General features: G+C 69.5%; 123 protein-coding genes, 5 other RNA genes and 4 pseudogenes (1 of these 132 cut by a window edge). 70 read left to right on the forward strand and 62 right to left on the reverse strand.

Annotated features, from left to right (window positions below; genetic code table 11):
* Positions 1 to 15 precede the first annotated feature (15 nt).
* Positions 16 to 1485, reverse strand: coding sequence for an APC family permease (locus IF23_RS0123825; RefSeq protein ID WP_051739847.1), 1470 nt, complete (start codon positions 1483 to 1485; stop codon positions 16 to 18).
* Between the two features lie 127 nt (positions 1486 to 1612).
* Here IF23_RS0123825 and IF23_RS0123830 point away from each other — a divergent pair, with 127 nt between their 5' ends.
* Together IF23_RS0123830 and ppgK are read left to right on the forward strand one after the other, a co-directional pair.
* Positions 1613 to 2689: a 4-hydroxy-3-methylbut-2-enyl diphosphate reductase gene (locus tag IF23_RS0123830; RefSeq protein WP_078654225.1), complete on the forward strand. Its 1077-nt coding sequence runs from the start codon at positions 1613 to 1615 to the stop codon at positions 2687 to 2689.
* A gap of 168 nt (positions 2690 to 2857) precedes the next feature.
* Positions 2858 to 3742, forward strand: coding sequence for a polyphosphate--glucose phosphotransferase (ppgK, locus tag IF23_RS0123835; RefSeq protein WP_030286968.1), 885 nt, complete (start codon positions 2858 to 2860; stop codon positions 3740 to 3742).
* A 58-nt stretch (positions 3743 to 3800) separates the two neighbouring features.
* Here ppgK and IF23_RS35525 read toward each other — a convergent pair.
* Positions 3801 to 4094 (reverse strand): annotated as a pseudogene (locus IF23_RS35525) (DUF6542 domain-containing protein); the annotation flags it as partial.
* Between the two features lie 448 nt (positions 4095 to 4542).
* Between IF23_RS35525 and ychF the strand changes: the two are divergent.
* On the forward strand, positions 4543 to 5631 hold the full coding sequence (gene ychF, locus IF23_RS0123840) for a redox-regulated ATPase YchF (protein WP_030286970.1): 1089 nt from the start codon (positions 4543 to 4545) through the stop codon (positions 5629 to 5631).
* Positions 5632 to 5931: 300 nt separating this feature from the next.
* Entirely contained in the window at positions 5932 to 7158 is a 1227-nt protein-coding gene (locus IF23_RS0123845; protein ID WP_157848070.1) for a hypothetical protein, read from the forward strand.
* 449 nt (positions 7159 to 7607) lie between these two features.
* Here IF23_RS0123845 and IF23_RS0123850 read toward each other — a convergent pair whose 3' ends face one another.
* From IF23_RS0123850 to IF23_RS0123895, 10 genes are all read right to left on the reverse strand, one after another.
* A complete protein-coding gene (locus tag IF23_RS0123850) occupies positions 7608 to 8111 on the reverse strand; it encodes a glycine-rich domain-containing protein (RefSeq protein ID WP_245655078.1) in 504 nt (167 codons plus the stop codon).
* A 149-nt stretch (positions 8112 to 8260) separates the two neighbouring features.
* Positions 8261 to 8869: a hypothetical protein gene (locus IF23_RS0123855; protein ID WP_030286976.1), complete on the reverse strand. Its 609-nt coding sequence runs from the start codon at positions 8867 to 8869 to the stop codon at positions 8261 to 8263.
* 32 nt (positions 8870 to 8901) lie between these two features.
* Complete coding sequence (locus IF23_RS0123860; protein WP_030286978.1) at positions 8902 to 9465, reverse strand: hypothetical protein; 564 nt, start codon at positions 9463 to 9465, stop codon at positions 8902 to 8904.
* Between the two features lie 53 nt (positions 9466 to 9518).
* Positions 9519 to 9728: a hypothetical protein gene (locus IF23_RS0123865; protein WP_030286980.1), complete on the reverse strand. Its 210-nt coding sequence runs from the start codon at positions 9726 to 9728 to the stop codon at positions 9519 to 9521.
* A gap of 12 nt (positions 9729 to 9740) precedes the next feature.
* Complete coding sequence (locus IF23_RS0123870) at positions 9741 to 9995, reverse strand: hypothetical protein (protein WP_030286982.1); 255 nt, start codon at positions 9993 to 9995, stop codon at positions 9741 to 9743.
* Positions 9992 to 10384, reverse strand: a complete 393-nt coding sequence (locus IF23_RS0123875; RefSeq protein WP_030286984.1) for a hypothetical protein — start codon at positions 10382 to 10384, stop codon at positions 9992 to 9994. The genes IF23_RS0123870 and IF23_RS0123875 overlap by 4 nt, the downstream gene beginning before the upstream one ends.
* On the reverse strand, positions 10381 to 10848 hold the full coding sequence (locus tag IF23_RS0123880; RefSeq protein ID WP_030286986.1) for a hypothetical protein: 468 nt from the start codon (positions 10846 to 10848) through the stop codon (positions 10381 to 10383). The genes IF23_RS0123875 and IF23_RS0123880 overlap by 4 nt, the downstream gene beginning before the upstream one ends.
* Positions 10845 to 11105 (reverse strand): hypothetical protein, encoded by a 261-nt coding sequence (locus IF23_RS0123885; RefSeq protein ID WP_169750031.1) that lies wholly within the window; start codon positions 11103 to 11105, stop codon positions 10845 to 10847. Before IF23_RS0123885 ends, IF23_RS0123880 begins: the two co-directional genes overlap by 4 nt.
* Before the next feature lie 287 nt (positions 11106 to 11392).
* Positions 11393 to 11884, reverse strand: a complete 492-nt coding sequence (locus IF23_RS0123890) for a hypothetical protein (RefSeq protein ID WP_030286990.1) — start codon at positions 11882 to 11884, stop codon at positions 11393 to 11395.
* Positions 11884 to 12345 (reverse strand): ATP-binding protein, encoded by a 462-nt coding sequence (locus tag IF23_RS0123895; RefSeq protein ID WP_051739848.1) that lies wholly within the window; start codon positions 12343 to 12345, stop codon positions 11884 to 11886. Before IF23_RS0123895 ends, IF23_RS0123890 begins: the two co-directional genes overlap by 1 nt.
* A 226-nt stretch (positions 12346 to 12571) precedes the next feature.
* Between IF23_RS0123895 and IF23_RS0123900 the strand changes: the two genes are divergently transcribed.
* From IF23_RS0123900 to IF23_RS0123925, 6 genes are all read left to right on the forward strand, one after another.
* Entirely contained in the window at positions 12572 to 12979 is a 408-nt protein-coding gene (locus tag IF23_RS0123900) for a hypothetical protein (protein ID WP_030286994.1), read from the forward strand.
* A complete protein-coding gene (locus IF23_RS0123905; RefSeq protein ID WP_030286996.1) occupies positions 12951 to 13475 on the forward strand; it encodes a DUF6879 family protein in 525 nt (174 codons plus the stop codon). The genes IF23_RS0123900 and IF23_RS0123905 overlap by 29 nt, the downstream gene beginning before the upstream one ends.
* Positions 13476 to 13482: 7 nt before the next feature.
* Positions 13483 to 14337 carry a helix-turn-helix domain-containing protein gene (locus IF23_RS0123910; protein WP_030286998.1) on the forward strand — a complete coding sequence of 285 codons (855 nt, stop codon included), beginning with the start codon at positions 13483 to 13485 and terminating at the stop codon, positions 14335 to 14337.
* Between the two features lie 12 nt (positions 14338 to 14349).
* On the forward strand, positions 14350 to 14526 hold the full coding sequence (locus IF23_RS33045; protein WP_078654208.1) for a DUF397 domain-containing protein: 177 nt from the start codon (positions 14350 to 14352) through the stop codon (positions 14524 to 14526).
* Between the two features lie 23 nt (positions 14527 to 14549).
* Positions 14550 to 14876 carry a histone-like nucleoid-structuring protein Lsr2 gene (locus IF23_RS0123920; protein ID WP_030287000.1) on the forward strand — a complete coding sequence of 109 codons (327 nt, stop codon included), beginning with the start codon at positions 14550 to 14552 and terminating at the stop codon, positions 14874 to 14876.
* An 88-nt stretch (positions 14877 to 14964) separates the two neighbouring features.
* The gene (locus IF23_RS0123925; RefSeq protein ID WP_030287002.1) at positions 14965 to 15156 is read left to right on the forward strand and encodes a hypothetical protein; all 192 of its coding nucleotides are present in this window, start codon (positions 14965 to 14967) and stop codon (positions 15154 to 15156) included.
* Positions 15157 to 15162: 6 nt separating this feature from the next.
* On the opposite strand, the gene IF23_RS0123930 is transcribed toward IF23_RS0123925, so the two are convergent.
* The 15 genes from IF23_RS0123930 to IF23_RS0124000 form a co-directional block, all read right to left on the reverse strand.
* Entirely contained in the window at positions 15163 to 15543 is a 381-nt protein-coding gene (locus tag IF23_RS0123930; protein ID WP_030287004.1) for a hypothetical protein, read from the reverse strand.
* Positions 15540 to 15881, reverse strand: a complete 342-nt coding sequence (locus tag IF23_RS0123935; protein ID WP_030287006.1) for a hypothetical protein — start codon at positions 15879 to 15881, stop codon at positions 15540 to 15542. Before IF23_RS0123935 ends, IF23_RS0123930 begins: the two co-directional genes overlap by 4 nt.
* Entirely contained in the window at positions 15878 to 17065 is a 1188-nt protein-coding gene (locus IF23_RS0123940; protein WP_030287007.1) for a hypothetical protein, read from the reverse strand. Before IF23_RS0123940 ends, IF23_RS0123935 begins: the two co-directional genes overlap by 4 nt.
* Positions 17062 to 17277: a hypothetical protein gene (locus tag IF23_RS0123945; protein WP_030287009.1), complete on the reverse strand. Its 216-nt coding sequence runs from the start codon at positions 17275 to 17277 to the stop codon at positions 17062 to 17064. Before IF23_RS0123945 ends, IF23_RS0123940 begins: the two co-directional genes overlap by 4 nt.
* A complete protein-coding gene (locus tag IF23_RS0123950) occupies positions 17274 to 17627 on the reverse strand; it encodes a hypothetical protein (RefSeq protein ID WP_030287011.1) in 354 nt (117 codons plus the stop codon). Before IF23_RS0123950 ends, IF23_RS0123945 begins: the two co-directional genes overlap by 4 nt.
* Positions 17624 to 18085, reverse strand: a complete 462-nt coding sequence (locus IF23_RS0123955; RefSeq protein ID WP_078654209.1) for a hypothetical protein — start codon at positions 18083 to 18085, stop codon at positions 17624 to 17626. Before IF23_RS0123955 ends, IF23_RS0123950 begins: the two co-directional genes overlap by 4 nt.
* 34 nt (positions 18086 to 18119) lie before the next feature.
* Positions 18120 to 18515 (reverse strand): CHC2 zinc finger domain-containing protein, encoded by a 396-nt coding sequence (locus IF23_RS33050; RefSeq protein ID WP_245655079.1) that lies wholly within the window; start codon positions 18513 to 18515, stop codon positions 18120 to 18122.
* A gap of 11 nt (positions 18516 to 18526) precedes the next feature.
* The gene (locus IF23_RS34180; protein WP_157848072.1) at positions 18527 to 18673 is read right to left on the reverse strand and encodes a hypothetical protein; all 147 of its coding nucleotides are present in this window, start codon (positions 18671 to 18673) and stop codon (positions 18527 to 18529) included.
* Positions 18670 to 19038: a hypothetical protein gene (locus IF23_RS0123970; RefSeq protein WP_245655089.1), complete on the reverse strand. Its 369-nt coding sequence runs from the start codon at positions 19036 to 19038 to the stop codon at positions 18670 to 18672. The genes IF23_RS34180 and IF23_RS0123970 overlap by 4 nt, the downstream gene beginning before the upstream one ends.
* Before the next feature lie 29 nt (positions 19039 to 19067).
* A complete protein-coding gene (locus IF23_RS0123975; RefSeq protein WP_342667932.1) occupies positions 19068 to 20117 on the reverse strand; it encodes an AAA family ATPase in 1050 nt (349 codons plus the stop codon).
* Entirely contained in the window at positions 20003 to 20440 is a 438-nt protein-coding gene (locus IF23_RS0123980; RefSeq protein ID WP_030287021.1) for a hypothetical protein, read from the reverse strand. Before IF23_RS0123980 ends, IF23_RS0123975 begins: the two co-directional genes overlap by 115 nt.
* A 115-nt stretch (positions 20441 to 20555) precedes the next feature.
* Entirely contained in the window at positions 20556 to 20993 is a 438-nt protein-coding gene (locus IF23_RS0123985) for a hypothetical protein (protein WP_030287023.1), read from the reverse strand.
* A 51-nt stretch (positions 20994 to 21044) separates the two neighbouring features.
* A complete protein-coding gene (locus tag IF23_RS0123990) occupies positions 21045 to 21815 on the reverse strand; it encodes a hypothetical protein (protein WP_245655080.1) in 771 nt (256 codons plus the stop codon).
* A gap of 192 nt (positions 21816 to 22007) precedes the next feature.
* Positions 22008 to 22280 (reverse strand): hypothetical protein, encoded by a 273-nt coding sequence (locus IF23_RS0123995; RefSeq protein ID WP_051739849.1) that lies wholly within the window; start codon positions 22278 to 22280, stop codon positions 22008 to 22010.
* 265 nt (positions 22281 to 22545) lie between these two features.
* A complete protein-coding gene (locus IF23_RS0124000) occupies positions 22546 to 22989 on the reverse strand; it encodes a hypothetical protein (RefSeq protein ID WP_030287029.1) in 444 nt (147 codons plus the stop codon).
* Between the two features lie 117 nt (positions 22990 to 23106).
* Here IF23_RS0124000 and IF23_RS34665 point away from each other — a divergent pair, with 117 nt between their 5' ends.
* Positions 23107 to 23478: a hypothetical protein gene (locus IF23_RS34665; protein ID WP_211266199.1), complete on the forward strand. Its 372-nt coding sequence runs from the start codon at positions 23107 to 23109 to the stop codon at positions 23476 to 23478.
* 53 nt (positions 23479 to 23531) lie between these two features.
* Here IF23_RS34665 and IF23_RS0124005 read toward each other — a convergent pair whose 3' ends face one another.
* The 14 genes from IF23_RS0124005 to IF23_RS0124080 form a co-directional block, all read right to left on the reverse strand.
* The gene (locus tag IF23_RS0124005; protein WP_030287031.1) at positions 23532 to 23759 is read right to left on the reverse strand and encodes a DUF7439 family protein; all 228 of its coding nucleotides are present in this window, start codon (positions 23757 to 23759) and stop codon (positions 23532 to 23534) included.
* Complete coding sequence (locus IF23_RS34670) at positions 23756 to 24673, reverse strand: peptidoglycan-binding domain-containing protein (RefSeq protein WP_030287033.1); 918 nt, start codon at positions 24671 to 24673, stop codon at positions 23756 to 23758. The genes IF23_RS0124005 and IF23_RS34670 overlap by 4 nt, the downstream gene beginning before the upstream one ends.
* A 71-nt stretch (positions 24674 to 24744) precedes the next feature.
* Positions 24745 to 25107 (reverse strand): DUF2746 domain-containing protein, encoded by a 363-nt coding sequence (locus tag IF23_RS0124015; RefSeq protein ID WP_030287035.1) that lies wholly within the window; start codon positions 25105 to 25107, stop codon positions 24745 to 24747.
* On the reverse strand, positions 25107 to 26348 hold the full coding sequence (locus IF23_RS0124020; RefSeq protein ID WP_030287037.1) for a tail fiber domain-containing protein: 1242 nt from the start codon (positions 26346 to 26348) through the stop codon (positions 25107 to 25109). Before IF23_RS0124020 ends, IF23_RS0124015 begins: the two co-directional genes overlap by 1 nt.
* A 16-nt stretch (positions 26349 to 26364) precedes the next feature.
* Positions 26365 to 28116, reverse strand: coding sequence for a siphovirus ReqiPepy6 Gp37-like family protein (locus tag IF23_RS0124030; protein WP_078654211.1), 1752 nt, complete (start codon positions 28114 to 28116; stop codon positions 26365 to 26367).
* 1 nt (position 28117) lies between these two features.
* Positions 28118 to 28849, reverse strand: coding sequence for a phage distal tail protein (locus IF23_RS0124035; protein WP_245655082.1), 732 nt, complete (start codon positions 28847 to 28849; stop codon positions 28118 to 28120).
* A 121-nt stretch (positions 28850 to 28970) separates the two neighbouring features.
* Positions 28971 to 33068: a phage tail protein gene (locus IF23_RS0124040; protein WP_051739850.1), complete on the reverse strand. Its 4098-nt coding sequence runs from the start codon at positions 33066 to 33068 to the stop codon at positions 28971 to 28973.
* A 3-nt stretch (positions 33069 to 33071) separates the two neighbouring features.
* The gene (locus tag IF23_RS0124045; RefSeq protein WP_245655083.1) at positions 33072 to 33395 is read right to left on the reverse strand and encodes a hypothetical protein; all 324 of its coding nucleotides are present in this window, start codon (positions 33393 to 33395) and stop codon (positions 33072 to 33074) included.
* A gap of 50 nt (positions 33396 to 33445) precedes the next feature.
* On the reverse strand, positions 33446 to 33784 hold the full coding sequence (locus tag IF23_RS0124050) for a phage tail assembly protein (RefSeq protein WP_030287047.1): 339 nt from the start codon (positions 33782 to 33784) through the stop codon (positions 33446 to 33448).
* A gap of 92 nt (positions 33785 to 33876) precedes the next feature.
* Positions 33877 to 34635, reverse strand: a complete 759-nt coding sequence (locus IF23_RS0124055) for a phage tail tube protein (RefSeq protein ID WP_245655084.1) — start codon at positions 34633 to 34635, stop codon at positions 33877 to 33879.
* A gap of 555 nt (positions 34636 to 35190) precedes the next feature.
* A complete protein-coding gene (locus IF23_RS0124065; protein WP_030287053.1) occupies positions 35191 to 35574 on the reverse strand; it encodes a DUF5403 family protein in 384 nt (127 codons plus the stop codon).
* The gene (locus IF23_RS0124070) at positions 35574 to 35912 is read right to left on the reverse strand and encodes a phage head completion protein (protein ID WP_078654212.1); all 339 of its coding nucleotides are present in this window, start codon (positions 35910 to 35912) and stop codon (positions 35574 to 35576) included. Before IF23_RS0124070 ends, IF23_RS0124065 begins: the two co-directional genes overlap by 1 nt.
* Positions 35906 to 36361, reverse strand: a complete 456-nt coding sequence (locus IF23_RS0124075) for a hypothetical protein (protein ID WP_030287063.1) — start codon at positions 36359 to 36361, stop codon at positions 35906 to 35908. Before IF23_RS0124075 ends, IF23_RS0124070 begins: the two co-directional genes overlap by 7 nt.
* Positions 36362 to 36432: 71 nt before the next feature.
* Positions 36433 to 37434 carry a hypothetical protein gene (locus tag IF23_RS0124080; RefSeq protein WP_051739851.1) on the reverse strand — a complete coding sequence of 334 codons (1002 nt, stop codon included), beginning with the start codon at positions 37432 to 37434 and terminating at the stop codon, positions 36433 to 36435.
* A gap of 394 nt (positions 37435 to 37828) precedes the next feature.
* On the opposite strand from IF23_RS0124080, the gene IF23_RS35465 reads away from it, so the two are divergent.
* Positions 37829 to 37957, forward strand: coding sequence for a hypothetical protein (locus tag IF23_RS35465; protein ID WP_281180005.1), 129 nt, complete (start codon positions 37829 to 37831; stop codon positions 37955 to 37957).
* Here the strand turns inward: IF23_RS35465 and IF23_RS0124090 are convergent.
* Genes IF23_RS0124090 through IF23_RS35725 form a run of 6 tightly spaced genes read right to left on the reverse strand, consistent with a single transcriptional unit; the run spans position 37954 to position 43155 of the window.
* A complete protein-coding gene (locus tag IF23_RS0124090; protein WP_107127006.1) occupies positions 37954 to 38460 on the reverse strand; it encodes a hypothetical protein in 507 nt (168 codons plus the stop codon). The two genes, IF23_RS35465 and IF23_RS0124090, sit on opposite strands and share 4 nt — an antisense overlap.
* Positions 38457 to 39581, reverse strand: coding sequence for a VG15 protein (locus IF23_RS0124095; RefSeq protein ID WP_030287069.1), 1125 nt, complete (start codon positions 39579 to 39581; stop codon positions 38457 to 38459). The genes IF23_RS0124090 and IF23_RS0124095 overlap by 4 nt, the downstream gene beginning before the upstream one ends.
* A complete protein-coding gene (locus IF23_RS0124100) occupies positions 39578 to 40999 on the reverse strand; it encodes a phage portal protein (protein ID WP_245655091.1) in 1422 nt (473 codons plus the stop codon). The genes IF23_RS0124095 and IF23_RS0124100 overlap by 4 nt, the downstream gene beginning before the upstream one ends.
* A gap of 37 nt (positions 41000 to 41036) precedes the next feature.
* The gene (locus IF23_RS31590) at positions 41037 to 42368 is read right to left on the reverse strand and encodes a terminase (RefSeq protein WP_245655085.1); all 1332 of its coding nucleotides are present in this window, start codon (positions 42366 to 42368) and stop codon (positions 41037 to 41039) included.
* 28 nt (positions 42369 to 42396) lie between these two features.
* A complete protein-coding gene (locus IF23_RS35140) occupies positions 42397 to 42687 on the reverse strand; it encodes a hypothetical protein (RefSeq protein ID WP_245655086.1) in 291 nt (96 codons plus the stop codon).
* A 39-nt stretch (positions 42688 to 42726) separates the two neighbouring features.
* Positions 42727 to 43155, reverse strand: a complete 429-nt coding sequence (locus IF23_RS35725; protein ID WP_030287072.1) for a phage terminase small subunit — start codon at positions 43153 to 43155, stop codon at positions 42727 to 42729.
* A gap of 759 nt (positions 43156 to 43914) precedes the next feature.
* Here IF23_RS35725 and IF23_RS0124120 point away from each other — a divergent pair.
* Positions 43915 to 44880: a hypothetical protein gene (locus IF23_RS0124120; protein WP_157848073.1), complete on the forward strand. Its 966-nt coding sequence runs from the start codon at positions 43915 to 43917 to the stop codon at positions 44878 to 44880.
* A 27-nt stretch (positions 44881 to 44907) separates the two neighbouring features.
* Positions 44908 to 45711: a hypothetical protein gene (locus IF23_RS32235; RefSeq protein ID WP_051739852.1), complete on the forward strand. Its 804-nt coding sequence runs from the start codon at positions 44908 to 44910 to the stop codon at positions 45709 to 45711.
* Between the two features lie 52 nt (positions 45712 to 45763).
* On the opposite strand, the gene IF23_RS0124130 is transcribed toward IF23_RS32235, so the two are convergent.
* Complete coding sequence (locus IF23_RS0124130) at positions 45764 to 46651, reverse strand: hypothetical protein (RefSeq protein ID WP_030287080.1); 888 nt, start codon at positions 46649 to 46651, stop codon at positions 45764 to 45766.
* A 1881-nt stretch (positions 46652 to 48532) separates the two neighbouring features.
* On the opposite strand from IF23_RS0124130, the gene IF23_RS0124135 reads away from it, so the two are divergent.
* The 27 genes and pseudogenes from IF23_RS0124135 (at position 48533) to IF23_RS34190 (ending at position 60410) form a co-directional block, all read left to right on the forward strand.
* A complete protein-coding gene (locus tag IF23_RS0124135) occupies positions 48533 to 49114 on the forward strand; it encodes a hypothetical protein (protein ID WP_030287082.1) in 582 nt (193 codons plus the stop codon).
* Between the two features lie 63 nt (positions 49115 to 49177).
* An RNA gene (locus IF23_RS33060) (hammerhead ribozyme type II) lies at positions 49178 to 49254 on the forward strand.
* Between the two features lie 7 nt (positions 49255 to 49261).
* Positions 49262 to 50002 (forward strand): hypothetical protein, encoded by a 741-nt coding sequence (locus IF23_RS0124140; RefSeq protein WP_157848074.1) that lies wholly within the window; start codon positions 49262 to 49264, stop codon positions 50000 to 50002.
* Positions 49995 to 50309 (forward strand): hypothetical protein, encoded by a 315-nt coding sequence (locus tag IF23_RS0124145; protein ID WP_030287086.1) that lies wholly within the window; start codon positions 49995 to 49997, stop codon positions 50307 to 50309. The genes IF23_RS0124140 and IF23_RS0124145 overlap by 8 nt, the downstream gene beginning before the upstream one ends.
* Before the next feature lie 17 nt (positions 50310 to 50326).
* Positions 50327 to 50389, forward strand: an RNA gene (locus IF23_RS33065) — hammerhead ribozyme type II.
* A 19-nt stretch (positions 50390 to 50408) separates the two neighbouring features.
* Positions 50409 to 50948 carry a hypothetical protein gene (locus IF23_RS0124150; RefSeq protein WP_030287088.1) on the forward strand — a complete coding sequence of 180 codons (540 nt, stop codon included), beginning with the start codon at positions 50409 to 50411 and terminating at the stop codon, positions 50946 to 50948.
* A 4-nt stretch (positions 50949 to 50952) separates the two neighbouring features.
* Positions 50953 to 51015, forward strand: an RNA gene (locus IF23_RS33070) — hammerhead ribozyme type II.
* 20 nt (positions 51016 to 51035) lie between these two features.
* Complete coding sequence (locus tag IF23_RS0124155; RefSeq protein WP_030287089.1) at positions 51036 to 51782, forward strand: DUF2786 domain-containing protein; 747 nt, start codon at positions 51036 to 51038, stop codon at positions 51780 to 51782.
* A gap of 58 nt (positions 51783 to 51840) precedes the next feature.
* Positions 51841 to 52086, forward strand: a complete 246-nt coding sequence (locus tag IF23_RS0124160; RefSeq protein WP_030287091.1) for a hypothetical protein — start codon at positions 51841 to 51843, stop codon at positions 52084 to 52086.
* Complete coding sequence (locus IF23_RS0124165) at positions 52083 to 52490, forward strand: hypothetical protein (RefSeq protein ID WP_030287093.1); 408 nt, start codon at positions 52083 to 52085, stop codon at positions 52488 to 52490. Before IF23_RS0124160 ends, IF23_RS0124165 begins: the two co-directional genes overlap by 4 nt.
* Positions 52491 to 52499: 9 nt before the next feature.
* Positions 52500 to 52563, forward strand: an RNA gene (locus tag IF23_RS33075) — hammerhead ribozyme type II.
* A gap of 50 nt (positions 52564 to 52613) precedes the next feature.
* On the forward strand, positions 52614 to 53129 hold the full coding sequence (locus tag IF23_RS0124170; RefSeq protein WP_157848075.1) for an antirestriction protein ArdA: 516 nt from the start codon (positions 52614 to 52616) through the stop codon (positions 53127 to 53129).
* Positions 53110 to 53475 (forward strand): hypothetical protein, encoded by a 366-nt coding sequence (locus IF23_RS0124175; protein ID WP_157848076.1) that lies wholly within the window; start codon positions 53110 to 53112, stop codon positions 53473 to 53475. The genes IF23_RS0124170 and IF23_RS0124175 overlap by 20 nt, the downstream gene beginning before the upstream one ends.
* A gap of 49 nt (positions 53476 to 53524) precedes the next feature.
* Positions 53525 to 53591, forward strand: an RNA gene (locus IF23_RS33080) — hammerhead ribozyme type II.
* Between the two features lie 21 nt (positions 53592 to 53612).
* The gene (locus tag IF23_RS0124180; RefSeq protein WP_030287097.1) at positions 53613 to 53975 is read left to right on the forward strand and encodes a hypothetical protein; all 363 of its coding nucleotides are present in this window, start codon (positions 53613 to 53615) and stop codon (positions 53973 to 53975) included.
* The gene (locus IF23_RS34185) at positions 53972 to 54145 is read left to right on the forward strand and encodes a hypothetical protein (RefSeq protein ID WP_157848077.1); all 174 of its coding nucleotides are present in this window, start codon (positions 53972 to 53974) and stop codon (positions 54143 to 54145) included. Before IF23_RS0124180 ends, IF23_RS34185 begins: the two co-directional genes overlap by 4 nt.
* Before the next feature lie 71 nt (positions 54146 to 54216).
* Positions 54217 to 54579, forward strand: a pseudogene (locus IF23_RS35665) (DNA cytosine methyltransferase); the annotation flags it as partial.
* Positions 54580 to 54591: 12 nt separating this feature from the next.
* On the forward strand, positions 54592 to 56397 hold the full coding sequence (locus tag IF23_RS0124190; RefSeq protein ID WP_245655092.1) for a DNA cytosine methyltransferase: 1806 nt from the start codon (positions 54592 to 54594) through the stop codon (positions 56395 to 56397).
* Positions 56394 to 56750: a hypothetical protein gene (locus tag IF23_RS0124195; RefSeq protein ID WP_030287103.1), complete on the forward strand. Its 357-nt coding sequence runs from the start codon at positions 56394 to 56396 to the stop codon at positions 56748 to 56750. The genes IF23_RS0124190 and IF23_RS0124195 overlap by 4 nt, the downstream gene beginning before the upstream one ends.
* A gap of 14 nt (positions 56751 to 56764) precedes the next feature.
* Positions 56765 to 57322, forward strand: a complete 558-nt coding sequence (locus tag IF23_RS0124200) for a deoxynucleotide monophosphate kinase family protein (RefSeq protein ID WP_030287105.1) — start codon at positions 56765 to 56767, stop codon at positions 57320 to 57322.
* 59 nt (positions 57323 to 57381) lie between these two features.
* Entirely contained in the window at positions 57382 to 57570 is a 189-nt protein-coding gene (locus IF23_RS0124205) for a hypothetical protein (RefSeq protein ID WP_030287107.1), read from the forward strand.
* Entirely contained in the window at positions 57567 to 57992 is a 426-nt protein-coding gene (locus IF23_RS0124210; RefSeq protein ID WP_030287109.1) for a PH domain-containing protein, read from the forward strand. Before IF23_RS0124205 ends, IF23_RS0124210 begins: the two co-directional genes overlap by 4 nt.
* Positions 57993 to 58008: 16 nt before the next feature.
* Entirely contained in the window at positions 58009 to 58245 is a 237-nt protein-coding gene (locus IF23_RS0124215; protein ID WP_030287111.1) for a hypothetical protein, read from the forward strand.
* The gene (locus IF23_RS0124220; protein ID WP_157848078.1) at positions 58242 to 58526 is read left to right on the forward strand and encodes a hypothetical protein; all 285 of its coding nucleotides are present in this window, start codon (positions 58242 to 58244) and stop codon (positions 58524 to 58526) included. The genes IF23_RS0124215 and IF23_RS0124220 overlap by 4 nt, the downstream gene beginning before the upstream one ends.
* Entirely contained in the window at positions 58523 to 58705 is a 183-nt protein-coding gene (locus IF23_RS0124225) for a helix-turn-helix domain-containing protein (protein ID WP_030287115.1), read from the forward strand. The genes IF23_RS0124220 and IF23_RS0124225 overlap by 4 nt, the downstream gene beginning before the upstream one ends.
* A gap of 10 nt (positions 58706 to 58715) precedes the next feature.
* Positions 58716 to 59999 carry a tyrosine-type recombinase/integrase gene (locus IF23_RS34675; protein ID WP_245655088.1) on the forward strand — a complete coding sequence of 428 codons (1284 nt, stop codon included), beginning with the start codon at positions 58716 to 58718 and terminating at the stop codon, positions 59997 to 59999.
* Between the two features lie 66 nt (positions 60000 to 60065).
* Positions 60066 to 60410 carry a hypothetical protein gene (locus IF23_RS34190; RefSeq protein WP_157848079.1) on the forward strand — a complete coding sequence of 115 codons (345 nt, stop codon included), beginning with the start codon at positions 60066 to 60068 and terminating at the stop codon, positions 60408 to 60410.
* A gap of 445 nt (positions 60411 to 60855) precedes the next feature.
* On the opposite strand, the gene IF23_RS0124235 is transcribed toward IF23_RS34190, so the two are convergent.
* A complete protein-coding gene (locus tag IF23_RS0124235) occupies positions 60856 to 61608 on the reverse strand; it encodes a PIG-L deacetylase family protein (protein ID WP_030287118.1) in 753 nt (250 codons plus the stop codon).
* Between the two features lie 169 nt (positions 61609 to 61777).
* On the opposite strand from IF23_RS0124235, the gene IF23_RS0124240 reads away from it, so the two are divergent.
* From IF23_RS0124240 to IF23_RS0124265, 6 genes are all read left to right on the forward strand, one after another.
* The gene (locus IF23_RS0124240; protein WP_030287120.1) at positions 61778 to 62530 is read left to right on the forward strand and encodes a GntR family transcriptional regulator; all 753 of its coding nucleotides are present in this window, start codon (positions 61778 to 61780) and stop codon (positions 62528 to 62530) included.
* A 275-nt stretch (positions 62531 to 62805) separates the two neighbouring features.
* Positions 62806 to 64557, forward strand: a complete 1752-nt coding sequence (locus tag IF23_RS0124245) for an APC family permease (RefSeq protein WP_078654228.1) — start codon at positions 62806 to 62808, stop codon at positions 64555 to 64557.
* A 244-nt stretch (positions 64558 to 64801) separates the two neighbouring features.
* A complete protein-coding gene (locus IF23_RS0124250; protein ID WP_030287124.1) occupies positions 64802 to 64981 on the forward strand; it encodes a hypothetical protein in 180 nt (59 codons plus the stop codon).
* A 58-nt stretch (positions 64982 to 65039) separates the two neighbouring features.
* Complete coding sequence (locus IF23_RS0124255) at positions 65040 to 65480, forward strand: (deoxy)nucleoside triphosphate pyrophosphohydrolase (protein ID WP_078654214.1); 441 nt, start codon at positions 65040 to 65042, stop codon at positions 65478 to 65480.
* A gap of 171 nt (positions 65481 to 65651) precedes the next feature.
* Positions 65652 to 66113 carry an ATP-binding protein gene (locus IF23_RS0124260; protein ID WP_030287128.1) on the forward strand — a complete coding sequence of 154 codons (462 nt, stop codon included), beginning with the start codon at positions 65652 to 65654 and terminating at the stop codon, positions 66111 to 66113.
* A gap of 284 nt (positions 66114 to 66397) precedes the next feature.
* The gene (locus tag IF23_RS0124265) at positions 66398 to 68932 is read left to right on the forward strand and encodes a SpoIIE family protein phosphatase (RefSeq protein WP_030287130.1); all 2535 of its coding nucleotides are present in this window, start codon (positions 66398 to 66400) and stop codon (positions 68930 to 68932) included.
* Positions 68933 to 68982: 50 nt separating this feature from the next.
* On the opposite strand, the gene IF23_RS0124270 is transcribed toward IF23_RS0124265, so the two are convergent.
* A complete protein-coding gene (locus IF23_RS0124270; RefSeq protein ID WP_030287132.1) occupies positions 68983 to 69276 on the reverse strand; it encodes a hypothetical protein in 294 nt (97 codons plus the stop codon).
* Positions 69277 to 69661: 385 nt separating this feature from the next.
* On the opposite strand from IF23_RS0124270, the gene IF23_RS0124275 reads away from it, so the two are divergent.
* The 7 genes and pseudogenes from IF23_RS0124275 to IF23_RS0124300 all read left to right on the forward strand — a co-directional run bounded on the left by IF23_RS0124275 (position 69662) and on the right by IF23_RS0124300 (position 79837).
* A complete protein-coding gene (locus IF23_RS0124275) occupies positions 69662 to 71671 on the forward strand; it encodes an ABC transporter family substrate-binding protein (protein WP_030287134.1) in 2010 nt (669 codons plus the stop codon).
* Between the two features lie 242 nt (positions 71672 to 71913).
* Positions 71914 to 73818, forward strand: coding sequence for a translational GTPase TypA (gene typA / locus IF23_RS0124280; RefSeq protein ID WP_030287136.1), 1905 nt, complete (start codon positions 71914 to 71916; stop codon positions 73816 to 73818).
* 461 nt (positions 73819 to 74279) lie between these two features.
* Positions 74280 to 75905 carry a peptide ABC transporter substrate-binding protein gene (locus IF23_RS0124285; RefSeq protein ID WP_030287138.1) on the forward strand — a complete coding sequence of 542 codons (1626 nt, stop codon included), beginning with the start codon at positions 74280 to 74282 and terminating at the stop codon, positions 75903 to 75905.
* Positions 75906 to 76085: 180 nt separating this feature from the next.
* Positions 76086 to 77009, forward strand: a complete 924-nt coding sequence (locus IF23_RS0124290; RefSeq protein ID WP_030287140.1) for an ABC transporter permease — start codon at positions 76086 to 76088, stop codon at positions 77007 to 77009.
* Positions 77002 to 77199, forward strand: a pseudogene (locus tag IF23_RS35670) (ABC transporter permease); the annotation flags it as partial. The gene IF23_RS0124290 and the pseudogene IF23_RS35670, both read left to right, overlap by 8 nt.
* Positions 77200 to 77271: 72 nt before the next feature.
* Positions 77272 to 78783 carry a dipeptide/oligopeptide/nickel ABC transporter permease/ATP-binding protein gene (locus tag IF23_RS35675; protein ID WP_425423882.1) on the forward strand — a complete coding sequence of 504 codons (1512 nt, stop codon included), beginning with the start codon at positions 77272 to 77274 and terminating at the stop codon, positions 78781 to 78783.
* Complete coding sequence (locus IF23_RS0124300) at positions 78776 to 79837, forward strand: ABC transporter ATP-binding protein (RefSeq protein WP_030287144.1); 1062 nt, start codon at positions 78776 to 78778, stop codon at positions 79835 to 79837. Before IF23_RS35675 ends, IF23_RS0124300 begins: the two co-directional genes overlap by 8 nt.
* A 77-nt stretch (positions 79838 to 79914) precedes the next feature.
* Here the strand turns inward: IF23_RS0124300 and IF23_RS0124305 are convergent, their stop codons facing one another.
* Complete coding sequence (locus tag IF23_RS0124305) at positions 79915 to 80607, reverse strand: class I SAM-dependent methyltransferase (RefSeq protein WP_030287146.1); 693 nt, start codon at positions 80605 to 80607, stop codon at positions 79915 to 79917.
* 391 nt (positions 80608 to 80998) lie between these two features.
* Between IF23_RS0124305 and IF23_RS0124310 the strand changes: the two genes are divergently transcribed.
* The 5 genes and pseudogenes from IF23_RS0124310 (at position 80999) to IF23_RS0124330 (ending at position 86619) form a co-directional block, all read left to right on the forward strand.
* A complete protein-coding gene (locus IF23_RS0124310; protein WP_030287148.1) occupies positions 80999 to 82627 on the forward strand; it encodes a peptide ABC transporter substrate-binding protein in 1629 nt (542 codons plus the stop codon).
* Between the two features lie 19 nt (positions 82628 to 82646).
* Positions 82647 to 83570, forward strand: a complete 924-nt coding sequence (locus tag IF23_RS0124315) for an ABC transporter permease (RefSeq protein WP_030287150.1) — start codon at positions 82647 to 82649, stop codon at positions 83568 to 83570.
* Positions 83563 to 84519 (forward strand): annotated as a pseudogene (locus tag IF23_RS0124320) (ABC transporter permease); the annotation flags it as partial. The gene IF23_RS0124315 and the pseudogene IF23_RS0124320, both read left to right, overlap by 8 nt.
* An 8-nt stretch (positions 84520 to 84527) precedes the next feature.
* Positions 84528 to 85457 (forward strand): ABC transporter ATP-binding protein, encoded by a 930-nt coding sequence (locus IF23_RS0124325; protein ID WP_051739869.1) that lies wholly within the window; start codon positions 84528 to 84530, stop codon positions 85455 to 85457.
* A complete protein-coding gene (locus tag IF23_RS0124330; protein ID WP_078654219.1) occupies positions 85444 to 86619 on the forward strand; it encodes an ABC transporter ATP-binding protein in 1176 nt (391 codons plus the stop codon). Before IF23_RS0124325 ends, IF23_RS0124330 begins: the two co-directional genes overlap by 14 nt.
* Before the next feature lie 38 nt (positions 86620 to 86657).
* Here IF23_RS0124330 and IF23_RS0124335 read toward each other — a convergent pair whose 3' ends face one another.
* From IF23_RS0124335 to IF23_RS0124365, 7 genes are all read right to left on the reverse strand, one after another.
* On the reverse strand, positions 86658 to 87971 hold the full coding sequence (locus IF23_RS0124335; protein ID WP_051739856.1) for an SUKH-4 family immunity protein: 1314 nt from the start codon (positions 87969 to 87971) through the stop codon (positions 86658 to 86660).
* 178 nt (positions 87972 to 88149) lie between these two features.
* Positions 88150 to 89307 (reverse strand): ABC transporter ATP-binding protein, encoded by a 1158-nt coding sequence (locus tag IF23_RS0124340; RefSeq protein WP_030287160.1) that lies wholly within the window; start codon positions 89305 to 89307, stop codon positions 88150 to 88152.
* 12 nt (positions 89308 to 89319) lie between these two features.
* A complete protein-coding gene (locus tag IF23_RS0124345; protein WP_030287162.1) occupies positions 89320 to 90381 on the reverse strand; it encodes an ABC transporter ATP-binding protein in 1062 nt (353 codons plus the stop codon).
* Between the two features lie 11 nt (positions 90382 to 90392).
* Positions 90393 to 91364 carry an ABC transporter permease gene (locus tag IF23_RS0124350; protein ID WP_030287164.1) on the reverse strand — a complete coding sequence of 324 codons (972 nt, stop codon included), beginning with the start codon at positions 91362 to 91364 and terminating at the stop codon, positions 90393 to 90395.
* Between the two features lie 114 nt (positions 91365 to 91478).
* Positions 91479 to 93278, reverse strand: coding sequence for an ABC transporter substrate-binding protein (locus tag IF23_RS0124355; protein WP_030287166.1), 1800 nt, complete (start codon positions 93276 to 93278; stop codon positions 91479 to 91481).
* A 103-nt stretch (positions 93279 to 93381) separates the two neighbouring features.
* Positions 93382 to 94416 carry an ABC transporter permease gene (locus tag IF23_RS0124360; RefSeq protein ID WP_030287169.1) on the reverse strand — a complete coding sequence of 345 codons (1035 nt, stop codon included), beginning with the start codon at positions 94414 to 94416 and terminating at the stop codon, positions 93382 to 93384.
* Positions 94417 to 94837: 421 nt separating this feature from the next.
* Positions 94838 to 97018, reverse strand: a complete 2181-nt coding sequence (locus IF23_RS0124365) for a prolyl oligopeptidase family serine peptidase (RefSeq protein ID WP_030287170.1) — start codon at positions 97016 to 97018, stop codon at positions 94838 to 94840.
* Positions 97019 to 97292: 274 nt separating this feature from the next.
* Here IF23_RS0124365 and IF23_RS0124370 point away from each other — a divergent pair, with 274 nt between their 5' ends.
* The 8 genes from IF23_RS0124370 to IF23_RS0124405 all read left to right on the forward strand — a co-directional run bounded on the left by IF23_RS0124370 (position 97293) and on the right by IF23_RS0124405 (position 105311).
* On the forward strand, positions 97293 to 97487 hold the full coding sequence (locus tag IF23_RS0124370; protein WP_030287173.1) for a hypothetical protein: 195 nt from the start codon (positions 97293 to 97295) through the stop codon (positions 97485 to 97487).
* 189 nt (positions 97488 to 97676) lie between these two features.
* Positions 97677 to 98648: an N-acetyl-1-D-myo-inositol-2-amino-2-deoxy-alpha-D-glucopyranoside deacetylase gene (gene mshB / locus IF23_RS0124375; RefSeq protein ID WP_030287175.1), complete on the forward strand. Its 972-nt coding sequence runs from the start codon at positions 97677 to 97679 to the stop codon at positions 98646 to 98648.
* Positions 98645 to 99142, forward strand: coding sequence for a DUF6113 family protein (locus IF23_RS0124380; RefSeq protein WP_078654220.1), 498 nt, complete (start codon positions 98645 to 98647; stop codon positions 99140 to 99142). The genes mshB and IF23_RS0124380 overlap by 4 nt, the downstream gene beginning before the upstream one ends.
* Positions 99143 to 99360: 218 nt before the next feature.
* On the forward strand, positions 99361 to 101526 hold the full coding sequence (locus IF23_RS0124385) for a hypothetical protein (protein WP_030287179.1): 2166 nt from the start codon (positions 99361 to 99363) through the stop codon (positions 101524 to 101526).
* A gap of 138 nt (positions 101527 to 101664) precedes the next feature.
* On the forward strand, positions 101665 to 102630 hold the full coding sequence (locus tag IF23_RS0124390) for an ABC transporter ATP-binding protein (RefSeq protein WP_051739857.1): 966 nt from the start codon (positions 101665 to 101667) through the stop codon (positions 102628 to 102630).
* Positions 102627 to 103364, forward strand: a complete 738-nt coding sequence (locus IF23_RS0124395) for an ABC transporter permease (RefSeq protein WP_030287183.1) — start codon at positions 102627 to 102629, stop codon at positions 103362 to 103364. The genes IF23_RS0124390 and IF23_RS0124395 overlap by 4 nt, the downstream gene beginning before the upstream one ends.
* A gap of 61 nt (positions 103365 to 103425) precedes the next feature.
* Positions 103426 to 104646 carry a sensor histidine kinase gene (locus tag IF23_RS0124400; protein WP_037679508.1) on the forward strand — a complete coding sequence of 407 codons (1221 nt, stop codon included), beginning with the start codon at positions 103426 to 103428 and terminating at the stop codon, positions 104644 to 104646.
* A gap of 59 nt (positions 104647 to 104705) precedes the next feature.
* Positions 104706 to 105311, forward strand: coding sequence for a response regulator transcription factor (locus tag IF23_RS0124405; protein WP_030287187.1), 606 nt, complete (start codon positions 104706 to 104708; stop codon positions 105309 to 105311).
* A gap of 27 nt (positions 105312 to 105338) precedes the next feature.
* Here IF23_RS0124405 and IF23_RS0124410 read toward each other — a convergent pair whose 3' ends face one another.
* Together IF23_RS0124410 and IF23_RS0124415 are read right to left on the reverse strand one after the other, a co-directional pair.
* Positions 105339 to 106196 (reverse strand): transglutaminase family protein, encoded by an 858-nt coding sequence (locus tag IF23_RS0124410; protein WP_051739871.1) that lies wholly within the window; start codon positions 106194 to 106196, stop codon positions 105339 to 105341.
* Positions 106193 to 107203 carry a GNAT family N-acetyltransferase gene (locus IF23_RS0124415; RefSeq protein WP_030287191.1) on the reverse strand — a complete coding sequence of 337 codons (1011 nt, stop codon included), beginning with the start codon at positions 107201 to 107203 and terminating at the stop codon, positions 106193 to 106195. Before IF23_RS0124415 ends, IF23_RS0124410 begins: the two co-directional genes overlap by 4 nt.
* A gap of 138 nt (positions 107204 to 107341) precedes the next feature.
* Between IF23_RS0124415 and fdxA the strand changes: the two genes are divergently transcribed.
* Both fdxA and dapC read left to right on the forward strand, forming a co-directional pair.
* Positions 107342 to 107662 (forward strand): ferredoxin, encoded by a 321-nt coding sequence (gene fdxA, locus IF23_RS0124420; RefSeq protein ID WP_030287193.1) that lies wholly within the window; start codon positions 107342 to 107344, stop codon positions 107660 to 107662.
* A 149-nt stretch (positions 107663 to 107811) separates the two neighbouring features.
* Entirely contained in the window at positions 107812 to 108906 is a 1095-nt protein-coding gene (gene dapC / locus IF23_RS0124425) for a succinyldiaminopimelate transaminase (protein WP_030287195.1), read from the forward strand.
* 76 nt (positions 108907 to 108982) lie between these two features.
* Here the strand turns inward: dapC and IF23_RS0124430 are convergent, their stop codons facing one another.
* Together IF23_RS0124430 and IF23_RS0124435 are read right to left on the reverse strand one after the other, a co-directional pair.
* Positions 108983 to 109426, reverse strand: a complete 444-nt coding sequence (locus IF23_RS0124430) for a hypothetical protein (protein WP_030287197.1) — start codon at positions 109424 to 109426, stop codon at positions 108983 to 108985.
* A 316-nt stretch (positions 109427 to 109742) separates the two neighbouring features.
* Entirely contained in the window at positions 109743 to 110708 is a 966-nt protein-coding gene (locus IF23_RS0124435; RefSeq protein WP_030287199.1) for a VldE C-terminal domain-containing protein, read from the reverse strand.
* Positions 110709 to 110749: 41 nt separating this feature from the next.
* Between IF23_RS0124435 and dapE the strand changes: the two genes are divergently transcribed.
* Positions 110750 to 111289: the 5' end (the start) of a succinyl-diaminopimelate desuccinylase gene (gene dapE, locus IF23_RS0124440; protein WP_030287201.1), read on the forward strand. The gene runs 552 nt beyond the window's last position; the window shows 540 of its 1092 coding nt (coding positions 1–540); the start codon lies at positions 110750 to 110752; its stop codon lies off the right edge, out of view.

A 111289-nucleotide genomic window follows, 5' to 3' on the forward strand; every position in this document is an offset into this window, starting at 1 on the left:
GCCCCGGAAGCCCCCCTACCGCCCCGCCGTCCCCTCCCGCCGGACCCGTAGGAACTGGAAGGCCAGCACCGCCAGTCCCACCGCCAGCCACACCGCGCCCACCAGTTGGGCCGTCCGGGACGCCTCGACGATCACCGCGACCACCACGGCGAGGCCCACCACCGGCACCACCACGTGCCGCAGCACGCTCGGCACCTCGGCGCGCCGCCGGACCCGGAACCAGCCGATCATCGACGCGTGCAGCAGCGCGAACGCGGTCAGCGCGCCCACGTTCACGATCGACGACAGATGGTCCAGCCCGTCGTCCCGCCGCGCCGCCCACACCGCCGCGACCAGCGTCACCGCCGCCGCGCCCAGCAGCGCCCGGCGCGGCACCCCGCTGCCCACGTCCACCTTGGCCATCGCCCCCGGCAGCCGCCGGTCCCGGGCCATCGCGAAGAGCAGCCGCCCGGCCGCCGCCTGCCCGGCCAGCGCCGCGAACGCCGCGCCCAGCGCCTTGCTCGCCGCCACCAGGTCGTGCAGCCAGCCGCCCACCGCCGCGTCGACCGTCGTGTAGAACGCCGCGCCCTGCTCACCCGGCTTCGCCGCCAGCTCCGCCGCCGACATCGGGGCCAGCAGCGCCGCCAGATACGTCTGCACCGCGAAGAGCACCCCGGCCACCACCAGGCAGGTGAGCACCGCCCGCGCCACCCGGTCCGCGCCCCGCCGCCCGGCGCCCGCCGCCGGTCCGTGCGCCCCCCGCGCCTCCTCCGCGAACGCCGCGATGGCGTCGAAGCCGAGGTACGACAGGACCGCCACCGACACCGCGGCCAGCACCGCCGTCATCGAGAAGGAACCCTCACCGGTCAGCGGTGCCGCCCAGCCGCGCTGCGCACCGTGCGCCACCAGCTCCGCCACCGCGGCGACCACGAACACCGCCAGCACCGCGATCTCCATCGCCAGCACCGCGAACCCGACCACCGCCGCCGTCCGCACCCCCCACAGGTTCAGCAGCGTCGTCACCACCACCGCCAGCGCCGTCCACACCCACTGGTGCACCCCCGGGACGAGCGCGTGCATCGCGATCCCGGAGAAGAGGTACGCCACCGCCGGGATCAGCAGATAGTCCAGCATCGCCATCCACCCGGCGATGAACCCGGCGCCCTCGCCCAGCCCCACCCGCGCGTACGTGTAGACCGACCCCGCCTGCGGAGCCACCCGCACCATCTGCGCGTACGAGTACGCCGTGAACGCCATCGCCACCGTCGCGACGAGGTAGACGAGCGTGACCGCCCCGCCCGACTTGGCCTGGAGCGTGCCGAAGATCCCGACCGGCGCCATCGGCGCGATGAAGAGCAGCCCGTAGACGATCAGATCCCGGAAGGTCAGCGTCCGCCGCAGCCCCGGAGCGCTGGTGGCACCCTGCCCCGGATCGGCCACCGTGCCGCCTTCCCCACCCGCCGGACCCCCGGCCGTCCCGCTCGCCGTGTCGTTCGTCCCCGGCATACCGCCTCCTCGCTCGTGTCCACGAAGTCCGGCCCGGGTGCGATGCCCGGTACGTTCCCTCGCGGCCCTCAGTCTGGGCCACCGGAGCGATCTCTGTGCGGTGCGGTACGCCCGTACGATGGGACGCATGACTGCTACGCCCGGCCCGTCACCCGCCACCGCCGCGAGCGCAGACGCCCCGCGTCACGGTGACACCCCGCAGCCCGCAAGCACCCCGAGCGCGGACGCCCCGCGCGAGCGTCGGCGGGTCCTGCTCGCCGCCCCCCGCGGCTACTGCGCGGGGGTGGACCGCGCGGTGATCGCCGTCGAGAAAGCCCTGGAGCAGTACGGCGCTCCCGTGTACGTACGCCACGAGATCGTGCACAACAAGTACGTCGTGAAGACCCTGGAGAAGAAGGGCGCCATCTTCGTCGACGAGACGGCGGAGGTCCCCGAGGGCAACATCGTCATCTTCTCCGCCCACGGCGTCGCCCCGACCGTCCACGAGGAGGCGCGCCGCGGCAAGCTCGCCACCATCGACGCGACCTGCCCGCTGGTCACCAAGGTCCACAAGGAAGCCGTCCGGTACGCCAAGGAGGACTACGACATCCTCCTCATCGGTCACGAGGGCCACGAAGAGGTCATCGGCACCAGCGGCGAGGCGCCCGAGCACATCACGCTGGTCGACGGCCCCGAGGACGTCGAGAACGTCGAGGTCCGCGACCCGGACAAGGTCGTCTGGCTCTCCCAGACCACCCTCTCCGTCGACGAGACGATGGAGACGGTCGGCGCCCTCAAGGGCCGCTACCCCAACCTCCTCTCGCCGCCCAGCGACGACATCTGCTACGCCACCCAGAACCGCCAGATCGCGGTGAAGCAGATGGGCGCCGACGCCGACCTCGTGATCGTCGTCGGCTCCAAGAACTCCTCGAACTCCGTCCGCCTCGTCGAGGTCGCCCTCGGCGCCGGTGCCAAGGACGCCCATCTGGTCGACTACGCCGACGAGATCGACGAGAGCTGGCTCGACGGCGTCACCACCGTCGGCGTCACCTCCGGCGCCTCCGTCCCCGACGTCCTCGTCCACGGCGTCCTCGACTGGCTCGCCGAGCGCGGCTACGACGACGTCGAGACGATCACCGCGGCGGAGGAGTCCATCGCCTTCTCGCTGCCCAAGGAGCTCCGCCGCGATCTGCGCGCGGAGGCCAAGGCGGCCACGGAGGGCTGAGCCCCGCAAGCCCTCGGGAACCGGCCGCCGGACGTACGTACCGGCGGCCGGTTCCGCGTTTCCGGAACGCTCCGGGCCGCTCCGGGCGCCGCCCCGTCCCCCGCCCGCTCCGTCCGCCGATTCCCCGTTCCTGGGGCGCCCCGGGCCCACCGCGCCTAGCCTTTTCCCATGAAGGTCTTCGGTGTGGACATCGGCGGATCCGGCATCAAGGGCGCCCCGGTCGACCTGGAGCGCGGCGAGCTGGCCGAGCCGCGCCACAAGGTCCTCACCCCGCAGCCCGCCACCCCCGGCGCCGTCGCCGACAGCGTCCGCGAGGTCGTCGCGCACTTCGGCTGGACGGGCCCGGTCGGCGCCACCTTCCCCGGCGTGATCACCGACGGTTTCACCCGTACCGCCGCCAACGTCGACAAGGGCTGGATCGGCACCGACGCCGCCCAACTGCTCACCGGACGCCTCGGCGGCGACTGCCCGGTGACCCTCCTCAACGACGCGGACGCCGCCGGACTCGCCGAGATGCGCTACGGCGCCGGGCGCGGTCGCCGCGGCACCGTCATCGTCCTCACCCTCGGCACCGGCATCGGCTCCGCCGTCTTCACCGGCGGCCGCCTGGTGCCCAACACGGAGTTGGGCCATCTGGAGCTGAACGGCCACGACGCCGAGACCCGCGCCGCCACCAGCGCCAAGGACACCGAGGGGCTCAGCTGGACGCGGTGGGCGCGGCGGCTGCGCAAATACCTCGCCCATGTCGAGATGCTCTTCTCGCCCGAGCTGTTCGTCCTCGGCGGCGGGGTCAGCCGCAAGGCGGACAAGTTCCTGCCGCTGCTCGACGGCATCAGGGCCGAGATCGTGCCGGCTCGGCTTCGGAACGACGCGGGGATCGTGGGTGCCGCGATGGCCGCTCACGCCGCTCGGGCTGCGGCGCCACCTGCCGCGGACGGTTCCCGTGCGCCCGCTCCGGCCCCCGCCCCTCCGCACCGGGACGCTCCGCCGGACGCCGAGCCCCCGGACGCTCCGGTCGCGTCCCCGGTCGGCTGGCCCGACGCCGCACGGTGAGCACCGCCTTGCGCACCAGCGCGAGGAGCACACAGACCAGCGTCCCCGCGTAGAGCCAGCCCGCGTTCAGCGCCAGCACACTGAAGACACCCGTCACCAGCCCGCCGAACCCCGCGGGACCGTGCTCGATCGGCACCGCCCCGAGCGTGAACGCGATGGGCAGCGCCACCGGCGCCGCGATCAGGTCGTACGGCCGTACCCACAGCCCCGCGCAGAACGCGACGAGGACGAAGAACACGCCGTACGGGGTCTGCGCGCCGTCGAGGAGCAGTTCGTCGAGGGCGGCGAAGGCGAGCAGCGCCAGGGTGCTCAGCAGGCCGCACCCCAGGCCGGTCAGTTTCGGCGCGGGCATCCGCCGCGTCACCGCCGCGACCCGGCCGGGCAGCGGCCGCCGCCCGGCACGGTAGACGGTCGCGGTACCGGCGGCCCGCCGCTCGGCGTCCGCCGGGCCGGTGCCGGGCCGCTCCCGGCCGCCGGACCGTGCCGCCGCGGGCCGCGGCAGCCGGGGATCCTGGACCGCGGAGGGCCCGCCGCTCACGGACGGACGGTGCTGGGGTGCGCGCGCATCTCGTTGCTCCACCCGCCAACGGTAGGCCGCAAAGTGGTATTAACAGGCTTTGGGACACGCCAGGGTTCATGATCGGTGCTGCGTTCGAGGGGCCCGCACCCGGCCGGGCGGCCCCTTACGGGAGCCGTGCCACGGGCCCGGGCGGGCCACCGCGGGAGCCCCGTAAACTGGTGGATCGGCCCCTCAAGGGAGCCGCCGCCCTTACCGCCTCGCTCCCCGGGATGTCGCCACCGTGTCGCTCACGATCGGAATCGTCGGACTGCCCAACGTCGGCAAGTCGACCCTGTTCAACGCCCTGACCAAGAACGATGTGCTGGCGGCCAACTACCCGTTCGCCACCATCGAGCCGAACGTCGGCGTCGTCGGCGTCCCCGACCCCCGCCTCGGCCGGCTCGCCGAGATCTTCGGCTCCGAGCGCATCCTCCCGGCGACCGTCGACTTCGTCGACATCGCGGGCATCGTCCGCGGCGCCAGCGAGGGCGAGGGCCTGGGCAACAAGTTCCTCGCGAACATCCGCGAGTCCGACGCGATCTGCCAGGTCATCCGCGCCTTCGCCGACGAGAACGTCGTCCACGTCGACGGCAAGATCTCGCCCCGCGACGACATCGAGACGATCAACACCGAGCTGATCCTCGCCGACCTCCAGACCATCGAGAAGGTCCTGCCGCGCCTCCAGAAGGAGTCGCGGATCAAGAAGGACGTCGTCCCGAAGGTCAAGGCCGTCGAGGAGGCCAAGGAGATCCTGGAGCGCGGCGACACCCTCTTCTCCCAGGGCATCGTCCAGGGCTCCGGCAACGAAGAGCTCCTCCACGACCTCCACCTCCTCACCACCAAGCCGTTCCTCTACGTCTTCAACGTCGACGAGGACGAGCTGACCGACGAGACGTTCAAGGCCGAGCAGCGCGCCCTGGTCGCCCCCGCCGAGGCGATCTTCCTCAACGCCAAGCTGGAGGCCGACCTCGCCGAGCTGGACGAGGAGGACGCCATGGAGCTCCTCCAGTCCGTCGGCGCCGAGGAGCCCGGCCTCGCCACCCTCGCCCGCGCCGGTTTCGCCACCCTGGGCCTCCAGACCTACCTGACGGCCGGCCCCAAGGAATCCCGCGCCTGGACCATCAAGCAGGGCGCCACCGCCCCCGAGGCCGCCGGAGTCATCCACACCGACTTCCAGAAGGGCTTCATCAAGGCCGAGGTCATCTCCTTCGCCGACCTCGTCGAAACGGGCTCCGTAGCCGAGGCCCGCGCCAAGGGCAAGGCCCGCATGGAAGGCAAGGAGTACGTGATGCAGGACGGGGATGTGGTGGAGTTCCGCTTCAACGTTTAGTGGGTGACATACCACCACATCGCTGATCTGGCAAACGTGCAGGTCGGGAGGGGTCCGGCTCTTCGGAGTCGGGCCCCTAAGTTTTTCCCGTGCTGGATCGGTGCTGGATAATCTGACACCTCGTCACCTGTCATCACCCCTGGTCATCCCTACCGTGCTGGATTCGTGCTGGGTGGCGCGAGGGCTCGGTAGTGGTCACAGATGGGGGTATCAGGGCCTGCCGTGCGCGGGTCGACTCATCCGCGAGCGGTACCCGGCGTACCCCTGCGGGAGGATTTCGAAGATCCCGAAACAGACCGCTTGGTCTTGAACGCCCTCTCGGTGTTTTACTGGTCGCGATTCAGCCATTCGTACCAGGGGGTATCTGCCGTGTTGGCCCATCGAAAGCCCGTGAACAGGGTCCTTTCGCTCTCAGGGCGGGTGACGCCGCAACGACGGATGGCCGTATTCGGCTACGGGCTTCTCACTACGGCAGTTGCGTACAGCGGATTGACGGCCGCAGCGGGCGGGACGAAAGTCCCGAAGCAGACCGTGCGTGCTGATACTGCGACGACCAGCGTGGACGCGGAGGCAGGCGTTTATCAGCGACAGCCGGCGAGCGGATACATACCGACGTACTTCGACGGCCACGGCGGAATTGCCGGGGTGCCGATGACGGATGAGCAGAGGAAGGCGCTGTCGAAGGAGGCCGTACGTCGCGGTATGAGCAAATCCGACGCTGATGCATTGGCCTATGGCGATGAGCTTCCCGAAGGGGCAGCTGCCTCCGAGGCTGAAGGGCGGACCGGTCAGGGAAACGCCCCGACCGCGATGCTCTACCGGGAGGTGGCCCCCTCGGAGGGAACCGACCGTGCGGCCGTCGCCGACGAGGAAGGCAAGGCAGACAGGAAGGCTCCCGCTGCGCCGAGCCGGGCCGAAAAGCTCGACCCCCGCGCAACGGCGAATGCGGGGCCCACAGCTGATAAGCGGCGCGGTGGCGAGGAGAGCGTCGGCGAAATCATCAAGCACGAGATCGGTGAACTGCTGCCGGAGTCCGTGAAGGATCTGGTGGACCACCTCGCGCCGTTCCGCTCGTACATGGCGGCGATCAGCCAGCCCGGTACGGAAGCGATCTGGGAGGTCTCAGAGCCTCACCGGACCACCGGGGATGTAACCATCGAGGCGACCTCCCAGGTCTCCGAGAGCATCTCGGTGAGCGTGGAGGTGACAGCCTCCGATTCTGTGAAACGGGGCGCCGAGGTGGGGCCGTCGGTTTCCGTGACGGTGACGGACCCGGCCACGGACGAGGTGCTCGTCGAGCCCGAACCGGAGCAGGTTGACGTACCCGAAGACGCTTCGAGGGTCGCCATCGGGTCGGTGGTGGAGGCTGTTGTCGCGGCCTCGGTCGACGAGTACGGAGCGGTGGAGGCCGCCCAGTCGCGGCGCAGCACGGAGACGGCTGACGAGCCTCCGTCGGCGGAGGTTGCGACGGGGCGGGAAGAAGGATTCCAGCGCACGGGGCGGAAGCAGCCTGGAACCACCCCCTAATGTCAGGGGGTGGTTCCCCGCGGGCGCGGGGGGAGGTCTGGATTTCGGCTGTGAGCACGTGCTGGCCTGGGGGCCATCCCCGCGTTCGCGAGGCGGATCAATGCTTGATGATCAGGCCGGGCCCAGTGAAGGGGCCATCCCCGCGCTCGCGGGGCGGATGCTCGCTGATCTGCGGCGATACCCGAGGGCGGGTCGGGGTATGCCGCCTTAGTTGGGGGCGCCTGTCGGTACCACCGTGGGGGTTTTGGTCTTCGGGTCGACCATGACGACGAAAGGTAGTCCGTAGGGGCGTTGGCTCCGGCCTTGTCGGTGTCGTGGGGGTGTTGCCTGTTCCGAGCGTCGGTAAGTGTCCACCGCTTCTTGGTACTTCGGGTTAATCCACTCAGGCATGGTTCCTACCGTACGGGCACGCCCCCGCTGGGTGCGGGGGCGTGCTCAGTTTGTCAGTGCTAGTTCTTGCCCGTGCTTGAGCAGTCGCCCGAGCACGATCCGAACGGTCCGGGCGGGGAGTGTTCGCAGTCCGCGGCGACCGGGATCGTACTGTCCTTCGGTCCGGTCCACATCAGCGGGTCTACGGGGAACCCTGCCTGCTCGATCGCGGTCTGTGTGCGCAGGAGCGCGTCAGGGTCGTGGCGGGTGGGGTCGGGCGGCTCCGGAACGTGGTGAACGAAGAGGCCGAGCCGTTCAGCCAGCCGGGCTTTCACCTTGGTGTGGAGGATCAGGGCGTGCCAGCCCTCGTCGACCACGCGCGACGGCTTCAGCCGTGCCTGCGGGTGGTGGGCGCAGGCGGCTTCGAACTTCAGGGCCTCCTCGGTGATGGCTTCGGCGACGTCGAGCGTCATGCCGTGGTTGTTGCGCTGGACGGTTCCGGCGACGGCGGTGAATTCCTCGGTGGTGATGAGGTCCCTCGCGCTGGACACGTTTCGGCTCGCGTGGTCCTGTGTGACAGTCACTTGCCTCTCCCTTCTTCACGGGTGTGTGTTGGTGGCCCGCTCCCACGGCTGGTCTTGGACGGACAGGTGCCGTGGGGGCGGAGTTGTCACCGCTGATGAAGGCCAGCGGAAGTCTGGAAAGTGCGCGGTGCGGGCGCCGGGGCGGGCGCTCATGTCGCGTATTCCGGCACTTGGGTGGGGCGGGTGCTTCCGTCCAGGTAGCCCCAGGACGCCACCAGGTGGACGGCGTGCTCGGTGGTTTCCGCGCGTATGTCGCGCAGGAGACTGCGGTGCGCGGTGCATTGGGAGCCGTAGGGGCGGTGATGTGTGGCGGCGTAGGTCTTTATCGTTCCGCCCCACGCGAGCCACCGGAGCTGGCGTATCTCGTGATCGGCGAGGGGCAGGCGGGGGCGGTCACAGGCGTGCAGGTGACCGGCTCGCTGTGCGGCGTAGATCAGCGCGGGCCTTGTCCGGGCCTGATACCGGCGTCGCAGTGTGGTGGCGTAGAAAATGATCTGGGCCCGGGAGATCATCAGCTCCTGCTGGCAGGAGTAGAGGCTGAGGCCGTGGGCGAGACGATTCAGGAGTAGGGACTCCTCTGGCGCGGGGGCGGGCGCCTGGGGGGCCGGCAGGGCGGTGAGGCGCAGCGTGGTCGCCTGCCCGCCGTTCAGGTGCGTGCCGTCGTCGCGGGTGACGGTGCCGACGATGACGATGCTCTTGCCCGGTTCCAGGGACAGGGCGGATTCCGACACCAGGCTGACGGCGTGCGGGGGGCTCATGGGGTCCTTCGCTGGTTCAGGACGGGCGGTGATCAGTCGCTTTTCGTGGCGTTGTCGAGGGCCGTGATCAGGCGGCGGGTCGTGTCGGCGGTGAGCGCGTGGAGGGCGAGTTCGGGGTCCTCGTGGCGGCAGAAGGGGTGCAGGTCGCCGGTGAGCGGCACCCCGATCGCCGTCTCGCTGACGTCCGCGAGCCGGGCGCAGAGGCTTTCCGCGACGGCGTCTTCGAAGTAGTCGTCTTCGTCCAGAGGGGTCGGGTGCGGGGCCGCTCCCAGGGCGAGGGCGAGGGCGTCGACCTGCGGAATGGTGAGTTCCCCGATGTAGGTCTTCTCCTGCTGTACACGGACTGTGGTGTCGATGCCGTAGGACAGGAGGGCCTGGCGTAGCTCTTCCGCGAGGGCGTTGGCGTGATTGAGGGCGCTGCGGATCAGGGTCTCCAGGAGGGTGGCGTCGGAGTAGCGGAGTCTGTCCAGGACGATCGCGTTGGCCCCCTGGACCGATGCCCGGACGTAGAGGCCGGCCGCGTGCAGGGCCTTCTCCAGGGTCGCTGCGGATTCCGCGGTCTCGGGCCAGGCGGAGTGGGCGGGATCAGGCGTCATCAGAGTCCAATCAAGAAGAGGTGGTGGTGTGGGCTGAGTGGGTGCGCTTGCGTTCAGGTCGTGTGCGTGGGTGGTGGTGTGGAGTCCCAGGCGTTGAGGCTGCTTGCCTCGGTGGGGGTGGCCAGGCGGCAGGAGCTGGCCAGGGCGTCCCACTTGCTGCAAGGGCGGCTGAGGACGAGGCAGGCTCCGTGCACGGCAGCGACGCGTCCCACGCGGGTGCGCTGTTCGTCCACGACGATGTCGCCCTTGACGAATGCGGGCATGGAGACCTCCGGTCATTCAGGGGGTGGCGGGGGGAAGTCGGGCGGCATCCAGCCCGCCTCGGTGTAGAGGGTCAGCGCCGTGGCCAGTTCGATCGCTTCACCGGCGGAGGGGGCGCGGCAGGCGAACGCGGGGCTGGTCCACGGGATGCCGATTCCGCGGCTGAGGAAGAGCCAGTCGCCGTACTGGTGGATGAGGGACCCGGTGCGGCGGGTGATGTGGTCGGTGACGAAGGTGCCTCTGGGGTAGACCGGACCGGTGTTCGTCATCGAGGGCAGTGCCCTTCGTGCCCGAAGAACAACGGGCACGCGCGCTCGCCGTCTTCTGTACCGGGGCAGTCGGGCAGCACGAGCATGAGCACGGACGGGCCCTGCCAGAAGAGCCATACGCCCTGTCCGATGGCGCCGAGGTGGCGCAGCAGGGAGTGGTGCTGACCGGTGTGAGGGGGCCTCATGCAGCCGGTGAAGGCGGCCCCTCCCTCCGCACCCGTACCGCCGCGGAGGGAGAAGGCCGCGCTCACTATCCGGCGCGGAACGTCGGGGACGAGGCCGCAAGGCGCGAGGCCGTCAGGCTGCTGCACCTCGGCGTCGGGCTCGCCCAGGTCGGTCAGGGCCCACGCGAACCTCTCGAACAGATCGGCAGTAAGCCCGGCAGTCATGCCGCCGCCTCGTGGTGCGGATCGTCGGTGCCGGCCACGGGGGCAGCGGTGTGCTGGCGGGCTTGGTGTGCCTCGTAGGCGGCGTGGAAGGCGTCGAGCACCGTGCGGGTGGCTCGGTCGGCGGCCGTCGCTTCCAGGCGGGGGTGGATGGCGGGCCAGTGCCGGGCGAGGTGCTTGTCCCGGATCATCTCTTCGTGGGCCACGGTGTAGAGGGCGGCCCGCGAGATCTGCCGGGTGCGGTACGTGACCGAGAGGAGGTGGACGCGCATCTCGCTGTACACCTCCTGGCCCTCGTGGTCGAGGTCGGCGTCCAGGGTGAAGTCCACGGCGATGTCGAGGCGGAACTTCTCCAGGGCCACCGCGACCCGGGCGCGGTCGTGCCGGATGTTCTGGACGAGGTGCGCGAGGCCCACGCCCGCGACGGCGAACAGCGCGACCGGCAGGGAGGAACGGGCGGCTTTCATGAGGTCTTCTCCTGGGGGTCGGTGACGGGGAGGCAGGCGCAGGCGCAGGCGCAGGCGCTGGGGCGGGTCAGGTATTCGGCGGGGTTTGTGACGCGTCGCCCGGTCTGGAGCGCGGCCCGCAGGGGCTGGAGCCCCCGGCGCAAGGCGCGTGAGACGAGGAATTCGGTGCAAGCGTCCTGGGCCCGGCCGACGAGGGAGCGCAGGTGGCCGACGCGCGCTGCGCGGTGGAGACGGCAGAGCCGCTGGTCATTGCGCATGTAGTTCGAGCGGTACCGGGGAGCCAGGAGAGGTATCTGTGTCCAGCCCATGGTGAGCATCCCTTTCGTGAATTCCGTCGGTGGTTCGCGGGCCCTCCGGCCGCCGCTCTGGCCATGGAGGCGGCGGCCGGAGGGCTGTGGTGCCGGCTGGGCCAGTAGGGGGCCCGACCGTGGCCGGTTGCCGCTGCCTTACGGCAACCGGCTTGCGGCCGTTCGGGGGATTGGCACCCCTCGGGCCGCACCGAGCGTCCTGCTACCAGTCAGGACGGCCCGGGGTTTCTTCGGTTTCAGGACTCCGGCCGACCGGCGATGGTCAGTTCTCTGCCGGGCCCGAGGAGACACACCAGGTCACGGGCTGCGACTGCGATCTCAGGGCTCCGCTGATCGGGGTTCTGCTGAGCCGACCGGGCCCGCCGCAGCGTCTGGCAGACGACGATGCGGCCGGTGTCGAGGTGGTCTTCTGCGTAGGCGACGAGACGGGACAGGTACCTGCTGACGGCGTCCAGCAGCGCGGTGCACTCTCCGTCGGGGTCACCTCGGCGATGGAGGGACAGGGCGCACTCGGCGCTGGTGCGGATCGCGTCCAGCGCGACGGGAGATACCGGGTCGACGTCATCGGCTGCTTCCCATCGGCGCAGGGCCTCGACCAGGCGGATCAGGTCCGCGTCCGAAGTCCGCTCCCGGGCCCATGCGGCGACGTCAGGTCGCTCGTACCCGTCCGGCTGCCGTGCCCGAGCGGCGTGCGGGTCCCGCCGCCGCGTTGCCGCGTGCGCCCCCATCAGACACCTCGCTCACGGACAGCTGTCACCTGGTCCGGGGCCAGTACGTCTACTTCCAGCTCAGCCCAGACGGCCTTGCCCCAGCGTCGGGTATCCGTGCCCCACCGGTCCGCCATCTCGCTCACGATGAGAAGGCCGCGGCCCGACGTGTCCTCCGGAGCCGATTCGCAAGGCTCCGGCTGTTTCTTCGACTTGTCCGAGACCATGATTCGCACCCCGCAGTGCGAGTACCGGGTCACGCTCACGCGGAGGACCCTGCACCCGCTGTGGTTGACCGCGTTGGTGACCAGCTCAGAGGCGACGACCATTGCTCGCCAGGCCAAGTCCTGGTCGAGATTCCACGTGTGCAACACAGCTTTGACCAGCGCGCGAGCGCGACCAGCCGTCTCCTTCTCGCACGGCCACGTCTCGCTGTAGCCAGGAACACCGGTCGCATGGGGGCGAGTCACGGTCATCGTCATGGGGCCATCCCTCCGAGGTGGTGGAACGCCCAGCCCTGACGGGGGTTCAGGGCCGGCACCGGATAGCCCGGTGGCGTCAGGTGGTGAGGCAACGAACCTAGAGCGGCCTGCCGTTGGCCCCCAAGAAGTTTGCGTGAGATTGCAGCAAGTCGATTGACGGGTACACACCGAGCGTCGACTATCGACATGCGCAATCTCGCGCAAGGCGGAGGACGGGAGAGTGACCATGAAGCTACGGTTCCTGGGTAAGAACTCCACCCCCGGAGACAGCCCCACCCTGTATGCCAGTGACCAGGACAGCTACGTCGTCCAGGGCTGGAAAATCTTTGCCCGCGACCTGCTCATGCAGCTTGATGTGCCGGAAGGCCAGACGGCGGTCGAGGTGCCAACCGAGCTGTTCGAGCATCTGACGAAGGACGGTCTCGCGCACGGTGAGATCAAGAAGTTCGAGGACCCGATCATGCTTGTCACCGAGCAGGGAACGTGCGTTGTGCAGGGCCCGGTGATGCGTGATGCCGAGGCCCTGAGTCAGATGCGCTTGCCTGACTACGAGGATTGCATCGAGGTCCCCAAGTCCTCGATCATGGCCCTACTGGAGGAGAACAGTGGACCTGATCACCAGCGCCCAGCGTGACGAGCTGTTCAACAGCTTCGAGCACGACGCGTTCCACCTGGAGCTGAGGGACGACTACGGCTCGCCCGTGGAGGACACCCCGTACGCCCGCTGGCAGCGCGGAGAGCCCGACGACTACACATGGCTCGATCCCTGGATGATGCTCATGAGGCGGGTCGCGGGGGAGGGCAAGACGGTACGTCGAATCCGGGTGGTCACGGAGCCGCACTCCCGATACGTCGGGTGGGAACACTCGCTGACCAAGTTCAACATCGAGGCCGGCGAGGACATCCGTTGGCTGCCCCGGCACCTGCTGCCCGAGGGAATCACCTTCCCCAACAACGGCAACGACTGGTGGCTCTACGACGACCGGCTGCTTGCAGTCGGACACTTCGACCCCGAGGGGCGAGTTCTGGGATCACAGATCATCGAGGAACCCGCCACGGTGGCAGAGTGCATCAGGCTCCGGGATCTGCTGTGGACCTTGGCCATTCCCCACACCGAGTACAAGCCCTGACCTCTCGGTGAGTACGCAAGCGCAAGAGGCACGCGAGGCGCTGGGCGCCCGGCTGCGTGGATTCCGGAAGGACGCGGGATTCACGAGCGGCCGGGCGCTCGCCCGTGAACTGGGCTGGCAAGAGTCGAAAGTCTCACGCCTCGAAAACGGTAAGCAGAACGCCAGCGAGGAGGACATCCGAACCTGGTGCACGGTGACACGGCAGGAAGGTCACATTGGTGACCTGATCGCCACTGTGCGGCACATCGACGAGCTGTGGCTTGAGTGGCGCCGACAACTCGCTACCGGCGCAGAGAAGAGGCAGCAGGCGGCTCTCCCGGTCTATGCCAAGACCAAGGTATTTCGCATCTGGCATCCGACGCTCGTGTGGGGGACGCTCCAGACGCCGGAGTACGCGGCGGAGACTTTCAAGCAGGTCGTCAGCTTCTACCAGATCCCCGACGACGCGGAAGCTGCCACAGCAAAAAGGCTCGAACGGAGCAGGTACCTCTACGAAGGTGACCGGGTTTTCAACGTGCTCCTCGCAGAGCAAGCTCTCTACTCGAACTTCGGTGGCCCGGACGTGATGAAGGGACAGCTCGACCGGCTGCGTTTCGCGATGCACCTCCCAAGGGTCAGCCTGGGGCTCGTACCCCGAGATGCACCACTTGCTATCTGGCCTGGAAACTCATTTTCCATGTTCGATGACAAGCTTGTACTTGTTGAGACTTACTCCGCGGAGTTCTCCGTGACGCAGCCGCGAGAGGTTGATCTGTACGCCAAGGCGTTTGCCCTCTTGCGGCATTCTGCTGTATATGGAGTGGCAGCGCGAGACCTTATATCCCGTGCGATTCAGCATTTTGAGCAAATGGCAACAGATTAAGGAGGCTGTGGAATGGCTGAGAAGTCGAACTGGCGCACCAGCACCTACACGAAGCAGGACAGCTGTGTCGAGGTAGCCGACAATGATCCCGGCAAGGTGATGGTTCGGGACACCAAGGATCGAGGCCGAGCCGTTCTCCACTTCCCACCGGGCTCCTGGTCAGAGTTTGTTGAGTTCAGCAAGCGGTAGGTCGTACGACGTATCATCCGAGCATGGCACAGAAGATCGTCACAATTTTCACCGATGACCTCACGGGCGAAGAGTCGTCGGAAGCATCTACCCACATCATCGCGCTTGACGGTGTGACGTACGAGATCGACCTCGCGCCGGACTCCTACGACCAGTTGTTGGAGGCCGTGGGGCCGTTCCTCAAGGCTGGCCGCCGTGCTCGCGGGGGCAAGGCGCGGGTGGCGAAGGCGGCATCGGCCAACCAGGACACTGCGGCGATTCGCGCATGGGCCAAGGAGAACGGCTACAACGTCAACGACCGTGGCCGGGTCTCCGCGGAGATCCGCGAGGCGTACGCCAAAGCTAATTAATTAATTCACGCGAAGGCTCCCCCGCGCCGTGGGGGAGCCTTCGCCTTTTTCGAGTAGCGGGAGTTTATAGGGCTGTGATGGTCTCCCTATGGCTGCGCGAATCATTGTTCACTCGCCGAGTCCGACCGGTGGACGCAAAGTTCATGCTGATGGGGAGATCCTTGGCGTACGGGATATCAAGGAATTCTTGCGTCGGCTCGGCCTCGACTCTGATGACGTCGATCTCGAAGACACCACGCTGATCGAGTGGAGGGACGGCGGGCCGACGGTGTGGATGTGAGAGCCGCTACTCGGGCGGAACGCTGTCTTCGTACCCGTCGATGTACTCGTGACCGTTGAGGTGGGCGGCGATCTTGCCGACGCCCCGTTCGCAGCGGTACCGGACGGCGCGGTCGGTCACGCCCTGGAGGGCTCCGGAGACGTCGTCGGGCAGGTCGGCGCCGAACCGGCAGACCAGGGCCTGCCGCTCCCCGAGGGAGAGCGGAGCGGTCGCCCAGCCCCGACGGATGTCGGCGAGATGAGCGAAGAGCGTGCTGGCGGTCTTCGGGTCCGCAGCGGCCCTCGGCATGTCGGCGTCGGGTGCGGTGGGGTTCCGGATGCCGTACGCGGACTCCGCGTCCCACACGGCGGGGAGGAGATGCTCGACGAGCCGCCGGTCGTACGTCACAGGCCCGTCCGCTCCGCCGCCTGGGCGGCCTCGTAGGAGACGAGCCCGGACCGGCGCTTGGCCTCGGTCAGCCACCGGTCGCGGAGCCGCTGGGAGAACCAGCGGTGCAGCAGCCCTGGGCCGGCCTCGGCGAGGAGCTGGCGTACGTACGGGGCTCGCTCGGCGGCGATGATGACCGCCTCCTGGTACGCGTCCTCGTACTCCAGGGTCAGGCCGTAGTCGCGGGCAAAGCCCCGCGCGACCGCTTCCGCGACGCTCTTCACCTGGGGGTCGGAGAGGACGCTCCAGTCCGCCTCGACCGGCTGGACAGTGTTGTGGTCATGAAGCTGAAGGGTCACCGGACCACCTCCTTCACCGGCACCTGCCCGTCCTTCGTCACCGCGACAATCAGGCCAGGGGCGCCCGTAGTGCCCTTGGCGTGCCGCCACCACGTCGACTCGGACTCCATGGCTGGGGGCTGGATGAACGTGCGTGGGCCGTCCGTGTCCACGAACTCGTGATGGAGATGCCCGGCGAGCAGCACATCGGCCTGGTGCATCGGCGAGGTCTTGTTGAAAGCCTGGGCTCGCCACCACTCGAAGTGCCGGCCGGGCTTCCACTGGTGGCCGTGTGCGTGGGCGACGGCCGTGCCGGAGCAGTCGACGACGACGGTCAGCTCGTCGGTGTCGGGGACGAAGAACTGGCAATGATCGAACGCCTCGGAGAGCTGGGCGGCGTCCTGCACGGCGATCAACGACTCGGTGTCGTGGGAGTCGTCGTACCGCGTCACCCCTCGGCCGTTGATGCGCACAGCTTCACCGTGGTTGCCCGGCACCGCGGAGAGCGTTACTCGGGCTGCCAGCGGCGCGAACAGCATCAGGGCGTGAAGCATGACTCGGCGTGTAAGCCGGATCTGTTCGGTCAGGGTCAGGGCGGTACGCCACGCGTTCGCCCCGCCCTGCGACTGGAAGCCCTCGACGTGGTCGCCGAGGAACGCCACGTGGATGTGGCCGATGTCGAATCGCTCGCGGTATGTCAGCAGGAGATCGGCCGCGCGGTTCAGACAGTCGATCGTGCGCTTGAGCGTGCCGGCCGGGCCGTCGCCGTCCGCCTTGCCGAACTGCATGTCGCCCAGGGCGACGATGTAGGTGTGGCTGCCCTCGGCCGGTCCGCTGACCGGCCAACGGGGCTCATACACCTCGACGGCGGCCAAGAGATCGTCCATGTCGGGCCGCTCGGGCACGGGGCCCTTGCTGCGGGCGAAGGTGAACCGGGTGCTGATGCCCGTCTCACCGTTGGCCATGGTCCATTCGGAGCTGCGGAAGCCGGTGGCCACCCAGTCGTTCGGGTCGAGGCCCTGGGCGCGGAGGTAGGCGGTTGCCGCGTCCTCGGTCACGTCGTCAACGGGGCCGCGGACGGTCACTTCGGCAGCGTCGCCGTTCACCTCGATCTGACGGGTGAAGTCCCGTTCCGGGTCGGTCTGACGGGTGGGCACGGCGGGCCCGACCGGCTTCGACAGGAGTTCGTCGAGAAGATCGCTCAAGAATTGGTCGCTTCCTGGCGCAGGCGGCGCCGGTACGTGCGGATGGTGGAGGCGGAGACCCGGTGCCCGAAGCGGCCCAGGGTCCAGACCAGGTTTTCCGCCGAGGTGTCCTGGAGGAGGTGCCGCTCGAAGGCTTCGCGCTCGCGGTCGTCGAGCTCTTCCCAGATCGCCTGGAGACGGGGGCCGGGGTTGCCGGGCAAGGTGCGGCTCACGTCGTCGCCTCCCGGTCGATCGCCTCGACGGCCGCGACTGCGAGCGCGGCCAGGTGGACGAGGCCGGACCGCGTGCGCTGGGGGTCCTGGTCGGCGAGGGCGGTGAACACGGCCGTAAGGAGGGTGGAGTCCCAGCCGGGGGAGCCCGCGAGTTCGCGGCCCTGCTCGACGCTCCGCCATCGGGCCGCTTCGCGGACGTGGTGCGCGCGGCCCTTCACGGGATGCCGACCTCCGGCCACGGGCATCCGGCGGTCGCCGACCTGCTTTCGGGCCGCCTTCACTTCGCCGATCACGGCGGTGCTCGGATCGGTCCGGCGGGCCGGCCGCTTGGTGGCTGTCGCCTCGGTCATGCTGCGGCCTCCATCGCGTCGATAAGGGCCTGCTCGCTTCCGGCTATGTAGGTCTCGGTGACATCGCCTCGTTGGAGACGGACCGGCTTCGCCGAGCGCAGCGAGCGGCAGACCTTCGTGGTCAGCTTGCTCCCGGCCTCATCCGGATCGCTCCAGACCCAGACGCGCGAGAACCCGGCGAGCATCCGGCGATGCCGGGCGAACCACATCTCGACGCCGGGCACGGCGACTGAGTGCCAGCCGATCTTCCGGAGAACGATGCGGTCGAGCTCACCCTCGGTGAGGTGGATCTCGTCGCCCGCCGCGTGGATCGAGTCGACCCCGTACATGCGGGGTGGGTCTCCGGCGACGGTGTTGTACTTGCCGTGGCCGTACTCGCGGTGCTGGTGCTTCTGGAGGCAGCGGAACCGGATGGTCAGCGGCTGCCCCTGGGGCCCGAGGTAGGGGATGGCGAGCATCCCTCGGTAGCGTTCGTGGCCGGGCAGCGGGTCGTCAACGACGCCAAGCCGGAACGTATCCACCTCGGCCTTTCCGATGCCGCGATCCAGCAGGTACTGCGCGGCGTCCGCTGTAAGCGCTGCCTGATAGGTGCTCGTTGCCTCCTCCAACATCGCGCGTTGCGAGGGCGAGAGAGGCTGCAAGGGCTCGCGCTCCGACAAAATCGATTCCCTCTTTCTCCATGATCAGCGTGTATGCGTCCCCTCCTCGGCCGCACGAGTGGCACTTCCACAGGCCGCGGTCGATGTTGTAGGAGAAGGACGGGGTGTTGTCCTCGTGCAGCGGGCAGCGCGTCATCCCCATGGCCCGCTGCGAGTTGATGTCGACGCCGTAGTGGTCGAGCACGGCCTCCAGGGCCGGCTTCTCGTGCTCCGGACCGTCGTCATCCATCCGGCGGAGCCTCACGCGACCCTCCGCCCGCGAAAGCTCTCCGCTCCCTGGTCGTAGCCGAGCCCGGTCAGATCCTGCGGTCCTGCCCCGTCGGCGAAGAGATCGCCCAGCTCACGGGCAAGGCGCCTGAGCTCTTCGGTCTCCTCGTGAGTGATCACCGGTCGGCCTCCAGCTCGAAGTACGCCTCGACCGTGGTCAGGACGTACGCTCGGCGCCAGCTCGCGCCTCTGCGCCGCACGATGACCACCGAGTCGACCGCAGCGGGGTCGAGCCCCCGGTGCTGCGCGAAGGAGGCGCGCTCCTTCTCGGCCTCGCCGATGAAGGTCCCCGGCTCGAACCGCGCGTTCTTCGCCTCGACGACCAGGAAGCGGCCGTCACCCCGGCGGATCACGAGGTCTCCCTCGTCGTCCTTGCCGGTGAGGCGGAGGCGCTCGACGTCGAGGCCGGTGCGCCGTAGTTCATCGCGGAGTTCGGCCTCCCAGGAGGCCCCTCGCCGTTTGTTCCTGCGGTTCCTGGCCGCCACGTCTGTCAAGATCTCGCAATCCTCTCTGGTCAAGCGGCCTTCTTCATCGCGTCCAGTGGCGACCACTGCGGCACCGGAGTCCGGGCGAGCGGCGTGAGGCGCTCCACCTTCGAAAAGCGCGTCACCTCGGGATGGCACCGCAGGGTCGCGTACCGCTTCGCGGTCGGATCGCAGGCGCCCATCCGCTGCTTGATCACCGCGGTCTTGAACTCCATCGACGTGGGGTCCAGCGCCACGGACAGCGAGAGTTCCGGCTTTTCCGACAGCCCGCCTTTGACCTGGTCGCGGGACGGTGGTGCCCACGGATCGGACTTCGCCTCCCAGGACTTGTCAGACGCGTGGTGAAGGACGATGACGGTCGCGCCCGTCGCGCGGGCCAGCTCGGTAAGGCCGGACATGACGGCCATCTGCTCCGTGTAGTCCGACTCCGCGTTCTCGAAGTCCATGAGGTTGTCGAAGACGAAGACCTCCGGGTAGGCGTCCCAGAGCTCGACGTATGCCTCCAGCTCTTCGTCGACCGCGCGCCACGTGATCGGGCTGCCGAAGGAGAAGGTGATCCGCGAGCCCCGCAGGGCGTTCACGTACGTCTCGCGGTACCGGTCGCCGGCCGCCATGCCCGCCTCGACCATCTCCGTGGTGTCGCCGGTCGCCATGGAGGCGAGACGGCTGCTCGCGGTGAAGGCGCTCATGTCCGCGCTGAAGTACAGCGTCGGCAAGTTCATCTGAGCCACCCAGAACAGCGCGAAGCCGCTCTTCTGCGTACCGGACCGGCCCGCGATCATCACGACCTCGCCGTGACGCGGGTGGCAGCCGATGGAGTAAAGGTCCGAGAACGCCTCGACGCGGGGGAGCTCACGGCCCGACTCCGAATGAAGAGCCAGGGATCGGCCAGGGGTAAGGATGTGCACTCCAATCGCTGAGGGGGAGGGGGCGGCGCGGGGCCGCCCCCTTCTGCCGGCTGACGTCAGTCGAAGGACGGGGCATCCGCGACAGCCGACTGGACGGCCGCGTCGCGCTGCTCCGCGTAGGCCAGAACCTGCTTGCGGATGCCCATATCGGTGACCTGCCTCCACACCCACGCGGGGTGCGCGCCGGGCTTCGAGGGCGGGACCTGGGCGACCGTGACGAGCACCGCTCCACCGACGACCGTCTCCAGGTCCCGGGCGAGGATGGTCTGTTCGATGCGCTGCCCCTTGGAGACCTCCGGGGCCTGCCGGGTGAGTGCATCGTGCGTCTGGAAGACCGTCACGTCGGCGAGCACGCTGTCCTTCGGCCCGTTGGGGGTGGGCCGCTGCCGGTCGAACTGCTTGACCTCCAGGAGGATTGCGACCGCTTCGGCGTTGTCCTTCGGCTTGAACCAGCCGCCGTTGGCGGTCGGGATGTCCATGAGGTTCAGGGGCACTGATGATCTCCACTCTGTCGGTGAACGGGGTATGCGGGGCGGGCAGGTCCGCGGGCTCTGCGGGAACCGGCCGCGATGGCGACGGCGACGGCCGCGCCGAGGAGCCGGCGGGGCATCACGAGCTGGCCGCCAGAGCACGGCCGCGGGCCTTCCAGGCGCCCATCACGGCGGAGTCGGAGAACCTGGCCTGGTTCTCCGCCCACAGCCTCTTCAGCTCGTCGATGGTGCGGCACGCCTCGATCTGCTCCAGAACCGCGTGCACTTCTGACCGCTCCGCCGAGGACGCCGGGGAGACCGTCTCCGAGGTGCCAGCCTGCGACGGGACGAAGTTCGCGCCGAGGCCGTGAACGATCTGCGAAGCGCCCCGGGCTGTGCGGCTGGCCTCGATGACGAGCTCCGCCAGAGGCACGTTAGTCAAAGTGTCGCAATCGCCCCAAAAGAAAGAGCCGATGGCATCGCGAACGTCCCCCTTCGGGCCGCTGAGGCGGATGGTCGGATCGGCGGCACCCCCGAACGGGATGTCGATCTCGATGGACAGGCCGTCTTCGGCCACTCGGAACCCCTCTCTTGCAGCATCGGGCAGTGCGCCCGCTCCTTGCTAAGATTACGCAATCGTTGCTGGGAGGGCAACCTCGGGTGCGAACCTCCGCAGGGCACCCTTGACGCCCCGCATCGCCCGGACCTCTCCGGCGAGCTTGGCCGCGGCCCAGCCCAGCCGTAGGTCGGCCCAGTACAGGGTGCACTCGCCTGTGCCTGCGGGGAGGTGAACCACGATCCCCCACTCCTGACTCACCGGCGGCAGTGGCGAGTACGCGGACGCGGCATCGTCGGCGGGCACCTCCCTCTTCTTCCAGCGCGCGAACGCCGTCGCGTCGCTGAGATCCGCAGGGAACCTGCTGTGATCGTAGAGCTCGCCCCGGCTGTAAACCGCGAGCTGAGAAGCGATCTTGAGGCTCCCGTACTCCACCGACCCGGTCTTGAGGTCGGCGATGAACAGGCCCTCGATGCGCTCGCCGTCCGGACCGGGGCCGCTGTAGCGGACCATGCGGTCGAACGTCCCTCCGACGCCCAGTTCGGGGACGACGACGAATTTTTCCATCGCCATCACGTCGAAGGCGACCGTGGAGAGCTTGTACGCAGCCATGTCGGCCAGGTCTGCCGGACATGTGCCGGAGGGGAGGGGGGCGCCCTGGTCGACGACCTCCGACAGCGCGTGAAGGTGAGTTCCCTTCTCCCGCTTGGTGTGCCCGCCGGCCAGCCCGACGGCCTGCTCCGCCAAGGAGTTGAGGGCGGCTTTCCCCTCGCGAGACGAAGGATCAAGATCTCGCGTTCGATCCAGCAGCGATGGCTGCGCGGCGGCGCCGACCAGCACCATCCGTTTACCCCATGCGGTCAGGGTCGACTTGTCCTCAATGGCGTCGATGAAGGTCGTGGCCCGGGTCAGGCTGCGAGGCCGGCCGCCGCCCTTGGGGACGACGAGAGGGCGGCCCCACCCGTCACGTGGGACGCCGGGGGCGTGGTGGGGTAGGTCTGTGAGCCGAATCGGCACTCTGGGTGTCGCCTTTCGTCAGATCTTGGCTGCGGGTATCAGGTGGAGGCGGACCGAGCCGTCCTCCAGGAGCTCGGGCTCGCGGTCCTCCTCGTCGGGCAGGATGAGCCCCTGGGATTTCGCGAGGGCCAGCGTTCGGCGCATTTCGCTCGCCCGGTATCCGGGCATTGCCGTGATGTGAAAGTCAAAGTTGCCTTGGTCGACGTGCAGTGCAATCAAAGACGCACGGACTTCATGGCATTCAGCCGCTCCCCCCTCCATTTCGGAGACCTCCCCTTGGCCGTGCAACATGCACCGGCTCCTCTCCACAAACACTTTCGACGACCCCGCTCGTCGAGAACACAGAAACTGAACTCTTGTTCAGAGTTTGGCCTTCCCGTTTGGGCTGGTCAAGCCCACGAAGGGCCCAGTGGAGGAATTCCTACTGACGTGTAGAGGAGAGGAGGGAGTAACTACTCCTGAAGTAGAACAACCCCAGGGGGCGTCATCCCTGGGGCGGAGGTGAGGGGTATTCGTACAGCTCAAGTGGGGGTTGGACCCCTAGGGGGCTGGCTATTCAGCGCTTGCGTGTAGCCTGCTTGGGCTGGCGGATGATGTCGGTGTCGCCGTCCTCGCGGGGGACGTAGTGAAACCCTTCCTCCGTCTCGGGGTCGTAATAAACGACAGCGTTTTCTGCTTCCAGGAATTCCCTCCAGGAAGCGTGACGCTTGACATCTACATCGCGCAGGTCGAACCCTTCGCGCAAGCGCGCCTCAATGCGCAGCATCGCCAAAGGGTAGGCGAACCAGTGCTCTTCCTTCACTGTCCAGGGAATGAGGTCGGTATTCCTTGCGGTGCGCCTCTTCAGTCCCCTTCGGGACCGGAAGGAGGCCCAGAGTGAAGGGGTCGTCTCTATGTTGTACTTCTCTTTGTACTTTTCGACGATCCAGGAGTAGGTTTTCCCCTCCTCAATCCAGCGGATTGCCTCCTGTTCGTCCTGGATCTTGCTCTTGGCGGGCATGTCGTCCCCTTCCAATGCGTGACAACCCCCGATGTAAAGACTCTGGTGGCCCATACAGCCCCTACACTGACACGCGATACTTTGACTCGTCAAGACAATCGAAATGGGGGCCAGGTTGTGCTGGTCAGCGTGCGAGTTTGCGATGTGTGCAAGCGGGTCGGGGTCGAGGCCCGTCGGTACACCGTCACGGAGGAGGAGCGAACGGCCTGCACCGACCGCTGCGCCGACCACGCGGGCGTCCTGGAGGGAATCCTCGAAGCCGAGAAGCCACAGGTAGAAGACGGTAACCACGCCGACCGGGGCGTCTCCGACGCAGAGCTACCGCCAGCCGCTCCGGAGCCGGTCAGGCCCGCGTCGAGGGCCACAGCGAAGAAGGCCGCCGCACCCGCGAAGAAGGCAGCGGCGAAGAAGGCAGCGGCGAAGAAGACGCAATCCCGAGGAGCCCGGGTCAGGACGATCGCCGAGATTGAGCAGTCCAAGAACAAGTAGCGCAATGACGAGAAGGCCCCGCCGACCGGGAGAGGTCGACGGGGCCTTTGTCGCTACTCGATCAGCTCGTCCGTCTGCTCCTCGGACGGGGCGACGACCCCGAGTGCCGTCAGGATCTGGACGATCACCGCGACCTCCGGGCGGTCCGCGCACGCCACGGACAGCACACTGACCACCACGCCGAGCGCGGCCAGCACGGCGCCGACCCGCGAGCGGTAGCGGACGGGGAGCAGGTTCACCAGCGAGACCGGCTTGAAGCCGGGCGTCTGCATCTTGCTCATCGGCGGCCCGCCATCTTCTGAAGGGCGACGAACCCGGACGGCCCGATCCGCGGATCACGGACCAGCCCGATCGACTTGTACTTCGGGTTGCGGTCGTGGAAGCGGGCAACCGCCCCCTGGGTGTTCACCCCGTAGAAGTCGGTGACCGCACCCTTGATCGGGCCGTACCCGGCCTTGATGAGGAGCTGCTGGAGATCCCTCACCTGAGAGTGCCGGCCGCCCGGCTTCACGGCGGACGACAGGGCGGCGATCCGCGACGTCGGCTTGGAGGGGGTCGGCGTCTTCGGGGGCGTGGTGCCCTTGGCGTACGCGAGCACCTTGGCGATGGGGAAGTTGCCCGGGTCGCCGTGCGAGTTCTCCGGTACGTGCTGGTGGCCGAGCCACCCGTAGTACCCCTGCCACGCCCTGGCGCTCAGCCGCTGGCCGCCCGCCGAACCGTACGACTTCGGGTAGGGAAGGAACTTCACCGAGCACTTCAGCGGGATGCCGTGCTCCTTGTCCAGCCACGCGAACAGCTCACCGAGGCCCCGGAGAGCCCAGTCGGGTGCCTCGGGCCAGTAAATGTGCGCGTACCCGGCCTTCGTCCACTTCGCGTGCGTGGACGGGTCGCAGGTGCCCGTCAGCTCGATCTGAAAGGCGTTGAGCGTGTTCGTCTCGGTGCCGCCGCGCAGGTTCACCAGGGCGCGAGCGCTCTTGTCGATGGGGAAGTGCTGGCGGAAGAGGAGCTTCTTCGCCTTGAAGTCCGGCTTGGCGGTGAGGGTCGGGGCCGAGGCGCCGCCGCCGTAGGACGGCCAGTCGGTTCCCTCCGTCGTGTGGATGACGCCGACGTTGGCGTTCATCGTCGCGCCGGGGTAACGCGTCTGGAACCACTGGGACTTGGCGTCGGCCTTCGGGTAGATCTGCGGTCGTGCCACTGAGTGAGGTACTCCTTCGGATATACGAAAGGGCCTCGCCCCGATGTGAGGCAAGGCCCTGCTGTGATTGGTCAGTTCAGGGGAGCGCGCGCTATGTGCTCGTCGAGCCGTTCGGCCACGGCCAGACGCTCGCTCCGCTCGTGCGCGATATCGGTCCGCACGCCGTTGATCTCGTCGCCGTGCCGGCCGAGCGCTTCGTCATGGCGGAGCTGGCCCGCGAGGAGCTGCTCCATTCCGTCGAGGACGCGGTCCACGTCGTCGCGCAGGTTCGTGGTATGGGTGTTCGCGACCTGGTGGCGGGCTTCTTCGGTGTGCTCGCGGACCTCGCCCAGCGCCCGGCCCTGGCGGCGGACGAGCTCCACCAGGACTCCGACCAGGGCGACGGTCACGGCACCGCCTGCGGAGACCAGGGCGACTTGGACGTCCGGCTCCATCACCCGGCCTCCGCCAACCGGGCCTCCAGCGCTTCGATGCGCGCCTGCTGGTCCTGTACAACCGGGAGGAGAGCAACGCCGAGGAGGTCGTAGCGGAGGCCGTCGACCTCGCCGTCCAGGTAGTTCACGAGCCACGGAAGGGTCTTCTCGACTTCTTCCGCGATGAGCCCGACCTCGTCCTTCCGACCGGGCTGGCCGTCCTCCGGCTTCCGGTCGTAGACAACCGGGCGCAGCGCGAGAACGTCATCGGGGGTGACGCCGAAGTCCCGGACGTTCTCCTTGAAGCGGATCGAGGAAGTGTTCCGGCAGAAGCCACCGTCGCCGCGGACCCACACCGCGTAGTACGTGCCGGAGCCGGAGACGCCACGACGATGGGGCTGCTTAGAGCCGTTCGCCCACGCGATCGTGTCTCCGGCCTCCAGGTAGGAGCCGTGCGAGTGAGAACTCGGCGGGAACGTCGAGGGCTTCCCGGAGATCGAGGACCATGTGTGGGAGTGCGTGGCCGGGACGAACGTGGAGGGTTTCCCGGAGATCGTCCCCCAGTCGTGCGTGTGGCTCGACGGAGGGAACGTGCTCGGCTTGCCCGTGACGGCGTCCCAGTCGTGGGAGTGCGCGCTCGGGGTGAACGTCGAGGGTTTCCCGGAGATGTTCGACCAGGTGACCACGGGGGCGAGGTCTGCCCAGGACATCCCATCCCAGTATTCCCACGTCTTCGTGGTGCGGTTCAGACCGAGCTGAGCGACGCGAGGAGCCGACGGCCGGGTGCTCGTCGTCCATGTGCCGATGCGTGATCCGCAGTAGCGTCGCCCGTCGGTCACGGCCTCGGGCGAGATGTGGGTGACGCCTGGGGAGACCCTCACCTCCGCGAGCGACAGCTCGAAGACACCGGTGTCGGTCTGCGTCGGCTCAAGGGCGGCCTCGCCGGGCGCCCCCTTGAGGACGGTGAGGTCGATGCGGTTCGCCGCCGGGTCCAGACGGAGAATGATGCGGTCTCGGCGCTCGGCGCTGTCGGGTGCGGCGATGCTCAGGTTCTCGACAGCTGTGGAGAACACGGCGTGCCCACGCAAGATCGCGAGACCTGGGCGGACGGCGACCGTCATACCGGAGCCGTTCGCGGAGACCTTCAGGTCCGGTCCGTCGGCGGTGCCGACGACTCCCGAGTCCTGGAGCTCCCGGAACAGCCTGCTGTACTGGGATTCGGTCGTGGACTGACCGTCGAAAGGGTAGGAACTTACCGCCACGGAGCGGCTCCTTTCATTACGCGAGGCCGGCCCAGAAGCGGTTGGGGCCGCCCTCGAAGGCGTTGAAGTCGAGCCGCGTCGGCAGGCCCGAAACGGACGAGACGGCCCCGAAGCGATGAACGTTGGTCAGGCCGAGGCGCCCCGGCGGTGCGGAGGCGGCGGAGTCGGCGACGAGGAGCGCGGGGCCATCGACGGGTTTCACCGTGTACCTGAAGAACCAGGCGACGTAGTAGATACCGGGTGACAACGTGACGCTCTCGGTCAGCCGGGCGCCGACGGTCGCACCGCCGACGTTGTGGACGCCGGGAAGCTTCTTCTCCCCGGACATGTCGCCGACCTGGGCCAGGCGCGTGCCCGTGGAGTCGTAGATCCCGGCGTTACTGCCGGAGAGGAGGCCGCCCGCGTATCCGAAGACGTGCCACACGATCTGCGAGACCGTCGTGGTCGTGTGGAGTGGGACGGCCGTGATCCGCAGGGAGCCGGACGAGGGGTAGACGAAGGAGGACATGCCCAGCCCGGGATCGAACGCCCAGGTCTTCAGGCCGAGATCGGCGGGCAGGAAGACATCGGGCGTCCGGGGGGCTGGGGCCACGGTAGGGGGAGACGCTTCCGCGCTCCGTTCAAGGGCGGAGACGCGGCGCTCTGTGCCCTGCGCACGCTTCGCGGTGGCGGTGCCGGGGTCGAGGTTGGCGGGGTCCCCGAGGAGAGCGCCGGTCTTGAACCCGTCGCTCCCAGCCTTGACGACGGTCCCGGTGACCGGTGCCGTCAGTTCGCGGCCACCCGCGATGACGGTCACGCGATCACCGAGGTTCCAGTCCACGCCGAATTCGGCCGCGGAATCCTCAACCGGCACTGCTTGCACCGTGGTTGAGGTGTGCCCCTCGTCCGCCAGGACCTCGTTGCCGGCCTGGGCGAGCTCGTCGAGGTCGTCGGTGTTGCGCTGGTCGACGAACCGCTCGATCCTCCGTCCCCAATCAGCCTCGGCATCCTCGGATGCGTCGCTGGAGACGGGGACGAACGTCCGGCCCTCTTGCTCTCCCTGGCCCGCGACGATGACGCGGGTGGCGCCGGGCGTGGAGACCGAGACGCGCTGGCCCGCGAGGGTGCCCGCGAGGACATCGAGTCGCACCTCCTTGGTGCGGTCAGCGAGCTGGTACGTCTCGAAGACGAGGCTGTCTGCGCGCTGGACGATGCGGAAGCCCAGGTCCGCCACGACCGCGATAGCGGTCAGCAGCTCACCCAGGGTCGGGAACCGCGCAGACTTGCTCACCACCGGCCCTCGTCCTCGGTCCGGCCCCATGACCAGACCCGCCCGGCGTCGGGCGGCCGGTGCCGCCGGTCCGCAATTCGCCGCGACGTAGGCGTGCATCAGCGTCTCGGCCGGTCCCGTCCGCTCGTCGTGTCTGGCTGACTGCGTCGTCACGTCGGGATTCGACGGCTCGGGCCAGGCCAACATGTCGAGCAGAGCCACCGAGTCCGAAACCCCGTCGAAGACGACCGACCCCCGCCGATCCTCCGGAGTGGCCGCGTACTCGAACGAGGTGACCGGCCCGGACATCAGCACGTCGGCGGGGCCGGTGATGATCAGCCCGGCGCCTGGCACTCGCAGAGCTTCGGTGAGCGGGTGCTCGGTGGGCAGGGTGAGTTTCCAGGAGCCGACGTTGTTGAAGGTGTCCTGGACTTCGAGCACGAGATCCTCGGGGCGGACCAGACCGACGCGGGTCAGCTTCTTGTCGCGGACCTCGACGGTGAGGTCATTCAGCTTCAGATCAGATCACCATCCATCGGCGCGGCCTCCACGAGCACACGACCTTGGAGGTCGCGGTGGTGTCGAGGAGACTGACGGTCGAGGTCGAGGTGCCGGGAGGCACGGTCCAGAAACGGGGGGCCGGCGCGAGGTCCGCGTACCGGTTCGCCCCGGCGCCGTCCTTCACCGTTCCGGCTCGAACGTCCACGACGAGCTTCTCCGCCGCTGAGAGCGTGCCGGTCCACCGGAGCGTCTCTCCAGCTGGTGAGGAAACGGTCAGGTCCCGACCGGGCCCGTACACCGTCCACGTGGGGTAGGCGTCGGCGTCACCGGCGTTGTCGAGTTGCACTTCGCCGATTGCCTGGCTGGCCGCGAGGGGCAGCGAGACGAGGGACGAGAGAAACGGCTGACTGCCAGGGTCTCCACCCACGGTCTGAGTGGAGACAGCCCCGGCGGTGAAGTACGGGTCGGGCGCCCGGAAGGTGAGGACGGTTTGCAGATCGTTGCCGCTGGGGAGATCGATGTCCCCGCCGCCCGTGCGGTACACGGGCGTTGTCCAGCGGGCCCCCTCATCGTCGACCAGGACGAGGGAGCACTCCCCGGCCACCGCCCGCGCGAGGCGGGAGACGAGCTGCCGGAGATGCCGCCTGTCCCGGCCCACGATGTCGAGGGGAACGTCGAGGTCCCGAGGGAGAACACGCTGTCCCCGGAACCGGGCGCCGTCCCCCGCACCTTCCAGCCACTGGGCGGACACAGAGGGCAGGCCGAGACCGGTCAACCCGGTCGTGGCCTGGAAACCGACGCCACCAGTCGCGACCCCGTTGAGATCGAGCGTGTCACGCTCGGTTTGCAGTAGGAGCGCAGTCAGCAGTCACTCACCACCCCATCATTCGTGCACGGCCGGTCGCGGCGAACAGCTCCTCCTGGGAGCTGAGCGACGCACCGGGAGCCGCGTAGTAGTTGAGAACCTTGGTCACCGCCCCGGGGGAACCTGCGCCGAGCCCGTGGGCGACGGCGGCCGAGACGGAGCGGGCGGCACCGGCGTAATCCGCCGCGCCGGGCCGGGCCGTGATGGCGTCCACGGCCTTCGCCACGCGGTCGGATTCGCCTTCGATGCCCCGGGCGAAGCCCTGGCCGACGAAAGAGCCGAGGGCGGCGAAGACGCGACTCGGGCTGTGGATGCCGAGGCTCTTCTTGATCGCCGCCACCATGGAGTCGGCGATCTTGAGCATCTGCTTCTCGATGGACGCCTGGTTCGCCTCAAGGCCCTTGACCAGGCCCTCGGCGATGGCGACGCCGTTGGCGTACATCGCGTCCGAGGCCGTCTTCCCCGCCTGCTTGCCGTACTTGGCGAGTTCCTCTTGCAGACGGTTGATCTCGGCGATGCCGTCCTTGCCGGCCGCCGCGATCGACTCGGCCGCAGAGAGGCCAGCCTCCGGCCCAGCACTGGCGATCTGGTCGATCGCCTCCTGATTCAGCCCCTGGGCCTTCAGATCGGCGAGAGCCACGGCGAATCGTTTCGCCTGTTCGACCGCCGTTTGCAGGCCGGTGACGATCCCCTGGAACGAGGAGTCCTCGAACCGGGTCACGTTGCCCGTGTCGACGATCTTGTCCGCCACGCGGGACGCGTAGTCCGCGGCCTCCTCACGGAGTCTGTCGAGCCTGTCGCGGGCCGCTTCGAGCTGCTTCGCCCCGCTGTCCCACTGGGCTGCGAGCTTCAGAAGCTGGGTGCGGTCCTTGTTGATCCGGTCCTTCAGCCCCTTGGAGGCGTTCGTGGGGATCTGCTCGGTGAGGTCGTTGAGCGCCGCCTTGACGCTGTCGAACTCCGACTCCAAGCCCTTGACCAGACCTTGGATGATCAGCCGCCCGGCGTCGTAGAGGAGCACGGCGTCCTTCGGAGCCGGGCCCTTCCAATCGGTCAGCTTGGAAGTCAGCTCGCCGAGCTTGTTCTTCACCGCACCGAACATCGACTTGATGCCGTCGATCAGGCCCCGGATCAGCGCCTTGCCCGCCCCGACGAGAGTCGAACCGAGATTGCTCAGCGCGTCCTTGGCCCGGCCCGGGAGCTGGCGGACGAAACCGATCGACGCGGTGATGCCGGTGGAGATGGCACGCCCGAGGGCGGACATCGCCCTGCTGGCCACGTCCTTGATCGCCGACCAGCCTGCGGAGAACAGGCTGCCGAGACGGGACATCATCGAACTGCCGAGGTTCGCGAGGAACGAGCCGAAGGAACTGAAGCCGGACTTGATCGCGTTCCACGCGGCCTCGCCGAACGCCTTCACGGCCTGCCACCCCGACTTGAACGCCGCGCCGACGGCCTTCAACCCCTTGCCAGCCGCGCCGAGGATGCCGACGCTGAGGAACGTCTTGAAGCCGCCGAGGATGGTGTCCCAGATGCCCTTGACGAAGCTCCAGATGCCGGACCAGAACTGCGACCAGCCCGCCTTCAGCGTCGAGAAGTTGCCGGTGAAAAGGCCCTCGATCAGGCCCCACGCCATCTTCAGGACGCCGACGATGGTGTCCCAGACACCCTTGACGATCTGAACGAGCCCCTCGAAGACGAGCGCGACGCCGTTGACAGCGTCGACCAGGCTGTTGGCCAGCAGCTCGACGATGAACTGGATGACCGGCACCAGCACCGGCATCAGGAAGTCGACGACCTTGAGCAGGGCGTCGAACACCGGCTGGAGCGCTTCGAGCAGCCGCTGAATCGCGTCAGCCAGCGGCGGAAGAACCGCCTGGATGACCTCGCTCAGCATCGGCAACAGCGGCTTGATGACCGCCGTGACGATCTGAAGCGCGACCTGGATGATCGGCTGGAGCGCCGTCAGCACCTGCTGGAGGGCCTCCGACAGGACCGGCAGGATCGGCGCCAGCGCGGACGCCAAGGTCGACACCAGCGGCGCGAGTGCCGAGAAGATCTGAGCGAAGAGCGCCGCGATGATCGGCAGGATCGGAGCGAGCGCGCCCACGAGCTGCCCGATGACGGGCGCCAACGCCGTGACGATCTGCCCGAACGCCTCGGCGATGACCGGCAGGACGCCGCTCAGCGACTGGAAGGCATCGCGCAGCGCCTCGCCGATCACCGGAACGAGCTGCGTCAGGGCCGGTGAGATGGCCTGGATCGCCTGCGTCAGCGCACCGCCGAGCAGCTGAATGAGCGGCGTGATCGACGGCGCCAGCGCCGTGAACGCGTTGGCCAGCGGAACGAGCGCGGCGGCGACCAGCGGGCCGAGCATCGCGGCGAACGTGCCGATCACCGTCATCAGCGCGCCGAGCGCCTGGCCCAGCGGGGCCATCGCCGGGGCGAGGGCCTCGACGGCGGTCTGAATGCCGTCGACCATCGCCTTGACGCCGTCGACCACCGCGGGCTGTGCCAGCGCCGAGGCGACCGCGTCCAAGGCGGTGCCGATGATCTCGCCGACCTGCGGGAGGAGCTCCGCAAGGAGGCTCCCGAACTCGGCGAAGAATCGTTTCACCGCCGGTCCCGACTGGGTGGCGATGGCGCTCATCGCCGTGTGGGCCGCGGCGAAGACGTCGGTCAGGCCAGCCTGGAACCCGGGGCTGTCCACCGTCTCGTGGATCTTGCCGAGCGTGTCGGCCAGCATCCCGAGCGAGGAACCGCCCGCAGCCTCGGCCGCCCTGGCGATGCCGGCGAGGATGCCGCCGACGTTCAGCAGAACTGAGCCGAGGTCCTTGAGGGACTGAATGCCCTCGTCGATCCAGCCCTTGAGCTTGCCGTTCCCCTCGGACGCCGTGAGGAAGTCGGAGAACCGCTGGCTGATGTTGACGAACCACTGCGCCAGGTCGGGCAGGTAGCTCGTGCCGACCTGGCCGAGGACGGCGATGATGTTCGCGAACGCGCTCGTGCCCGCCGTCGCGATGTTGATCGACGACGACAGATCGTTGAACATCTGGGCGAGTGCCGGATCGAGCGCGCCCTGAAGAGACGTGGCGAGACCGCCGAAGAACCCACCGAGCTGCGTGGCGGTCTTGGAGACCCCGGCCGTGAACTCCGGGAGGAGCTCGTCGACCATCGTGCGGATGGGCGCCGCAGCCCTCGCCCAGAAGTTCTCGGAGATCGTGTCCTGGAGCGCCGAGAGCTGAGTCTTGACCTCCGGCAGAACCTTGTTGAAGTCCTTGAACGCGGCGACCGTCGTACCGAGGCCGACCGCCATTCCGCCCAGCAGGCCGGGCAGGAGCAGGGCCGTCGCGCCGATCTGCGCGAGCGAACTGGACAGGGCGGCGAGGTTGCTCGCAGCCGACAGCCCCCAGCCCGCCAGGCCCGCGATGGCCAGGGACAGGCTGCCGATGATCGGCACGCTCTTGTCCAGGTTCTTGAGGGTGTTGCTGAGACGCTCGAAGATCCGGTTCAGCACGCGGGCGCCCGACAGTGCGGCCAGCGCGGTGGCGACCTTCGTCACGGCGGTGCTGTCCAACTTCGGGACGATCGGCACCGTACGCGGGCGCGTGAGCACCTGGAGGCGGGCGGAGATACGGGCCCCGGCCCCGTTGGGGATGTCGAGCTCGACCTTGATCTTCAGCGGACTGAGATCGTCGGCCCAGTCCTTGAGCTTGTGCTTGACGCGCTCGGCGGACTGCTCGTCGAGCTCCAGCTCGACCTTGCCGGTGGCCTTGAGGTCGTCAACCTTGAAGTCGATCTTCTGCGCGTTGGCGCGGTGCTGAAGATCGCGGGCTGCGTTCCGGACGGCGGTGGCCATCCCGGCGGTACTGATCGTGGTGTAGAAGCGGATCTTGCGCGCGTCGAGCTGCCGGTTCCGCTTGTTGATCTTCCGGATCTCCTCGACGAGTTCGCGCGAGAGGCCGGACACGTCGAGCGTCGCGGAGACCTTGATCTTGTCGAGCTGCTGCTCGACACGTTCGAGCTGACGCTCCGCCCGCCTGCGGAAGTCCGCTGTGTCGGGAAGGACCTTGACGGCGACACGACCGATGATCTGCCCTGTTGCCAAGGGCTACCTCCGTTGGAAGTGCTGGTAGAGCGCGGCCACGGAGGTGACCTGCTTGGTGGCCTTCGGCTTCGCCTTGGCCTCCGGGCGGGGGTATGACGGGATTTTCGGGGCCTTTCCCTTGCCGCCCCACTGGCCCGTGGCCCGCGTGTTCTGGTTCACCGCGTCGAAGATGTCGGCGGCCAGGTGGCGATCTGCGCCCCAGCCGAAGTGCTCCCTGCCGCCCGACGCGAGGGCGACGGTCAAGGAGGTGTCGGGCAGCCTCTGCACCAGGGCGAGGACCAACGTGGGCGAGGGCCCGCGACCTGCGATCACTTCGGCGAGGTCCACGCCGAAGTGGTACAGCAGATCCGGGTACAGGCCCTCGCCGTACTCGTCGATCAGGCGGCAGAGGCCGAGGCTTCCCCCACCTGGGTGCCCTTGCCGTACCGGTCGAAGATCTCCGCCAGGACGGCGAGGTCACCGTCCACGGCGTTCAGGAGGTCGTCGGCCGCGGTAGGCCGCTCGGCGACGAGACGGATGGCCTCGGACAGAAGCTCTTCCTGGTCGGCGCCCTCGCCGCCCATACGGTCCTGGAGCTGCGACAGCGCCGTGCGCTTCGCCTTCGGCAGCCGGAGCGGATTGAGGAGGCGAACGGTGTTGTCGCCGAGCTCGATGTCCGTACTGCTATACCGGGCCTCGGCGGCTGCGCGGATGGTGTCGAGGGAGAAAGATGCCATGGTGTGCTGACCTCCAGAAGTTGGGAGCGGACCGAAGGAGAGGCGCCCGGCGCGGCGGGGCCGCGTGCGCTCGCGCCGGGCTGAAGGCGAGGTCAGACGGCGGAGCCGGCCACCCAGTCCGAGCCGTCCCAGTGCGCCTTCGAGCTGTCGCCGAGCACGACGTGCTGGTCGGGGGCCCACGCGCTCGTCGGGGTGGCGATCACGGCACCCAGGGCGGAGAGGTCGACAGGGGCGACAGCTCCGGCCGGCGTGTAGGTGCCGGGCGCCCCTGCGGTGGCACCAGTCGCGACCGTGCCGCCGAGCGGCGTGACGGCGTACGTCCACGAATTGGTGCCGAGCGTCATCGGCTTCACACCGAGCGGCAGGCCGGCGAGACTTTCGGTGTCCGAAATCGACATGTCGTCGTTGCGGTAGATCTCCGCCTTCGGAGCGTAGAACGCAAAGTGATTCTCACCGTCAATGAAAATGGCGAGGAAGGCCGACTGCGTGGGAACCGGGTCGGCAGGAACACCCACCGAACCGTCCGGAAGAATAGGTGCGTTGGCGCCGAAGTAGAGCCGCAGCCCAGCCGTGTCGAACTGCTGAAGCGTGAAAGTCATTGTCTCCGTGCGGGCCGAATACTTCGTCCGGAGACTCTTGTTCTGGAGGGTGCCGATCGTGGTGGCCTCGCCGCCTTCAGAAGTGATGCCGAAGACATCCTCCAAGGAGGTATGGCCGACGTTCTGCCAAGGCGAGGTGGGCACCAGCAGGTCATCGGGCATGGCGGTACCGACCGGAGAAGTCAGGTAGTTGCCGGAGCCGACGACCAGGGTTGCGTTGTCGTTAAGCGCCAAAAAAGAAGTTTCCTTCATGCGGGCATGAAAAAAGGCCCGCGCCCCAGAGGGGCCGGGCCTTTCTCTGCTGTACTTAGTGGGGGAGGGGGTAAGGGCGAGTACGCGGTTTCCGGATCTGGATGTCGTAAACCGACTCGTACCGCCAGATCCCCGTGGGCAGATCGGCGTATTGCACAGGGCCCTGCGCTGTGGCCCAGTCCGGTGCACGGCGAGGCGAGGAGCTCACATCGACACGGGTTATGTGTCCCCGACCTGGGATGACTTGAGGGTTCAGCCAAGCGTTCCGCAAGGTGACGCGCACGGCCTCGGAGAGGATGGCCGCGTCCTCATCACCGTTCGGATCGGAGACCAAGACATTGACCGCCACTCGTGCCGAGTCCGTGAAACGCGTGTCGGCGGCCCATTGCCCAAAAGACGGATCACGGCGTACGAGCACCACGGGAAAAGTCTCGTGCTGGTCGATGAGAGACTTCACCCGAATCCCCGGGAGCCCCTTACGCAGGATGGCCAGCAAGAGGTCTTCGACTGGGGACAGTTCAGCGAGAGCCTTGATGTGCTCTGGTATTCCGGCCATTAGTCGACCTTCACCTTGCCCTTCCGCTTCTTGGACAAGTTCGATGCGGTGGCCAGGATGTAAAGACCATCCATCTCGGGGACGACATCAAGGAATTCATTTCCGTGCTTGTCCCTACGGACAACTACAGATGCCTTGCGGCCATATTCGATCGACAGGGCAGCCTTCTGGCCGCGATCGTCGGAGAGGATGACGTACTTATCGATCTTTCCCTCTTCGATGACGATCTCCGCGTGCCCGTCGGCGCGGTGCTGCTGGAGAATCTCCTCCGCACGCACAGCGATCTCGAAGGTGCGCGCGGCGACCTCCGCCTGTACGGCATCGTTGAGCGCGATGACCTTGGAGAGCTTCCTGCCACCCACGCTGCTGTAGACGGTCGCCATCAGGGCCGCTCCCGCAGGTCGATGCTCCAGTGGCGCGTGCGTCGGTCACCGTGGTGATAGGCGGGCGGGGAGGCGATGTCCCACTCGCGCCCGTTGTATTCCACGCGGGACCACAGGGAGACGTCGTCCACCGCAGCGTCCACGATCATCGTGGTCACGTTGATCTGCTGCTGACCGGGCACCTCCGCCCTGGACGACCGCTGAGGGATGAAGGCAGCCCTCACCTCGATCGGCCCGTCAGGCGAGGGCGTGATCACCGTGTTGCCTCGGTTATCGACGACTTCGACCGTTCGCCAGACGCGCGCCCTCTGACCACGGCGCCGCTGCACGCTCACCACGGGCTCGCCTCGTCGGCGAACAGGGGGAACGGGGCGCCGAGGTAGTCGACGGGGACCGTGGACCGCCCGGAGCGGAGCGTCGTGCCCCACGCCGAGACGGGGACGCTCGTGAGGCCGCGCCTGCGGCCGGCGAGTTCCTCCAGGAGCCGGATCTCCTCGCGCGTGAAGTAGACGCTGCCCGCGTCGCGGCCGTGCGCGTCGGACCAGGTCAGCGTCTCGTCTCCTGCGCGGCTCTGGGTGTAGCCGTTCGGATTGCGCAGGTACCTCGCCGCGGACTTCAGCACGAGCGTCTTCACCAGGCGCGGAACCGCAGCATCCGGCCACTCACGCCCGTAAGTCACCGCAAGGTCGGACGCATCCTCCAACGCGGCCTCGGCTATGCGGAGTTCATCGCTATCGAGCTCCCAGTCCAGGCGACCCTTGAGTTCGTCGAGCGTTGCGTATGCCACGCGTCGACCTCCTTTCGGGCAGGCCGAGCAGGGGCCGGCACACACGGCACCGGCCCCTGCAAGGCGGAGGATCAGGCGTTGGCGGGGTCGCCCTCCGGCTTCGGGCTGGTCGGAGCCCAGACCTTCGCGTCGGAGACACCCGTGATCTTGGCCAGCTCGGAGGCGGCCTCGGGGTACTCCGACTTGCCGTCCAGGGAGAGCTTGATGCCGCGTACGAAGTGCTCCTGCGAGCTGATGACTTCCTTCTCTGCGGCGTCGTCCCAGCCGACGAGAATGTCTGTCACCGACCGGAAGCCGTTGTAGACGTTCACGACCGAGCGGTCCTGGAGGTACATCGAGTCGTAGTCGCGAATCCAGCGCAGCGCGATGCCTTCGAAGCTGGTCGTCGCGCCGTACGGAACGGACTGCGGAACGGCTGGGGCGCCGGAAAGGAAGATGAACCCGCTGGACGCGAAAGCGTACGCGGCGTCGCTCGGAATCGTCTGGTCGACGACGATCCGGAAGCCGAATCGCTCGCCGAGGCTCGCGGTACGCAGCGCGGATTCTGCTTCCGAATCACCGACGTTCTGAGCCAGATTGAGCTTCTCGTCGTTCAGAAGAGCCGACTCGAAGTCGGAGCCGACGAGGAGATAGCGGCCCTCCTTCGGTGCGTGAAACGCGTTGAGGACCCTTCGCGCTTCGATAAGGGCCGACCGAAGGTTCTGCTCGGCGCCGCCGATGGACACCGCGTACTCCTGGCCTGTCAGGGTCTTCACCGCGCGACGCTGGAGTCCGCGGGAGACCGCCTTGACCTGCGGCCGGAGAAGCTTCGACCACTGGTCGATATCGAAATCGTTCTGCTCGTCGGTCAGCTTGACAGCTGAATAGCTATTGCCACCGAAGGAGACAGCGATCTTCCGCTCGCTGTACTCGTCAAACTGAATCGGCTGCGAGCGGTCGTTGCGCCACGCATAGTCGTGGAAGGGGAGGATTCCCTCAACCTTCATGGAGATCGTGTCGTTGTCGGCGCCCTTGAACCTGTCGATCCCCTGCTTTTGGAACAGGTTCGGGACGATCAGCTCCTGTTCGAGCATTCCGACTGCCGTATTGACGAGCTTCTGGGGCTTTACTACCTGGTGCTGGGGTGTGGAAATGGTGGTACCTCTATCTGAGCCCGACTACGGACTGTGGGGGTCTGGTTGCACAGCGGCCTGGGCGAGCGCTATCTTCGCGTCGTGCCTCCCCGCATCTCCTGGGGCACACACCGGCGCTACGTCCTGAGCGCACACGAGTAGAGCAGCAGGAGAGCGCGGCAAGAGCGAGCTGCGTAGGGCATCAGTATTCGGCGATAGGCCGTCTCCTGGTGCGCTACGCGCTGGGGGCGGCCCCGAGTGAAGGGGCGCGGCAATGAGTCCGCAGACACGCAAGAAGCTTTACGTATCAATGGTGTTGCTAACTTCCGCCGTCATTGGACTCAGTGCGGTCGCAATGGCTCTGGCAGCCCGCCGCCCTGTTTGGGAGAGCCTTCGGTACGGAGCGATGGCCTTCGCGGGCGGGTTCGCCATCGTCCTTGCGGTCGTCAAGACGCTGGGGCTCCTTGAGGACGCGGACGGCTAAAACCGCCGGGATCGCCGAGCGAGTGCTCGCGGGTCCATCTCTCCGTCGTCCTCGTCGGACGGATTCAGCCCACCGGCGAGAGCTGCTGGGGCTGTGGGGGCGAGGAGAGATCGCAGGGCCTTCGCGTCGGCCTCCAGCTCTTCGGCGGTGTCACCGCGCAGGCGGGAGGCGAACTCGTCGGGGAGCTCGAACCTCCGGGCGACGGAGCCGACGAGGACGGAGCGCTCCAGCTCGGCGTTCTTCGTCTTCACCTCGGCGAGCGCGGCCTCGAACTCCTCCGGCGACTTCGCTTCGGAGAGCTTCTCCTCGGCGTCGCGGAGACGCGTGCGGTACGAGGCGGCCTCGCCGCGGACCTTGGTCAGCTCCTTGCGCGCCCACTCGGGGAGGGCGCCCTCCGGGTTCTCGCCCGGGGTGTCGGCGGGCTGCTCCTCGCCGCTCGGCTCGGTGGTCTCCCCGGGGGCGGGGGTCTCGGTCGCGGGGGTGTTCTGCTCGGACAGGGTCACGCCTCCTGGGCTGTGCTCGGGGTGGGCCGCGCCTCCTGGGCTGCGGCTCTCTGCTTCTGGCGGATGAAGCGCCGCCAGGCGCTGACAGCGGACTTGCCGCTCAGGCCCTTGGTGACCTTGGGCCACAGGTCCGCGTACTCCCGGGACAACGCGGTCAGCTCCGAGCCCTGGAACTGCTGCCAGTTGAAGATCGGGGCCGCGTAGCAATGGCAGGTGTCGTGGTAGCGGTCGCCGTCCGCGAACGTGGCGGACTCGCGGGACTTGTAGACCGGACCCCGGCTGATCAGCATCGCGCACCAGCCGCACGGCGTTCCCGTACGGGACAGCCGGACGTACCCGAGGGAGCGGCGGTCACGCCGCATGTGGCTCCACGTCGTCGACCGACCGCCGTTCATCGCGACTCGACCGGCGGCGGCAGCCTGCTGGGCGCCCGCCTGGCGGTGAGCCTCGGCACGCTGCTGATCGGCGTTCTTCGCGGTCTGCTCGTCGTCGACCTGAGACAGTCGCCGGTCGAGGTTCTGCGTGCCGAGCGCATCCAGGACTGTGCGGAGTTCCTCCTCCGCCTCCCGCTCGATGCGCTCCTCTTCCTCGCGGAGCCCGTCGAGCTCCTCGACGAGCACCTTCTCCCAGTCGTCGTCTCCGTCGTCGAGCTCTGGACCGTCGTCGACCTTGGGCACCGCCTGGGTGCCCTGACCGGGAGGGCCGGATTCGTCATCACGGGCGGACGGGGCTTCCCCGGACTCGCCGGTCGCGGCCCCGCCCGCCTGTCTGTCGGCGGGAGAGTAGGAGCCGGCCAGTGCGGCGAACTCCCGCCGGAGGTCTCCGAGCGTGACGTGCGTCGGCTCGGGGTGGTACGGGTCGGCGACGGTGCGACCGGTCTGAAGAGCGCGGGCGAGCCGGTAGTAGGCCCGAGCGAGATCACGCGACATCCGCCGCCTCGACATCACCAGCGTGATCGCCCGCCGAAGCCACCCCGACGCCGCGGCCGCGCGCTGCGCGGCCGGCACCTCGTCCCACAAGGACAGGGCCTCGGCCGTGGTCTTCGCGCCGATCTGGCTCAGCGCGGCGTGGAACGCCACTGATGCCCGCTCGGTCTCCGCCCGCCGTGCCACACCAGTCATGCCGCAACCGCCGTGGAGGGGGCCGGGGAATCAGGGGTGGCACGGGTCAGCGCCGTGGCCAACTGGCCGACCGAGTCGTCCTCTTCGGCCTTCTGCTCCCAGTCCTCAAGCTCCGTCTGCGTCACGCCGGGTACCCGTCGCCACAGGCCGCGGGCGGGGATACCGAGCTGCTCGCGGAGCTTGCCGAGAGCGTCTGCGGCCTGGGCGAGGGACCGCGACTCCATGTCGCGCCAGATGACCTCGCCCGCGAAATCCCCTGCCGGGTGACCAGACAGCTCTGCGGCGAGCCGGAACACCCGCTCCCAGCATTCACCGAAAGCGGTCCGGAACTCCGCGATCTTGCGGCTCAGCGCGGTCTCGGCGGCGAGGAGTGCCTCGGCCGAAAGGTTCGCGATCTGCCCGAGGAGGTGGTGAGGTGGGGTCTGGCTGACGGCGGCGAGGTGGCGTATGGACATGTCCACGCTGTCGATGAATCCGCCGAGCGGGGTCTCGTCGAGGCTGCCGAACTTCACGTCCGGGTCCTCCGCGAAAAGGAACCTCTTCGCGTTGTGGTTGATCGGCAGGGGGATGGGGTTGCCCTGCTCGTCGTAGACGACCTCGCCTGTCTCCGGGTCGCGCTGGACGGGGGGCGCCATGCCGGTGGCTGTCCGCACCTTCACCGATGCGTAAGTTTGCGCGACCAAGAGATCAAAAATGGTCTGATTAATTCGATCTTGAAGAGCGATCATCGGCTCGATGACGCCGAGCGTCCGGCCCTCCAGGTCGACGAGCGAGGCGAACCGGGTCACCGGGCACTCCGACGAGCCATGCCGTCGCAGCCGGGCGACCGTGATGCTCTTCTCGTCATCAAGGCCGCGGAAGGTCACGGCGTACTCGTGCGCGGCATCCCACATCCGCGCCTTGCCGCGCCCATCGCCCGCAGGCCAGGCCGTGACCGTCAGTGCCGCGTGCGGGGTGTCGTCGTTCGCCGGGTCCTCGTACAGCGCGGCTGTCCGCAGCGCGGACAGCCCCTTCGTGTGGACCAGCCCGTCCTTGTCGTCCCGCTCGGTGACGGTGAAGGCGTGACCGTACGCCAGCGCGCCTCGGTACACGGCGGCCTGCCGGGCGTCGAGGCGTGACCTCTGCCAGTGCTCCCACTCCGGTGAGGATGTCTCGACCTCGGCGGGCAACCCGTCCTTGGCGCTTCCCGGACGGAACCCGTCGACGTACAGCGCCTGGGCCGGGGTGCCGACCAAGAGGGGCATCCAGTTCGAGACCGCGCGGCGCGCGAGGAGGCGGTATTCGTCGTCGGCCTGCGGTGGCATGTACGGGTCGGCGTGACGACCGTGGAGGTAGTCGTCGATTCTCTTCAGTCGACCGCCGTCCCTGTTCAAAACGGCGAGGAGCTGCCGCGCGAGCGCAGCAGGTGAAACGGGCACAACCAAGAACACACCTTGCTAAGAAATCGCAATCGAGTTAAAGGAAATAGCCCCGGCCGGTCCGCTTGCGGACCTTCTTGCCTCGGGCGCGGAAGTCGACGAGGGCCTCGTGCGCGAGCATCAGCGCGGCGTACGCGTCGACCTTCTTCGGCGACTCGCGGCTCTCCTTGCCGAAGGAGACGCCGTAGTTGGTCGAGCGGCGCATCGCGTTCAGCGTGTGCCGGCGGAGCTTGCGGTCACCGTCGTGCTTCAGCTTGCGATCGAAGATCGACCGCATCAGCCGCTCGTGGGCCATGGTGGAGAGCTTCAGGCTGGAGCGCATGTCCCAGCCGATCGCGTCCTTGCCCGGTGCCTTCACGGCCAGGCCCTCGCCGTACGCGGCGTCCCACTCGGAGATGTAGCTCTCCCACAGGGCCACGTCGGCGTAGAACGCCGTCACGTCGAAGACGCGGAACGCGTCGTGCACGGCGCTGTCGACCTGAGCCCGGGGAACGATCCAGCCGTCACCCTTCGGGCCATCCGGCTTCTCCCACAGGCCCAGGACGAAAGCAGCCATGTCCGAGGTGCGGACGGCCACCAGGCAAGTCGAGTCGTCCGTCTTGCCGCCGTCGAAGCCGAGGGTGATCTCGTCGCCGGGGTCGAGGTGGAGAGACTCGTCGCGCAGGACGTCCCACTCGGCCGGGCCGTAGAGGGCATCCTCGGAGGCGACGATCTGGTTCAGCCACATCCGGCGCGAGCGCGAAGGTGCGATGGTCGTGTCCAGGATGGACTGGAGGATCGTCTCGACCTTCAGCCAGATGGCGTCGCCGCGGATCTTCGGTAGGACGATCCGGATTGCCTCCGGCGTCAGCGGAGTCGCGGGGTGGGCCTCGACGGAGTCGTACATGAAGCCCACGTCGGCCGCACGGCCTTCAAGGATTTTCTCGTACGCCTCACGCATCTTCTCCCCGACGGAATCCTCGCCGGGGAGAAAGGCGTTCGTGATCGCCAGATAGCGCGAGTCCTTTTTCGTCGCGTTACCGTCGATCGTCTCGTACATACGGTCGCCGTTATTGCCACTCACCCAATGGTGCGTTTCGTTGAGCACTGTGAAAGTGACTCGGCCGCCCTCAAGGGCGCGGAACGATGAGGTGACTGCTTCGAGCCTCTGCCGGCCGCCGTTCGCGCGGATCAGTTCGGCCCCAGCCTTGATGCCGTACGTCTCGATGAGTTTGTCTGAGAGCAAAGACGGCATCAGCGTCATCGTGTTGCGCGTCTGATCACGGCTGACGGCCGCGATCTGCACCCACGCCTGCGGGTGCGGGACGCCAACCGGCTGTCCGTCTGGGCCCCAGTGCGAAAAGCGTGAGGGCCCCACGAACTCGACCACGCTTATTACGGCGAGAAGAGGGTCCTTGCTATAAGCCCCAGCCCTTTAGACGCTGCAAAACACCTTTGCGGTAAACGAAACGACCGGCCTCATCGACCGCGTACCACCACAAGACAAAGCGCAGTTGCTCGCTCGTGAAACGCCAGGGGCCGCCGTCCTCGGCCTTGAGGAACTCAGCAGCCCAGCCTGCGATCTGCCATCCGAGGGTGCGCTCGGGGAGCTTCCAGGAACCATCGGCTCCCTTCTGCCACGTCGGGCCGAGGAAGGTCGGTTCAAGGTCGTCGATCTCTTCTGCTGTGAGGGCTGGAATGGGACTCACCTCCCCTCGTCGGTCGGACCGCCGGGAGGGCGGCTCGCCTCACTCGGCGAGCCCCAGCTCCTTCTTGTAGTCGGCGATGGCGAGTACGGCCGCGGACTGCTCCTCGGGCTCAGGCTCGTGAAGTTCGATGCGCACACGGCGCCGGTCGCCCTCGGCGACGAGGAGCCGCTCGAACGCGGAGTAGATGGTCTGGAGCATCTGGCCGCTCCGCTTCCCGGAGTTCTTGTAATAGCTCAGGTCTTCGCAGAGCGAGAAAGCGAAAGCCCAGTCCGAGTTCTGATAGAAGTCCGACTGGCCAGATGATTTGAGGGAATCCCACAGTCGGCGCGCAATCGGATGCCATTCACAATCAGCATCGGGAATCTTTACATCACGCAGGACTCCCTTGGTCACTGACTGGACGTCGGACCCCTTGCGCTCCCGGGGGCGGGCGAGGTCCGCCTCGCGGTTAGGTACGGGGCCGGGCATCGCCCACCTCCTTTCCAGGCTCAGGCCCCCGAGGCATTCACCTCGGGGGCCGGCGCGGCTCAACAGTCATCCGGAGCTCTGCGAGTTCACAGCAGGCCGGGATGCTTCTCGGTTCTGCGGAATTTCCGGCCGTGGCGCCTGCGCGCGGCGGCCTTGGCCGCGGCGCCCTCTCGCGAGGACTTGACCCGGTGATGCCACCCGCAGAGCGATGTCAGGTTGGCCTCTCGATGGTCGTCACCGGGGCGAATATGGTCCACGTCAGACGCTGGCTCGATACACCGCACGCCGTATTGGTCTGCGGCTGTGCAGCGATGGCTGTCGCGCTTCAGGACGCGGCGACGGATTTTCTCCCAATTCACGGGAAGGCGTTCTCTTCGGTTTGATGTCGACCAAGCCAACTCCGCTCCTCCTTAAAGGAATCGCTCAAGGCGAAGGCCAGCGGCGAAAGGCTTCTTCAAGCGGCCCCGAAGGGGCCCAGGAGAAAAGGCGACGGCGAAGAGGATTCGCCCATGGGCCCCTCCGGGGCCCATCAAGCGAGGAGATCAACCCTCTACTTGTATATACGGAGCGAGGGCGCCTTTCAGGAAACAGGTGGAGAGTGACGCCCACCACACAGCAAGGCGACACCTTGGCTGCCTGCTGGCGAGCTGGACACCAAGTCAAAGTATCGCGTAGGTTGCGCAGCACAGAAAAACGACCCCGGGTCGACAGTGCTGGAGACACCTCGCCGGGGTCGACACCGAGAGGAGTTGGCTCTCGATGCGAGTGCATCGTAACCGGCACGAACGTGCCTTCACCGTCATCCCCAACGCCGCCGCCCGGCACGACCGGCTGTCCCTCACCGCCGTCGGCCTCCTCGTGCGGCTGCTGTCCCTGCCGGATGGCGCCTCCGTCACCGTCGAGAAGGTCACCGAGCAGGTGGACGAGGGCAAGATGAGCGTCGCCAAGGCGTTCAAGGCGCTGGAGAAGGCCGGGTACCTCCGCCGCCACCGCACCCAGGACCCGGACACCGGCCGGTGGCGCACCCAGACCCACGTCTCCGACATCCCGATGAACCACATCCCGGCGGTCGGCGACCCGGACACCCGGCCCGTCGGCGATCCCCCCAAGGGGGAAAAGAACCAGGCAAAGAACCTCCTCCCCGAACCCCAGACGAAGGCCGACGGCGACGAGCCGGCCGAGGCCAGCGACCAGGAGGAGGGCATCGAGCACCAGGAGCAGACGACCCCAACCGCTCCGGCTGACGCCGAGACCGGCCGGGCCGCCTCCGTCCTCGCCAAGCTCGGCGAGATCGATCGCCGTCTGGCGCTCGGCGGAGCCGACGTACTCCGCCTCGCCCCGCTCGCCGCCGAGTGGCTCGCCGAAGGACACACCCAGCACAAGGTCATCGACCTCCTGACCGCCCGACTGCCGGAACGCATCGACTCCCCGGCCGCACTGGTCTCCTACCGCCTGAAGTCCCACCGGCCCGCCAAGCCGACGCCGAAGCAGCCCCCGGCCCCGGACACCCGCGCCCGATGCCAGCAGTGCGAAGCGGTCTTCCCCGCGGGCATCTCCGCCACCGTGTGCAAGACGTGCGCCTCCGAAACGCGACTCGACCAGCCCGCCCGGCCTGCCAGCGAGGCGAACAGCCTGATCGCCGCCATCCGCCAGCGCCGCATCAGCGGCACCTTCGCCCCGGGCGCCAAGAGCCGCCTCCTGCCGGTCATGCCGGCCACCGCCTGACAGCAGACGCACAGAGAGCGCACCCCCATGTCTCCGATGCACACCCCCTGGTACGCCCGCTCCGTCGTCACCGGCGGCTGTCCACTCGTCCTCGCCATGGCCCTGGTCATGTCCGTCCCCGGAGAGATCCGCATGGCAGAACTGGCAGGCTGGCACGGCTGGATCACCTGGCTCATGCCGGTGTCGATATCCGTCTACGCCGCGTGCGCCGCCGTCATCTCCGACCTGCGCCGCCGCGCCAAGGCACCCGGCCGCGTCACCGCCACCATCGGCGCCGGTCTCGCCCTCGGCCTGGCACTGTCAGCACAGGTCGTGGCACACCTGATCGACCGGGGCTACATGGCGACGTCCGCCATCCTTGTCGCCGTCGTCTCCGCGGTGCCACCCCTTGTCGTGGCACACATGCTCCACATGGCAGCGACCCCGTCGGCCTCGGTGACCGCCGAGCAGCGGATCACCGAGTTGGAGGAGTCCCTCGCCCTCATGACGGTTGATCTCGGCGAGGCCCTGGACCTCGAAGGCCGCCTTGTCGCGTCGAAGGCGCACGCCATCAAGAACGCCCTCGAAGGGCTGGCCGAAGAAGCCGAGGAGGCGGCGGCCGAAGCTGACGTGTGGGCGGAGGAGTTGATCGGCGGAGTGGCGGCGGCTGGCGTGGCAGAGTCGAAGCCTCGCCGCAGTGCCAAGAAGGCCGTTCCTCTGGCGGTCGTGCAAGAGGCCGTCGCCGCCATGGAGACCGAAGGAGCCACGGTCAGTGGCAAGACGCTGGCCCAACGGCTCGGCTGCTCGGAGCGGTCCGGGTACCGCTACCTCGGAGCCGTGAAGACCGTCTGACCACGCCGGTTGGCGTGTGGTGCCCTGCCACGGGCGCAGGGCACCACACGCGCTAGACCCTGGCGGAGATCCGGTCGATCACGTCCTGGGCGGGCAGTACCTCGCCACGCATCCCGTTCCAGGTGAACTGCCGCCTTCCACGACTGTGCTCGCGGACCCAGGTCAGGTCGGCGGGGTCTGCGGAATCGCGCCGTGCCGAAGGCGTTCGGCGTTGGTGCTCGGAGACGAGGTGGACGAGTGCCGCACGGCGTACCTCGCCATCCGCGAGGTCCCGCTCCGCCAGCAGCTCCCGGCACCCGGCCGCCGTGGCGGGGATGAGCAGGCCAGTGCCCTTCGGGCCCTTGATCCGGACGTGCCAGTCGTAGCGCCGCATGAACTGAAGGCCAAGGCTGACGCGCAGGAGCAAATCCTCTCCGGCATCGGCTGGCGCCCCGGTGAACAGATTCGTGAACCTGGTGCCCGAGCCGCCGTCGGTGCCGTAGTACGCGACTGTTGTCTCGGCGATGCCCTTCTCCTCGTCGGTGACGGCGAGCGTCGCCAGCTCGATGATGTGGCGAGCGGATCGAGGCACGGGGGCAATGGGACGTCGGACGAAGCGCACGCGCCGGACGAGCATCCTCCCGTGGTCTCTCGTGCCCACAGCGTCGCACCGGTGAACCACGGCGACGTTGAGCCGATACTCGACGTCGGCCGGCGTGGCGATGGTGAACACGTCGTCGGACGGATCGTCGCGCTCGGCCTCGCGCCAGTTCAGTGCGGCCTCGTTGCTGGAGGGGATCGCGTCGGTGAAGTGCTCCAGCGGCATCCGGTAGGCACCGAGCCGCTCCACGCCCGTGCCCCAGTCGATCCGCGGGGCTCTGCTGACCTTCTTAAGGTCCAGCAGGCGTAACAACCACTGCGCGTGAGCCTCAACGCTGGCCCTGTCGCCGTTGACCGACACGTGGTGACCCCTTTCCCGGCCGGAAACTCCCTGTGAGCTGTGGCCGTTCACACCGTGTCGGCATTCTTCCGTTCTGTGGTCGCGACGGCCATGGATTCGGCCCTTTCTGGCCGGCAGGGTCCGCGGTCTTGCTGCTCTCCGTGTTGGCCGACGAAGAGAGGGTGTTGGGGCCGAAGCTGGCCGAACTCCCTTGGGGGCGCCGCCGGATGCCGGTATCTGACGAGGCTCGAAGAGCTCCGGTTCCGCAGCACGACTCTTAAAACTTGACCCATGGGGGGCCATACCCGCAAGTTTTAAGAGACAAGTCGGTACAGTGACTGCGGGTGAGCATTCACCCGCCCCGTGGGGCCGCCTCGGCCAGGAGACGGCCCCAGGGCGGACCTTGAACAGGTCCGTCTAGAGGGGTGTCTGTCCGGCTGCGGTCAGTTCAACCAGCCCTTCACGTGAGCCAACCAGTCCGCCAGCAGGCGGCCGGCGAGCGACCCGAGGAAGGCGGTTGAAACCGGCCGCAGCCGGGTCAACCCTCGGAGAACGCGAGCACCCTGCCACGCCGGGCGAGGTAACTGCGCCTTCTCCGCACGGTGCCGTCCCATGCGCAGGTCTCCTTTTCATCGACGGTCGCTGCCCCCTGCGAGACAGCGCTCCGGGCGTTGCTCGACGGGGCAACATCCGGGAGTCTGGGTGGAGAACTGCGCAGTGGCACGAAGGCGCCGCGCCACACGAAGATAACCCAACTCCCTGGTGGGAATGGCGAATACGGTTCCCAACTGGTATTTGGAAATTCCGTTTGGAATCTGCGGTGACTTTGGAACCGTGGCAGGACCCGAGCTGCTAAGACGTGGCGGTCCGGCGAATTTCGTACCGGGGGTCGTACCCCCACCCCGTAGGGCCCGGCCGGGCCTCCGCTACCCTCGCGCGCCGCACACCGACGCGCCCCCCCCCGCACCCCCCAAAGCAGACAACCGGCCCGCGATTGCGAGACTTGCGCTTGGTCGGGGTGCCGTGAGAGTGTTTGACCCGTCGCCAACACCGACCGGCCGCAAGGCGGGTGGGCGGGGCGGCGGGCGGGCAGGTCAACGAGCCAGGCGCTGCGCGCCTTGCTCGAAGCTGGGCCGCCTCAAGGTCAAGCGAATGCGACACTTTGACAATGTCGGGACTCGCCACTTACGGTGGGAACCACGCCGAACCGGGCAACTGAGAACGGGCCGCACGATGCGGTGCCGCCAACTGCTTGGGCTGGCCGTCAAGTTGAAGTGAATGCGAGAACTTGGCAGACCGGGGAAGATCCGCTAGGGTCGGAACCACCGCAAGGCCGACAGGCCGGGCGGAAATGACCATCACGCCAGCATCCGGGCATCGGGTGCCCCACCCCCGAGGGAGCGGGGGGCCGCTCTGCGAAGCGAGCTGTCGCAGGGAGTACGGCAAGGTCAGCGCGAGAAGCGAAGACCGCAGTGCCCGAGCGCTCCGAGTGCGCCGAACTCGGGCCTGGCTGGGTGACTGGCCAGGGGCGGCCGGACCGAGGCCACCCCGAGAGGGGTTGGTACAGAAAGGCACCGCCCGATCCTTGAGAACTCAACAGTGAACGCGAATATTCGCAGCCATCGAGCCACCTGAAATGCCCATGTGGGGCGGGTGGTTGGCATCCTGGAATGCCCGTGTGGGGCGGGATGCCTGGCTGCACTGATCGAAGAGACGTGATGGCGCGAGTGCGCCTGACACTTTCCAGAACGTGAACGTGGATGCACCCGCCGGGCCTTCGGGTCCGGTGGGGTGCTGCGACTCAAGCGCGCTGTTGTGTGCGCTTGGGTGACAGCGCCCCATCAAGAGGTGGGGTGTGCATCGGGGCCGGCCGAGGGGCGACCCCTGTCCGATGGGAGACACATGACTGACACGTTCAAGATGGATTCCGGCGTGAACTTCGCCAAGCAGGCGGACGTGTTGTCCAACCCTGACCTGTGGGAGCAGAACGCCAATTTGAGGAAGCGGCTTTTCGAGGTGGCGTGTGAGCGCGACTCGTTGTCCACTGCTGTGGGCAACGCTTCGGGCATCGTGGGTGATCTGATTTCAGAGAACCGCTTTCTGGGTGATGTGGAGGAATCTCTGGAGAAGGTGACCAGGGGGCTGGCTGCTGATGTGAACACGCTGCGGAGCGAGCTGGACCGTTTCAAGGACCAAGTGCGAGAAGAGCTGTGCGCGGTCTTCGAGGCTGGTGAGATCGACCGCGAGACGGCAGACGAGTTCCTGAAGGTGCTCGACCTGGCCCCGCTTCCACGGAAGTACCGCACCACGGTGACGATCGAGGTGACGCTCGAAGACCTCTGCCGTAATGACGGTGAGCCGATCCGGGCGGAGGATGTTTCCGGGCTCCTTGACCTGAAGGTCCAGGGGAAAGGTGTCACGTTCGACGGGCCGGACTGCCACGTCGAGGTAGGCGCCCACGACACGATCGTGGGTTATTTTTAGCCCTGATTGCGATATCTTAGCTAACTGACAGTCAGTCTCACTAGGAAGTGGGGCGGCCGTTGCAGGCGAAACGCCCCGACCACCGTGGTGCGGGGCGTCGTGCCCGGAGTGGTGTCCGGGACCTGATGAGCCAGCCACTCACCCCGAATGCGAGGACACATGCTGCACCCGTACGACCCCGCGTCGGACGAGACTCTCGCGCAGTACGCCGAGGGCCTCGATGACGACTACGCCGCCTGGCCCACGTGGCACACGGGCAACCCCCTCGACGGGGACCAGCCCACGCACGTCGAGATGTTCACCTGGAACGACAACCGCGCCGGGTGGATCGGCGACAAGTCGAACTTCGAGGTGGCGCGTGACCTGATTCGCTCCGCCGCCGACGAAGGCCGCACCGACACCGTGGTCTCGGACGAGCAGGTCTACGAGTGTGGCGGTGGCTCCTCGGCCTGGGACGTGGCGCAGCTCTACGTCCAGGTCTTCGAGGGTGGCTGCGAGCCGGACTGCCACGGCACCCGCACGTACACCGCCGCGTTCCGCACGGCCGTCGCCCTGGCCGAGTACGTCAAGCACGACTACCCCGTCATCTCCGAGGACGACTATTGCGAGCAGCGCCACGAGCGCTTCACGGCGAACCTCGACGAGGTCCTGGAGGACATCCGGCTGCACTACCCGTTCGACTCGTCCGAAGACCACGATTCCATCCGCGAGTTCGGCCGCGAGTTGTTCTGGGAGCTGGACCAGTGGGAGGACGCGGAGGTGGACTGGGACGACGTCCGGGACGCGTACGACGCCGCTAGACGCGAACATTTCCTCGACCTCGGGCGCACCTTCATGCGCAACGAAATCCCCGGACAGCTCGCCCTCCTGGAGGTGGCCGGTGCGTGAGGACATCACCATCCCCGATATGCGCGGGGTGCCACGTCGGTCCCACCGGACTTGGGACACCTGCTCCAACGGGCTGTCCTACGCCATGCGCTCAGAACCGGTGGCTGCCCGAGAGGTCAGGGGCGGTGACTGGGTCATCGGCCTGGCCGCCAATCCCAGACGAAACAGCTCCGACGCCTGGCGAGTCGGCCAGGTTCTGATCCGAGAGACCCGTGAGGGGAAGACCCAGATCCGCATCGGCTTCTACGGGGAGTGGGTCGCGTGGGAAGGCGATCCCGATACCTCGATCCCCGTCTATCGCCGCTGAATTCCCGTGTGCCGCAAAGGCGAAACCCCTTCGGGGGTCGGGGCGGGGTGGTGCCCGCTTCCTGACGATGCCAGCCAACATCTATAAGAAGAGAGCGACATGAAGAAAGACGCCTTGAGGCTCAGTGCCGAAACCTTCGAGCTGAACTGCGTCAAGCTCGTGAAGATATACGGCGAAGGTATCGACCGTGCGCTCCGGATCGATATCGAGTACCACGAGAACCGGATAGCGCAGTTGAAAACAGCTCACAGGAAGTACGTCGAGGGGCACAATGCTTCCCTGACGGGCCTGCTGCACACAGTGACGGAAATAAAGGTCGAAGCCGGTGCTCTACGCACTGCTCGCCTTTCCCTTCGGGGGGTCAGAAAGGTCGGGGCCAATTCGCTCAAGGCGCAGGCACTCGTGTTCGTAGTGGACCACGCCGACCGGGTACACGGTGCCCTCGTCCGCCAGGAGGCACGCGACCGAGCTGCTCTAGACCAAGCGAGGCGGGAGCTCTGCGACGCCTCTGGTCCTGCCCACGAATACCTACTCGCCTATACCGATTTCCTCCGCCGCCAGATGGAAGACATTGCGGACGCGGGCTTCTGGATTAAAGGGCTTCACGAGGCCGAGGTGATTCCTCAGTCCGAGGGCTGACCCACGGCGAAACCCCTTCGGGGGTCGGGGCGGGGTGGTGCCCGCTTCCTGAAGACGCCAGCCGCATCACAAGATCCAGAGGTACACATGCACAGCGACCAGCAGAACCATCCGATGCTCGCCAAGGTCCGCGCGATCCTGGCCAAGGCGGAAGACCCGGCCGCATCACCGGAGGAGTCCCAGGCGTACTTCGCCAAGGCCGCCGATCTCATGTCGAAGTACGGCATCGAGCGAGCCATGATCGCCGAGTCCCTGCCGGAGACCGACAAGCCCACGAAGCGTGTCGTGATCGAGAGCGGTTCCTACCTGCTCGACCGCGTGAACCTGCTGATGTCGGTCGTCGATGCGCTCGGCGGCCAGTCCGTTCGGTGGCGGTCCTACGACTGGGACTCCGGCAAGTACGTACAGAAGGTCGAGATACACGGCTACGAGTCCGTGCTCGACCGAGCGGAGATGCTCTACACCTCCCTCCTGCTCCAGGCGTTCAACGGCATGAAGAAGGGCCGTCCCCTGCCGGGCGAGTCGACGACCGCCTACCGCAAGACATGGCTCGCCGGATTCCGCTCCGCCGTTACCGAACGCCTCGGCGTCGCCGAGCGGGCCGCCGTTGACGAGGCGGACCGACAGCTCGGCGGTAAGGCCGAGCTGGTACTCGCCAAGCGCGAGGACACCATCCGGGCCATCTTCAAGGCCGCACACCCGAAGATCCGCTCCGCGCCGAAGCGCCGCCTGACCGGCTCCGGCTGGCATGAGGGCGTCACAGCGGGCGAGCGCGCCGACCTCGGCACGAACCCCCGTGTCGACTCAAGCCGGCGTCAGAGCCTGTCCGCATAACTCCAATCGGCCGCCTCGCCCCGTCACGGGGCGGGCGGCCCCGTACCCGAAAGACGACATGGACAACAACAAGGCGACTGCCCGAATGATCAAGGTCACCCGCGAGGTCAGCGAGCGGCGTGAGGACTACTACGACCCGTCCACCGGCGAATGGCACACCACACGCAGGGACACCCATCTCTCCGAACAGGTTGTCTACGCCCCGCTCAATGAGCCGACGCCTGGCGAGGAGCTGCACCACCCCTCCGTAGAAGAGCCTCCGACTGCCGAGGAGCTGGCGAAGGAGCTGGGGGTGGACTGGTGACTTGGCCTTACGACCTCTACATCTGCGACACCGAGCACGAGAACCTCGAAGACCACGGTGACGCCTGCGACGTCTGGCGGCACGGCGGCACCTGGTTCGACTACGGCTTCCGGCACGCCTTTCGGGCTGCTGCCCGGCAGACGCACGCCTACGTGCGATCAACCAGCCCGCACACGGAGTACAAGGCCGTGGTGTTCAAACACATCAAGGGCGGCGGCCAGTGCGAGCAGTGCGGCCCAGCGACCGGGCGACGCGGACCGTGGACCCGCTCTCTCGCTTTCGAACAGTTCCTCTGCGCCGAGTGCGCCCGGGGTCTCCAAGCGGCCTCCGACGGCATCAGCAAGGCCATGGGCGTCACCCGCTGGCGCAGCGTCCGCCCGGTCATCGAAGACGCCGAGCTCTGACCGAACACCAGGCGAAACCCCCGAGAGGGGGTCGCGGGGCAGTGGTGTGCCCCGCCTGATGAGCCAGCCCACATCGACAGTGAGGAACACATGATCACCCTGGGATACCTGGACACGCCCCGCGTGTGGATCGGGTGCCTGGCCTGCTACAACGCGGGCCGCCTAGTCGGCGACTGGTACGAGGCCGACGCCGCCGACCTGGTGTCCGGCGGCGACCTCCATGGCCGTCCGACCGACCATGACGAGCTGTGGGTCATGGATCACGAGAACTTCCTCGGCGCGATCGTGGGGGAGTGCTCCCCGCATCACGCCGCGAAGATCGCCAAGACTCTGCGCGAGATCCTGCCGTACGAACACGGCCCCTTCGCCGCATGGTTCAGCGAGTACGGCGACAGCGGAGACGACCTGGCCGAGGACCTCGAACGCTTCCGGGACGAGTTCCGGGGCCAGCACGACAGCGAGGCCGACTTCGCCCGCGTGTGCGCCGAAGAGGTCCTCATTGGCGAGGAACAACAGCTCCTGGCCCGCTGGCCGTTCAACGGGATCGACTGGGACCGCGCTGCCGTGGAGCTGTTTTCCGGCGCCTACTGCTCGATCGACGCGCCTGGAGGCGGTGTCTATGTCTTCGACATCGGCTGACCTCGAAACCGCGGCCGGGCTGTACGCCCACGCCTGCGTGGAGTGCGGCTACGTGCCCGAGTTCCTCGACGAAGACCTGACCTGCGCGGCGTGCCGCGTCCGAATCCACCTGGGAGCCACCGTCATGAAGAAGACCATCAAGTTCACGGTCGAAGAGATCACGCACGGAGACATCGAGATCGAGATCGACGTACCCGAGGAGTTCCTCGACGAGGACGGAGAGGTCTCCGACGACGATGCCCTCCGGGACTTCCTGGAGGACAACGAGGACGAGTGGTACGAGCTCGCCCCGGCCTTCTACGAGATCCAGGCGAAGGAAGTCGTCGAGGTCGTCGACACCTACTGAGGCACAAGCGCCCAACCCCTGCCAGGTGAAGTGGTGGGGGTCGGGCGCCCGGCGAAACCCGCTGGAGCGCGGGTCGCGGAGGAGTGGTGTCCTCCGCCTGATGATGCCAGCCAGCATCGCTTCCAAGGATACGCACGATGAGCGCTACTCATGGCGCCGTGGGCTTCAACGCCTCGGACGCCCGGTTCTTCGCGAACCACACCTATCACGTTGCCGTCACTTGGGGCGGAGGCCGAGCCGCCGCCCACATCCGACAGGCACAGCCGACCATCCACTTCTCGCATGAGATGAAGTGGTCCCGAAGCCCCGAAGACGTTGACCCGAACGCCCTTCTTGACGAGGTGCTCCAGCACGCCCAACTCGCGGGCCGGATGGAAGCTGCTGATCACCTCGCTGTCCAGGAGCTGAGGAACCAGCACGAACCGCTCGACTGGTTCTCGCCTGCTGCCATGCCGGCCGCGGACCGTACCCGGTACGACCTGATGGGGGGCACCGCGTGAACGGCCGCTCTCACCTGGGCTGCCCCCGGTGCCGCATATCCCTGTCCATCCGGCTCAGCGTCCGCGAGTGGGCCGTCTGTGGACTCTGCGAATACGGCGGGCTCTGGAGCGAGTTCATGATCTGCGACTGCTCCGGCTACGACTGCCTGTTCGACGACGAAGACGCATGATGCCCGCCGCACCGATACGCCTCGACACGGCCGGAGCCCTCGGGACCCCCGACGTGCTGGACCTCGGCGGCATGTCGACCGAGGAACTGGAGGAACTTGCGGCTCCCTGGCCTGTGCACTGGCTCTTCCCTCCTGAGCCAGAAGACCCTGATCGAGTAATCAACCTCTTTGCTGGTCCCGGTGGTTGGGATGCGGGGGTGCGCGACGTACTCCAACATGACCTTGACACGGTTGGCGTCGAAGTCCATAAGGACGCGTCGGCCACCGCTCGTGCAGCGGGGTTCAAACGCATCGTCGCCGATGTCCGGGCCCTTGACCCGAAGCATCCGGCCCTCCGCTGGGTGCGCGGGCTGCTTGTCTCGGCTCCGTGCCAGTGCTGGACCCCGGCCGGGAAGAGGGCCGGGCAGGACCCGGAGAACCAGGATCTTCTCCTGGACGTGTTCAGCATGGCCTTCGAGGCGACCTTCGGGCACTGGCACGACTCCCGCCCTTGCGAGTGGGAGGGCGATTGCCTGGTCTGCGACGACCCGGAGTGGGACGGACACGCCGGATTCACGGGGCCCCTGCTCTCCTTGGACGAGGTGAGGGCACCGATAGCCGAGATGACCGACGCACGGATCGGCCTGCTCGCCGAGGTGCTCATCTGGTCCCTGACCCTCACCGCGCGGTGGGACAACCTCCGTTGGCTGGCCATGGAGCAGAGCGCGGCCCTGCCGGAGGCCGTCCTCGACGGCATCCGCGAGGAACTGTGGTCGGCGGACTGGTGCAGCGCCGAGTGCCGCGTCCTGGACGCTGTCGACTACGGACTTGCCAGCCGCAGGAAGCGCGTCTTCCTCATGGCCGCCCGGCACTCCTACGTCTACATGGGCTCCCTGAGCCCGAAGGAGCCGATCGCGACCACGACGGCCGCTGAGGCCCTCGGCTGGCCGACTGGCGTTCGTGTCAACACGCGGGGCGTTCGCAAGACGGCGGGCGGCAACTGCTGGAGCGCGGATAGACCCGCGACCGGCATCACCAGCAAGATCCGCGGTTGGTACTGGGAGCACGACAAGGAACGGCGGTTCAGCCTCGACGAGGCCGCGCTCCTGGTCGGTTTCCCGTCCGGCTACCCGTGGACCGGCTCCCGTTCCTCCTGCACGCAGCAGATCGGCGACGTCGTCGCCCCGCCTATGAGCTGCGTCGTCGTCGGCTCCCTCCTCATGAAGCCGTGGGAGTCGAAGCTCCGAGCCCACCTCAGCACCATCTACGGCCGCCCGGCCGATCACACATCACCGAAGGAGAAGCACATGAACACCACCGGCATCACCGAGGTGGACACCGAGTACGGGAAGGTCGCGGTTCGCCGCGTGTCGAGCGAAGGAGTTCCCGAGCGCGAGCGCACGTGGACCACGTCCTACGAGATCACCGGCCCGCGCATGACCGGTCTGGTCCATGTCCAGCCGCAGTTCACCAACGACGAGAACAAGGACTTCGAGCTCCTGCCGAGCGAGGTCAACCTCTTCGCCAGCTCCGGAAGATACTCGAACCGGACGGCCCACCTGACCATCAACGGCATCGAGCTGGAGGAGACGAAGCTCTTCTACATCACAAAGCCGGAGGACGCGGAACGGTTCCGCGTCCGCAGGAAGACCGACGACTGGCGCCGCTCGGAGATGTCCGACGCAGGCACCCAGCGGACGCGAGCCGCCCTCCGCGCGGTGCTCGAAGCCCACTACGCCGACGAGCTCCACATGTACGACCAGGCCGTCACGTACGCGGAAGCACACAACCCGAGCCGTAAGACGAGGACGCTCCGCGCCATCGAGGAGAAGATCGCCGAGGCCGAGAAGCTGGAACGGGCGATCGAGGAACTCCGCGAACAGCTCGGCACCCTCGGCGACCTGGAGATACTCGCCCCCGCCCAGCGGCCGGCCGCCCCCGCACCCGTCGAACCGGAGGAGCCTGCCCCTGCGGTCAAGCCGCTGGCAGCAGCCAGCCCCGGAGCAGTGCCCATCGCAGAACTCCGGAGCGGGGAGCAGGTACGGGCGACCGGCAACAACACCCTCGGCCGCACGGTCACCCGGACCGGCGTGCTCTTGGTGGAGCCCAAGCAAGTCACTGTTCAGGACTCGGGGCGGCGTGTAACGAAGTGGCGCCTCTACATCGACGAGCCCGGCGCCGAACCCACCCGCTCGAACTCGGTCACGCTGTGGCCCCACGAGACCGCGGAACGGCTCGGCGACCTTGCCTTCGACCTGGCCGCCGCCGCGTGAAGCACGCACTTCGGAAGAGGCCCGAGCAGCGTTGGCAGTGTCTCCGCTGCCGCGCGGCCTTCCTCGACAAAGCCACCGCCCAGCGCTCGGTGTTCCTGTGCCCCGGCGAGCCTCTGGTGCACGGGCTCCTCGGCCAGCGCGAGCACATTCGGTACCCCACCTGGTCGAAGGACCGAGGCTGCGCCGCCTGGAACTGCCCCGACCCTGCCCCGTGGCACACCTGGCACGGGCCGGACCCGTACTGCGACGAGATCACGTGCCGGATCTGCCTGCACGACTGCGACTGCGATGTGTGCGAGGGCCGCGTCCGGGCGCCCGGTCTCTTCCGGCTCGTCGACAGCCTCGAAGTATGAAAGGACCCACCATCATGAACATCCCACTGATCGGTTTCGCGGGCGCCGCAGGCTCCGGAAAGGACACCGCGGCCTGCTGCCTCGTCGAGCTCGGGTGGCGCCGCAAGGCGTTCGCCGACCCCGTGAGGGACATGCTGTACGCGGTCAACCCCGTCCTGATCGACCCGCTCAGCGAGGCGGGCACCACCACAGTCGCGACCGAGGTCGACCAGCACGGCTGGGAGTACGTGAAACGCGAATTCCCCGAAGCGCGGGGGTATCTTCAGCGGCTCGGCACCGAGGCCGGCCGTCAGGTGCTCGGTGCCGAGGTGTGGGTGGACGCCCTGTTCCGGGACTACGAAACGTGGACGGAACCCGTGGTCGTCACCGACGTCCGGTTCCCGAACGAGGCCGACGCCATCCGGGAGCGCGGGGGACTGGTGGTCGAGATCCGGCGCCCGAGCCAGGCGTTGATCGAAGGCTCCGACCACATCAGCGAGAACGCCCTCGCTCACTGGGACTTCGACGCGACGATCTTGAACACCAGCCTGGAAGGGCTCCGGGCGAGCACTACGGCTCTTCTCTTTCCCTGATTGCGATACTTGCGCAAGGCGGAGTGAATGCGTAATCTTGGCTTCGAGAGGAGGGGCGCGTGAGCACCACCATCAACAGCCCGGCCGAACTCGACGAGTTGCCGGACGGTTCGGAGTTCGAGGACGCCGAGGGCGACAGCGGCGTGAAGGCGAACGGGTTCGCCTACCTCGTCCCAGGATTCGCACAGCCGGTGAGGGCGGACTTCTTCGCCTATCCCGTCTCGGTGAAGGGCCTCGGCGCCGCGTGAGGATCACCCCCCGCAGGGAGGAGATCGACGCGGTGAAGGCACTTCTGGAGGACCCCGGCTTCGACAGCGCCGACCAGATGGCCAAGGCGCTGATCAAGGAAGTCGGGGACATCCTCCAGATGCGCGACTGGGTCGCCCTCGTTCACACCTGGAGCGACGGGAGCCGGGGGCTGAACTTCGCGCCGTTCGGCAACGAAGCCGAGGCCCGCGCCTTCGCCTCGAAGATGGCGTTCGGTGGGGCCGGCCACCTCGTGAAACTCAACTCGCCTGGCCTGATGCTCGCCAACCACGACGGCAAGAAGTGGAAGGGCTTCTGTCAGGACGAGCAGTGCGGCCACGCCCCGTTCACCCACTCCGCCGCAAGCGCCGCACGGGGCGCCTGCCAGATACCGACCTGCCCGTGCGACAAGTTCCGCAAGTAGATCAAGGAGTTCAGGCATGACCATCAGGGCCGTGGCGTTCAGCCGCTGCGAGTGCGGCAAGGAGCGCGGATACGACGACGAGCGGACCGCCGCCAAGGCGCTCGGCAGGGCGCAGGCTAAGCGCGACCGCGTGGGGGAGCGCAAGGGCAACCGCCGCGGGCTCTACCGCGAGAACCGCTTCTACGAGTGCGAGTACGGCATGTACCACCTGACCTCGCTCTCCCGCGCTGAGTACGCCGGGGCCGCCGCTTGAAGTACAGCGAGAAGGCTGCGGCGAACGGCTGGGGGTGGGTCCTCGGGGTGTCAGGCCAGGAATGCCGGGTGCAGTCCTCGGCCAGCCACACCCCGGCCGGGGACCCGAAGGAACTCCTGGACGAGATAGCCAAGCTCCTTGGTCTCTCCGATCCGGCACTGGTGCCGGCCCGCGTCCGCAGGCTCAAGGCGGATCAGGAGAAAGTGCAGTCGGCGGCCCTTGCGCAGGCGGCCGTGCATCCCCTCGTCGCCGCCATGCGGGGCGAGGAGCCTGCCCCTTGAGTCGGGGCGGCAGTAACCGGCTTCTGACGCCGGAAGAAGTGGCCGCATGGCTGAAGGTCAGCGAGATCACCGTCAAGAACAAATACCGGACGTGGGGATTGCGGCCCCAAAAGGTTGGCCGACTCCTCCGATTCCGTGAGCGCGACATCGTCGCGTACCTCGACGACAACTACGGGTAGCGGCTTTGCCATGCCCCAGTACGGAAGGGGGCCTATGGCTACCGTTTTTCAGAGATGCAAGACCGACAAGAATAGCCCGCTCTACCCCTGTGAAGGGGTTCGCTGTGGTCACGAGTGGACGGTCAGATACCGGGAACCGGGCGGGCGCACTGCCCGGCAGCGCGAAGAGTCTTTCACTAAGAAGACGGCGGCGGACAATTTCGCCAGCAAGGTCGAAAATGACAAGAGCGTAGGCACGTACATCGACCCCAATGCGGGAAAGATCACCGTCCGGGCCTACGTGGAGGACTGGCTCAGCCGTCGCGTGATCGGCGATTCGACGTTCTCGAACTACCGCGGGTTCATCGACAAACACCTGATACCCCGGCTCGGCCGTAAGACGATGGCCGGAGTCGCGAAGCGGGACGTCGAGCACTTCAGGGCGGCCATCAGCAAGGAACTCGCCGCCAGCACGGTGTACGACCGCATGAAGATGGTGAAACACATCTTCTGGTCCGCCAAGGAAGAGAAAATCATTCAGGAGGACCCGACCAAGGAGGTGAAGAACGCCCCCGGTAGCCGTGCGGTCGACGAGGAGGAGATTCCCACACTCTCCGAGGTCCATCTCCTTCACGAGCACATGTCCCCGCAGTACAAGCTCACCATCTGGCTCCAAGCCGGCGCCGGGCTGCGGGTCAGCGAGGCCCTCGCTTTCCACACCGGATGCCTCCGCGACGACGTCATCCGTGTGCGCTGGCAGATCAGCTCGAAGGCCCACCGTGAGGACTGTAAGACCCGCCTCGTGCCGCTCAAGCACCGCGAAGAGGGTGAGTACCGCGACGTGCCAGCCGCCCCGTTCGTCTGCGACGAGATCGACGCGCACACGGATCGGTGGGACCCGATCCCGCTCACCTTCCAGAATGCGGCAGGGAAGGCGCGGCAGGTCAAGGTGTACTTCGCACCCCGCGAGCGCGGCAAGGGCATCATGCCCACTGCCAACACCTACACCTACCACTTCAAGAAGGCGTGCAGGTTGGCTGGGCTCGTGGACACAGACGGTAAGCCGAAATACCACCCGCACTCGCTCCGCCACTTCTTCGCCTCGACCGCGCTGGCGGCCGGCATCCCGATCCACGAGGTCTCCCGCTGGCTCGGACACAAGTCGATCAAGACCACCGTCGACATCTACGGTCACCTCGTCCCCGAGGCGTGGGATCGCTGCCGTGCCATCATGCAGAAGGCCATGGTGCCGGTGCCCGTCGAGGTCCCGAGCGAGGCCCCGGAGGAGTCCTCCGAGTACATTCCGACGGCCTGATGTACCAGTTTATCCGGACCGTCCGTGGGCTGGCGGCGGCCGGAGTTCCGGGCGTATCTTGCTGGCGTGGAGGAAAGCCCAGATCGAGAAGTGCACAATGAGGTAAGCAACTCTGAATTCCATGGCGCTTTTGTGCAGGCCGGCCGAATCAATGAGGTTCGCTTTGAGGGGCTCGGGAATCGAGAGCCTGCCACCAGGAAAGGAGTATCTCGATGGGGTATCGCATTCCTCATCTTCTGGGCCTATGCCGCATTCTATTTTCTTCTGATGATCATCGCTGCAATCGTTGATGATCACGAGACCAGTGGCGTGCTCTTGGGAATCGGTGTGTGGGTAGCGGTCGCGTCGTTCGCGATGGCCGGCCCGGTGACAGCGTGGCGACTCTTCCGGGGTAGAGGTTCACGGCGGTGACTTGGACTGCCGGTCGAACCTGCGGCAGGCAGCCAACACGGCATCCCGCCCACCTCTCAAGTTCTGACTGTGCTGGATCTGTGCTGGATGCGATCCTCAAGGGTGACGTTTCCGCAGGTGGGAGCTCTGCACTACACGTTCCGCTTCAACGTCTGACGCCTCGCGGTATCGCCGTGGCGATCTGGTGAGCGTCAGGTCATGAGGGGCCGACCCCGGGTGGGGGCGGCCCCTCATGCGTATCTGCCGAGGCGGGGTCGCTCTCGGCCTTGTCAGGGCGAGGCCATTGCCCTCGCTCGTCTTCGAAAGTCCCCAAAAGGGTTATCCGATCCTGTAGTTGTGGGACCGTTACCGTGGCTCACTCATCGAATCCCCAGCCGTAGGGGTCAATTTCAGCCACGCCGCCCATGGTTGATGACCTTTTTGCGTGAGCTGGTGCCCGTGGTCATCACCGGGAGAACACCTCGAAGCGGACCATCCGGGCCGCGCCGTCCTGTGTCGGGTTCAAGGTCCGGTCAAGGAATTCCCGTGCGTAGGCGGCGGGATCGGTGGTGGGGGGCTCGGGGGAGGCGAGTCCTCTTATGTAGCTGTCGTGGGCGGCGAGGGAGGCCACGGCGCGGTCGAAGCCGTCCCGTATCTCGACCGTGTGGGTGGGGGTGGGGGATCCGGCGACCGCGATCCGGTGGACGCCGTTCCAGGGGAGCAGGTCCTCCTCCGTGGCGAGGTCGGGGAAGATCCAGCGGTTCCCGGCGTCCGTGGCGGCGTCGAGGACGGCGCGGCCGACCGTGCGGTGGTCGGGGGTGTTCCAGTGGCCGCCGGGCCAGGTGTCGTGGTGGTTGAGGGTGAGCAGCAGTTCGGGGCGGTGGCGGCGGAGGGCGGCGGAGAGGTCGCGGCGCAGGGCGAGGGTCGGGGCGAGGGTGCCGTCGGGGTGGTGGAGGAACTCGACGGTGTCGACGCCGACCAGGGCGGCGCCGGTGCGTTCCTCGCGTTCGCGGATCGCGGCGCACTCGGCGGGCGGCAGGCCGTCGATACCGGCTTCGCCGTGGGTGACCAGGAGATAGGTGACGGTGTGCCCGGAGGCGGTCCATTCGGCGACGGCGGCGGCCGCGCCGTACTCCAGGTCGTCGGGGTGGGCGGCGACGGCGAGTGCGCGGTGCCAGTCGTCGGGGAGGGCGGGGAGCGGGGTCGGGGTGCCGGTCATGGGTCTCCCTCGGGTGCGGCCCCCGCGGCGTCCCCGTCACCCCATTTCTTGATCGTTATGCGGGGTGAGCTGGGCGTCATCACATTGGGCGAATTTCTGGCCCAAGGTTGCGGGTGGCGACGCGTAGTTGCCACGCTGTCACCGACTGCCAAGCTGTTGGGAGAGGCACGTGTCTTTCGGTGAGCAGCCCGCGTACCTCCGTGTCGCAGGCGACCTGCGTCAGAAGATCGTCGACGGTGTGCTGCCGCCGCACACCCGCCTCCCCTCGCAGGCACGTATCCGCACCCAGTACGGCGTCTCGGACACCGTCGCGCTGGAGGCGCGCAAGGTGCTGATGGCCGAGGGGCTGGTCGAGGGGCGTTCCGGCTCCGGTACGTATGTGCGCGAGCGCCCGGCCCACCGCCGTATCGCCCGCGCCGGGCACCACACCGGTCCGTCCTGCACGCCGTTCCGGCAGGAGCAGACGGACGAGCGGGTCACCGGCAGCTGGGAGTCGAGCAGTCGGCAGGAGGAGGCGGGCGGCGCGGTCGCCGGGCGGCTGCGGGTCGAGCCGGGCGCGCGGGTGATGCGGACGCGGTACGTCTTCCGCGCGGAGAGCGAGCCGGTGATGGTGTCGACGTCCTGGGAGCCGCTGGAGATCACCGGCCGCACGCCGGTGATGCTGCCCGAGGAGGGGCCGCTGGCGGGGCGCGGGGTGGTCGAGCGGATGGCCGCCATCGACGTCGTGGTGGACAACGTCGTGGAGGAGGTCGGCGCCCGCCCGGGGCTGGCCGAAGAAGCCATGGCGCTGGGCGGTGTGCCGGGCCATGCTGTGCTCGTCATCTCGCGGACGTACTTCGCCGGGGGGCGGCCCGTGGAGACCGCCGATGTGGTCACCCTCGCCGACCGGCACCGCGTGACGTATCACCTGCCGGTCAGATAGATCCGGCGTGACGGGGGCGGGAGGAAGCGAAGAGGGGGACGGGCGTACGGATACGGGGCCTCGGGACGGGTCCTGGTACCGCCCGTAACGCCAGTTTCATGCGGGCTCGTTGTCCGTATTCATTCTTATTTGTCGGCTGCACTGTGCCGTGGGAATAGTCACACCCGCTCGCTGTGGCGGGGCTTTTCGCCGGGTGGGGGAATCCGATCATCCGATTCGCTCTTACGATGGCGAAGTTTGTGCACGGCACGGGGGAAGACCAGGAGACCAAGCACGTGAGCACGACGAAGACCCCGAGCGCGGAGCAGGGCTCGCACTCCAATTACCGCCGGTCCCTAGGGACCATCGCCCTGACCGCCACTGGTCTCGGGTCCATCATCGGCTCCGGTTGGCTCTTCGGGGCCGAGCGGGCCGCTGCCATCGCCGGTCCCGCCGCCATCCTTGCCTGGGTGATCGGCGCGGTCGTCGCACTCACCATCGCCCTGACCTACACCGAGCTGGGGTCGATGTTCCCGAAGGCCGGCGGCATGGTCCGCTACGGCCAGTACTCCCACGGCTCGCTCGCCGGTTACCTCGCGGCGTGGGCCAACTGGATCGCGATCGTTTCCGTGATCCCCGGTGAGGCCACCGCCTCCGTCCAGTACATGAGCTCGTGGGACTTCGGCTGGGCCCAGGCGCTGTACGACGGCAAGGAGCTGACCGGCACCGGCGTCGCCCTCGCCAGCGTGCTGCTGATCTTCTACTTCTTCCTGAACTGGTTCGCGATCACGCTGTTCGCGAAGACCAACACCGCGATCACGGTCTTCAAGGTCGTCGTTCCGATCCTGACCGCGAGCGCGCTGATGATCGCGCACTTCGACACCGGCAACATCAAGGACGCCGGTGGCTTCACGCCGAACGGCTGGAGCTCGGTCTTCACCGCCGTCGCGGTCTCCGGCATCGTCTGGGCCTACAACGGCTTCCAGTCGCCGCTGAACCTCGCCGCCGAGGCGCGCAACCCGGGCCGCTCGCTGCCGAAGGCCGTCATCGGCTCCATCGTCATCGCCCTGGTGATCTACGTCGCCCTGCAGGTCGCGTTCCTGATGGCGGTGCCCGGCGACAAGCTCTCCGCCTCCGGCGGCTGGGCCGGTCTCGGCTACAACTCCCCGCTGGCCGACCTCGCCATCGCCTGGGGCCTGAACTGGCTCGCGATGCTGCTCTACGCGGACGCCTTCATCTCGCCGTCCGGCACCGGCATGATCTACGCCGCCACCACCTCGCGCATGATCCACGGCGTGCAGGAGAACGGCCACCTGCCCGGCATCTTCGGCAAGGTCGACAAGAAGACCGGTGTGCCGCGTCCGGCGCTGGTGCTCAACCTCGTCATCGCCTTCCTGTTCCTCGCGGTCTTCCGCGGCTGGGGCTCGCTGGCGGAGATCGTCTCCGTCGCCACGGTCATCTCGTACATCACCGGCCCCGTCGCCGTGATGTCGCTGCGCCGTCTGGCGCCCGGTCTGAAGCGGCCGGTGCAGCTGAAGGTGATGCCGGTCATCGCCCCGATCGCGATGGTCTTCGGCTCGCTGGTCCTCTACTGGGGCCGCTGGCCGCTCACCGGCAAGGTCATCCTGATCATGGCCGTCGGTCTGCCGGTCTGGGCCTGGTACGAGATCGGCAAGCCGCTCTCCCAGGGCCGCAAGCCGTGGGCCGAGCTGCGCCCGCACCTCAAGGCCGGTGCCTGGATGGTGACGTACCTGCTGGTGATGGCGGTCGTCTCGTACGCGGGTGGCAAGGAGTTCGGCGGCAAGGGCTATCTGCCCGAGGGTGTGGACATCGTCGTGGTCGTCCTGATCGGCCTCGCGTTCTACTTCTGGGGTGTGCGCAGCTCGTGGCGGAACCCCTCGCTGGTCGCGGTCGAGGCCGAGATCCAGGCGGCGGAGCAGGCCGAGGAGTCGGCCGAGAAGGCCACCGTCGGTGCCCAGCGCTCCGGTGAGGGCGACGGTCCCGACGACGAGCGCCCCTCGGACGGCAAGGTCCGCAGCGACGCCTGACCGGCGCCGCGCCCGGGGCCCGTCCCCGCTTCCGCACCACCGAGCCGTACGGCTCCACCGGCCACTCGCAGGTCGTTCCCGGTTCGCCGGGGGCCCGCGGGTGGCCGGTTCGGTTTCTCTTTGTGCCATTCCATATCCGCTGAGTGAAGGTCGGGCGTAGGCTCGGGCATATGCAGAATGCGGTTTCGGTAACGGCCCGGGAGGGGCACGGGATGACGCGCGGTGCTGCGGATGGGGTGGCGTGATGGCTGACGGCGGGACGCGACTGCCCTGGCAGGTCATTCGTCAGGACGAAGGCGGCCACCGCTATCGGGTGGGCCGGTACGCCACCCGCGCGGAGGCCGAGCGGGTCATCGGCGGCCTCGGCGGCGGCGATGACCAGCGGCTCTACGTGGTGGAGAAGATGGATGTGACGGCGGGCTGAGCGGGTTGCGGGGCGTGGTGTGCGCCGTAGGCTGCCGCGTATGACGACGGTGCGTGTGGTGGTGGGCGGCGCGGTGCTCGACCGGGGGCGGCTGCTGGCCGCCCGGCGCAGCGCGCCACCCGCGCTGGCCGGTCGCTGGGAGCTGCCCGGCGGCAAGGTGGAGGACGGTGAGAGCCCCGAGCAGGCGCTCGTGCGTGAGCTGCGCGAGGAGCTGGGCGTCGAGGTCGAGCCGCTGGAGCCGATCGCCGGTGAGTGGGGGCTGCGCCCGGGGTTCGTGTTGCGGGTGTGGGTCGCCAGGCTGGTCTCTGGCGAGCCGCGGCCGCTCCAGGACCACGACGAGCTGCGCTGGCTGGAGCCGGACGAGGAGCTGTCGGTGGACTGGCTGGACCAGGACCGTCCGGCCGTCGCCGCCGCGATGCGGCTGCTGCGGGAGGGCACGGACGCCGCGTCGCGTCCGCCGTCGCGCGGCACCGTGCCCGGCGGGCGGGCCCCGCTCTGAGCGCGCCGGGCCGCCGGTGGTCCGCGCGCCGCGGCGGTGGGCCCGGCCGGGCGAGGCGTTCGTCCGGGTGGCGTGGGCGGCCGCGCGCGGGCGGTACGGGCGGGCGATTATCGGGTATGTCCTGAATGACCCTTTTGTAGGCGGGTGTGGTGGTCCACCGCACCATGGGAAGTGATCGGCGTGAGCGACAGCGGAGCGGCAGGGGCCCCCGATTCGGCACACGCCGCCGTCCGCCGTCGAGGCACGGTCCCCGGGGCGTCCGCCGTCGCCGGATGGAGCTTCCCCGCCGAGCCCGGAGCCGTCCGTACCGCGCGGGCCACGGTCCGCTCGACCCTCGCCGACTGGGGTCTGGAGGGCGTCGCCGACACCGCCGTCCTGCTCGTCAGCGAGCTGGTCACCAACTCCCTGACGTACGCCAGCGGCCCGATCGGCGTCCGGCTGGAACGGCTCGGCGGCGGACTCCTCGTCGAGGTCTCCGATCCGCTGCCCGATCCGCCGCTGGAGCGCGCCGCCACCCCCGACGACGAGGGCGGACGCGGACTGCAACTGGTCGCCCGGGCCTCCCGGCGCTGGGGGACGCGGCACGGCAAGAGCGGCAAGACCGTGTGGTTCGAGCTGTCGGTGGCTGGTTAGGAGACAGGTGGATCCGGTCGACACGCGTCGTTGCCCATTCGTCGACAAACCGTGCCGGAGCCGCGATCGAGACTGTGCTGTGATCGTGAAGACCGTGTTCCGAAGTGCCGAGGTGCTGATTTACTCGGCAGGTCCGGTCCGGGCACGATGAGCTGGAGGGGACGGGGCTCGTGAGCGAGTTGTCATCCGGCGGGACGGTTCCCGCGCAGACCGCAGGTCACGGCGGCAAGGGGCAGGGCGACCCGGCCCTCGTCCCGCCCGAGCGCGTGGCGCAGGAGCCGCCGGTGTGGCAGTCCGGCCGACCCGGTTCGATCTACGACTACATCCGCCTCGCGTCCTTCTCCCTCGGGCCCGACGGCCGGATCGACGGCTGGAGCGAGCGCGCCGCCGACCTGCTCGGCATCTCCGCCGCCCAAGCCGTCGGCAAGGACCCCGTCGAGGCGTTCGTCCCCCACGAGCTGCGCGAGAGCGGGCACCGCGCGGTCTCCCGGATCCTGGACGGCCGGGAGTGGACCGGTCTGGTGCCCTACCGCCGCGCCGACGGCGGCGACGGGCTCGCCGAGATCTACGTCATGCCGTCCGCCACGGAGGACGGCGAGCGGGCCGCGCTCTGTCTCGTCGTCGACGTCAAGGCGCTGCGCGGCATCGAGACCGACCTCGCCGCCGCACAGGCGGTCTTCGGCCAGTCCCCGGTGGGCTTCACCCTCTTCGACACCCGGCTGCGGCTGCTCCGCGTCAACGAGCGCTTCGCCACCGTCTTCGGCGGCCCGGCGAGCAAGTACCGAGGTGGCACCCCGTACGACTTCCTGCCGCGGGCCGAGGCCGAGCGGATGACGGTGGCGCTGCGCCGGGTGCTGGACACCGGCGAGGCGGTGACCGAGATGCAGCTGGTCGGCGTGGTGCCCGGCGCGGAGGACCGGCGCCGCTGGTCGGTCTCGCTCTACCGGCTGCACGGCGCCAGCGGCCGCCCCATCGGCGTCGCCGCCCTCGCCTCCGACGTCACCGGGCGCCGCCGCGCCGAACGCGAGGCCGCCAACGCCCGGCGCAACCTCGCGCTGCTCAACGAGGCGGGCGCCCGCATAGGCAACTCCCTCGACCTGGAGACCACCGCCCGCACCCTCCTCGACGTCGCCGTCCCGCAGTTCTGCGATCTGGCCTCCGTCGACCTCTACCAGGGGCTGCTGGCGGGCGACGAGGCGCCGCCCGGGATGAGCGACGGCAGCGCGGAGCTGCGCCGCGTCGCGTTCTCCAGCGCCGTCTCCGACGCGCCGCTCGCCACCATGCCCGCTGTGCCCGAGGGCGGGCCGGTCGCGGTCGGCGCGGTCCACCGCTACCCGTTCAACTCCCCGTGCGCGGGCGCGCTGCGCACCGCCCAGGCGCAGATCGTGCCGGGGCGGGAGAGCGAGGAGGGTCGCGAGCTGGGCGCCGTGGTGCACTCCACGCTCGCGGTGCCGATGGTCGCCCGGGACACCGTCGTCGGACTGGTGCAGTTCTCCCGGACGAAGGGCAGCGAGCCGTTCGGCGAGCGGGACACCGCGCTCGCCGTGGAGCTGGCGGCCCGCGCTGCGGTCTGCATCGACAACGCCCGGCTCTACCGCCGCGAGCACGAGCGGGCGCTGATGCTCCAGCGCAGCCTGCTGCCGCCCGGCGACCCGGAGGCCGCCGGTCTCGACATCGCCTGCCGCTATCTGCCGGGCACCACCGCCACCGAGGTCGGCGGCGACTGGTTCGACGTCATCGAGCTGCCCGGCCACCGCACCGCGCTGGTCGTCGGCGACGTCATGGGCCGCGGGCTGCGCGCCGCCGTCGCCATGGGCGAGCTGCGCACCGCCGTGCGCACGCTGGCCCTCCTCGACCTGGAACCGGCCGAGGTGCTGGCCGCGCTGGACGAGGTCGCCCGCGGGCTGGGCGGCGGCGAGGGCCGCGGCGGCAAGCGCTCCGCGACCGGCCGCTCCCCGGCCCCCGGCGTCCCGCACGCCGCCGGGACCGCCGACCTCTCCGAGGTCTACCTCGCCACCTGCGTCTACGCCGTCTACGACCCGATCACCCGCCGCTGCACCTTCGCCAACGCCGGGCATCTGCCGCCGGTGCTGGTCGAGGAGGGCGCCGAGGCGGTGCTGCTGGACGTACCGCCGGGGATGCCGCTGGGGGTGGGCGGCGAGCCGTTCGAGGAGACCGAGGTGGAGCTGGCGGACGGCGCGCTGCTCGCCCTCTACACCGACGGCCTCGTCGAGTCCCGCGACCATCCGCTGGACGAGGGACTGGAGGCGTTCCGCAGCGCGCTCGACGCCGACCGGCCGCTGGAGGACGCCTGCGACCACGTCCTGTCCACCCTGGACACCTCGCACGGCGAGGACGACATCGCGCTGCTGATGGCCCGGGTGCACGGGCTGCCCAAGGACGCGGTGGGGGACTGGAGCCTGGCGCCGGAGGCCCGGTCGGTGGCGCGCGCCCGGGAGCTGGCCCGCGACCAGCTGACCGACTGGGGCCTGACGGAGCTGGTGGACACCACCGAGCTGCTCGTCAGCGAACTGGTCACCAACGCGCTGCGGCACGGTCACGGCGAGATCCGGCTGCGGCTGCTCCGCGACCGGTCATTGGTGTGCGAGGTCTGGGACGCCGACCTCGCCCAGCCGCGCCGCCGCCGCGCCCGCGACACCGACGAGGGCGGCCGCGGCCTCCAGCTGGTGGGCCTGCTCAGCGCGGGCTGGGGCAGCAGACGCACCCCGCGCGGCAAGACGGTCTGGTTCGAACTGGCGCTGCCCGACGGCGATCATCCGGCGCCGGATCCGACCGAGGCGTTGCTGAGCATGTTCTGAACGGCGGGCCCCGCGGGTGCGGGGCCCGTTTCCGTGGGCGGGGCGCCCGCTCAGGGGGCGTGCCGGTCCTTGGCCCCCAGACCCTCGTCGTCCGCGTCGGACCACAGGGCGGAGTCGTACGGGGCGTCGGGGACGGGGACGACGCGGTCGCCGTCGGTCCGGGTGGTGTGGGCGGTACCGGCTCCGGCGCGCAGCAGGCGCAGGCTGTCGCCCAGGTGGTCGGTGTCGGTGCGCACCCGGCGGACGTCGAGCCCGTCGCCGAGCCGCCGCTCCAGCCGCTCCACGGCGCGGGCCAGCTCGTCCAGGGTGCGTTCGGCCGCCGTCAGCTCGTCGTGAAGGGACATGGTCCGCCCTCTCTGCCGAAAACGTCGTCCGGGAAGGCCGTCGGCGCCGGGGCGAGGTCTCCGGAGCACGGGGACGACCTCCTACGTCCCGAGTGTCCCGCGTCGCGGAGAGGCGGGAAAGGCGGGGAGCCGGGGCGCCCGCCGCACCGGGGGCGCGGCCCGGCTCCCCGGGCCCGCCGACCGCCGGGCCGGAGCCCGCTCCCGCGCCGCCCGCGGGGCTCTTCCGCCGGGCGGGTGGCCTTGCGCCGGGGCGTCGCCGTGTCGGGCGGCCGGGCCGTCCCCGGTCGCCTTCAGTGGGGGTGCCATAGATGTGATGAGCCGCCAAGTGGGCCGGACGTGTCGCGGCGGCTCGGCGCGGCGTCGGCGAGCCCCGGAGGTAACAGCCATGACCGACCACGTCAGCCCAGGCCGCGCCGTGCGCCGCGCCGCCCTCCTCGCGGCGGGGGTGCTGGCGCTGCCGGTCCTGGCCGGGTGCGCGGACGACGACGGGGGCGGTGCCGCGGGCCTCGCCCAGGACATCGCGGCGGCGCCCCGCGGCCGGGTCGCCAACGGCGGCACCGTCCGCTGGGCGGTCGACACCCTGCCCGGCACCCTCAACGCCTTCCACACCGACGCCGACGCGGCCACCACCCAGGTCACCGGCGCCGTCCTGCCGTCCCTCTTCACCCCCGACCGCACCGGCACCCCGCAGCGCAACGCCGACTACCTCACCGCCGCCGAGGTCACCAGGCGCGAACCCCGGCAGGTCGTCGTCTACAAGCTCAACCCCAAGGCCCGCTGGAGCGACGGCCGCCCGATCGGCGCCGCCGACTTCCTCGCCCAGTGGAAGGCGCTGCGCGGCACCGACCACGCGTACTGGACCGCCCGCAACACCGGCTACGACCGCATCGCCCAGGTCGAACAGGGCGCCGGGCCGCACGAGGTCAAGGTCACCTTCGCCCGGCCCTACGCGGACTGGCAGGCGCTGTTCACCCCGCTCTACCCGAAGTCCGTCATGGCCAGTGCCGACGACTTCAACGACGGCGCCCGCGACCGGCTCCCGGTGACCGCCGGACCGTTCACCGTCGGCGACCGCAACTCCGGCGGCGGCACCCTCACCCTGGAACGCGACCGCCACTGGTGGGGCGCGCCCGCCAAGCTCGACCGGCTGGAGCTGCGCGCCGTCCCGCGCGCCAAGCGGGCCGAGGCGCTCAGCTCCGGGGACGTCGATGTCGCCGCGGTCGACGCGACGGTCGCGAAGAAGATCGACGAGGCGGGTGGCGGCGCCGCCCCCGCCGGGGTCCCCAAGAGCGTCCACGCGGGCAACGCGGGCGCCCAGGCGGAGGGCGGCGAGGACACCCCGCGCGGTGAGGTCGCCGCCGACGCCGTCCGCGCCCAGGCCGCCGCCCGCGGCTCCGAGGCGGCTGCCGCCGAGGCCCGCGCCGCGGCCGCGACGAAGACGCTGCGCGGCTACACCGTCCGCCGGGCCCTGCAACCCGCGTACACCCAGCTCGCGCTGAACGGCGGCAGCGGGCCGCTCGCCGACAACCGGGTGCGGCGCGCGGTGGCCCGCGCCATCGACCGCCAGGCCCTCGCCGACACCGTCCTCAAACCGCTGCGGCTGCCCGCCACCACCCCCGGCAGCCATCTGCTGCTGGCCGGACAGGAGGGGTACGCCGACCACAGCGACGCCGTCGGCGGTACGGACACCGACGCCGCGAAGACGCTGCTCGCGGACGCCGGATGGCGCTCGGGCCGCGGCGGGCGGCCGTCGTCGCAGCCCGCCCAGGGGGACGCGCAGGCCGGTCACGGCGGCGCCCCCGGTGACGCCGCCGCGGGCGGCAAGGAGAAGGCGGGCGAGCAGATCGCGGCGCGGGGGCCCGCGGTGAAGAAGGACGGCCGGCCGCTCACCCTGCGCTTCGTCGTCCCGGACGGCCCCGCCTCCGCGGAGCTGCGCACCGTCGGCCACCGGATCGCCACGATGCTCTCCCGGATCGGCATCGCCACCGCCGTCCAGAAGGTCGCCGAGGACCGGTACTTCCAGGACCACATCGAGGCCGGCGACTACGACCTCGCGCTCTACTCCTGGCCCGGCTCCGCCTACCCGTCGACCGACGCCCGGCCGGTCTACGCCAAGCCGCAGCCCGCGCCGGACGGTTCGCTCAGCGTCGGGCAGAACTACACCCGCGTCGGCTCCGACCGCGTCGACCAGCTCTTCGATGAGGCGGTCTCCGACCTCGACCCGAAGGCCGCGCGGGAGGCGCTGAACAAGGCCGACGCCCGGATCTGGGCGGCGGCCGGGTCGATCCCGCTCTACCAGCGGCCCGAGTTGGTCGCCACGAAGAGGTCCCTCGTCAACATCGGCTCCTTCGGCTTCGCCGCCCCGCGCTTCCAGGACATCGGCTACGCGAAGTGAGCCCCGGCCCGCCGCCGCGCCGCACCCGGCTGACGGCGCGGCGGCGGGCGGGCGAAATCCGGTCGGCGCGGGCCCGGACAATCGGTGAGAACGCCCAGGTCAGCCTTGGTGCGGACGGGCTGGGGCGGCCGAAGCCGCGACAGCCACGTACCATGGGGTGAGGCCGTGGCTTCTCATGCCCGGCAGGCGCGCGTGCCGGACCGTACGCGCCGCCCACCACGATTCCGGGAGAAGCGCCGCAAGTGCCCACGCGCCACGACATCCGTAACGTCGCCATCGTCGCCCACGTCGACCACGGCAAGACGACCATCGTCGACGCCATGCTCAAGCAGGCGGGGGCCTTCGCCGCTCACCAGCTCGACTCCGTCGACGACCGGGTCATGGACTCCAACGACCTGGAGCGCGAGAAGGGCATCACCATTCTCGCGAAGAACACCGCGGTCAAGTACCACCCCAAGGACGGTGGCGACCCGATCACGATCAACATCATCGACACCCCGGGCCACGCCGACTTCGGTGGCGAGGTCGAGCGTGGTCTGTCGATGGTCGACGCGGTCGTGCTGCTGGTCGACGCCTCCGAGGGCCCGCTGCCGCAGACCCGCTTCGTGCTCCGCAAGGCGCTCTCGCAGCGCCTGCCGGTGATCCTCTGCATCAACAAGACGGACCGCCCGGACTCGCGGATCGACGAGGTCGTCAACGAGACCTACGACCTCTTCCTCGACCTGGACGCCGACGAGGACCAGATCGAGTTCCCGATCGTCTACGCGTGCGGCCGTGACGGCATCGCCTCGCTGACCAAGCCGGAGGACGGCACCGTCCCGGCGGACTCCACCAACCTGGAGCCGTTCTTCTCCACGCTGCTCCAGCACGTCCCGGCGCCGGAGTACGACGAGACCGCCCCGCTCCAGGCCCACGTCACCAACCTCGACGCGGACAACTTCCTCGGCCGTATCGCGCTGCTCCGTGTCGAGCAGGGCGAGCTGCGCAAGGGCCAGACCGTGGCCTGGATGAAGCGTGACGGTTCGATCTCCAACGTCCGCATCACCGAGCTGATGATGACCGAGGCGCTGACCCGCAAGCCCGCCGAGGTCGCCGGTCCCGGTGACATCTGCGCGGTCGCCGGTATCCCCGACATCATGATCGGCGAGACGCTGGCCGACCCGGAGAACCCGGTCGCGCTGCCGCTGATCACGGTCGACGAGCCCGCGATCTCGATGACCATCGGTACCAACACCTCGCCGCTGGTCGGCCGGGGCGGCACCGGCAAGGGCGCGGACGCCAAGGCCGCGGTCAAGGACCGCAAGGTCACCGCCCGCCAGGTCAAGGACCGCCTCGACCGCGAGCTGATCGGTAACGTCTCGCTCCGCGTCCTGGACACCGAGCGCCCCGACGCCTGGGAGGTGCAGGGCCGTGGTGAGCTGGCGCTGGCCATCCTGGTCGAGCAGATGCGCCGTGAGGGCTTCGAGATGACCATCGGCAAGCCGCAGGTGGTCACCAAGCAGGTCGACGGCAAGACCCACGAGCCGGTCGAGCGCATGACGGTCGACGTGCCCGAGGAGCACATGGGCGCGGTCACCCAGCTCATGGGCACCCGTAAGGGCCGGATGGACAACATGTCCAACCACGGCTCCGGTTGGGTCCGTATGGAGTTCGTCGTCCCCTCGCGTGGTCTGATCGGCTTCCGCACGGAGTTCCTGACCAACACCCGCGGTACCGGTATCGCCCACTCCATCCACGAGGGCCACGAGCCGTGGTTCGGCGAGCTGAAGACCCGTAACAACGGTTCGCTGGTCGCCGACCGCTCCGGTGCGGTCACCGCGTTCGCGATGACCAACCTCCAGGAGCGCGGTGTGCTCTTCACCGAGCCGGGCACCGAGGTGTACGAGGGCATGATCGTCGGCGAGAACTCCCGCGCCGACGACATGGACGTCAACATCACCAAGGAGAAGAAGCTCACCAACATGCGCTCCTCCTCCGCGGACTCCTTCGAGGCGATCGTGCCGCCGCGGAAGCTCTCCCTGGAGCAGTCGCTGGAGTTCTGCCGCGACGACGAGTGCGTCGAGGTGACCCCGGAGGCGGTCCGTATCCGCAAGGTCGTCCTCGACCAGAAGGAGCGCGGCCGTACCGCGTCGCGCGCCAAGCGCTGACGCACCGCCGAACGAACGAAGCGCCCCGCGGGACTCCGGTCCGGCGGGGCGCTTCGCCGTGTACGGGGACGGCCGCCCGGCCTGGGGGCGTCGGGCTTTTACCGCGAGGAATTGATCTTGTCAATGGCGGCTTGGTCCCGACCATTCGGTGATGCGTCCGCTATTCGATCGCTTCCTCAGTGACATTGCCCACCTCGTCCCTTTCCTGCACGTGTGGATAGTTTGCTTTGTCCGAATTTCGAACTCCCTAAGAAAGAGATGTGACCTAATCGAGACCGCTTACGCGTGGTTTATGGCCGGAACGTGACTGAGACTGGGCGGTATTGAGCTCGGGTCAATGGGTCACGCGCCGTAAGAAGCGCCGACTCACGAGCATCGGGGGCTGGTTGTGGACTGTCAGGGGTGTCAGTCGCGCCGGCTCCTTTCCATATCGAGAGATGGACTCATGAGGAGGCAAGCCCATGCGCGGTGCCAAGAGCGCCACCTGGGTCGCAGGAGCGATAGTCGTGGCCCTGGGGGCCACTGCCTGTGGCGGCGGCAGCAGTGCGAGCGCCGAACCCGGCGTCGTCCGGGCCAACTGGGGTGACCCGCAGAACCCGCTGGAGCCCGCCAACACCAACGAGGTGCTCGGCGGCAAGGTCCTCGACATGATCTTCAGCAACCTGAAGAGCTACGACCCGAAGACCGGCGAGGCCAAGAACGACGTCGCGCAGTCCATCGACACCAAGGACCAGCAGACCTTCACCGTCAAGGTGAAGAAGGGCGAGAAGTTCTCCAACGGCGAGCCGGTGACGGCCCGTTCGTTCGTCGACGCCTGGAACTACGGCGCGCTGGCCACCAACGCCCAGAAGAACTCGTACTTCTTCGCCGACATCAAGGGCTACGACAAGGTCGCGCCCGCCGAGGGCAAGCCGACCGCGAAGACCCTCTCGGGCCTCAAGGTCACAGACGACCACACCTTCACCGTCACGCTGAACGAGAAGATGTCGACCTGGCCGCTGCGCCTGGGCTACAAGGCGTTCGCGCCGCTGCCCAAGTCGTTCTTCAGCGACCACGACGGCTACCTCGCCAAGCCCGTCGGCAACGGTCCGTACGCCGTGGACTCGTACGACAAGGGCAAGCAGATGAAGCTCGTCCCCAACACGCACTACACCGGGGACGACAAGCCGCAGAACAAGGGCGTGCTGCTCAAGGTCTACACCGACTCCAACGCCGCCTACGCGGACCTGCAGTCCGGCAACCTCGACGTCGACGACGACGTGCCCGCCGAGCAGATCCGCAACGCCAAGTCGGACCTGAAGGGCAACTACCTCTCGCAGCCCGCGGGCGTGAACCAGGTCGTCACCTTCCCGCTGTACAAGGACAGCTGGAACAAGCCGGGCATGGAGAAGGTCCGCAAGGGCCTGTCCATGGCGATCGACCGCAAGGCGATCACCGAGAAGGTCTACAACGGCACCCGCACCCCGGCGACCGACCTGACCTCGCCCGTCCTCGGCGACGCCAACGGCTACAGCAAGGACGTCTGCGGCGACACCTGCACGTACAACCCCACCGAGGCGAAGAAGCTGATCAAGGAGGGCGGCGGCCTTCCCGGCGGGAAGATGACGATCAGCTACAACGCCGACAAGGACTCCCACAAGCAGTGGGTGGACGCCGTCTGCAACAGCATCAACACCGTGCTGGGCGACGACAAGGCGTGCGTCGGCAACCCCGTCGGCACCTTCGGTGACTTCCGTAACCAGATCACCAAGCAGGAGATGACCCAGCCGTTCCGCGCCGGCTGGCAGATGGACTACCCGCAGATCGAGAACTTCCTGACCCCGCTGTACGCGACCGGCGGCGCCTCCAACGACGCCAAGTTCAGCGACCCGAAGTTCGACGCGCTGCTCAAGCAGGCGGGCGCCGAACCGGACGTCAAGAAGGCCACCGACCTCTACAAGCAGGCCGAGAAGATCGTCCTCGACAAGGTCGTCAGCATCCCGCTCTGGTACCAGAACGGCACCGCCGGATGGTCCGAGCATGTCTCGGGCGTCCAGCTGAACGCCTTCAGCCTCCCGGTCTTCACCCAGATCAAGGTCAAGGGCTGACCGACGCGGCCCCCCTGTGAGAAGGCCGACGGGCGGTAACCGCCCGTCGGCCCCTCGGGGTTGGCCCCGCGCGCGAGAACACACCCGCACACGGCGGCGAGAGCAGCCGGTCACGTCCGCGACCACCCGGTCCCGGACGCGGCCCGGCCGCCCCCGCGTCGGCGCTTTACTGGAGGACACATGGGGCGCTACGTCATCCGACGCCTGCTCCAGATGGTGCCCGTCTTCATCGGCACCACTTTCTTGATCTTCGTCATGGTCTACGCACTCGGCGACCCCGTCGCCGCGATGTTCGGAGACCGGACGCCCGATCCGGCCACCGCCGCCCAGATCCGGGAATCCCTGCACCTCAACGACCCGCTCTGGAGCCAGTACCTCCAGTACATGGCCGGTATCTTCCGCGGCGACTTCGGCACCGCCTTCAACGGCACGCCCGTCGCCGAACTGATGGGCTCGGCCTTCCCCAACACCATCAAGCTGACGCTGGTGGCCTTCGCCATCGAGGTCGTCGTCGGCGTCGGGCTCGGCATCGTCGCCGGGATGCGCCGCGGCCGTCTCGTCGACACCGGCGTGCTGGTCTTCACCCTGCTGGTGATCTCCATCCCGACGTTCGTCACCGGCTATCTGCTCCAGTACTTCATCGGCGTCAAGCTCGCCTGGGCCGCCCCGGCGGTCTCGAACGATGTCGCCTTCGGCGAACTGCTGCTGCCCGGCATCGTGCTGGCCGGTGTCTCCCTCGCGTACGTCGCCCGGCTCACCCGGACCTCGATCGCCGAGAACATCCGCTCCGACTACATCCGCACCGCCACCGCCAAGGGCCTGCCCCGGCGGCGCGTCGTCGGTGTCCACCTGCTGCGGAACTCGCTGATCCCGGTGATCACCTTCCTCGGCACCGACATCGGCGCCCTGATGGGCGGCGCGATCGTCACCGAGCGGATCTTCAACATCCAGGGCGTCGGCTACCAGCTCTACCAGGGCATCCTGCGGCAGAACGCGCCGACCGTCGTCGGCTTCGTGACCATCCTCGTGGTCGTCTTCCTCGCCGCCAACCTGATCGTCGACCTGCTCTACGCGGTCCTGGACCCGAGGATCCGTTATGCCTGAGATCACCGAACAGGCCCCCGCGACCGAGGCGGCGGCCGCGCCGCGCAGCCTGTGGGGCGACGCCTGGCGCGACCTGCGCCGCAACCCGATCTTCTACATCTCCGCCGTCCTCATCCTCTTCCTGGTCCTCATCTCGATCTGGCCGAGCCTGCTGACCGGCACCAGCCCCTACGCCTGCGACCTCGGCCGCTCCCAGCAGGGCCCGGCGCCCGGCCACCCCTTCGGCTTCACCACCCAGGGCTGCGACGTGTACGCCCGCACGGTGTACGGGGCCCGCGCCTCCGTCGTCGTCGGCATCTGCACCACCCTGCTCGCCGCCCTCCTCGGCTGTGTCTTCGGCGGGCTCGCCGGATTCTTCGGCGGCTGGTGGGACGCGGTGCTCTCGCGGATCGGCGACATCTTCTTCGGCATCCCGGTGCTGCTCGGCGGCATCGTCTTCCTCTCCGTCATCAAGGGCGGCTCGATCTTCACCGTCGTGCTGCTGATGTCGGTCCTGGGCTGGCCGCAGATCGCCCGTATCGCCCGCTCCGCGGTCATCTCCGCCAAGCAGCAGGACTATGTGCAGGCGGCCCGCGCCCTCGGCGCGAGCACCCCGCGGATGCTGCTGCGGCACATCGCGCCCAACGCGCTCGCGCCTGTCATCGTCGTGGCGACCATCGCGCTCGGTACGTACATCTCGCTGGAGGCGACGCTCTCGTTCCTCGGCGTCGGCCTCAAGCCGCCGACGGTCTCCTGGGGCATCGACATCTCGTCCGCCGCCACCCAGATCCGTAACGCGCCGCACATGCTGCTGTGGCCGGCGGGGGCGCTGAGCATCACGGTGCTGGCGTTCATCATGCTCGGCGACGCGGTCCGCGACGCCCTCAACGGCGTCAACTACAGCGTGTCGGCGGGCGAGACGCTGGCCGTGCTCGGCGAGTCCGGGTCCGGCAAGTCCGTCACCGCCCAGGCGATCATGGGCATCCTCGACATGCCCCCGGCGAAGATCCCGCGCGGTGAGATCCGCTTCCGGGGCGAGGACATGCTCACCATGTCCGCCGATGCCCGCCGCCGACTGCGCGGCGCCAAGATCGCCATGATCTTCCAGGACGCGCTCTCCTCGCTGAACCCGGTGCTGACCGTCGGCTACCAGCTCGGCGAGATGTTCCGCGTCCACCAGGGGCTGTCCAAGAAGGCGGCGCTGGCCAAGGCGGTCGAGCTGATGGACCGGGTCAAGATCCCGGCGGCGAGGAGCCGGGCGGGGGACTTCCCGCACCAGTTCTCCGGCGGGATGCGCCAGCGCATCATGATCGCGATGGCGCTGGCCCTGGAGCCCGACCTGATCATCGCCGACGAGCCGACGACGGCTCTCGATGTCACCGTCCAGGCCCAGGTCATGGACCTCCTCGCGGAGTTGCAGGCCGAGTACCACATGGGCCTCATCCTCATCACCCACGACCTCGGCGTCGTCGCCGATGTCGCCGACAAGATCGCGGTGATGTACGCGGGCCGGATCGTGGAGACCGCGCCCGTCCACGAGCTGTACAAGAACCCGGCGCACCCGTACACCCGCGGGCTGCTGGACTCCATCCCGCGCCTGGACCAGAAGGGCCAGGAGCTGTACGCGATCAAGGGGTTGCCGCCCAACCTCCTGAACATCCCGCAGGGCTGCGCCTTCCACCCGCGCTGCCCCAAGGCACAGGACCTCTGCCGTACCGACACCCCGGCGCTGCACACCCTCGGCGAAGGCCGCCGCAGCGCCTGCCACTTCTGGAAGGAGACGGTCAATGGCTGAGCCGGTCAAGGCGGTTGCCGCGGACGGCCGGGAGCCGATCCTCCAGGTCCGCGGCCTCGTCAAGCACTTCCCGCTGACCCGCGGGGTGCTGGTGAAGAAGCAGGTCGGCGCGGTCAAGGCGGTCGACGGGGTCTCCTTCGACCTCTACCGGGGCGAGACCCTCGGCATCGTGGGGGAGTCGGGCTGCGGCAAGTCCACCGTCGCCAAGCTGCTGATGAACCTGGAGCGGGCCACCGCCGGTGAGGTCTTCTACCGCGGCGAGGACATCACCAAGCTGTCGGGGCGCGCGCTGAAGGCGGTGCGCCGCAACATCCAGATGGTGTTCCAGGACCCGTACACCTCGCTCAACCCGCGGATGACCGTCGGCGACATCATCGGCGAGCCCTTCGAGATCCACCCCGAGGTGGCGCCCAAGGGCGACCGGCGGCGCAAGGTCCAGGAACTGCTGGACGTGGTCGGGCTCAACCCGGAATACCTCAACCGCTATCCGCACCAGTTCTCCGGCGGCCAGCGCCAGCGCATCGGTATCGCCCGTGGCCTGGCGCTCAACCCGGAGATCATCATCTGCGACGAGCCGGTCTCCGCGCTCGACGTCTCCGTCCAGGCGCAGGTCATCAACCTGATGGACCGGCTCCAGCAGGAGTACGACCTCAGCTACCTCTTCATCGCCCACGACCTGTCGATCGTCCGGCACATCTCCGACCGGGTCGGCGTGATGTACCTGGGGCGGATGGCGGAGATCGGCACCGACGCCGAGATCTACGACCACCCCACGCACCCGTACACCCAGGCGCTGCTCTCCGCGGTGCCGGTGCCCGACCCGGAGGCGCGCGAGGGCCGCGACCGGATCATCCTCACCGGCGATGTGCCCTCCCCGGCCGACCCGCCGTCCGGCTGCCGCTTCCGCACCCGCTGCTGGAAGGCCGAGGAGCGGTGCGCGACCGAGACCCCGGAGCTGGCCGTCCCGGTCCGCTTCCGCGACGAGGCGTCCCCGGCGGCCCACCCGTCGGCCTGCCACTTCGCGGAGGTCCGGGACGTGGTGGGGGCCGCGTAGGACGGCCGCGTACGGCTTCGGGCCGGGCCCCGCCCCCGTGGCGGGTCCCGGCCCGACGTGTGTCCGTGCGTTCCTCGTCAGTTGTCGCGCGGGACGGCCCGGACCCAGGTGCGGTCGGCGGTGAGATAGCGGTCGACGCCGAGACCGGCCTGTGCCAGGGCCGCGTCGAACGCCTCGTCGGTCAGCGGGCAGGACAGGAACGTCTGTGTCCAGCGCGCGTCCGTGAAGTCGTACTCGACATGCACCGAGCGCACGCCCGGGCGCACCGGCTCGGAGGAGACCACCCGGATCAGCCCGCCGTCGACGCGGCGCTCGGCGGGGAGCCCGTCGTGCCGCCCGGGCGCCTCACGCTGGATGAGCACACAGCCGTCGTCCTTCACATGGCGGCGGCAGGTCGCCAGGATCCCCTCCCGCACGCCCGGGCCCGCCGCGTGGACGAGGAACGAGGCGAGCAGCACGACATCGAAGCGGGCGTCCAGGGCCAGCTCCTCGATGGCGCTGCGGACCGTCCCGGCGCCGCTGATACGTTCCAGCATCTGCGGGGACTCGTCCACGGCGGTGACCGCGAAACCGCGGTGGACCAGCGGATGGGTCATCCGCCCGGCGCCGGAGCCCAGTTCGAGGATGCTGGACGCCGGGCGCACCGCGCCCGCGATGATGTCCGGCTCCTCACCCACCGGCAGCCGCTCGTACAGCTCGACCGCGCAGCCGTCCGGGGTGATCGGCCCCGGCCCACTGCCCTCGTATCCCTCGCGCACCCGCTGTTCCATCGCCACATCGCAGCACAGCGCTACCGGCGGCGAAAGGGGCCTTTCCGGACAGGGCGGCCCGCGCTCCGGAGTGCGCGGGGGCGTACGCGGACGCGCGCGGACGGGACCGGGGCGCCGGGAGCGCCGGGTGCCGGGGCGGCCGTCCGGTCCGTCCGGGGCGGTGGACCGGGCGGCCGGACGGGTGACGGGGCGGCGCCGCGGCGCGGGACCGGGGGAGCGGCGCCGGGGCGGTCCGGGGCCCGCACATCCGCTCGGCCCGCCGCCCGGTCGCCGCGCACATGGGCGGATTCCGCGCCCCACGGAGCAATGCACAGGGCCGCCGGAGTGCGGCTCTTTCCGCTGTGGGCTCTGATGTCGGTTACGGGTGGCCGGAGAGCTGAGGAGGCGCCGTATGCGGGGAGCCGAACGCGCGAAGTGGGGCGTGTGTGCCGTGTCCGTCGTCCTGGCGGCGACCGCCTGCGGCGGCGGGGTCGACACCCGCGGATCGGGCGCCGCCGGAATCGTCAGCTCCTCCTGGGGTGACCCGCAGAACCCCCTCGAACCGGCGAACACCAACGAGGTCCAGGGCGGCAAGGTCCTCGAAATGATCTTCCGGGGGCTGAAGCGGTACAACCCGAGGACCGGCGCCGCCGAGAACGTCATCGCGGACCGGATCGAGACCACCGACTCCCGGCACTACACCGTCACCCTCAAACCCGGCTGGACCTTCAGCAACGGCGAGAAGGTCACCGCGAAATCCTTCGTGGACGCCTGGAACTACGGTGCGCTGATCACCAACCGGCAGAAGAACGCGCCGTTCTTCCAGTACATCGAGGGCTTCGACGCCGTCCATCCGGAGAACGGCAGACCGAAGACGAAAACCCTCTCCGGACTCAAGGTCGCGAGCCCCACGAAATTCACCGTCGCGCTGAACCAGAAATTCTCCAGCTGGCCCGACACCCTCGGCTACACCGCCTTCATGCCGCTGCCGCAGACCTTCTACAGCCATCACGACGCCTGGGTGAAAAAACCCGTCGGCAACGGTCCCTACGCCGTGGAGTCCTACACCAAGGGCTCCGTGATGAAACTGCGGAAATGGAGCGGATATCCGGGCCCCGACAAGGCACGGAACGGCGGGATCGACCTCCAGGTCTACACCGACAACAACACCGCCTACACCGATCTCCAGGCGGGCAACCTCGACCTCGTCGACGACATCCCCGCCACCCAGCTCAAGAATGTCCACGCCGACCTCGGCGACCGCTACATCAACCAGCCCGCGGGCGTCATCCAGACCCTCACCTTCCCGATGTACGACAAACGGTGGAACGGGAAGAACAGCGAAAAGCTCCGCCGCGGCATCTCCATGGCCATCGACCGTGCCTCGATCACCAAGGAGATCTTCCGGAACACCCGCACCCCTGCCACCGACTGGACCTCACCCGTCCTCGGCACCAAGGGCGGCTTCCAGGACGGAATCTGCGGCGAAGCCTGCGAATTCCGCCCCGACCGGGCGAAAGAGCTGGTCAAGGAGGGCGGCGGACTCCCCGGTGGCCGGATGACCATCGCCTACAACGCCGATACCGGCTCCCACAAGGACTGGATCGACGCGATCTGCAACAGCATCAACAACGCCCTCGACAACGACAAGGCGTGCGTCGGCGCCCCCGTCGGCACCTTCGCCGACTTCCGTAACCGCATCAGCTCCGAAAAGATGACGGGCCCGTTCCGCGCCGGTTGGCAGATGGACTACCCGCTCATCCAGAACTTCCTCCAGCCGATGTACTACTCCAAGGCATCGTCCAACGACGGTAAATACAGCAACCCGAAGTTCGACAAACTCGTCAACGAGGCGAACGCGGCGACGGACCGCAAGGAAACCATCAGCAAATTCCAGGACGCCGAACGCGTTCTCGCCACGGACATGCCGACCATTCCGCTCTGGTACCAGAACGGCAACGGCGGCTACTCCGACCGGATCGCGCATGTGGCGCTGAACCCCTTCAGCGTCCCCGTCTACAACGAGATCACGGTCCACTGACCCAGAACCCGGAGCCCTCATGGGACGCTATGTGATCCGGCGGCTGCTCCAGATGATCCCGGTGTTCATCGGCAGCACGCTCCTGATCTTCCTCATGGTGTACGCACTGGGCGACCCGGTGGCCGCACTCTTCGGCGACCGGGCGCCCGACCCGGCCACCGCCGCCCAGATCCGCGCCGACCTCTATCTCGACCAGCCGCTGTGGAAGCAGTATCTGCACTACATGGCGCAGATCTTCCAGGGGAATTTCGGCACCGCCTTCAACGGCCAGCCTGTCACCGAACTCATGGGCGCCGCCTTTCCCGTCACCCTGCGGCTCACCCTCGTCGCCGTCGTCATCGAAATGGTCGCCGGAATCGTCCTCGGCGTCTTCAGCGGACTGCGGCGCGGACGCACCGTCGACACCACCGTGCTGATCTTCACCCTCGTGGTGGTCTCCATCCCCACCTTCGTCAGCGGCTACGTCCTGCAATATCTCTTCGGCGTGAAATGGAACTGGGTCAAACCCGCCGTCTCCAGCGAGGCGCCACTGGGCGAACTCCTCCTCCCCGGGCTGGTCCTGGCGCTGGTCTCGCTCGCCTACGTCACCCGGCTCACCCGCACCTCCATCGCGGAGAACGCCCGCGCCGACTACGTCCGCACCGCCGTCGCCAAAGGGCTGCCGCGCCGCCGCGTCGTCACCCGCCATCTGCTGCGCAACTCGCTGATCCCGGTGGTCACCTTCATCGGCACCGACATCGGCGCGCTCATGGGCGGCGCCATCGTCACCGAGCGCATCTTCAACATCCACGGCGTCGGATTCCAGCTCTACCAGGGCATCCTGCGCCAGAACTCGCCCACCGTCGTCGGCTTCGTGACCATCCTCGTGCTGGTCTTCCTCGTCGCCAACCTCCTCGTCGACCTGCTCTACGCGGTCCTGGACCCGAGGATCCGCTATGCCTGACCCCTACGCGCCCAAAGAGGCCATCACCCACGGCGACGGCGGGCCCGCCGCGCTCGCCATCGGCGAGGCCGAATCCCTGGAACGGGCCCCCGGCGCCGGACCCGGCGGCGCCCCCACCGGCAAGCCCCGCAGCCTGTGGAGCGACGCCTGGCACGATCTGCGCCGCAACCCGGTCTTTCTGCTCTCCGCGCTGATCATCCTGTTCCTGCTGGTCATCGCGGTCTGGCCGCAGCTGATCGCGGACGGCAACCCGTACCGCGCCGACCTCGCCAAGGCCCAGGCGGGACCGGAGCCCGGCCATCCGTTCGGCTACGACACCCAGGGCCGCGACGTCTACACCCGCGTCGTCTACGGCGCCCGCGCCTCCATCACCGTCGGCATCTGCGCCACCGCCGGTGCCGCCCTGCTCGGCGGGCTCCTCGGCGGGTTCGCCGGGTTCTTCGGCGGCTGGTGGGACACGCTGCTCTCCCGGATCGCCGACATCTTCTTCGGCATCCCCGTCATCCTCGGCGGACTGGTCTTCCTCTCCGTCGTCACCAGTTCCACCGTCTGGCCGGTCGTCGGCTTCATCGTGCTGCTCGGCTGGCCGCAGATCGCCCGTATCGCCCGCGGCGCCGTCGTCACCGCCAAACAGAACGACTACGTCCAGGCGGCCCGCGCCCTCGGCGCCGGGAACGCCCGCACCCTGCTGCGGCACATCGCGCCCAACGCCGTCGCGCCCGTCATCGTCGTGGCGACCATCGCGCTCGGTACGTACATCTCGCTGGAGGCGACGCTGTCCTTCCTCGGCGCCGGGCTGAAACCGCCCACCGTCTCCTGGGGCATCGACATCTCCGCCGCCTCCACCTCCATCCGTAACGCGCCGCACATGCTGCTGTGGCCGGCGGGGGCGCTGAGCATCACGGTGCTGGCGTTCATCATGCTCGGCGACGCGGTCCGCGACGCCCTCGCGACGGCATCGCCAAAGCCGTCAACGGCGTCAGCTACCGCGTCGCCGCCGGGCAGACCCTCGCCGTCCTCGGCGAATCCGGCTCCGGCAAGTCCGTCACCGCCCAGGCGCTGATGGGCATCGTCGACTCGCCGCCCGGCTACGTCACCGGCGGCGAGATCCGCTTCCGCGGCCGTGACCTGCTCACCCTCGGCCGCGAGGAACGCCGCCGGGTCCGCGGCACCGGCATGGCGATGATCTTCCAGGACGCGCTCTCCGCCCTGAACCCGGTGATGTCCGTCGGCGCCCAACTCGGCGAGATGTTCCAGGTCCACCGCGGGATGTCCCGCAAGGCGGCCCGCGCCGAGGCCGTCGAGCTGATGGACCGGGTCAAGATCCCCGCCGCCGCGAGCCGGGTCGGCGACTATCCGCACCAGTTCTCCGGCGGGATGCGCCAACGCATCATGATCGCGATGGCGCTGGCCCTGGAACCGGACCTGATCATCGCCGACGAGCCGACCACCGCCCTCGACGTCACCGTCCAGGCCCAGGTCATGGACCTGCTCGCGGAACTCCAGCGCGAGTACCACATGGGCCTCATCCTCATCACCCACGACCTCGGCGTCGTCGCCGACGTCGCCGACACCATCGCCGTGATGTACGCCGGACGCATCGTCGAGACCGCCCCCGTCCACCACCTCTACCGGGCCCCCGCCCACCCGTACACCCGCGGCCTGCTGGACTCCATCCCGCGCCTGGACCACAAGGGCCAGGAGCTGTACGCGATCAAGGGCCTGCCGCCCAACCTCACCGCCATCCCGCCCGGCTGCCCCTTCCACCCCCGCTGCCCGCTCGCCCAGGACATCTGCCGCAGCGAACGGCCCCCGCTCCACGACGTGGCCCCCGGCCGGACCAGCGCCTGCCACTTCTGGAAGGAGACCCTCGATGGAGCCCGATGAGCTGCCCACCCCCGACGCCATCCGCCCACCGGGCGGCCCCGCCGGGAGCGCCGCGGGCGGCGCGGCGGGCCCCGCCACGGGGAACCCGGTGGCCGAGGCGGTGGCGGGCGGCACCGGCGGACGGCCCGGGCACGGTGAACCGGTGCTGGAGATCCGCGGGCTGGTCAAACACTTCCCGCTCACCCGCGGCATCCTCTTCAGGAAACAGGTCGGCGCGGTCAAGGCGGTCGACGGCGTCTCCTTCGACCTCCACCGCGGCGAAACCCTCGGCATCGTGGGGGAGTCGGGCTGCGGCAAGTCCACCGTCGCCAAACTCCTGGTCGGTCTGGAGCGCCCCACCGCCGGGCAGATCCGCTACCGCGGCGAGGACATCACCAAACTGTCCGGCCGCGCCCTGAAGGCCGTCCGCCGCAACATCCAGATGGTCTTCCAGGACCCGTACACCTCCCTCAACCCCCGGATGACGGTCGGCGACATCATCGGCGAGCCGTACGACATCCACCCGGAGGTGGCGCCCAAGGGCGACCGGCGGCGCCGGGTGCAGGAGCTGCTGGACGTCGTCGGGCTCAACCCGGAGTACCTCAACCGCTATCCGCACCAGTTCTCCGGCGGCCAGCGCCAGCGCATCGGCATCGCCCGCGGGCTCGCCCTGCGCCCCGAGATCATCGTCGCCGACGAACCCGTCTCCGCCCTCGACGTCTCCGTCCAGGCGCAGGTCGTCAACCTGCTGGAACGGCTCCAGAACACCTTCGACCTCAGCTATGTCTTCATCGCCCACGACCTCTCCGTCGTCCGCCACATCTCCGACCGCGTCGCCGTGATGTACCTCGGCAGGCTCGCCGAATCCGGCACCGACGAGCAGATCTACGACCACCCCACGCACCCCTACACCCAGGCGCTGCTCTCCGCGGTGCCGGTGCCCGACCCCGAGGCACGGGAGAGCCGGACCCGGATCCTGCTCACCGGGGACGTGCCCTCCCCGGCCGACCCGCCGTCCGGCTGCCGCTTCCGCACCCGCTGCTGGAAGGCCCAGGAGCTGTGCGCGGAGCAGGTCCCGCCGCTGGAGGTCCCGCCCCGCTTCGCCACCCCGGACGCGGGCCCGGCGGCCCACCCCTCGGCCTGCCACTTCGCGGAGGAACGCCAGGTCGTACCGGGCGAGTGAGGGGCGGGCGCCGCCCGGCCCCGGCGCCCGCCCGTGCCTCAGTACCCGTACACCCCCAACTCCGTGATCGTCGCGAAGAGATGGCCCCAGATCTCCCGGGACGGCGCCTCCTCGTCCAGCGCCCGCGGATCCAGCTCCGCCATCCGGGACTCGTAGTCGTACTCCGCGCCCGCCTCGTCCGGATACGGATCCCAACTCGCGCCCATGTAGCGGCGCAGGGACTCCAGGAACACGGTGAACGTCTCGACGTCCCGCGAGAAGGGGAAGGGCGGGGGAGTGGCGCCGTCCTCGGTGTGGCGCAGGAGTATCCCGCCGGAGGCGCGGTGCACACAGACCGTGCCCGTCTCGCCGTACGCCAGCTCGAACGCGCCCAGGACCAGCAGTTCGGGATCGTCCGGCAGCGGGTGCAGCCCTTCGGCGACGGTGAAGGAGGAGACCCCACCGGCCCACCAGGCGGGCAGCCCGACCTCCCGCAGGAACGTCCGGGTCGGGCCGTGCTCCAGGGCGGCGGGCAGCTCTTCCTCCGGTATGCGCCGCACGCCGTCCGGGCCGAAGGTGTCGTCCATGCGGTCGGCGGTGAGCGGGCCGTCCTCCTCCGGGGAGTCCGGTCCGCCCGGGCTGCCGCCCTCGGCGGAGGCGTACGACGCGCCGCCGGTCGGCCAGCCCTCCAGCACGGCGGCATCGGCCCGCACCACGGCGACGCCCCGCGCCTCCTGGAGGAGATAACGGCCCGCCGCGTCCAGCGGCTCGGGCTCCTCCCAGGTGGGCGGCACCGCCAGGGCGGGATCCCCGTCCTCCGTGCCGAAGAGATACGGGAGTTCACCGGCGTCGGCGTCGGGGCGCAGCCGCCGGACGGTGCCCGCGGGCGGCGCCGCCACCGATGCGCCGGTGGCCAGGTCGAACCAGCGGTCCGGGCACCACATACCGGAGACCTCCACCAGCTCCCGGCCCTCGTGGACATAGGCCGCCGCGCCGCTGTCGCCGCTGAGATTGGGGTGCGCCGTGTAGCGCCCCACCGGCCGCCACCAGGCCCACTCCGTACGCCACGGCATCCCCGGCTCGGCCGCCGCGATCCGCTCGGCGTACCCGCCGCGCCCCAGCACCACGGCGGCGAAGTGCAGCCAGGACGCGAACTCCGCGCGCACCACGGGCGCCCCGCCGAATATGGCCTCGGCCTGCCGGAACACGGCCCGGCCGTCCTCCGCGGCGGCGTCGGCGCGCGGCAGCGACGACAGCTGCTCGCGGAGCGCCGCGCGATCGGCGCGGAGCAGCAGCGCGGGATCGGCGAGAACGGTGTCGAGCACGGCGTCCGGAAGCACGGCCCCGGCCGCGTACGGCGTATCGGTGGTCATGCGGAAATCCTCGCACCCACCACTGACAATCCGACCGGGGAAGGACGGCGGCCCGGCTCCAACGTCCGTACCCTGCACGGCCGTTGGAGCCCTTCGCGGAAAAGCCGGAGCCCGCCTCCCGTGGTGCTGGGGTGTGGGAGGCGGGCTCCGGCTCCGGGCGGAGGCGGTTGAGACCGGGTCAAAGGGTCTTGCCGGAGGATCCGGCGTCGTCCGCCGGGCCCTCCTGCGCTGCCTCCTCGACCGCGGCCAGTGCGGGGTCGAGGACGATGTCCTCACCGCGCGCCGCGATCGTCGGCTCCTCCGGGAAGTGGCAGGCCGTCAGGTGGCCCGCCTCGTTCCCCGTGATCTGGACCAGCGGCGGCTCCTCCGTCGCGCACTTGTCCTGCGCCTTCCAGCAGCGCGTACGGAAGCGGCAGCCGGACGGCGGGTTGACCGGGGAGGGCACGTCACCGGCGAGCCGGATCCGCTGCTTCTCCTCCTCTTCCGCCTCGGTGAACTTCGCCTCCGGGACGGCCGACAGCAGCGCGTGGGTGTACGGGTGGCGCGGTCGGCTGTAGATCTCGTCGCGGGTGCCCACCTCGACGACCTTGCCGAGGTACATCACCGCGACCCGCTGGCTGAAGTGCCGGACGATCGCCAGGTCGTGGGCGATGAAGAGGAACGCGATGCCCAGTTCCCGCTGGAGGTCCTGGAGCAGGTTGACGACCTGCGCCTGGATGGAGACGTCGAGCGCCGAGACCGGCTCGTCGGCGACGATCAGCTTCGGCTCCAGGGCGAGCGCCCGCGCCACACCGATGCGCTGGCGCTGACCGCCGGAGAACTCGTGCGGGAAGCGGTTGTAGTGCTCCGGGTTGAGACCGACGGTCTCCAGCAGCTCCCGGATCCGCTTCTCCCGGCCACCGGGCGGGTTGATCCCGTTGATCTCCATCGGGCCACCGATGATGGTGCCCACCGTCTGCCGCGGGTTCAGCGACGCGTACGGGTCCTGGAAGATCATCTGGATCTCGGAGCGGACCGGCGCCAGCTCCTTGCGCTTGGCCCGGGTGATGTCCTGGCCCGCGTAGGTGATCTTGCCGGAGGTCGGCTCCATCAGACGGGTCAGCAGCCGGCCGGTGGTCGACTTGCCGCAGCCCGACTCGCCGACCAGGCCGAAGCTCTCGCCCGCGTGGACGGTGAGGTCGACGCCGTCGACCGCCTTGACCGCGCCGACCTTCCGCTTGAACGGGAAGCCGCCGTAGATCGGGAAGTGCTTGGTGACGCCCTCGGCGACGAGCAGCGGCTCGCCCGCGGCGGGCACGGAGCCCCGGGGCGAGGGGAGAGTGACGTTCTCTGTCATGGTGATGGCTCCCTAGCCCAGCCGGGGCTTGATCTGCTCGGTGAAGAAGGTCTGACGCTGCTCCGTGCTGAGGTGGCAGGCGGCGGCCCGCCCGTCCGGCAGCGTCGGACGCTGCTCGGTGCACAGCCCGCCGGAGACCTCGGCGGGGAAGGCGCAGCGCGGGTTGAAGGCGCAGCCCGACGGCGGGTTCAGCAGGCTCGGCGGCGACCCGGGGATCGGGTACAGCGCCTCGTCGACGTCGGAGGAGAGCCGCGGCATGGAGCTGAGCAGACCCCAGGTGTACGGGTGCTGCGGCTGCGTCAGGATCTCCTTGACCGAACCGCGCTCCACCGCCCGGCCCGCGTACATCACGAGCAGGTCGTCGGCGGTGTCGGCGACCACGCCGAGGTCGTGGGTGATCAGGATGATCGCGGAGCCGAACTCCTGCTGGAGGTCCTTGAGGAGGTCGAGGATCTGCGCCTGGACGGTGACGTCCAGCGCGGTCGTCGGCTCGTCCGCGATCAGCAGCTCGGGGTTGCAGACCAGCGCCATCGCGATCATCGCGCGCTGGCGCATACCGCCGGAGAACTGGTGCGGGTAGTCGTCCACCCGCAGGCTCGGCTGCGGGATGCCGACCTTGGTCAGCATCTCGATGGCGCGCTGGCGGCCCTCGCGCTTGGAGGCGCCGGTGTGCTTCATGAACGGCTCGGCGATCTGCCGCCCGACCGTGTAGTACGGCGACAGGGCGGTCAGCGCGTCCTGGAAGATCATCGCCATCTTGTTGCCGCGGAGCTTCTCCAGGGTCTTCTCCCGGGCTCCGGTCAGCTCCTGGCCGTCCAGTCGGATCTCGCCGCTGATCGACGTCGACTTGGGGTTGTGCAGCCCCAGGACGGCGAGGTTGGTGACGGACTTGCCGGAGCCCGACTCGCCGACGATGCCGAGGGTCTGGCCCCGCTCCAGGTTGAAGGAGAGGCCGTCGACCGCCTTGACGATGCCGTCCTCCGTGGAGAACCGCACGTGCAGGTCGCGCACGGACAGGAAGGGGTCGGACCCGGTCGGGGCCGGTGTGCCTTCGGTCGTGGGGAGTGTGGTCACTTCAGGCTCTCCTAGGACAGGCGCACGCGCGGGTCGATGAAGGCGTACGCCGCGTCCACGATGATGTTGAACACCAGGATCAGGGCGGCGCTGAAGAGCATCACGCCCAGCACCATGGGCAGATCGAGGGTGGTGACGGAGTCGATCGCCAGCCGGCCGATACCGGCGAGCGAGAAGGTGAACTCGGTGATCATGGCGCCGCCGAACAGCGAGCTGAGGTCCATGCCGAGGATGGTGACGATGGGGATCAGCGAACCGCGCCAGGCGTACCGCAGGAAGACGTAACGGGCGGGCATGCCCTTCGCCTTGGCGGTGCGGACGTGCTCCTCCTGGAGCTGCTCGATCATCGTCGAGCGGGACATACGGGTGTACTGCGCGGTGAAGATCGTCGACATGACCAGCCACGGCAGCAGCAGGCCCATGAACCAGCCCGCCGGGTTGCTGGTCAGATCCACGTACTTCGGCGAGTCCATGATGCCGCTGTAGACGAAGATGCCCAGGACGATGGGGCCGAGGATGTAGATCTGCACCGAGCTGAGGACCATCGAGATGCTGGTGACGGCCTTGTCCAGGAAGGTGCCACGCTTCCACGCGGCGAGCAGACCGGCGCCGATGCCGATGACGAGGAACGCGACGGCGCCGCCGAGGGCCAGCGAGGCGGTGGTGGGCAGCCGGTCGATCATCGTCGACCAGACGTCCTGCTTGGTGGCGAACGAGTAGCCGAAGCAGGGGGCGCCGCAGTGCCCGATGCTGTAGTCGCGGCCGACGAAGATGCCGGAGAGGAAGTCCCAGTACTGCGTCGGCAGGGGCTTGTCGAGGCCGAGGTTCTGGTGGATCAGGGCGATGTTGTCGGCGGTGCAGTTCTTACCGCAGGCCATCAGGGCCGGGTCGCCGACCGCGAAGAACACGAAGAAGGTGACGGCGCTCAGCAGGATGAGGGTGACGATCGCGCCGAACGTCCGGCGAAATAGAAAGGGAAGCATGACAGTTCGCTGCTCTCAGGACGGCGGCGGCTGTGGGCGATGAGGGGTGGCAAGAAGGCCCCGGAGAGCGCGCGCTCCGCCGTGCGCGCGCTCTCCGGAGTGCCTTCCGGACGCTTACTTCTTCAGGAAGAGCGTGTTCGGGTCGATGTAGCTGACGTCGTTGTTGTAACGGGCGCCGCCGATGTTCGAGCCGTAGAGCTGGAGCGTCTTCGTGTAGAAGACCGGGGCTGCCGGGTTGACCTTCTCCACGATGTACTGGTGCAGCTTCTGCCACTCCTCGGTCGCCTTCTTCGCGTCAGCGATCTTGCTGATGCGGGCGATCTCCTCGTTCACGTGCTTGTCGTTCACGTGCGAGTAGTTCGACGAGCCGTCCTGGATGGTGGTGCCGTCGTACGACGGCGGGATCACCGTGGAGGCGTCCGGCCAGTCCTGGCCCCAGCCGGTCATGTAGATGTCGAAGCCGTTGTCGACCTTGCCCATCTGCTGGTACCAGGAGGCGGCGTCGACCTCCTTCTTCTGCACGTTGAAGCCGGCCTTGTTCAGCGCGTCCTCGATGAGGACGGCCTCCTTCTGGCGCGCCTCGGTGTTGGAGTAGGCGTAGACGAGCTTCATGCCCTTCTTGCCCGCCTCCTTCAGGAGCTTCGCGGCCTTCTCCGGCTCACCGTTGGGGTGCGAGAGCTTGCCGTAGGGGTCGTAGCCCTTCTTGTAGCCCGCGACGGTGGGGGCGAGCAGACCGCCCGCGACCTCGCCGCCGTAGCTGCCGCCGTTGACCCGGACGATCTGGGCGCTGGGCAGCGCGTAGGTGATGGCGTCACGGATCCGCTTGTCCTTGATGCGGTCCATGTTGAAGTTCATCTGCCACACGTAGGGCTGGTAGCCCTGCACCAGACGCTTGCTGGCGCTGGGGTTGTCCAGCACCTGCTTGGTCGTGGTGGGCTCGACCGCGTTGGTGAGGCTGATGGCGCTCTTGGCCTCGCCCTGGTCGGCCATCAGGCGCTTGGTGGAGTCCGACGCCTGGTGGTTGAAGGTGATGTTGTACCCGTCCGGGTACTGGTGCCGCATCGAGTCGGTCTTCGGGTCCCAGTTGGTGTTGCGCACCAGCTGCATGGACTTACCGGCCTTGAACGACGCGATCTTGTACGGGCCGGCGGAGACCGGCTTGACGTCGTAGTTGTCCTTGGTGTCCTTGGCGCCGTCCGGGACCACGCTGTAGCCCGGCATGGTCAGCGCGTAGGGCAGCTGCGACTGGGGCTGCTTGAAGTGGAAGACGATGGTCTTCTCGTCCGGGGTGTCCAGGACGGTCTTCGGCAGGTGGTCACCCTTGTACGGGCCGTCCGGCAGCGCCTTGCGGTAGGTGGTGCCGCCGCCCGACAGCCACTGCTGGATGTAGGTGGGACCGTCGGTGATGAACTTCGCGTAGGTGCGCTCGACGGTGTGGCGGATGTCCTTCGAGGTGATCGGCGTGCCGTCCTCGAACTTGATGCCGTCCTTGAGCTTGTACGTCCAGGTCTTGCCGCCGTCGGACATCTGCCCGGCGTCGGTGGCGAGGTCGCCGACGACCTTCTGCTTGCCGCTGTCGTCCTGCTGGAAGCTGGTGAGCCCGCGGAAGATCAGCTGCGACAGCGACTTCATGTCGCTGACGTACATCTGCGCCGGGTCCAGGTGGTTGTAGCTGTCACGCTGGTAGACGCGGATGGTGCCGCCGGACCTGGCGCCCTTGACCTCCTTGGCCGGGCCTGCCGAGTCGGCCGCGGTACCGAGCGGGACGCTGTCGGCCTGGGACGCCGCGTCGCTGTCCGTCTGGGACTTGTCCTTGTCGTTACCGCTGCCGGCGCTGCAGCCGGTGAGCGCGAGCGAACCGGCCGCGAGGGCCACTATCGCCGCGCGTGCTCTGCGCGTGGAGAGTGCGTTCATGAGGTCAAGCACCTGCCTGTCAGTTTGGTGTCCTGAAGTGCTGTCCGACGTTCCCGGTGGGAGCCCGGTGCGGGGGCGACAGCGGCCCCCCTCAAGTGGACGCTCAGCGCCCGGATTTGGGGTCGAAGGCGTCCCGGACCGAGTCCCCGAGCAGGTTGAAGCAGAGGACGAAGATGACCATCGCGGCGCCGGGGAAGAGCAGGAAGGTCGGGTCGCTCTCGTAGATGTTGCCCGCGGTGCGGAAGAGACGGCCCCAGTCGGGGGTCGGCTCCATGATGCCGACGCCGAGGTAGGACAGGCCCGCCTCCGCGGTCACGAACAGCGGGAGCATGTAGGTGCTCTGGACCAGGATCGGGGTGACCACGTTCGGCAGCAGCTCCTTGCGGATGATCCGCCAGGGCGAGGCACCGGTGATCTTCGCGGCCTCGACGAACTCCCGCTCGCGGAGCGAGAGGACCTGACCGCGCAGGAGTCGCGCCAGACCCATCCAGCCCAGTGCCCACTGGACGAGGATCAGCGCCACCACCCGGATGTAGGTGGGGGTCTCGTCGCCCGGCGGGACGAAGAGCGCCACGACGACGGGCATGAACGCCACGAACGTCAGCTGGCTGGGGAAGGCCATCAGGAAGTCCATGACCCGGCCGAGCCAGTAGTCGGTACGGCCGCCGAGATATCCGGCGGTGACACCCAGGATGGTGCCGGTGATGACCACCAGAATCGTTACGGCTACCGAGATGCCCAGCGAGGTCCGCATGCCGTACAGCAGCTGGGTGAAGAGGTCCCGGCCGAGCTGCGGCTCGATGCCGAACCAGAAGTCCCCGGAGACACCGCCGTTCGGGCCGGACGGGAAGCCGAACTCGTCGAGCAGGTTCGGGTCGCTGTTGGAGTAGAACGTGTAGGGGTCCTTGCCGTACAGCGAGGCGATGACCGGGGCGAGCGCCGAGATGACGAAGAACGCCAGGACGACGATGCCGCAGAACATACCGGTGCGGTCGCGCTTGAACCGCGCCCACATCAGTTGGCCGGGGGAACGGCCGACGAGCTCACCGCCCTTGCTGTTCTTCTCCTTCTTCAGACCCTCCGGCTCCAGCCCTGGGGAATCGGACTGTGCAGCCGCGGTCTGGGATGGACTAGTCATCGCGAAGTGCCCCCGCGCCGAGTTCTCTTGGAACGTGAAGCGGCGCCGGTCGCACCGCTGGATGAGCGGACTTTCGCAAGTGATTTATGGCGGAGTCAAGGGGATCGGGTGGGCTGATGCGCAGGTCGTTCGCTTCTTGAGCGAAGATTGCGCAGATCGACGCAAGGGCGTGCTTGACACTCCACGAAGATGTACGGAATAACGGACATAAGCCGCTCAATTGCCGTAACGTGACGGCAACTTGGCCGTCACTTCACCGGTATGCGGACGCGCCTTGCTGAACTGCGTACGGCCGCGGGGGTGCCGCGGGCCGTCCGGCGGGCGAACGTCACCCCCAGCACATCCTGGGTCACCGACCGTACGCCGTCCACGCGCGGTGGCCGAAAACCGATGCTCGGACGGTGGCCGGGTGCCGGGCCCGTCAGCTCGTCTCGGTGAGCCCCAACGACCGCCGCAGGAAGTCCACCTGGAGCAGCAGCAGGTTCTCCGCGACCTGCTCCTGCGGCGTCATGTGGGTCACGCCGGACAGCGGCAGCACCTCGTGCGGACGGCCGGCCGCCAGCAGCGCGGAGGAGAGCCGCAGCGAGTGCGCCACCACGACGTTGTCGTCCGCCAGCCCGTGGATGACCATCATCGGGCGGTGCGGCTCCCGCGCCCCGGACAACCCCTCGTCCGTGACCAGGGAGTTCGCCGCGTACACCGCCGGTTCCTCGTCCGGGTGGCCCAGATAGCGCTCCTGGTAGTGCGTGTCGTAGAGCCGCAGGTCGGTGACGGGGGCGCCGACGATCGCCGCGTGGAAGACGTCCGGGCGGCGCAGCGCGGCCAGCGCCGCGAGGTAGCCGCCGAACGACCAGCCGCGGATCGCGACCCGCGTCAGATCCAGCGGGAAGCGGTCGGCCAGCCCGTGCAGCGCGTCCACCTGGTCCTGGAGCACCGGCTCCGCCACCCGCCGGGAGAGGGACTTCTCCCACGCGGGGGAGCGGCCCGGGGTGCCCCGGCCGTCCGCGACGACCACCGCGAACCCCTGGTTCGCGAACCACTGCGACGTCAGATGGGCGTGGTGCGCCGCGACCACCCGCTGCCCGTGCGGACCGCCGTACGGATCCATCAGCACCGGCAGCGGACCGTCGCCCTCCGTGTGGCCCTCCGGGAGCAGCACCGCGCACGGAATGTCCCGCTCCCCGGCGAGAACCAGCCGTGGCCGCGCCGTCAGCACCGGCTGCTGGGCGTACGAGCCGATCGCCGCGACGCGCTCCTCGGTGCCGTCCGCGGCCAGCCGCACCACCTCGACCTGCGCCCCGGGCCGCACCAGGCTCGCCTGCGTCAGCACCACCACGTCGCCGCCGCGGACCGCCGACGTCACCGTCGGGTACGGCCGGGCGCCGAGCCGCGCCACCGCCGCCGGGCCGTCGCCGCGGTGGCGCACCCGGTGGACGCCGATGTCGTGGTTCTCCGGGCCGCTCGCCGCGAAGAGGATGTCGTCGTCGCCGATGTCCAGCACCGCGCGGACGTGCAGCGGCGCCGCGGTCAGCGCCCGGTCCCCGGCGAACAGCCGCCGCGCGCCCGGCGCCACCCCGTCCGGGGTGTCCGCGACCCGCACCAGCCGCCCGTCCGGCGTCCACGCGGGGGTGCCGGGGATCAGCTCGTTCCACGCCGGGTCGGTGTCCTCGTGCACCGTGCGCGTCGCGCCGGTGCCCTCGTCGACCGTCAGATACCGCTGGGTGCGCTGGTCGCGGCTCTGGACCAGGAGCAGCGGCGGGCCCGCCGCCGACCAGTGCACCCGGGCGAGGTACGGGAACCGCTCGCGGTCCCACACCACGTCCGTGCGGGAGCCGTCGAGGCCCAGGAAGGCCAGCGCGACTTCGGCGTTGGGGGTGCCCGCCGCCGGGTACGCGACCTCGGCGGGGCGCCGGTCCGGGTGCGCCGGGTCGGCGATCCACCAGCGGCGCACCGGCGCGGTGTCGACCCGCGCGGCCAGCAGCCGGTCGCTCCCCGGCGACCACCAGAAGCCGCGGTGGCGGCCCATCTCCTCCGCGGCGATGAACTCCGCGAGCCCCCAGGTCACTTCGGGCCCGTCCGGGGTGGCCAGCGCCCGGTCGTCGCCGTCGCCCGCGCCGTCGGCCCGCACCACCCGCAGCGCGCCGTCCGCGGCGTACGCCACGTACCGGCCGTCGGGGGAGGGGCGCGGGTCGACGACCGTGCCGGTGGCGGGGAGTTCGCGGGCGGTGCCGGCCCGCAGCTCGGCGGCGAACAGGCGGCCCGACAGGGCGAACGCCGCCACCTCGACCGCCGCGTCGACCGCGTAGCCGACGACGCCCGCCGAACCGTCCCGGGTGCGCTCCCGGCGGGCCCGTTCGGTCGCCGACAGCTCCTCCTCGGCGCCCGCGAGCAGGGCGGATGGGTCGGCGGCGGTGAACTCCCGGCCCTCGGCGACGTCGAGGACCCACAGCCGCTGGGTCCGGTCGGTGCCGGAGCCGGAGCGGAGGAAGACGACGCGGGCGCCGTCCGGCGAGACGGTGTAGCCGCGCGGCGCGCCCAGGGTGAAGCGCTGCGTACGGGCGTGCTGGCGCGGAAACGGCACGGAGGCAGACGGTCCGGTCATGGGCCCGACCCTATGGCGTCCGCCCGCCCCGCGGACGGAACTCGGGAGACCGCCCGTCCGGCGGTCGGAACGGCACCCGTCGCAGCAGCGAATCCGGTGTGCGCCCCTCGTCTGCTCCCGTGCACCGACATATGCGCGCGCGCGGAAAGTTATGATCCCTTGCGCGTGGTGGGTACGGGGTAAAGAGCCCTTTGCACACGCGGGAGTTGGGCCGTGACGACGGCTCGGCACCCTCATAACTGTCAGGTCCGTGCGTACTTGGAGGTGAACCGCCGTGGCACTCTCGATTTCGGCGGTGGTGCTGCTGGCGATCATCGTCTTCTTGCTGGTCAAGAAGGCCGGGCTGAAGGGCGGGCATGCGTTTGTGTGCATGCTGCTGGGCTTCTATCTCGCCAGCTCGTCCGTGGCCCCGACGATCAAGCAGCTGACGACGAACGTCGCCGGGATGCTCGGGGGTATCAAATTCTGACGTACAGCGCGTAGGGCCTGCGACACGACGCCCACACCGCCCGCCCGGCCTCCGGACCACGCCCCGGGGCCGGGCGGCGGCATGTCCGCGTCCGGGTCCGCCGGGCGACGGGGTGGGCCGCGCGCGGGCGCCGCGGCGGCCACCGGGCGCGTGTGCCGGGCGCGGGCCCCGGGCTCGTAGGCTGTTCCCATGACGGAGCCCGCCCCCACCCCGCCCGCGCCCCCCGGCGCCGACCGGCCCCGCCGTCTGCTGCTGGTGCACGCGCACCCGGACGACGAGTCCATCAACAACGGCGTCACGATGGCCAGGTACGCCGCCGAGGGCGCCCACGTCACGCTCGTGACCTGCACCCGCGGCGAGGAGGGCGAGGTCATCCCGCCCGAGCTGGCGCAGCTGGCGCCCGACCGGGACGACACCCTCGGCCCGTACCGCGTCGGCGAACTGGCCGCGGCGATGGCCGCGCTCGGCGTCGCCGACCACCGCTTCCTGGGCGGCGCGGGACGCTACCGCGACTCCGGGATGATGGGCGCCCCGCAGAACGACCGCCCCGGCGCCTTCTGGGCGACGCCGGTCGACGAGGCGGCCGCCCATCTCGTCGCCGTGGTCCGCGAGGTCCGCCCGCAGGTCCTGGTCACCTACGACCCGGACGGCGGCTACGGCCACCCCGATCACATCCAGGCCCACCGGGTCGCGATGCGCGCCGCGGAGCTGGCCGCCGACGGCGCCTTCCGGCCCGACCTCGGCGCACCGTGTGCGATCGAAAAGATCTACTGGAACTGCAGCCCCCGCTCGGAGGTCGAGAAGGGCTTCGCCGCGCTGCGCGCCGCGGGCCGTTCCTTCCCCGGCATCGCCGCCGTCGACGACGTCCCCGGTGTGGTGGCGGACGGCGAGGTCACCGCGGAGATCGCGGGTACGGAGGCGCAGCGCGCGGCGAAGACCGCCGCGATGCGGGCGCACGCCACCCAGATCGCGGTCGACGGCCCGTTCTTCGCCCTCTCCAACGACCTCGGGCAGCCGCTCTTCGGCACCGAGTACTACCGGCTCGTGCGGGGCACGCCGGTCCCGGCGGCCGGGGGCCGGGAGGACGACCTCTTCGCCGGGGTCCCCGGCGGCGCCACCGGCACGTACTCCACCGACGGCCACCGGGAGGCGGGCGCATGAGCGAGGACGGGCGCATGAGCGAGGAGAAGAAGAACGGCACACCGCGGGCGCGCGCGGGCGGCTCCGGGGTGCGCCCCGCGGGGCCCGGTGCGGGCGGCGGCGCCGTGGCGGCGATGGCCCGGCCGGTGACGCCGGGCCGGATCGCGCTGTACGTCCTGCTGCTGATCGGCGGGGTGCTGGTCGCGCCCGCCGGGGCGCTGTTGCAGGCCGCGTGGTTCCCCGGCGGACTGCTGCTGGCGCTGGCCGGGTTGACGGGTCTGCTGTACGGCGGCGGGCGGGCCACCGAGACCGTCTCCGGGGTGCTGGTGCCGGGCGCCGCCTGGCTCGTCACCGTCTTCCTGCTGCTGGGCACCACCCGTCCGGAGGGTGACTTCCTCTTCGGCGCCGGGCTCGGCTCGTACCTCTTCCTGCTGGGCGGGATTCTGGTGGCTGTGATCTGTGCCACCGCGGCGCAGCGGCGTGCGCTGGGCGCTCCGACCGGCCGGGCCGCCTGATCACGGGGTCCATACCTGGACATATGCCGTGGCGCACGGGGTGAGTTGACCGTGCGCCGGGGGTTCCCCCGTCGTCGTGGTCTTCCCGTGCTCCACGGGTACCCCTGTGCGGCGGCCAGTATGGTGGTGCGCGCCGCCGCGCCGCCCTCGGGGCGCCCCCCGGGACGAGACCCGAGATCACCTCTGACGAGCGGCGGAGCCAACCGGGAGAACCTGCTTTGAGTCGTGAATCTGACAGTTCGTCCTCCGGCCCCCAGGGCCGGGGCAACGCCGTCTATCCCTCGGGAACGCCGCCGTACGGCACCCCCAGGGGAGAAGGCGAGGCGGCGACCGGTGCCGCCGCGCAGCCGGAGGAGCAGAAGACCGAGACCACGCTGACGACGCGGATCAAGATCAACATTCCGGGCTCGCGGCCCATCCCGCCCGTCGTCGTGCGCAAGCCCGTGGGTGAGGAGTCCGGCATGAGTGCAGCGACCGGAGCGAACGGCACGTCAGGGGAGGGCGGCGCGCCCGCTCCCGACGCGGCGGCGGACGAGGCGGGCGGACCGCCCCGGCTCCCGCGCCGCTCGCCCGCCGCCCAGCGCCCCGGCGGCGCCGCGGCCCGGCCCGGCGCCTCGTCCGGCTCCGGCGACGGCACCAGTTCCTGGTTCGCCCCGCGCAAGGGCCAGAGCGCGTCCTCGACGACCGGCTCGCACCCGGCGCCCGGCGCCTCGTCCACGACGGGCTCGCACCCGGCGCCCGACGTCTCCTCGACGACCGGCTCGCACCCCGCGCCCGGCGCCTCGACCACCACCGGCTCGCACCGCGCGCCCGGTGCGCCGGACGCGGGCGGCGCCGCGCCGTCCCGGCCGGACCTGCCGTACTTCTCGGACGCCCCGGCCGGTGGCGCCGAGCCGTCCGGCGGCGACCCGCTCGGGCTCTCGCCGTTCGACGGCGGCGGCCGCCCGGCCGGAGAGCCCTCGCCGTTCGACGCCCCGGCGCCCGGCGCCGCCTCGCCGTTCGACGCGCCCGCCGCTGACCTGAGCCCGTTCGACACTCCCGCGGCGAAGGCGCCCAGCGGTCCCACCACCGGGCCCGCCCGCGGCCGGAGCGCGGTCACCCTGCCGCCCGGCTTCAGCGACCCGGCCGCGGGTGAGACCGCGCCGACCGGGCCCGGCACCGGTGCCCCGGCCGGGATCACCGGCGGTCTCGCCGCCGGTCCGGCCGCGGCTCCGAAGCCCGCACCGGCCAAGGGCCCCAAGGGTTCCGGTCCCCGCTCCGGCGGCCGGGGCGCCGGTGACACGCTCGTCGGCGGTATCCCGAAGGTCCCGTCGGCCGACGGCCCGTCGGCCTCGGGCACGAACGGCAAGGACGGCAAGAGCGGCAAGGACGGCAAGAACGCCGCCCCCGCGCCGCTGCCGAAGATCCCCGAGCCGATCAACCCGCCCAAGAAGAAGGGCCGCAACAAGCTGGTCCTGGCGGGCGTCGGAGTCGTCGTCCTCGCCGCGGTCGCCTACGGCGCCGGGCTGCTCCTCGACCACGCCGACGTCCCCAACAACACCACCGCGCTCGGTGTACCGATCGGCGGACAGGCCAAGGACGAGGCGGTCAAGAAGCTGGAGACGGCGCTCAAGGACCGCACCGACCAGCCGCTGAAGCTCACCGTCGACGGCGCCGAGCAGAGCCTCGACCCGGTCAAGGCGGGGCTGGGCGTCGATGTGCAGGCCACCGTCCGCAACGCCTCGGGCCGGGACTACAACCCGGTCTCCGTCATCGGCTCGCTCTTCGGCGTCGCCCGTACCGCGCAGCCCGCGATGACCACCGACGACGAGAAGCTGCAGATCGCGCTGGAGCAGGTCGCCGGGGGCTCCGGCGGTACGCAGCCGGGCGAGGGCGGCATCACCTTCTCCGGCGGCCGGGCCGTGCCGCACTACGGCAAGCCCCACAAGGCCGTCGACGTCGCCGCGTCCAAGACGAAGGTGGCCGACGCCTACCGTGAGCGCGTCGCCACCGGCACCCAGCCGACGCTGACGCTGGCCGCCTCCACCCAGGAGCCGAAGGTCTCCAAGGAGGCGGTGGACCGCGCGCTCAAGCAGTTCGCCGAGCCCGCGATGTCCGGCCTGATCACCGTCCGCACGGACGCCGCGCACACCGTGTCGTTCAGCCCGGAGAAGTCCATCCCGAAGTTCCTCTCCTTCCGGCCGGGCGCCGACGGCAGCCTCGTCCCGTACTACGACAAGGACGCCCTCCAGGCGCTCTACGGCGACACCTTCAACGGCGTCCTGCTGACGAAGGGCGACGGCAGCAAGAAGCCGGTCACCCCCGCCGAGGTGGCCAGCGCCGTGCAGCTGGCGCTCCGGGGCACCACGCCCGCCGAGCGGGTGCAGACCATCGGCGCGGGCTGACCCCGTACCGTCTGCGACGAGGCCCCCGGGGCGGCTCCCACCGAGCCGCCGCGGGGGCCTCGCCCATGACAGATGTCATGGCGGACTGCGGACGGCCGACACTGCCGCCGACCCCCCTTCTGCGGCGAAGCTTGAGGCATGACGACAACCTCAACCACCGCACCGGCCGCCGCGCGCCGGTCGGACGCGGCCCCCGTGGTCAGCTTCCGCGGGGTGACCAAGCGGTACGGCGCGGTGCGCGCCGTGGACGGCATCGATCTGGAGCTGCACCCGGGCGAGACGGTCGCCCTGCTCGGCCCCAACGGCGCCGGTAAGTCCTCCACCCTCGATCTGCTCCTCGGGCTGCGCGCCCCCGACTCCGGCACCGTCGACCTCTTCGGCACCACCCCGCAGCGGGCCATCGCCCAGGGCAGGGTCGGCGCGATGCTGCAGAGCGGCGGGCTGATGCAGGGCGTCAAGGTCCGCGAACTGGTCGGCCTCGCCCGGGACCTGCACCCGCGCGCGTACCCGCTCGACGCGATCCTGCGCGCCGCCGACCTCACCGACCTCGCCGACCGCATGGTCGACAAGCTCTCCGGCGGCCAGCAGCAGCGGGTCCGCTTCGCCCTCGCCACCGCCGGTGCCAACGATCTGATCGTGCTGGACGAGCCGACCACCGGGATGGACGTCTCGGCCCGGCAGGCGTTCTGGGGCACCATGCGCGCCCAGGCGGCGGCGGGCCGCACCGTCCTCTTCGCCACGCACTACCTCGAAGAGGCCGACGCCATCGCCGACCGGGTGATCGTGCTGCACCGCGGCACCGTCCTCGCCGACGGCACCGCCACCGAGATCAAGGCCCGCGCCGGGGCCCGCCGGATCGCTTTCGACCTGGACACCGCCGTGGACGGCGCGGCGCTGCGCGCGCTGCCCGCCCTCACCGCGCTGGAGGTCTCCGGCCGTACCGTCCGCATCCAGTCGCACGACGCCGACGCGACCGTCCACGCGGTCTACGGCCTCGGCCTCTACCCGCGGAACCTGGAGGTCGCCGGGCTCGGCCTGGAGCAGGCGTTCCTCGCGCTGACCGCCGCCACCGACGACGCCACCGCCGGGGAGGCGGGACGATGACCACCCTGATCCTGCTGGAGATCCGCCGCGCGCTGCGGAACAAGAAGTTCATGTTCTTCTCGGTGATCTATCCGCCGGGGCTCTACCTGATCATCGCGGGCGGCGCAGACGGCGCCCGGATGCCCGGGATGCGGCTCGACATGGGGATGTACTACATGGTCGCGATGGCCGCCTTCGGCGCCATGACCGCCGTCCTCCTCGGCAACGCCGAACAGATCGCCAAGGAGCGCGAACTGGGCTGGGTGCGCCAGCTGCGGCTGACCGCGCTGCCCGGCCGCGGCTACGTCGGCGCCAAGATCGCCGCGGCGGCCACCGTCAGCCTGCCGTCGATCGTGCTGGTGCTGCTGGCCGGTGCGGTCGTCAAGGGGGTCCGGCTGGAGGTCTGGCAGTGGGCCGCCATCGCGCTCTCCACCTGGCTCGGCAGCTTCGTCTTCGCCGCCCTCGGCGTCGCCATCGGCTACCTCGCCACCGGCGACGCGGTCCGCCCGATCAGCATGCTCTGCTACTTCGGCCTGGCCTTCCTCGGCGGCCTGTGGATGCCGCTGACGATCCTGCCGCAGTGGGTGCAGAACCTCGCCGACTACGTCCCCACCCACGCCTACGCCGCGCTGGGCACCGCCATCGAGGGCGGCACCGGACCGCATCCGAAGGACGTCGCGGTCCTCCTGGTATATCTGGCGCTCTTCGTGAGCGGCGCGGCGTGGCTGTACCGCAAGGACACCCGGAAGGCATGACGACGTGACGACGGAGCGCGGGCCCCGGGCGCCCGGGACGGACGACGACATCCCGATCCGGATGGGACAGCCGGCCCGGACCCGGCGGCAGGCGGTCTCCAAGGCGCTGTGGATCAGCGTCTGGATGCTCTACCTCGCGGGCCCGGTCGCCGACCTCTTCACCGGCTCCGCCCCGCTCACCACCCGCGTCCTGGGCGCCGTCGGCCTCGCGGTGTACGTGGCGCTCTACTTCGCGCTGGTCTTCCGCCACATGTGGCGGGGCGTCACGGTGCGGGCCGTCTACCCGCTGCTCGTCGTGCTGCTGGCGCTCTCCGTCGCCCTCGTCTGGAACCTCGGCCCCAACTGGCTGGTGCTCTTCATCTTCACCTCGGTGGCCACCGGCGTCGTGCTGCCGTGGGAGCACGCCCGCTGGGCCGTCCCCGCCGTCACCGTCGTCCTGCTGACCGTCGGCCTCCGCTTCCCGGAGGTCCGCGGCTACTACCTCCTGGCGTACGGCCTCCCGGCGCTCGGCACCGGCTACACGATGATCGGCGTGCAGTACCTGATCCGTACGACGAAGGAGCTGCGCGCCGCACGGGAGGAGGTCGCCCGCCTCGCCGCCAACGACGAACGGCTGCGGATGGCCCGTGACCTGCACGATCTGCTGGGCCACTCGCTCTCGCTGATCACGCTCAAGAGCGAGCTGGCGGGCCGGATGCTGCCCGGCCGCCCCGAGGACGCCGCGGCGCAGGTCGCCGACATCGAACGGGTCGGCCGACAGGCCCTGGTGGACGTCCGCGAAGCCGTCACCGGCTACCGCAGGCCCCGCCTCGCCGTCGAACTGGCCGGGGCCCGCGCCGCGTTGCGCACCGCCGGGATCACGGCGGACGCCGACCCGGCCCTGGAGCGGGACCCCGCGCTGCCGGAGCCGGTCGAGTCCGCGCTGGCCTGGGCGCTGCGGGAGGCCGTCACCAACGTCGTCCGGCACAGCGGCGCCCGGCGCTGCACCCTGCGGCTCACGGAGGAGCGCGACCCGGACGGCGTGCCCGCGCTGCGGCTGACCGTCGCGGACGACGGCGTCGGCGCGGCGCGCGGCACCGCCGAGGGCAACGGTCTCGGCGGTCTCCGCGAACGGCTCGCGCTCAGCGGCGGCCGGTTGGAGACGGGCCCGGGCGACGGCCGGGGCTTCCGGCTCGCGGCGGTCGTACCGGTGCCGGCCGAGGGGACCGTCCCCGACGGGGGCGGGGACGGCCCGGCGGACGGGGCCCCCGCGGCGCCGCCCGCACCGGGGACGGCGCGGTAGCCGGGGCGGGCGCGGGTCCGTGCCCCGGCCCGCCGCCGCGCTCCCCGTAAGCTGGCCGCATGATCCGTCTGCTGCTCGCCGAGGACCAGTCCATGGTCCGGGAGGCGCTCGCCGCGCTGCTGGAGCTGGAGGACGATCTCCGGGTCGTCGCCCAGGCGTCCCGGGGCGACGAGGTCGTCGAGCTGGCCCGGGAGCACGCCGTCGACGTCGCGCTGCTCGACATCGAGATGCCCGGCATGAGCGGTCTGGACGCGGCCGCCGCCCTGCACACCGCACTGCCCGGGGTGCGGATCGTCATCCTCACCACCTTCGGGCGGCCCGGCTATCTGCGCCGCGCGATGGAGGCGGGCGCCGCCGCGTTCCTGGTCAAGGACGCCCCGGCAGCCCGCCTCGCGGAGGCCGTCCGGCGGGTGCTGGGCGGTGAGCGGGTCATCGACCCGGCGCTCGCGGCCGCCGCGCTCGCCGACGGCGTCAGCCCGCTCACCGACCGCGAACGCGAGATCCTGATCCGCGCCGACGAGGGCGGCACCCAGGCGGAACTGGCCCGCCACTTCCACCTCTCGCAGGGCACGGTCCGCAACCACCTCTCCAACGCCATCCGCAAGACCGGCGCCCGCAACCGCGCCGAGGCGGTCCGCACGGCCCGCGAGAAGGGCTGGCTCTGAGCCGGTCCGAAGGACCCGGCGGGCGCCTCAGTTGAGCAACGCCCGGACCTCCGCCGCGCGCCCCCGCACCGTCTCCGCCGTCGCCGCGTCCACCGCCTCGACCACCCGGGCATACTCCTCCAGCTCGGCCGCGCCCTCCAGGAAGCGGCCGCAGTTCACCAGCGCCTGGGCGCGGTCGTGGCGGAGCCGGGCCGGGTGGCTGGGGAGCAGCAGGGCCAGTTCGACCGCCCACAGGCCCACCGGGCCGTGCTCGGGACGGGCCTGCGCCCAGGCGCGGATGTTGTTCAGGATCCGCGCCACGGTCTCCAGCGGATCGGCGGGCAGCAGCATCGGCGCCTCCAGCGCCACCCCGGCGCCCGCCACCAGCTCCGTCGCGTCCGCCTCGGTGAGCAACCGGCCCCCGGCGAACGGATCGGCCAGCACATGCGCCCCGCGCGGATCGCCGAACCCGACGACGTAACGGCCCGGCAGCGCCACCCCGTACACCGGCGCCCCGGCCCGCCGGGCGACCTCCGTCCACACCACCGACAGCAGGATCGGCAGCCCGCGCCGCCGCCGCACCACCTCGTGCAGCAGCGACGACCCCAGCCGCCGGTAGTCGGCGGGCACTCCGCCGAACCCCAGGCGGCGGCCGAGGAGTTCGCCGACGTTACGGGCCCACGCCGTCGGGCCGCCCTCCGGCGCGAACGGCAGCTGCCCGGCCAGGGCGTCCAGTTCGATCTCGACGGCGTCCATGCCCGCCTCGTCCAGCGCCGGATCGGCCTCCGCCGCGATCAGCAGACAGAGCAGCACCAGATCGGGCCGCTCGGCCCGCGCCTCCTCGGCGAACCGCCGCCGTCGCGCCCGCGCCGCCTCCTCGGACCCGCCGGGCCCGCCCCCGCTCAGGGCGCCACCGCCGCGGGCGCGGTCCGGTAGTGGTAGCCGTGGTGGTCGGTGAAGCCCAGCCCGTCGTAGAGCCCGAGCGCCGCCGCGTTGTCCGCCTCGACCTGGAGGTACGCGGCCGACGCCCCCTCGTCCAGCGCACCGGCGGCGAGCGCCGCCATCACCAGCCGGGCCAGCCCCCGGCGCCGCGCCCCGGGCGCCACCTCGACCGCCGCGAACCCGGCCCACCGGCCGTCCACCACACAGCGCCCGATCGCCTCCGCACCGCCGTCGGCGCCCTCGACCGTCGCGAACCGGACCGACGGACCACCGGTCAGCACCGCCCGCGCCTCGGGCACCGGCCCACCCGCCCGGTGGTAGCGCGCCAGCCATGCCGCGTCCGGCTCCCGGCTCAGGCGTACCCGGGTCAGGTCGGCGCCGGTGTCGGCCAGCGGCGCCAGCGCAGCGGTGCGTACCAGGGTGTGGCCGGACGCCGTCCAGCCGCGCCGCTCCAGGGCACCGGCCAGTTCCTCGGCGGTGTCCGGGCGGCCGGTGGTGACGGCGACGACCGGCGGCAGGGTGCGCTCGGTGTACCAGCGGACGGTGTGCGCCAGCGCCTCGTCCAGCGGGACACCGGGGTCGCCGAGCGGCAGCACCGAGTTGGCCCGCCGGGTGAAGCCGCCGGACGCCCGCAGTGTCCAGCCGCCGAGACGTTCGGTCTCGACCGCCGGCCAGCCGCGGGCGGCCACCTCCGTCAGTTCCCGGACATCCGCGGCCGGGCCCCGCCGCCGGGCCGGGGTCGCGGGCACCACCTTCGCCGCGACCAGCAGTTCTTCCGCGATCCGGACCTGCTCGCCATTCCTGCGTGTGATGATGAGCACACCCTCGGTCCAGGATGTGAGCACCCCGACCGCGTCCGTGAACGCCCACTGACCTGCACTGTCGTCCGTACGGCGCCGGACCGATACCCTTTTGCCCACGTCAGCATGGGTGATGCGAACTTCAGCACGACCGTCGGTCATGAATTCCACCGCTCTTCCCGCCCCTCTTGTTCGTCTCGTGCCCGGGAACGGAGATACTAGGTGCGGGCATCGACGACGCCGCGCTCCCGCGCGCCCTGCGGCGGCCTGCCAATCGGTCCGCCGGCCCTACCGAGGAGGAACGACAGCGTGACCTACGTCATCGCGCAGCCTTGTGTCGACGTCAAGGACAAGGCATGCATCGAGGAGTGCCCCGTCGACTGCATCTACGAGGGCTCCCGGTCCTTGTACATCCACCCGGACGAATGCGTCGACTGCGGGGCCTGCGAGCCGGTCTGCCCGGTCGAGGCGATCTTCTACGAGGACGACACCCCTGACGAGTGGAAGGACTACTACAAGGCGAATGTGGAGTTCTTCGACGAGCTGGGCTCGCCCGGTGGCGCCAGCAAGCTCGGCCTGATCGAGCGCGACCACGCCTTCATCGCCGCGCTGCCGCCGCAGAACCAGTAAGCGGTCCACCGCGGCGCCCCGAAGGTCTCGTACGGCACCGACGCCGTGCGGGGCCTTCGCGCATTTCCGGGTCCGGCGCGCATACCGTGACCGGACCCGGCCCTCGCGCCGACGTCCCGGACGTCACCCCGCACCAGAAAGAGAGCATCGTGGGCGCAGTCTCCTCCCTCCTGCCGGTCTTCCCCTGGGACCGCCTGGAGCCCTACAAGGCCACGGCCGCCGCACACCCCGACGGCATCGTCGACCTCTCCGTCGGCACCCCCGTCGACCCGGTGCCCGAGCTGATCCGCGCGGCGCTGACCGACGCCGCCGACAGCCACGGCTATCCCACGGTCTGGGGCACCCCCGCGCTCCGCGACGCCCTCACCCGCTGGGCCACCGACCGCCTCGGCGCCCGCGGGCTGGAGCACACCAACGTCCTGCCGGTCGTCGGCTCCAAGGAACTGGTCGCCTGGCTCCCCACCCAGCTGGGCCTCGGCCCCGGCGACAAGGTCGCCTACCCGCGCCTGGCCTACCCGACGTACGAGGTCGGCGCCCGCCTCGCCCGCGCCGAACCGGTCGCCTACGACGACCCGACCGACCTCGACCCGGCCGGGATCAAGCTGCTCTGGCTGAACTCGCCGTCCAACCCGACCGGCCGGGTCCTCACCGCCGACGAGCTGCGCACCGTCGTCGCCTGGGCCCGCGAGCACTCCATCCTGGTCGTCAGCGACGAGTGCTACCTCGAACTGGGCTGGGAGGCCGACCCGGTCTCCGTGCTGCACCCGGACGTCTGCGGCGGCTCCCACGAGGGCCTGGTCGCGGTGCACTCGCTCTCCAAGCGCTCCAACCTCGCCGGTTACCGCGCCGCGTTCCTCGTCGGCGACGCCGCCGTCCTCGGTGAGCTGCTGCAGATCCGTAAGCACGGCGGGATGATGGTCGCCGCGCCCGTCCAGGCGGCCACCGTCGCCGCGCTCGGCGACACCGCGCACGTCGCCGAGCAGCGCGAGCGTTACGCCCGCCGCCGCAGCGCGCTGCGCTCCGCGTTCGAGGCGGCCGGGTTCCGCATCGAGCACAGCGAGGCGTCGCTCTACCTCTGGGCCACCCGCGACGAGCCCTGCTGGGACACCGTCGGCCACCTCGCCGAGCGCGGCATCCTCGTCGCCCCCGGTGACTTCTACGGACCGGCCGGTGACCGCTTCGTCCGGATCGCCTTCACCGCGACCGACGAACGCGTCGACGCGGCGGTCCGCCGACTCGCCTAGCGCACAGGCCGAAGGGGCCCGGGGAGCGTGAACTCCCCGGGCCCCTTCGTGTGGTCCGGCGCCGGTACGGCCGCCGTCAGCCGCCGACGGGGAGCCCGCCGAGCAGGCCCTTCGCCGCCGGGAGGGTACCGGCCGCGCCCTTGACCGCGTCGGTGGGCAGCGTGTCCGTGGAGAGACCGTTCTTGCCGGTCTTGCGGAGGACGGTGCCGACGGAGTCGGCGGTGCGCTGGGTGGTCGGGGCGGCCCGCTGGATCACCGGGGCGGCGGTGTCCGCCAGCGCCGGGGCGAGCTCCTGCGCGGCCGCGCCACCGGCCTCGTTCACCACGCCGACGCCTTCGTGCGCGACCGTGTCGAGGGTCTCGCTGGTGTGCTGCGAGTCCAGGGTGGTCAGTCCGCCCAGGTCGGTCGCGCTCGGCAGGGGCGCGGCGGTCGCGGCACCGGCCGCGCCGACCACGGGTGCCGCGCTCGCCGCGACCAGCAGGGCGGCTCGGGCGATCCGGCGCGTAACGGGGAGGGACATGGTGCTCCTTCGACGGAGGGGGCGCGTACTTCTGACAGCTGGGCACCGAGGTGCCGAGTCCGCCGGGCGGACGGACGCCCTGACTACCGCGTCAGCCCTCCGAAGGTTGCGGTGAAGTCCGGTAAAGAATTGATAACGCGTCACATAATCCGCCGTGCCGAAAGGCGGGCAATATGCGCATCCGGCCGCCTCCCGCGATACGGCCGAAACCCTTGTGACGTAAGGGAATCGCGCTTCCCCGGCCGCCCACCGCGGAACAACACGCGCGCCGCCGCCGGGGATTGACGGGCGTGCCCCGATGGAGGGAAGCGCCGGACTACTGCCCGGTGGTGATCCGTACGGCCGCCGCCCCGGAACCGCCCGCGCCCGCGGTGCGCTGCCAGCCCGCCGCCGCGTCGGACGCCTGCCAGCTCCGCCCGGCGTAGGAGACCTGTTCGACGCCCAACTCGGCGGAGTGGGCCACCGACCAGAGCGCCACCTGCCAGCCGCGCCGCGCCGCGTCGCCCCCGGAGCCCGCCACCGGCACCGTCACCGTCCGCCCGGGCGCACCCTTCGCGTCCCCGGCGCCCTTGGTACCCGCCGCGGGCAGCACCCCGGCGCCGAACTCCCGCACCAGCCGCTCCCGCACCCCCGTGGCGCCCCTGGCGTCCGCCGTCCGGGCACCCGCGCCGCCCCCGGTGTCCGCGCCGTTCGCCGGGCGCGGCACCACACAGGACAGAGCCGCGCCCCGGCGCCCGGTCAACGCGTCCGCCAGCAGCGTCGCGTCCGTCTCGTGCTTCGCGTACGCCAGCGGATAGCCGCTGCGCTGCACCCGCTGCGCCGACTCGGTCAGCGGCAGCCGCTCGTAACCGGGCACCTTCACCAGATGCGCGTAGAACTCCCCGGCGGCGTAGACCGGGTCCATGATCTGCCGGGAGGTGCCCCAGTCCTGCGAGGGGCGCTGCTGGAAGAGGCCGAGGGAGTCCTTGTCGCCGTGGTCGAGGTTGCGCAGCCCGGACTCCTGCATCGCCGTCGCCAGCGCGATCGCCACCGCCCGCGGCGGCAGCCCCCGCGCGGACGCCACCGCCGAGATCGTCGCCGCGTTCGCCGCCCGCTCCGGGGTCAGCTCCAGCGCCGTCCCGCCGTCCGCCGCCGCCACCGCGCACCGCGGCTCACCGGGCCCGCCGCCCAGCTGCTGCACCGCGAGATACGCCCCCGCGCCCAGCACCGCGGCCACCGCCACGGCGGTACGCCACGGACGCCGCCGACGGGCGGACGAGGGGGAGGACGAGGTGACCTGCACACCACCCACGGTAGCGAAGCACGGCGGATAGGGTTGAGAACATGGACCGCTCCACAGACCACCCCGCCCTCGACCTCTCGCTCGACGCCGCGGAGCTGACCGCGTGGCTCGTCGACTTCCCGTCCGAGAGCGGCGACGAGAAGGAGCTCGCCGACGCCGTCGAGCGGGCGCTGCGCGCGCTGGACCACCTCACGGTCGACCGCCACGGCAACAACATCGTCGCCCGTACGCACCTGGGCCGCGCCGAGCGGGTGGTGCTCGCCGGTCACCTCGACACCGTGCCGATCGCCGACAACGTCCCCTCCCGCCTCGACGACGAGGGCTATCTGTGGGGCTGCGGCTCCTGCGACATGAAGTCCGGCGTCGCCGTCCAGCTCAAGATCGCCGCGACCGTCCCCGAGCCCAACCGCGACCTCACCTTCGTCTTCTACGACCAGGAAGAGGTCGCCGCGCACCTCAACGGTCTCGGCCACGTCGCCGACGCCCACCCGGACTGGCTCGCCGGTGACTTCGCCGTCCTGCTGGAGTCCTCCGACGGCGAGGTCGAGGGCGGCTGCCAGGGCACGCTCCGCGTCCTGCTG

Origin of the sequence: Streptomyces catenulae, assembly GCF_000718015.1 — a bacterium.
In the GTDB taxonomy this organism is placed as follows: domain Bacteria; phylum Actinomycetota; class Actinomycetes; order Streptomycetales; family Streptomycetaceae; genus Streptomyces; species Streptomyces catenulae.

Coding starts and splice junctions, on each gene's coding strand:
- IF23_RS0123825 (WP_051739847.1), bottom strand. CDS start 1,485: ATGCCGGGGACGAACGACACGGCGAGCGGGACGGCCGGGGGTCCGGCG.
- IF23_RS0123830 (WP_078654225.1), top strand. CDS start 1,613: ATGACTGCTACGCCCGGCCCGTCACCCGCCACCGCCGCGAGCGCAGAC.
- ppgK (WP_030286968.1), top strand. CDS start 2,858: ATGAAGGTCTTCGGTGTGGACATCGGCGGATCCGGCATCAAGGGCGCC.
- IF23_RS0123855 (WP_030286976.1), bottom strand. CDS start 8,869: ATGAGCCCCCCGCACGCCGTCAGCCTGGTGTCGGAATCCGCCCTGTCC.
- IF23_RS0123860 (WP_030286978.1), bottom strand. CDS start 9,465: ATGACGCCTGATCCCGCCCACTCCGCCTGGCCCGAGACCGCGGAATCC.
- IF23_RS0123865 (WP_030286980.1), bottom strand. CDS start 9,728: ATGCCCGCATTCGTCAAGGGCGACATCGTCGTGGACGAACAGCGCACC.
- IF23_RS0123870 (WP_030286982.1), bottom strand. CDS start 9,995: ATGACGAACACCGGTCCGGTCTACCCCAGAGGCACCTTCGTCACCGAC.
- IF23_RS0123875 (WP_030286984.1), bottom strand. CDS start 10,384: ATGACTGCCGGGCTTACTGCCGATCTGTTCGAGAGGTTCGCGTGGGCC.
- IF23_RS0123880 (WP_030286986.1), bottom strand. CDS start 10,848: ATGAAAGCCGCCCGTTCCTCCCTGCCGGTCGCGCTGTTCGCCGTCGCG.
- IF23_RS0123885 (WP_169750031.1), bottom strand. CDS start 11,105: ATGCGCAATGACCAGCGGCTCTGCCGTCTCCACCGCGCAGCGCGCGTC.
- IF23_RS0123890 (WP_030286990.1), bottom strand. CDS start 11,884: ATGGGGGCGCACGCGGCAACGCGGCGGCGGGACCCGCACGCCGCTCGG.
- IF23_RS0123895 (WP_051739848.1), bottom strand. CDS start 12,345: ATGACGATGACCGTGACTCGCCCCCATGCGACCGGTGTTCCTGGCTAC.
- IF23_RS0123900 (WP_030286994.1), top strand. CDS start 12,572: ATGAAGCTACGGTTCCTGGGTAAGAACTCCACCCCCGGAGACAGCCCC.
- IF23_RS33045 (WP_078654208.1), top strand. CDS start 14,350: ATGGCTGAGAAGTCGAACTGGCGCACCAGCACCTACACGAAGCAGGAC.
- IF23_RS0123920 (WP_030287000.1), top strand. CDS start 14,550: ATGGCACAGAAGATCGTCACAATTTTCACCGATGACCTCACGGGCGAA.
- IF23_RS0123925 (WP_030287002.1), top strand. CDS start 14,965: ATGGCTGCGCGAATCATTGTTCACTCGCCGAGTCCGACCGGTGGACGC.
- IF23_RS0123950 (WP_030287011.1), bottom strand. CDS start 17,627: ATGACCGAGGCGACAGCCACCAAGCGGCCGGCCCGCCGGACCGATCCG.
- IF23_RS0123955 (WP_078654209.1), bottom strand. CDS start 18,085: ATGCTCGCCATCCCCTACCTCGGGCCCCAGGGGCAGCCGCTGACCATC.
- IF23_RS33050 (WP_245655079.1), bottom strand. CDS start 18,515: ATGGATGACGACGGTCCGGAGCACGAGAAGCCGGCCCTGGAGGCCGTG.
- IF23_RS0123990 (WP_245655080.1), bottom strand. CDS start 21,815: ATGGTGCTGGTCGGCGCCGCCGCGCAGCCATCGCTGCTGGATCGAACG.
- IF23_RS0123995 (WP_051739849.1), bottom strand. CDS start 22,280: ATGTTGCACGGCCAAGGGGAGGTCTCCGAAATGGAGGGGGGAGCGGCT.
- IF23_RS0124000 (WP_030287029.1), bottom strand. CDS start 22,989: ATGCCCGCCAAGAGCAAGATCCAGGACGAACAGGAGGCAATCCGCTGG.
- IF23_RS0124005 (WP_030287031.1), bottom strand. CDS start 23,759: ATGAGCAAGATGCAGACGCCCGGCTTCAAGCCGGTCTCGCTGGTGAAC.
- IF23_RS0124015 (WP_030287035.1), bottom strand. CDS start 25,107: ATGGAGCCGGACGTCCAAGTCGCCCTGGTCTCCGCAGGCGGTGCCGTG.
- IF23_RS0124050 (WP_030287047.1), bottom strand. CDS start 33,784: ATGGCATCTTTCTCCCTCGACACCATCCGCGCAGCCGCCGAGGCCCGG.
- IF23_RS0124055 (WP_245655084.1), bottom strand. CDS start 34,635: ATGAAGGAAACTTCTTTTTTGGCGCTTAACGACAACGCAACCCTGGTC.
- IF23_RS0124065 (WP_030287053.1), bottom strand. CDS start 35,574: ATGGCGACCGTCTACAGCAGCGTGGGTGGCAGGAAGCTCTCCAAGGTC.
- IF23_RS0124080 (WP_051739851.1), bottom strand. CDS start 37,434: ATGCTCGAACAGGAGCTGATCGTCCCGAACCTGTTCCAAAAGCAGGGG.
- IF23_RS35465 (WP_281180005.1), top strand. CDS start 37,829: ATGGCTCTGGCAGCCCGCCGCCCTGTTTGGGAGAGCCTTCGGTACGGA.
- IF23_RS0124095 (WP_030287069.1), bottom strand. CDS start 39,581: ATGACTGGTGTGGCACGGCGGGCGGAGACCGAGCGGGCATCAGTGGCG.
- IF23_RS35725 (WP_030287072.1), bottom strand. CDS start 43,155: ATGCCCGGCCCCGTACCTAACCGCGAGGCGGACCTCGCCCGCCCCCGG.
- IF23_RS0124120 (WP_157848073.1), top strand. CDS start 43,915: ATGCGAGTGCATCGTAACCGGCACGAACGTGCCTTCACCGTCATCCCC.
- IF23_RS32235 (WP_051739852.1), top strand. CDS start 44,908: ATGTCTCCGATGCACACCCCCTGGTACGCCCGCTCCGTCGTCACCGGC.
- IF23_RS0124135 (WP_030287082.1), top strand. CDS start 48,533: ATGACTGACACGTTCAAGATGGATTCCGGCGTGAACTTCGCCAAGCAG.
- IF23_RS0124140 (WP_157848074.1), top strand. CDS start 49,262: ATGCGAGGACACATGCTGCACCCGTACGACCCCGCGTCGGACGAGACT.
- IF23_RS0124150 (WP_030287088.1), top strand. CDS start 50,409: ATGAAGAAAGACGCCTTGAGGCTCAGTGCCGAAACCTTCGAGCTGAAC.
- IF23_RS0124155 (WP_030287089.1), top strand. CDS start 51,036: ATGCACAGCGACCAGCAGAACCATCCGATGCTCGCCAAGGTCCGCGCG.
- IF23_RS0124160 (WP_030287091.1), top strand. CDS start 51,841: ATGGACAACAACAAGGCGACTGCCCGAATGATCAAGGTCACCCGCGAG.
- IF23_RS0124175 (WP_157848076.1), top strand. CDS start 53,110: ATGTCTTCGACATCGGCTGACCTCGAAACCGCGGCCGGGCTGTACGCC.
- IF23_RS0124180 (WP_030287097.1), top strand. CDS start 53,613: ATGAGCGCTACTCATGGCGCCGTGGGCTTCAACGCCTCGGACGCCCGG.
- IF23_RS0124190 (WP_245655092.1), top strand. CDS start 54,592: ATGGCCTTCGAGGCGACCTTCGGGCACTGGCACGACTCCCGCCCTTGC.
- IF23_RS0124200 (WP_030287105.1), top strand. CDS start 56,765: ATGAACATCCCACTGATCGGTTTCGCGGGCGCCGCAGGCTCCGGAAAG.
- IF23_RS0124215 (WP_030287111.1), top strand. CDS start 58,009: ATGACCATCAGGGCCGTGGCGTTCAGCCGCTGCGAGTGCGGCAAGGAG.
- IF23_RS34675 (WP_245655088.1), top strand. CDS start 58,716: ATGCCCCAGTACGGAAGGGGGCCTATGGCTACCGTTTTTCAGAGATGC.
- IF23_RS0124235 (WP_030287118.1), bottom strand. CDS start 61,608: ATGACCGGCACCCCGACCCCGCTCCCCGCCCTCCCCGACGACTGGCAC.
- IF23_RS0124250 (WP_030287124.1), top strand. CDS start 64,802: ATGGCTGACGGCGGGACGCGACTGCCCTGGCAGGTCATTCGTCAGGAC.
- IF23_RS0124270 (WP_030287132.1), bottom strand. CDS start 69,276: ATGTCCCTTCACGACGAGCTGACGGCGGCCGAACGCACCCTGGACGAG.
- IF23_RS0124275 (WP_030287134.1), top strand. CDS start 69,662: ATGACCGACCACGTCAGCCCAGGCCGCGCCGTGCGCCGCGCCGCCCTC.
- IF23_RS0124285 (WP_030287138.1), top strand. CDS start 74,280: ATGCGCGGTGCCAAGAGCGCCACCTGGGTCGCAGGAGCGATAGTCGTG.
- IF23_RS0124290 (WP_030287140.1), top strand. CDS start 76,086: ATGGGGCGCTACGTCATCCGACGCCTGCTCCAGATGGTGCCCGTCTTC.
- IF23_RS0124300 (WP_030287144.1), top strand. CDS start 78,776: ATGGCTGAGCCGGTCAAGGCGGTTGCCGCGGACGGCCGGGAGCCGATC.
- IF23_RS0124305 (WP_030287146.1), bottom strand. CDS start 80,607: ATGGAACAGCGGGTGCGCGAGGGATACGAGGGCAGTGGGCCGGGGCCG.
- IF23_RS0124310 (WP_030287148.1), top strand. CDS start 80,999: ATGCGGGGAGCCGAACGCGCGAAGTGGGGCGTGTGTGCCGTGTCCGTC.
- IF23_RS0124315 (WP_030287150.1), top strand. CDS start 82,647: ATGGGACGCTATGTGATCCGGCGGCTGCTCCAGATGATCCCGGTGTTC.
- IF23_RS0124330 (WP_078654219.1), top strand. CDS start 85,444: ATGGAGCCCGATGAGCTGCCCACCCCCGACGCCATCCGCCCACCGGGC.
- IF23_RS0124335 (WP_051739856.1), bottom strand. CDS start 87,971: ATGACCACCGATACGCCGTACGCGGCCGGGGCCGTGCTTCCGGACGCC.
- IF23_RS0124340 (WP_030287160.1), bottom strand. CDS start 89,307: ATGACAGAGAACGTCACTCTCCCCTCGCCCCGGGGCTCCGTGCCCGCC.
- IF23_RS0124350 (WP_030287164.1), bottom strand. CDS start 91,364: ATGCTTCCCTTTCTATTTCGCCGGACGTTCGGCGCGATCGTCACCCTC.
- IF23_RS0124355 (WP_030287166.1), bottom strand. CDS start 93,278: ATGAACGCACTCTCCACGCGCAGAGCACGCGCGGCGATAGTGGCCCTC.
- IF23_RS0124360 (WP_030287169.1), bottom strand. CDS start 94,416: ATGACTAGTCCATCCCAGACCGCGGCTGCACAGTCCGATTCCCCAGGG.
- IF23_RS0124365 (WP_030287170.1), bottom strand. CDS start 97,018: ATGACCGGACCGTCTGCCTCCGTGCCGTTTCCGCGCCAGCACGCCCGT.
- mshB (WP_030287175.1), top strand. CDS start 97,677: ATGACGGAGCCCGCCCCCACCCCGCCCGCGCCCCCCGGCGCCGACCGG.
- IF23_RS0124380 (WP_078654220.1), top strand. CDS start 98,645: ATGAGCGAGGACGGGCGCATGAGCGAGGAGAAGAAGAACGGCACACCG.
- IF23_RS0124390 (WP_051739857.1), top strand. CDS start 101,665: ATGACGACAACCTCAACCACCGCACCGGCCGCCGCGCGCCGGTCGGAC.
- IF23_RS0124395 (WP_030287183.1), top strand. CDS start 102,627: ATGACCACCCTGATCCTGCTGGAGATCCGCCGCGCGCTGCGGAACAAG.
- IF23_RS0124400 (WP_037679508.1), top strand. CDS start 103,426: ATGGGACAGCCGGCCCGGACCCGGCGGCAGGCGGTCTCCAAGGCGCTG.
- IF23_RS0124405 (WP_030287187.1), top strand. CDS start 104,706: ATGATCCGTCTGCTGCTCGCCGAGGACCAGTCCATGGTCCGGGAGGCG.
- IF23_RS0124430 (WP_030287197.1), bottom strand. CDS start 109,426: ATGTCCCTCCCCGTTACGCGCCGGATCGCCCGAGCCGCCCTGCTGGTC.